Origin of the sequence: Paenibacillus sp. Mc5Re-14 (assembly GCF_001049835.1) — a bacterium.
GTDB lineage: Bacteria > Bacillota > Bacilli > Paenibacillales > Paenibacillaceae > Paenibacillus > Paenibacillus polymyxa_C.
In genome coordinates, this window is the sequence record NZ_CVPD01000001.1 from 2,715,687 (window position 1) to 2,831,029 (window position 115,343).

A 115,343-nucleotide genomic window follows, 5' to 3' on the forward strand; every position below is an offset into this window, starting at 1 on the left:
TACGCTCATTACATTGGGAATGTTGATCGTTACTGTCTTCTATGCGATTGAATTTAGCCGTCCGAATGCTTTCAAAAACAATCGTTTGTACGAAATGCATATCATGCAAGGATTTAAGTATGTAGCTTTGGTGAACGTGTACTTCTATCTTTTGTATGAAGCTGGTCATTGGTATAACATCGTCGTATCCGATGAGTTTGCACATTACACCTTGTACAAGGTGTTGTTGTTCACCTGCGTATCTCTGGTGTTAGCTTATTTCCTGCCTAAAGTGAAGCTACTGTACGATCGGGTGATTAAATACTATAGCTTGACATTGTACGTCATAGGCTACGCGCTGGCATTGGTGGTTACCGTAGCGATTCCAACCCTGCATGAGGATTACGCGCAGAATACGGCTACTGATTACGTGGCGTTAATTGTACTGGCAGCCTTTAATGTACTGGTATTCTTCAGCAGCAGGGACTTCCTAAACGCACTGATGACTCGACAGTATAGAAGTAATGAGCTGTATCCGGTCATTATGGGAGTATATTTGTTGGGTATCATTACCGCCTTTCTCGGAGTTCAGTTCCGTCTGGGAGACGCAGGTCTTGTGTTCAGTCTGGTGTATCTGCTGCTGGCTATTTTGTATATTGTATACGGCTTCCTCAAACGAGTGGTCTACATCCGCCGATTTGGATTGGGTTTGACCCTGCTATCGACAGGTAAGCTGCTTTTGTACGATCTACATTTGTTAACGTCAGGAAGCACTATTGTAGCCTATTTCTCCTTTGGGGTTGTATTGCTGGCCATTTCGTATATTTACCAAAAAGTATCCAATCGTATGGGAGAGACCATTATTAAGAAGGATACTGAAGAAAAAATGTAGTTTTTTGTTGTATTGTGTAGATACCGAACATTATGAAAATAAATCCGGTAATAGTGAAAAATTATGCATGACCTTACATCCTACTTACGCTATAATGAGAAAAAATTATTTATGTACGCATGCTCAAGTTTATGCGTAAGTAGAGAGAATGAGGGGGATACCATGAATTTGGGCAAGGGGAAGAATAACCTGTCTGATAAGAATGAACGCTTCTCGTCGGCTGGATTCATTTTGGCAGCGATCGGGAGTGCGGCAGGACTAGGTAACATCTGGAAATTTCCGTATATTACCGGACAATATGGCGGAGCTGCATTTTTCTTGTTGTTTATTGTCTGCTTGTTGCTTGTTGGTTTGCCTGTGCTTTTAGCAGAGCTTGCGCTTGGTCGTGCAGGTCGAGGAAGTGCTGCCTCTGCAATGGTGAAAGTAGGCGGACATCCAATTTGGGGCAAGATGAGCATTATGTTTGTTATCGTGCCGTTTGTTATTTTGTCGTTCTATGCCATTGTAGGAGGATGGACACTGCATTATGCTGTAGAGGCATTTAGCGGAAGTCTGTTTTCTAATAATGATTTTGCTGGCCAGTTCGCTTCATTTTCTTCCGGCTATGCACCGTTGGTGTGGTTGTTAATTGTTTTTGCATTTACAGCAGTCGTGGTTACCCTTGGGGTATCGAACGGAATTGAAAAGTTCAATAAAATTTTGATTCCTGCTAAGGTCATCCTGTTGCTCGTGCTGATGATTAACGCTCTCATGCTGCCAGGCTCTGGTGCGGGTGTATCCTTCTTTTTGAATCCTGATTTTTCTAAGTTAAGTATAGAGTCTGCATTGGTTGCTTTGGGACATGCCTTCTTCTCCCTCTCACTGGGGATGGGGATCATGGTCACTTATGGTGCTTATGTGGATCGTCGACAATCGCTGGGTGGAGCCATGCTGGCAGTTGGTGGCGGGGATTTAATTTATGCGTTTATCGCAGGTATGATCATTTTCCCTACAACCTTCTCCTTTGGTATTAACCCTGCCCAAGGACCGTCTTTGGTCTTTATTGCTTTACCGGCTGCATTCTCTGCCATGCCTTTCGGAGCTTTCTTCGGCGGTTTGTTCTTCGTATTGCTGGCGGTTGCAGCATTAGGCTCTATGGTATCCCTGCTGGAGGTACCCGTAGCTTATGTTATGGAGCGGTTCCGTTGGGGCCGGGTTCGCTCGGTTGTCATCGTATCGATCCTGTGTCTGTTGCTGGGTGTCCCTTCTGCATTGTCTATGGGGTTGGTTCCAGAGTTAAAGGTGGGCGACAAATCCTTCTTTGACTTTGTTGACTTCACAGCGTCCAACATCTTCTTGCCACTTGGTGGCTTACTGATTGTTATATTCACAGGGTACTACTGGAAAACTGCTGGCGAGCATGCCAATCTCAAGCCTATCTGGTTCCGTGTATGGTTGTTCGGCCTTCGCTATGTTGCACCGATCCTGATGTTGTTGGTATTCCTTCATACCTCAGGGATCATCAAATTTTAATAGATACGAATTTAAAAAAAAGGTATTTTCTTCCTAAGGGAAGAGATGCCTTTTTTTGTATATCTATCAGCAGTTACCTAACTGTGGAAAGGAATGATATAATAAAAACATTGTCATTAATTTTAACTTCAATGAAATCATTACGATTATGAAGTTTTATATAATGAATGAAAAGGCTACAGGGCATCGCACAGACGATGTGCAGGAGAGGGAAAGGGCAGAAGAGCATTGAAACAGACAGAGAGTTCGAATTTGCAAGAAGGACGGCGGCTGAAATGAAGTCTAACCGGTTGTCGTCACAACGTCGTTATATGCCAGGTTTGGATGGATTAAGAGCACTGGCGGTCATCGCAGTCATTGTGTATCATCTGAATCCGGATTGGTTGCCGGGTGGTTTGTTGGGTGTAGGCGTCTTTTTTACTTTGTCGGGGTATCTGATTACAGATATTCTAGTCAGTCAGTGGGATACATATCATAGTTTTAAAATGAAAGATTTCTGGGTGCGTCGTGCCAGAAGGTTGCTGCCTGCCATGCTGACGGTTGTGGCTGCCATTGTCCTGTGCTCGTTGCTTTTCGATCCGTCACGGCTTACGGCCTTGCGCGGAGATGTACCTGCCGCATTGGTGTATATGAGCAATTGGTGGTTTATTTTCCATCAGGTTTCGTATTTTGAAAGTTTCGGCCCTCCTTCTCCCCTTGGGCATCTGTGGTCGCTTGCGGTGGAGGAGCAGTTTTATATCCTGTGGCCTTTACTGCTGGCGCTTGGGCTAAAGTACATGCCCAAGCGTATTGTACTGGCCGGATGGGTGATTTGTCTGGCGTTAATATCTGCGCTCCTCATGGCCGTGATTTACGTACCGGGAAGCGATCCGAGCCGGGTATATTATGGCACGGATACACGTGGCTTCGCTCTACTGATTGGTGCGGCGCTGGCCTTGGTATGGCCAAGCGGCAAGCTGAAAGAGCATGCTTCTGCGAAGGCGCGCCTGCTTCTCGATGGCATCGGTGCAATCAGCTTGCTGCTGCTTTTCCACTGGGCGTGGGCCTCGAATGAATATGATCCATCTCTGTACCGCGGCGGCTTGCTGGGGATTGCTGTGGTCACTGCTATTGTGGTCGCAGCGTTGGCACACCCAGTGAGCCATCTCGGTCGCCTGCTTGGACGCAAGCCGCTACGCTGGATAGGCGCCCGTTCCTACGGACTGTATCTATGGCATTTTCCAGTTATCACGCTAACTACACCTCAGGTGGACACCGATGGTGTGCATGTGATGCGTATCGTTATACAATTGCTAGCTACCATACTGCTGGCGTCTCTCTCGTTTAAATATGTCGAGGAACCGATTCGGCACGATGGATTCCGGCACTGGATTGCAGGAATTCGTTCAGCGGTTCGTCGACAGGTGCGGTGGAGATGGATCTCTACAACCGCAACAGCAATGTTTTGTATAGGTATTGGTGTGGGTACAGTTCACCTGTACGTGGTATCTCCTGACGCAACATTGCAGGCAGCATCTAGTGATGAGAAGCCAATTGCAAAGGCAAAGGCGATGCCGCCGCTTCACGGAACGGTGTCCGTAGCTTCCAAGGAGCCTACAGCCATCAAGCCACAAGGAGTCCAGGACAGTAAAGCTCCGTCTCAAGCCCAGACGCCTAAAAACACGACAGTCAAGGCTGGTACTGCGGATGGCGTTACGACGAAGACGGAACCTTCGACTACATCCAAACAGGCTAAGTCTATGACAGGCGATGGTTCGAGCGTGACCGCCATTGGAGACTCTGTCATGCTCGATGTACAGTCGTACATTGAGGAATACTTCCCGGGGGCCGTTGTGGATGGACGGATCGGCCGTCAAATGACGGAAGCGCCTGCTGTACTGGAGCAACTGAGACAAAACGGACAGCTGGGTAAGACGGTGATTATTGAACTGGGTACGAACGGCGCTTTTACCAAGGACCAGTTATCTGATCTGCTCGCCAGCCTGAAGGATACGAAGCGTATTATACTTGTGAATACCCGTGTACCACGGCCCTGGGAGAGCATTGTGAACAAGCATCTTGCCGAAGCTGCATCCCAAGATCCGCGAATTACAATGATTGACTGGTATGCAGCAAGCTCCGGTAAAAACTCATATTTTGAGCATGATGGAGTACATTTAAAACCTAAAGGCGCTAAAGCCTATGCATCTTTGCTGGCTGAGGCCCTGACGAAGCAATCTTAATGAGCAGAACCGCAATGATATTCATAAATTATGCAAATGCAAGATAAGAAACCACCGGGAGTAGGTTGTGCGTCCCCTGGTTGAAGTGCACCCTTAAACTTTCATTGGCTAAACTTCAGAGTTTTGCAATGTTCGTTGTAAGGTGCCCTTTCACCCTGCTCCGGTGGTTTTTCTTATTTTAGTGTGGAGGTACATAATCTAATGGAAAAGGGTTATTCACATAGTAGAACAAGTGAGCACCGTTTGAAGAGGAACAGAAGAAGGCTGATACTGATTGCTATTATATTATTTGTGGCAGGCTGTATTACTTTTATTGCGATAAAGGTTTCGGATAGCAAGCCACACGCGCCGACCCAGGAGCTTGCTAAAAAAACGGATTCCGGCTCATCAAATGTTAAAGCCAGCGCAGGGGCAAAGGGTAAAGCGACCTCTCCAAAAAATGATCCCGATGTAGAAGACGGTGCCTTTGTCGAAAAATATTTAAATCAGCAAATGCTAGGGCAAATGCCCGATGGAGCTGATGGTAAAAAAGTGGCCTACTTATCCTTTGATGACGGACCATCCGTGACGGTCACACCTCAGATATTAGATATTCTGAAAAAGCAGAAGGTCAAGGCAACCTTTTTTATTGTAGGTAAAGAAGCCAATGAAAATGAGCACACCAGGAACCTTATCAAAAGAATTGCCAAAGAGGGTCACGCGATAGGGAACCATACGTACTCACATAATTATAAATATTTATATCCGAACAGACGAGTAAATACGGATCATGTTATGCAGGAGATCGAGAAGAACAATCAGGTTCTAAAAAGCATTCTGGGGCCAGAATTCTCCACCAGAATGATCCGCTTCCCTGGGGGCCACATGACATGGAACAGAAGAGATCCACAGGGAATGGCTGCTCTGGATAAGGTTTTGCGTCAAAAGGATTACCATCAGGTGGACTGGAATGTATTAACGAAGGATGCAGAGGGAAGATCCAAGAAAGCACCGGCACTAATCAACCAGTTTATAAGGTCAGTCAAAGGTCGAGAAAAAGCAATCATACTCATGCATGACACCTATGGTAAAGAAGAAACGGCCAAAGCATTGCCGCAAATCATAGAATATCTGAAGAAACAGGGATATGAATTTAAGGTTATGAAGTAAGTAAGATAGGCATAAATGAGGAAAGGACGGGGCTTATCGCCACCGTCCTTTGTGCTATCTAAGAGTATATAGTCCGCATCGTTTAGATGCGCTCCGCTTCTCCCATCGCCTGAATGAAAGCGCCAATACCTTTGGGATCGTTAGTTATAATCGGCTCACTGATATAGTAAGCGAAGGTACCATCCCGGCGATCCTTACCTCCCAGACCGCTTACTTGTACTGTTTTGTTCAGATTCACAAGTCCTTCTTCAGTAATCGTGATAAACTCATCAATAATACCTTTACGGATGATTTCCGCCTCTTGACGATAATGCTCTGGCAGATAGCCTTTGCGAACACCTTTGGCAATAGCATATAGAATCATGCAGGAAGCAGATGCTTCCAGATAGTTGCCTTTCACATGGCCCAGATTGAGCACCTGATAAAAGACGCCGCTTTCCTTATCACGCACTTTCAGCAAGGCCTCCAGTGTTTCGTTCAGCATATCGATCAAGACGGGACGATCTGCATGATCTTCTGGGATGTAGTCCAGCACGTCGACGAGTGCCATGACAAACCAGCCCATTGAGCGGCCCCAGAAATTTTTGGAACAGCCTGTTTCCGGGTTGCACCAAGGCTGCTCCAGCTTCTCATCCCAAGCGTGATAGAGCAGACCCGTTTCAGGATCACGCGTATGCTTGTAGCATAGCTTGAATTGCAGGGTCACATCGTCAAACTCTGATGGATCTCCGAATTCGCGAATAAATTCAGCATAGAACGGGGCACCCATGTACAAGCCGTCAAGCCAAATTTGATACGGATAAATTTGCTTATGCCAGAATGCGCCCTCGCTTGTGCGTGGATGTTTTTCCAGCTGACTGCGTAATTGGAAGGCTGCCTTTTTATAGCGTTCATCTCCTGTGGCACGATACAGAGTGAAGAGCAGCTTACCGTTATTTACGTGGTCAATATTGTACTCATCTACTTTATAGCGCTGAATCACGCCATTTTCGTCAACAAAGTGATCCATATGTTTTTTTATATATTCCATATACTTGGGATCACCTGTCAGTTCGCCAACCCATTCCAGACCTCTGTAAATCACGCCATGGTCATATTCCCATTTCTCATAACGTTCTGGACTCCGTTTAAGCACGGATTCGCTCATACGTACAGCCCAGGATTCTGTTTTTGTAGGATTGGTTGTTGGTTGCGAAGTTGAATTTGCCATGATACAGTCACCTCTTCAGTAAAGTTTAATCTGTAATTGTTATTGCTGATTACATAGACGGAGTGTGTGTCTTAGGGTCAACGGGTCTGCTCTTGAAGCCCACATTGTTGTTGCCCCAGCACCGCTCGTAGCTGAAGCCTGTCAGCTGTTCGAACACTTTGCGAGCCTCTGGCTTGGCTGATTTCATCGAGCCGCCGTTTTTGAGGCGGTCAATCTCGGCGATTAGCTTCTTGTGGCTGTCAATATCCAGCTTCATTACGACAGAAGCAATCATCCCGATGATCGCGAGAACAATCGTACCCACCACGAGTACATAAAAGATAGCGTGCTGAGCAGAGACTGGCTGACTTTCAGCTCCGGATACAAAGCCAAAGTGCTGTAACACCCAGCCGAGAATGAAAACGACAACGGCCCGCACCATTTTTCCGGCAAAAGTCATCATACCCGCATAAATACCTTCCCGGCGACGACCAGTTAACGCTTCATCCACATCGGCAAGGAACGTGTATTGATTCCAAGGGATGTAGTAGACGCCACCCGTACCAAGTCCCATGAACAGTGTGATGACATATAGCCACATCATTGTATTAGAGGCTCCCGTCATATAGAGCAGGCCATAACCTGCTACGCTAAAGCAAACGACGACGAGTGCGGCGATGAAAGGCATACGAAACCCTTTACGCACACAGAATTGGATGAAGAAATAGGTAGAAATTAGTTGAATGACAGAGTTAAAGCTGTTCAGATTGGATACCATCTCCGAGCTTTGGAACAAGGAGAAGACAATAAAGTACGTAAAAGCTGAAGTAAACAGCCACTCGGCTGAAAATCCGCCCAGGTACATCCCGAGATGATGACGGAACGTCTTGACCCGAAAAGTGGAGGAAATGTCGATAAACAACTTTTTCATGGAATCTATAAAGGAAAGCGGAGCTTCACCTTCCAGTTCCTTTTGCAGTTCTTCACTTGGACGTTCCCAGGAGTTTTTGTACAAGAAAGCCATGGCAATCAGCAGAATTGCTGCAAAAACGAGACCGGTATACAAGAAAGGCAATGGAGAGTCTTTGCCGTAAGCAGCAATAAAGCGACCAGGGATAAAAGCGGCAGCAAAATTGGCGATTTTACCAAACATGGCCTTCCATCCAGTCAATCTGGAGCGTGCGCCGAAGTCTCGGGTCATCTCAGACGCTAGTGCTTCATACGGCACCATGACAGAGGTGTACACCAGTTCAAACAGCACGTACGTACTCAGGTAATACCAGAAGCCCAGCCCATCTATCCAAAGCATCGGATACACGAGCATCAGCGGGATACCCATCATGATGAAAAAACGGCGTCTGCCGAATTTACGGCCTAAGCGGGTTCGGTGAAAGTTATCGCTGATAAAGCCCATGATCGGATTGCTGACCGCATCTATGATGCTGGCAACAGAGAAAATGGCTGCGGCCTGAACAGGAGACAGTCCGCAAAAGGTTGTATAAAAGTACATTAACCATGCACCGCTAATAGCAAGTGCGCCACTTCCCAGCATGTTACCGCTTCCATAGGCAAGTGTATGTTTCAGTGTGATTTTTCGTTCCATGATCTGTTCACCTCATATTTTGTCTGGTTATGAGGACGATCACCGGTCGCTATATTATGCAGAATTGTCTAGGTTGGTAGATGGGCCAGGCGTCCTGATTAGGTAGGGCTTTTACCGTGCCCCTATATTTCCGCTTGGAGTACCCGAGCCAATCAGATCGCTTCCTTTGGCCAGCTTAAGGAAATCACCCAGCTGGATGGAACCGTCTGCGCCTCGAGTGATGGAAGGCACGAGACTGACAAAGTCGTCTGCACTGGCTGCGAGACCTTTGGCATTCGTCGTTTTTTTGTTTTTCCACCAAACGTTTGAGTTATCTTGATCTGTGCCACTTGTTTTATCACTTGCTGTTCCTTCAAAAGAGAGATTGTTAATGAACACGTGTTCACCCTTATCAAAGGCGAAATTGCTTTGTCCATTGTCCCATGAAGTATTGTTGGTCAAAGTAATTGTGCCAGGGTTGCTATTGTAGGTGAATCCGTGTTTTTTGTTCTGGAAAGCAATACTGTTTTTTACAATATGGTTGACTTTGATTTTGTCTCCACCCAGCTTAAAGCCGTTGCCGTCACTGTTCGCAGTAGACGTTCCATCAGAGGTTTGCCCGTTGTGATGGGCCACACTGTTCAAAATGGTTACGGCACCGATAGGGCCTGTTTCCGTTTTGCTGTACAGATCCCAGCCATCGTCTACGTTGTACGCTGCCAAGCAGTTATCGAACACATTGCCTGATCCTACAGTCAGTTTGGCTGCGAAGCCATCGGCATCCTCACCATTATCGGGATCCGCATTATCGTGAGAGTAGGAATTCAAGATCAAATTGTTCGCAGGCCACTCACTGGTGGAAGCGTTAGGGGAGTAACGCCCGAGTTGAAGTCCGGTGTCCCGATTGTGGTGGGTTTCCACATTTTCAATTCGGTTATTACTGCCGCCGATATAGATACCGTTATCTCCGGCACCTTTGACTTCAAGACCTTTGACCAGCCAGAAGTCTCCGTTAAGCTGAAGTCCCCGATTGGCTGAACCAAAGGCCTGAGCAGAAAAATCAAGTACAGGCTTTTCGCTACCGTAAGCGACTAACCCTTTGAGTGAGCCGTTACTGCCGTTATTTCCACGCTGAATTGTAATCGTTGAAGAGTAGGCGTAGTTACCACCGCGCAGGTAGATGGTTTTACCAGGAGCAATTTGTGTCAGTGCTGCTTCGAGGGTGGTAGGACTAGATATCGTGCCTGGATTGGACACGTTACCATTAGGAGCTACATACAGATCACCTGCCGCTAACGTGGTGGAAACAGCTGCTGAATCGGTTGCGCTGACGGCCTCCTCTGTGAGTGTGGTAGAGGGGAGGTTGTTAGATGGAACATCTGCGTAAGCGGTTCCAATAAGGCAAGAAGAAGCAAAAACAAAAGAAACACCGAGTCTTAGAGCGTTAAAGCCGTTTTTTGAACGATCATTCCGTTTAAACATGTAAATTCCTCCTTATCTGAGCTCATATTTTAAAAGAAGATAGCACATATAAAAGTGGATCATGCTGTCTTTCCATTAAAAAACAGGACACCTCCTGGGGGACAGATTGATCTATCATAAGTCCAAAACGCTCTAAGAAGTATATGCACAGTGTAATATATGTTAACGTTTGCATCAACAGTTTTTTGTTGTTTTTTTGATATTGTGAAAAAAAGTTCACACTTTTGTTTCAACTAAAAATATGGTTTTGCAAGGCTGGGAAAATTTGATTATACTTAAACATTATACATATAATAGAAATGAAAACTGGGAGAAAAGGTGGGTTTAGCGCATGGAGAGCGGGAAGCATTTGACGAGTTCAACTTCCGAACCATTGCAGGAAAAGCGACCGCGAATGAACAATGAGATGATCGATTGGCTTAAGGCAATTATTGCAGCCATTGTGCTCGTGTTCATTATACGTTGGCTGTTATTTGCGCCATTTATTGTTGAGGGAGCATCCATGGAACCGAATTTCAAAACAGATGAACGAGTGGTCGTGAATAAGGTGATTTACGATTTTCGTGACCCCAAGGCAAGCGAGGTTGTTGTATTCCATGTAAAAAAGGAACAAAAGGACTTTATTAAGCGTGTTATTGGAGTGGCTGGAGATACAATTCAGTATCAAGGTGATCATCTTTATGTGAACGGTAAGAAAGTAGAGGAGCCATACATTCAAGGAGCTATCCAAGATGCTCACGCCAAGGGAGAATTATATAATAATGTGGACTTCCCAAACGGAACCATAACCGATTCCAAGGTTCCTGAGGGGTATATTTTTGTGATGGGTGACCACCGCAATAATAGTAGGGATAGCCGTGCTATTGGTTTTGTTTCCATCAAGGACATTGTTGGACGTGCGGATGTGATCTTTTGGCCGATGGATAGCGCGCAATGGGTTAAGCATAAATAATGTCAGAGTACGGGCATGGACATCACGAAGACAAGAGGACTTGCGTAAACTTTACGCAAGTCCTCTTTGGGTCATCTGTAATGATGTAATTGCCTCAGCCTTTGACGGCCCCGGCCACTACGCCCTTAACAATGTATTTTTGTAGAAAGATAAATACGATAATGGAGGGCAGCACAGCCATTACCATCGCGGTCATGGCATATTGCCAGTCTGATGTATATTGCCCAACGAAGGTATAGGCAGCCAGCGTAAGTGTTTTGGTGCTGGGTGAGCCGTTAACCATGAGAAGTGGAAGCAGAAAATCGTTCCATATCCACATCACGTCGATAATAACAATAGTGGCGGTGACCGATTTCAGCAACGGGAAGATGACGGAAAAGAAGAGCCGAAAGCCTGAGGCTCCGTCGATTTTGGCGCTTTCGTCAATTTCGACCGGGATGCCTTTCACAAAGCCGTGATAGATAAACACTGCCAGCGGGGCTCCGAAACCCCAGTACAGCAGGCCAAGTCCCCAAGTGCTGTCTGCCAAATTCAAGTCTTTCGCCAGTCGCAAGACAGTGAGCATGATGGACTGAAATGGAATCAACATCGGCATAATGCACAGCATGTAAATGGCGGAGCTCCACTTGCTTTTCGTCCGTGCCAGCTTATAAGCAGCGATGGAGGATATCAGCACAATGCCTGCCAGCCCGAGCACAGTAATAATCGTGTTATTCAGAAATAAACGAGGATAGTCAATGAACTTCCATACGTATACGTAGTTATCCAGCGAAAGCTGCTTGGGCAGCGCAATGACGTCGGTCATGACCTCAGCGAAGCTTTTGAACGAATTGTTAATGGCGAGAAACAGCGGGTACAAGAATAACAGCGATAATACAATCATGCCCGCTTCCAGCAAAATACGTCCTGTACGGCTGCGTTGCATCAGGCTTCAACCTCCCTGCGTTTGAAAATAGACAATTGAATAATCGTAATGATCAGTACTGCAACGAATAAAATCAGGGCTTTGGCTGTTCCGTAGCCATACAGATTGTTCTGGAACGTATCTCGGTAAATATCATACGCAATGCTGTATGTCGTACCTCCTGGTCCACCGCCAGTCAGAGATAAAATGACGTCAAACACCTTGATCGAGTTGGTCAGTGCCATGAAGACCGAGATCGTAATCGAAGGTGCGAGCATCGGTAAAATAATACTGAAAAATCTCCGAATCGGCCCTGCTCCGTCCACGATGGCAGCCTCTTTTAGATCCTCAGGCACCGATTGCAAGCCTGCGATATAAATGACCATGTAAAAGCCAATGGATTGCCAGATGGATACCGCCAGAATAGAAATAAACGCGAGCCCTTCCTCGCCTAGCCAACTGAGCTGGAAGATGCCCCAGCCTGTACTGTGGCCCAGTGACTCAAAGCCTTGCATAAAGATGAATTTCCATATAAAGCCGACAATAACGAGGCTGAGAATATAAGGTATAAAGAAAGCCGCGCGTAGCCAGGCCGAGCTTTTGAGCTTCATGTCGAGGACGAGTGCCAGCAAAATGGCCAGCACGTTTACCAGCACAATGTACAAAATGGCGTATTTGATTGTAAACCAGGCTGCATGTGCAAAGTTAGCGTCTCCGAACAGGATTTGCTTGAAGTTATCTAGACCCACGAATTTCGGATGTTTGGATATGCCGTTCCACTTGGTCAGGGAATAGCGTATCGTCATCAAAAACGGAATATAAAATGCAATTGTAATGCACAAGATTACGGGCAATGTGAATAAACCAAATTCCAGCTTGCTGCCCTTGTCGCCCCATGTTCCCCTTTTTTTCAGCATAACGCACCTCTTTTTCTCAGCATTTTCCGGTCTTTCGCTCCAAGCTGTTTAAGATATAATGAAAGTATAGGATAGCCCCTAGGGCCGGACCAATGGATTTAAGAAAACAGTTGAGGGTAAAAATGTGTACGCTTTCAAAAGGAGCGGTTATCATGATGTCAGGGCGTGTAGGGACAATTCTTCGATCCATGTGGAAGCGGATTACGCAAAAATTAGTGAACAAGCTCATTCTGCTTTTTACGTCGGTGATTATTCTGGTGGTGGGCTCACTCACGATTATTTCCTATCAGATGATTGAAAAGGAGTCGGTCAACCATAGCATCGCCAGCACGACGAATAATCTGCTGCTGGTCAATCAGAATTTGGAGGATTACTTGGAGGGGATGCAGCAGCTGGCTCTGCCACAGCTTCGCTATAACGATATCATGAACGCGATTGCTAATGAGAATCGGGACTATGCTGCACGAATGGTCATTGAAAATTACTTGCGCAACATGTTTTATTCCCGCAATGATCTGGAAGCGATCTATCTATATGTGGCGGACCGCCATCAATACTACGTAGTGACTAGGGAGACGTATAACATAACGGTACGCAAAGGAATAAACACGGATCTTCCCAAGCTTCCCTGGTATAAAGAGGCGATGGCCAGCACTGCAAACGAATCTTTTCAATCTTTTGTGGAATCCCGCTCTGATATGGGCTATGTGGCGCCGCAAGCCAGTTTTATGGCTTACCATCGAGTGCTGAGATCGATTGCATCCCGTCACCCGCAGGCAGTGTTGTCCTTTTATTACAACACGAGCGCTGTAGATGAAATCATGCGGAATATTCCACTGGGTAAAGGGGATCAACTGATGCTGATCAGCCCCGAACGGGTTCCCTTTTATGTGAACAGTCTTCCGCTGTATGAACGAATGCGTAATTCTGGAGTATTAGCTCAGATCGGAGAGGGAGGAAGCGGACAAGTAACGTGGTCAGACAGCAACAGCAACAGCAACCAGGAGTATTTGGTCGTTTATGATGCAGGCCAAAAGGACGGGTGGCAGCTCATCAAGCCGATTCCATACCGCCAAATTTATGAAGCCGCTACGACCACACGGAATTGGAGTTATGTCATCGGGGCTTTATTTTTAGGTGTGTCTATTATTTTGGTGACATTGACCTCGAACGCGATTACCCGACCTTTACATAAGCTATCTACCCAGATGAAACGGTTCAGCACCGGAGATTTTGAGGCAAGGGCTCCTGTGAAGGGGCACGATGAGATTGCCTATTTGTCGCTGCATTTTAACGAAATGGTCCAAAGAACCGAAGAACTTATTAATGAGCGCTATCGTATGAAGCTGGTCGAAAAGAATGCCATACTCAAGGCGCTGGAGGCTGAGATTAATCCCCATTTTCTGTACAATGCCTTACAAGCCATATCCACACAGGCATTAAAGCGGGAGATGTTCGACATGGCGGATATGGTGGATGCATTGGCCCAAACTCTGCGCTATTCCATCAACGGCAAGGATATTGTAGCTGCCCGCGAGGAGCTCAGGCATATTGAACGGTATATAGGTCTGCAAAAGGCAAGATTCGGGGCGAGACTTCGAGTCGAAGTGGTATGGGAGGACACGCTGATTGAGCTGCCGATTCCGAGGTTATCCGTGCAGACGTTGGTAGAAAACTCTATCAAGCATGCGTTGGAAAAAGTATCAAGCGACATTCTGATCGTCATTTCGGCCGAATCAGGTGCTACAGACGCTACAATTGCAGTCAGGGACAACGGACCTGGAATTTCAGAGGACAAGCTGAAAGTAGTGCTGGATTCGTTCGATGAAAAATGGGAAGACCGGGAGAGCGAGCATATTGGCCTGAAAAATCTGAACACACGGTTGAAACTTTTGTATGGAGATCAGGCAGGGTTATTCATACTTACGGATGAAACGGGAACGGAAATGAGAATGCAAATTCCCCGGGGAGGAGTCAGCCATGTATAACGTATTAATTATTGACGATGAAGAACCGTTACGCGAAGCCATTCGTATTGTTGGAGACTGGGATCGTCTGGGTATCAAACATATTTATGAGGCGACGAATGGAAAGTTGGGAATGGAGCTGCTGGGTCAGCACCCTATCGATGTGGTGATGGTCGATATGAAAATGCCGGAGATGAATGGCATCGAATTTCTTCGTGTTATCGAGAAGGTATATCCCCATCTGCTGACGATTGTCATTAGTGGCTACAACGACTTTGAATTTACACGACAAGCGATTCAATCGCGGGTGGTAGATTATCTGCTCAAACCTATCAACCGCCAAGATCTGAATCAGGCACTGCGCAAGGCGGTGGACATTCTGGAAAGCCGTAAGCAAAGCCAAGACGAGTTCATTAATCAGAGCATTACGTTGAATATGTCACTACCGAAGCTGAAAGAGAAGCTCTATATGTCCATTTTGGACGGTAGCTTTAAAAAGCAGGCCAATACCGCGTTGCTGCCATTGATTGGAGCGGATCAGCCGGGGAACCGCTTTGGCGTGATCGTGCTGCGGCTGCTGAACAGGGATGAGATTCGCAGGACACGTTTTCATGGCGATGCCGATCTGATGGATTTTGCTGTAACGAATGTATTAGCGCAGACATCAGATGAACGGTTGCGTTGTTTTAGCTTCCCCCATCCGCGAAGAGAGCGTGAGGTCGTTTCTATCTGTACCCTGGCCTCAGGACAACAAGAACATATGTCCCTCCTACTGGCACAGGTGGCACAGAAGGCGGTTGCGAACCTGCATGGGCTGTTCAATATGGTGGTAGCAGCCGGCGTGGGCAAGCTCTGTACAGACGTAGTGGAGCTGGCTTCTGCTTATAGGGATGCCAAGACGCTCATTCATAGCACGGATGTGTTGAAGTTGGAAGGAGAATCTATTCTCCATACGGTGCCCCGGCAAGTGGGTGCGTCAGAGGAAGTGCCATGGACGGATCGACTGTTGTCGATCCAAAAGGATGCTCAGACCGGTCAAGCAAACCGGGCAAAGGTACTACTGAGCGATCTGTTGAAACAATTGGCAGCAGGCTCTGTTTTCCGTTTGCAGGATGCGGATCGATTGCTGCGGGAGTTCCATTTTTTACTGAGAGAAGCAGCGATTGAGCTGGGTACGCCTATGTCTGCGCCTAATCAGGAGGAAACCTTAGGAGAACTGGGGCGCGTGGTTGAAGGCAATCTGTCTGCTGATTTTACGAGCTTTGCCGACTACAGTCAGAGATTACACCGCATGCTGGAGCTTTACATTGCCGGGGTCCAACATGCACAAGCAGGGAACCAGCCCTTTGATATTACAGAGATCAAAAGGTACATCGACCGCTACTATTTTGAAGATATCAAAATCTCGTTTTTTGCCGAAACCTATTTTTTGAGCCGGGAATATCTGATGAAATTGTTCAAACAGCAGTTTGGTTACGGTATTCACGAATATGTACAGAAGGTCAGAATGGACAAGGCAAAGGAATTGCTGGGTGATTCCAGTCTGAAAATTCAGGAAATTTCCGATATGCTCGGTTACAAGGATAAAAACTATTTCAGTAAGGCTTTTCGCAATTATTATCAGGTGTCACCGTCGGAGTATCGCGTGAGCCTGCAATAAACCACTTTTTTACCCTTAACGCTTCACTAATCTGCCTTTTTAAATTGGACTATATTTTTTAGAATGAGCGCATGGACGTTGATCACAAACAAATGGGGGAGTATCCATGTTAAAGAAGATGATGGCGTTATCCGGCAGTTTGCTTTTGACGGTCGGTTTGTTGAGCGGATGTGGAGGCAGCGGCGGCACAGATGCGGCTAAAGAAAGCACTGGCGGCAAAGAAGATTTGAAAACGGTTACAATAAATATGTTTACAGCCTCACCGGAGTATACCGATGCTTTTAACGCGTATATCGAGGAGTATAAGAAGGTCAAACCTAACGTGAAGATCAATCTGGAGATCATGCAGGCAGACTACAACACCATTCTCAAGTCAAAAATAGCTTCAGGTAGTACACCGGATGTGTTCCAGACCACAGCCGGAGGCGACATCGACACCTATGCAGATTATAGTGCCGATCTGACCAATGAACCGCTGGCAGCAGCCATGACGGATGCTGTCCGGGCGAATATGAGTTCCAGTGACGGCAAAGTGTTGGGATTCCCAGTCAAGGGTAACCTGTTTGCGTTGATTTACAACAAAGATTTGCTTACCAAGGCTGGGATAACCTCCCCACCGAAGACAATTGCGGAGATGCAGGATGCCGTTACTAAGCTAGAGGCGAAAGGTATTACTCCATTTGCTAATGCGTATAAAGAGTGGTGGGTATGGAAGCATATCTTCCAACACTATGTAGATGCTGCAGCGCAGGATGCCGGGGTAGAGTCGAAGCAGCTTGTTAATGATTTTATTGCAGGTAAAGCAAAAATCAAGGACTACCCATTGCTGTACAACAACTTCTTTAGCTTCATTGATTTGACAGTAAAACATGGTACAGATAAGCCGCTGGAACGGGACAGCAATGCAGAAGTGAGTGATTTTGCTTCTGGTAAAGCTGCGTTTATGACAGGTAAAGGGGCATGGGATGAGGAAGCGATCAAGAAAATTAATCCGGATCTGAAGATTGGCATCTTGGGATATCCGGTGAGTGACAAAGCGGATCAATCGGTCATCATTACGGGTGCCGATCAGGCGCTGCGTATCAACAAGGATTCCGAAGTATCCAAGGAAACGATTGAATTCTTCAACTGGCTGTACACTTCGGAATACGGTAAGAACTGGTTCTCCCAAGTAGCGAAGGTAATCCCTCCAATCAAGGATGCGCCGCTTCCTGATCTGGAAATGCCTAAGGAAATGGAGAGCATTTTGAAAACATCCAAGTCTGGTGATCTGTCTGTCAACTACTCGCTGGATACATTCCACCAAAAGTTTGGCGAGCTGATGCAAGCTTATATTAGCGGCAACATGAACAAGGATCAGGCGGTTGCAGAGATTGAGAAGGCATGGATTCAATTAGGCTCAGCGCAATAAGACCAGTTTTCGCAGAGGTGCCCGTAAGGGCGCCTTTTTGTGTTATGGCTAAGAGTCGGGAAAAATGCAGACAAAAAAATATTTAATAATATTTAAATATTTACTTGCAAAAAGTTATTAAGTTGTGGATAATAGATTGTGTGCAATATATCTACAACATACGATATACATAATGACTGCACGGTGCAAATATGAGGGATACCCCAGTTGGGGAATCTCTTTGTTTCGTTTGGACTGTGCCGATTGTGCTTATAATAGACCGTGTAATTTGGAACACATTTTTAGTTATGTGGTAGAGATGAAAAAGGAGATGAGCGTTTTGAAGACTTCGTTGTTTACACCGTATACAATCAAAGATTTGGAGTTAAAAAATCGTGTGGTCATGGCCCCAATGTGCCAATACTCGGTGACGGCCAAGGACGGAATTCCGAATGATTGGCATCATGTTCACTACCTGAGCAGAGCTATCGGAGGCACGGGTCTGATTATTATAGAAATGACGGACGTGGAACCGGATGGACGGATTACGGATTACGATCTGGGGCTTTGGTCAGATGAACATATTCCGGCGTATAAAAAGCTGGTTGACGGTATTCATGCGCACGGGGCCAAGGTTGGCATACAGCTTGCTCATGCAGGCCGTAAAGCTGAGGATGCAGCAGAGCCGGTGGCTCCTTCGGCCATTGCATATCCGGATGCGAATTATAAACAGCCGCGTGCATTGACCACGGAGGAAGTGCGTGGCATGGTGCAAAAATTCGCAGACGCCGCCCGTCGGGCAGTTCAAGCAGGCGTGGATACGATTGAGCTTCACGGTGCACACGGTTACCTGATTCACCAATTCCATTCGCCAGTTACGAACAAGCGAGATGACGAGTATGGAAAGGATCTATCCCGTTTCGGCGTAGAAGTCATTCAGGCTGTGCGCAAGGAAATGCCTGCGGGTATGCCGTTAATCTTACGCATCAGTGCGGTGGAATACGTAGATGGTGGATACGATGTGGATCATGCCATTGAGCTGAGCCGCGCATATCAGGCAGCGGGCGTGGACGTGATCCATGTCAGTTCGGGTGGAGAAGGCCCGGCTGGAGCCAGAAAGCCAGGCAACTATCCGGGCTACCAAGTGCCGTTTGCTCGTCAAATTCGCGAGGCGCTGAACATCCCAGTAATCGCTGTCGGCGTACTGGATGACCCAGCCTTGGCGCAGTCTGTAATCGGCAATGAGGATGCCGATCTGGTCGCTGTAGGACGCGGATTGCTGCGCGATCCTTATTGGGCGATTCATGCAGCGGTGGCGCTGCGTGGCGAAAAGCCTTCCGTACCTGAACAATATCAACGTGGCTACTGAGGCCTAAGTAATCCCACGTTGTTTATATATAAACAGGCACCTGCAACGAAGTGTACGCTTCGTCGGGTGCCTGTTTTGTTTTTATCGGGATAATGATTGGCAAATGAATAATTGTGATGTTTTTTGCATTTTGTGGATTATTAAATCTGTATAATAATTATATTTGGTGTGTATAGGAGGATGAAAGAAATGCAGTATGTTATTGAAACGAAAGGCCTCCGCAAACAGTTCGGGATGTCGATAGCTGTAGACGATATTTCCTTACATGTAGAACAGGGCAGTATCTACGGTTTTCTAGGTGAAAATGGAGCTGGAAAGACGACAACCATCCGCATGCTGATGAGGCTGGTTGAGCCTACAAATGGGGAGGTTTTTTTATTTGGCGAGCGGTTGGAGAAAAGCTATCCTTCTATTTTCTCAAAAATAGGTACCATTATCGAAACACCAGGTTTATACGAAAATCTGAGTGCACGAGATAATCTGAGAATCTGCTGTACGTACATGGGGGTGAAGGATGATGGGAGAATTGAACGAACCTTAACTACGGTGGGGTTAGAGCATACGGGGAAGAAGAAGTTTAAGGATTTTTCCCTAGGAATGAAGCAACGATTAGGAATTGCCAGGGCACTTGTTCATGATCCTGAGTTGCTTATATTAGATGAACCGACGAACGGACTAGACCCGTCAGGAATTAAGGAAATTCGTCAGCTATTAAAGAAGTTGTGCGAGGAAGATGGAAAAACGATTCTTATCTCCAGCCACATCTTGAGCGAAATTCAGCAGTTAGCTACACACATCGGGATTATACATAATGGAAAACTGTTAGCGGAAGATCGACTGAGTCAGTTGGAGGAAGGTTTTGAGCAATATACAGATCTAAAGGTAGAGAATGCAAAAGCAGTACAAGCGTTTCTACAAGAGCACATAAAGCAGCTTCAATCTAATGTGATATCCCCACAACAACTAAGAATTCATAGTCAGATTGAGAATACAGCTGCGTTGAATAGACAGTTAATAGATCATCAGTTTTCAGTCTATGAGATACACACCACAAAGCAGACGCTAGAGGAATATTTTTTGACTCTCATTTCAGGAGAGGGTGGGCGACGTGATTAGAGCTGAACTTATTAAGCTTAAAGGCTCTAAAGCTTTGTTGTTAAGTTTTATAATATTGTTGGCTGTTGTACTGTTGGAATTCGCTTTAAGCGCTGTTTTTTATAGATATTCAATTGATAAAAGGGGTTGGACCTACTATTTCGAGGGCATAGTTCTCTTCGTCAATGTCGCAGCTGGATTTATCAGCTATTATATTTTAACTGGTTATATTTTTGCAAGAGAGTATCAGGAAAATACGCATCTGTTTATGTTTACCACGCCTGTCACTAGGGTTAAATTTTATTTTAGTAAATTGACCGTTGTTTATGGATTTATTATTGTATCCTTATTTTTCGTTCTGTTTTTATCCGCCTTATTAGGCATGTGCATTACAGATCGACCTTTAACGATGGCTATCTGGGTATACCAAATTCAAGTGTTTGCCAAAATGTGTGTGATGCATGCGATGTTAATCCCAATTGCCTCTTTTTTTGCTATACGCTGGAAGAGCATCATGGTGGTTGTACTCGTAGTTTGTACTGTTATATTTTTAAATTTTATGTATAAAAATGAATGGTATCCGTGGATTGTACCCTATCTTTTGTCGCCCAATGAAGGAAGTGCGATTATATACGTCAATACTCTCATAGCGTGGTTGAGTTTATCAGTAACTTTTCTTCTTGGATTGTTTTTATCCCTATGGGCATACCAAAGAAGGGGCTAGATGGAGAGAGCTTTTCAAAGGAGGTTTGCTATGTTTGCCCTGTTTAAAGCAGAGTGCTTGAAGTTGAAAAGAACTAAGATTCTTTTGTTGAGTATAATGATTTTAGTATTAACCATTGTGGTGGAATTTTATAGTTACACGGGTAGTCCCAAGTATTCGATAGATCGTGACGGTTGGAATGACTATTTTATGAGTATTGTTACTCTTATTAATTTTCTGACTGGGTATATGAGCTATTATATTTTGACTTGCTATATCTATGCGAGAGAATATCAAGAGAGGACCCATATGGCCTTGTTCACAAGCCCGGTTCGTCGGAGTCGTCTTTACTTCAGCAAGTTGCTCGTTATTTATATGTACATCGCTGTTAGCCTGCTGTTAGCATTTGTGCTATCTGCGATTTTGGGTATGTTTATTACGGCCAGACCGCTAACCTTTGAAGTTGTTATGTATCAGCTTGGAATCTTCACTAAAATGATTATTATGCATGCTATGCTCATTCCGACCATCACGTTCTTCGCCATTCGCTGGAAAAAATTTGTGACCGCCATTATGGGAATGTGTACGGTTATGTGTTTAAATTTTGTTTTGGTTAATACACCGGGGAATACCTTTTATCCATGGACAGTACCCGTATTGTTTTCTCCGCATGGCACGCTTGGGAGAACATACACAAATGTCTCTGGAGGGCTCATCAGTATTTGTTTCATTTTTGTACTAGGGCTTTTATTGGCGTTGAGAAGCTATACCCGTATAGAGACAAAGTAGAGTGTGTGAGCAGAAAAAGACGATGAGTGTTTGCATAAGATTGGCTGGATAAGTATGTAAAATGTTGTCGCTTAAGGACGGATTTACGTGCTATAATTCCAGTAACAACAGAATGGCTTAGGTGGGCGGTCGGCTAAGTCTCCCGGAAGGGAGGTGATGCCTGTGGAGGTTAAGGATGCTCTGACATTAATGATGATGTTCGGCACGCTACTAGTAGCGTTGATCGGATTAATCGTTACCATTGTTATTGCGCTGAACCAAAACAAAAAGAAATAGACCGCCCTGGAGAGGGGAACACGGTCTATTTCTAATAGCTAGCCCTTTTCAGCCGACCGCTCTTCAAAGCGGCTGTTGCCAAAGAGTAGGGATGTTACCAGCATCCTTGCTCTTTTTTAGTATATCCTTCTATAAAATATTTTAGCACATCTGAATAACCAATGTAACTGAATGCCACTGTTTACTTGGTGAAAATTTTAACTTCCTTTGGAGCAAGAGTCACAGTGATCGAACCGTTGTTAATCTGAACGGAGTCGTTGCTTAGCTGGTTGGTCAGGCGGGTTCCGTTGGACAGATTATCGAAGTTGCCAATCGTGCGGGTTTGACTATTCCAGGAGTTGTTGATAAATACAATGGCCTCGTCGCCATTTTTAGAGCGCTGAAAACTGTAAAAGGAGTCGTCCACCCATTTTTCCTTTTGGCTGCCGTTTTGCAGAGCAGGGTGGTTGTTGCGCACAGAGTTCAGCTTAGCGATGTACTGATACAGGTCATGGTTGGCGTTGAAATTCATATTCTCCCGATTGGCGGGATCATCTCCACCACTATAGCCTTGCTCTGTGCCTTGGTAGATAATTGGAATTCCGCGTGACGTCAGAGTAAAGCCCAAAGCAGTTTTGAGCTGTGGCCATTTGTCATAGTTAGCACCCGGCTTGCCGGAGGCGTCATTCAGGAAACGTTTTACATCATGATTGTCGATAAATACACCGTTGGTCTGAGCATCGCGATAGTAACGATCATCGGAGTAGCGATCCTTGATTTTTCTCATGGATTGATCGTGTCCGAACACGTCCTTGATTGTATAATACATCGGAAAATCTAATGCGGCATCGAGATATCGGGTATAATCCCCCACATAAGCAGGGTCGCCATGGAAAATTTCACCCATGGTGAAGGTATTGGCGGCTTGGTCAAAATCTTTTAGAAAACCCTTCGGTACATGCTTGGCGGTATCCAACCGCAGTCCGTCAATGCCTGTCTCATTAAGCAGCCATTTGATCCAGTTTTTAAGCTCATTTGCGGTAGCGGGGTTTTCATGATTTAGGTCATCCAATCCAGCCACATCACCGTTTTCAATTTTCCATTGGTTGTTGGAGTTGTAGTCCCCCCCTGTAATGTCACCATTGTGATGGTACCAATCTGCTTTGTCAAAAGGAGCCTTGGCGAACCCGTTCCCCGGCTGAAAATCACCTGTGTGATTCACTACTACGTCTAGCATCACAGCAATATTTTTGTCATGTGCCTTGCGAACCAGCTCTTGGAACTTGTCCATTGTTCCGAGATGCCCGTCAACCGCATAAAAATCATACGTATGATAGCCGTGGTAAGCGTATTCACTCTTTTGCATCGTTACCGGGGTAATCCAGATCGCGGTAAATCCCATATTTTTAATGTAGTCGAGTTTGTCAATAATACCTTGAAAATCGCCACCATGCCACTTGCGTTGATCGCTGTTGTTGGAATTGAAGCCACCGTAGTTATCGTTGGATGTATCTCCGTTGCTGAAACGGTCTGTCATGATAAAATAAATGCTCTGTTTGCTCCAGTCTGTGCCAAGGGGAGTTGGCTTGGAGAGGGTACCCGGATCTATAGAGGTGAAGGCGCTCGAAAGCGCCTCCGTTTGAGCAGTTACTTCAACTCCGTTAACATTGGGTGTGTAGGTAGAAGTGCTTACGTTTAAGGATACACCCGAAAGTTTTTCGGTTTGGATAGGTCCTGCCACTTCGTTGAGGTCGGTTGCGTAGGTGGAAGTCACTACGCTGACGGCACTTCCTGAAGGTGCCCCCGTTCGGATAGATCCTGCAGCTCCGTTCAAGCCGGGTGTGTAGGTAGAAGTTCCAGTGCTGAAAAGGTAGTTTTTAGTATTGTTGCTGTCCCAGTTGTTATTGCCGTCATTAAAAGCAGCTTCCAATTGGGAGGCAGAACCGATATCGACGGTAATTTTAGCATAGCCGCTAATTTCGGCATCCTGCATTTTCACACCAGGTGCAGCAGTCCAGCTACCACCAGCCGGACGGTAGTGAATGTAAGGTGAGTTGAAGCCTTTTTTGTAGTATACCGTTACTTTGTTAGTTGTACCGCCGCCATCCCCGGGATTCGCACCCGATGGAGCGCCTGAAGTGATCGTTCCTGCATTGCCACTATTACCGGGCGTGTACGTAGAAGTGCCCGTGCTGAAGGAGTAGTTTTTGGTGTTGTTGCTGTCCCAGTTGTTATTGCCGTCGTTAAAAGCGGCTTCCAATTGGGAGGCAGAACCGATATCGACGGTAATTTTAGCATAGCCGCTAATTTCGGCATCCTGCATTTTCACACCAGGTGCAGCAGTCCAGCTACCACCAGCCGGACGGTAGTGAATGTAAGGCGAGTTGAAGCCTTTTTTATAGTATATCGTTACTTTGTTGCCTGTACCGCCATTATTGTCAGGCTTGGCTTTGCTGATGATATATTGTTTGAATCCACTCAACTCACCGGTTGGTGAGCCATCATTGTTGACGAGATTGTTGATGCGCAATAACGTAAACCCGTGATAACCGAACTTCGTGATTTTCTCCTCGATTTTTTGGAAGCCACTACCGCCTGTCGGAAGTGCATTTTCACCATTCAGGCGAACACCCTTGGCATTCGCGATAGAGGAGACGGTATCAACCAGGGTGGAGGGCAGCGAATAATTCGGTGCTGTGCCACTGTCACTCATCTCCAGGCAAGTAAATGTCAAGTCTAGATCGGCATCCTTGAATTTCTGAATGAGACGGTTGTAATCATAATATCCACCCGCTTGTTCTGTGCCGTGCGGCATGGCAGGATTGTTCATTTGCCAGTGCAGACCGGAAATTTTGGCCCCGATCCGGACACCAAACACAGAATCGAAGTTTTTGTGGGCAGCTGCTCCGATGACACCTAGATGCTTCTCAAGCACACTTTGGTACCACGACAGAAAATCCTTTCCATACGCGGAATTATACCCGCCGTTCGTGTAAAATCCATCCCCATCAGTCGGTGGATTGATTTGGCTAAGGCTGGTAAGCTTGGTGCCCCAAGCAGCATTAAGCTTGTCCAATGATCCGTACTTGTCATTCATAGCTGTGCGGAATGCATTTTTGGCTGTTTCAGTATAGGCTTGAAACTTGCCTCGTCCTGGGTAGCTCCATCCCGCTGCCGGATAGTAGGACGGATAGCGCAATTCTCCGGAAGGACCGCCGCTCAAATAAATTTTGGGAATGATACTTTTATACCCGGCAAAGTTTTCAGCGAATGAGGCATACAGCTCATCATATTGTTTACCGGTTCCGCTCCACAATGGGGAAAGGGCTTCACTATTGGCATAGCCGCTTTCGTCCTTGAACTGCATTTCATCTGCACTGCCTTTGCTCGACAGCCAGCTTGGCAGTGGGATGTTGCAGTCATCTCCTACATTTCCTCCACACTTATGCGTTGAGATGATAGGAACCCACTTCAGTCCCGCTTCTTTCACGGCATTTGCATAGGTTTTGTAGTAACTCCAATCGAACTGGTTATCTCCTGCGCTCTCCACATAGCCCCACCAGACGTCGGTAGTGATGGCATATACGCCATTGTTTTTCAACGTTTGTAGCTGCTTTTTAAAGGAACCCCAGTCATTGATTTTCGCCAGCGGTCCCATAACGGAAGCTTGAAAATCATCTGCAACCGCAGCGCTCGCCGTATTAGAGGGTGAGCCAATGAAGGCGGTCAGAGACAGCACAAGGCTTAATAGAAGCATACACCCTTTTTTCCATAGACTTCGATACAAGGTCAAACCGATCATCCTCCCCAAAGCATAGTCTAATTCGACAACATTTTGTAAACGTCTACAAAAATAGTATAAAGCAAGCGGTTGCATAAAAAAGAAGAATTTATTGCACACTCAGGGTGGACAAATATGACATTTTACGTTAGCAACCGTGTGCATAAATTAGACCATGCAAAAAAAGACACAGGTCTAAGTAAGACATGTGTCTTTATCGCTATTCCCGTGAAAGGGGAGGCAAAACCCAGTGTGTATGCAAGCAACGCATGAGGCTATTTGCTTAATAGATAGGGCGATTTTTTTCGTCGGGAATACCACTTTTGCGATAAAAATACGTATTGATCCGATCCCGCCATTCCTTGGCGTGCTCTGTCTGATGCTCCAGCCGCGTCAGCACCTGTTCATAGATCAATTCATTTAGATGCTCCCGCAGACTAATCCATGTTGCTTGGAGATGGGCCGCACGTTCGGCACCTTCAAAATGAGTATCATAAATATGCTGTATGACCGTTTGGCCGGAGTGGAGCACGTGCGTATAAGGAACATGGTGAAAGAATAAGAGCAGCTCATCCGGACAGGTGTCTGTAGATTCGTAGATTTCGGCAACAGGAGGAAAATATTGTCCTGCATAGCCCGTTCCAGTTGCAGTCGTCCGATCTACCCCGATCCCCCAGCAATCGGCAAAATGGTAGGTGCCCCACATCGAATATTCATATCCATCAACATCCGGCCCATAGTGGTGATTGGGACTGACCATCCAGCCGACCCCCAGAGGGGCGGTATAGGACTCATAGATATTCCATGAATCGAGCAGCATTTGCTTAATAGTAGGAATCAACTCAGGATCGCCGTAGTCCTTGCCTTGATTGCTAAATGTTAGCCGAACCCATTCATCCGCGATTTCATCTGCGGATAGATCCGGGTCCCATGCCAACCGGCCGTAGCCGTAAAGATTGGACTGGGAGAGCAAATGTCCGGTCCAATTGGTGTCTGCACCAATATTGGAAACAGCGGCTATTCCAAAGTTCGTGCCCTTGGGAACATGATTCGTTGGCTCCTCCTGGAAACTGCCGCTGCCTGCATGGACAGTAGCCTTCCTGCGACGAGACTCAGATTCGCTGTTGCTATGCAAAGCGCCACTCACGATGCGCTTGATGGTGGAGCCTTTTCCCTGTGCGTAGGTGTCAAAATCAAGCACTTCCTTCCATTGCGGAACCAGGTAACATAGATGCTTTTGTTGTCCGGTATACTCCTGTGCAATTTGGAATTCCAGCAGTACCTGAGTGGCTTCCAGCGCGCCGAACAGGGGGGATACAGGCTCTCGCACCTGAAAATCCATAGGGCCATTTTTAATCTGTAAAATGACATTATCCCGGAACAGTCCATCCAGCGGTTTAAAATGGTCAAAGGCCGCACGAGCCCGATCCGTCTTGCGGTCACGCCAGTCCTGTTTGCAGTCGTAGACAAAGCAACGCCAAATCACACGTCCGCCATAGGGCCGTAGTGCATCCGCCAGCATATTGGCTCCATCGGCGTGGTGGCGTCCATAGCTGAAGGGTCCGGGCCGATTTTCAGAATCGGCCTTGACCACAAAACCACCCAGATCGGGAACGGCTGCGTAAATCTCCTGGGCTTTGGTCTTCCACCATTCAGCTACACCAGGGTCTAGAGGATCGGCTGTAGTTAATCCGCCGAGCTGAATCGAGCTGGCATAGTTAATGCTCAAGTAGATTTGGATACCATAGGCGCGAAAGATGGCAGCTACTTTGGCTACATCAGGTAAAAAACGATCTGTTATCAGCTCGGTTTCTACCTGATGGACATTCACATTGTTAATGGATAACGCCTGAATGCCTACAGAAGCAAGTAGACGGGCATAGTCTCGAAGGCGCTCCATATTTGTAGTAAAGGCATTGTTGTTGTAGAAAATAGATGCGCCGGCATATCCACGTTCAACGCTACCATCCATGTTATCCCAGTGATTGATCATGCGTATCGGATTAGCTGGATTGGACAATAGGTCTAAACTGGGAGCATGCAATGATTCTTTGGCAGTGGGCTTCAGCTTGCCGTCTAGTCCTCCTTGCAGGTAGCGCAGCAAGTGAAAGACTCCATATAATACCCCTTTGGAGGTCTGACCCGCAATTATAACGCACTGTCCTTTGATATCATCGTGATCTTGACCAGTTGAATCAGCCAGTTTCTTAGCCTCTACCCCGCGAATTCGATAGCCTTCTGCGCTCACTTCTGCCTGTTCCTCTGCACTAAATCGTTCTGCAATACATGAATGGTCTTGGAACGTACCCAGCGCAACGAATGGTACATGGACAGGAACGGTACTCATCTTTGGCTGCTGTCCAAACATAGAGGCCAATCCTTGCTGAAGCTCACTCGCAGCTGTCTGAAGCACTTCATCATCTGTGTCATGAACCACGATGACCATGCACCAATCAGGCATTTTTTCTATAAGACGATCGCGGTGGTAGTGTAGCCAAGCGTCATAGCCGCTCCCTTTAGGCATATCCATACGCTTGCTCATATTATTTGAACCTCCTTTGGGCGAGTGAGGGTTCGTTCGTCTTAGACATGCTGCTTCTCATCTTGACTCATATGCTGAGGAAGGGTAAACCGATTCCCATTGCCTTCATACAGCCACAAAATAGCGGTAACCCCGCGTGGGTAATATTTGCTGCCGTGGGCAATGCCGGAGAGCATTTGGTCGCTCCAGCACCAATAGGATTCTTCAGGATGGAGGAGCCATGAAACATGGGCTGCGTCAGCCGCCTGCCCAGTTTCCTGCCAAGGCAGTTCCAGCAGCTCACGGGCAATAAACTGTGACAGATAAATTTTGCTTAACCAGGAGTTGTTACTGGTCGAGGATAGCTTCCAGCCTCCGTCTTCAAATAGACAAACTCCCGGTACGAGTACGGTTTGCAAATGGCGCCGAAGTGCCTGGATATATCCACTGAACCGCCCATCAGGCTTAAGTGCATCCTCACATCCTGTAAAATAAGGGAAGATCAATCCCTCAATGGCAGGAATAATCTGCGAATCGTTGCCTTCCTTAATGACTGCAGGAATATAGCCTTTGTCGGTCATGTGAGCGGTAATCGACGCTGCGCATTTGTCTGCCTGTGAGCCAGCTTCCTGCGAAAGGGAGCTGAGCCCCTTTGCGGCAAATATCTTTTCCAGCGCAACATATACCGCCCAGCATTTGCTGCCTAAATAAATGTTATTGCGGGACTGACCCAAGGATACATCCAGACTATCGTAAGTTGTAATTTCTGCACCTCCCCGGGTTCTTGAGCTGTCCAGGCCCATTAAGCCGTTTCGTTGTGCCGGATCTGGATGATCCCGCCGCAGCATGCTTTCGAAGCAGTCGCACAAGACAGGCAGCATACGTGCCGTAAATGACTGATCCTGTGTCTGCTCGATATATACTGTGGCGCAACAAAGCCAGTTTACCAATTCCTCGTGGCTCATGTAAGAGAAGCAGTCGTCAATCCCTGCCAGCTCATAACAGGAGTAACCCTGCCGGGAGAACACATTGGCCACACCCATATCATGCGTAAATGTGATCCCGCCCGGATAGGTCTGTTCCTCTCCCGGAAAGCGTACTTCATCCCGATAGCTGTACCGTTGGACAAACCACTCCAACTCGTTGCGCACCGTCCATGGATTCAAAATCAATTCATAATAAAGCTGATCTGCCGTCAGGTCGAGTGTATTCATCATCCGGTACTCGCCTTCGTTCACAATCCAAATCGGTTCGCCATCCTCTTGCTGACTGAGCAATTGGGTGCTGCCATAATAGCTGTGAATTGCCTGAGCGAGCATAAATTCCTGATCCGGACTCAAGTTCGCCGATTCGATCCAGTCATTCCCCTGAATACAAGCTGCAGTCAGGTCGGTAAAATGCTTCAACGCATAGCTTCCCACGTCTTCAATATCCTTGAACAGCCGGGTATAGTAATACGATGCTTCGATGCCTGTTGTCACAATGCCGCCGCGATAAAAGCATATGGCGAAGGAATACGTGCGCTTCTCTCCTGCGGGAACGTCCATCAGGAGCGCACCCGTTGTGCCCAGGCCAAAGGATAAGTTATCGGCCATGGTCTCCCCGAGCAGCTTCTCCATTGCAAATCCGCTGGCAGGTATGGCTTCACTGCTGTTGGTCACAATAGCTGTACTTCGTCCTTGACCGATGCCTGTGAGTCTTCCCTCCAATTGAGGAGAATCCATAATGTCCCTGCGTGGATCTTCCCCTATAATACGTATGCCGCTATACGGATCACTGCCCTGATAGCCGAAAAAGGCTCTCCGTGCAGCAGCACCCTCTGTATTATCGATCGTCAGCTCGGCAAATACAGCCGGAACTAACGCTGCCCGCAGCTCATCTATGCCGGCAATTCCCGGCTCGGGCACCGGGCGAACGGGAGAGTACAGCCGGAACGTCAAATCGCCTGCCTGCCATGTATCTGTTCCTGCTTTTAACTCACGGGTGATGTCCTGATCGGCAAAGGCAACGAGCAGAGGCTCCGTTTTTTTATCCTTTTTCTCCACATCGTAGCGGGTACTTTCGTCCTGTGTGGATGCGAAAAAGGGAAGCGCCTCATAGGATCCGCCATCCCTGGATTGCAGTCCGATGTATACATTTTCATCGGCAGGCTTGCCCAGCTCCAGGCCGAGTCCGCCACGATTACCCTTAAACCCAAGTGTAAAGCTGGAAAATGAACCGATAGGTGCATGCTGCGTGTTATAAAATATATTTTTCGACATATATTGAAACCCCTTTCATGATAAAATGTAACGTTGACTAACTTCAATTAGAGCCTAGCATGACATGTGCCGAGGAACCATTGTCAAATCGCTCCACTATTTATCCAAATCGCGCTGAAAACGATATACTAGAGGATATCGATGTAAATGAGCCAGGAGGGAGAATATGTCGTCACCACGTTTACCGAAGAGTCCCCATGATCCAGCCCTTACGGTCGCCAGAGAGGAATTCTTTTTTCCCGATGTGCGGACTACGGTCAATCTATTTGCCATTCATACGCGAAGTGTCGGAAGAGACTGGAGTTATCCACCACATGAACATCCGCAATATGAAATTAACATCGTGCTTGCGGGAGAACAGATCATGGTTGTGGATGGTCGCAGCTATATTCAGCGACAGGGTGATCTGATGCTTTTGCGCCCGGGAATTGTCCACTCCAGCTGTAGTAACGGGGAGGGATTTACGTATTTTTGCATGCATTTCGACATTGATGATAAATTGTTTCTTTCGCTACTGAGCCGTTTGGAGCAAGTGCTTTTTCCTGCGGATGGCACGGTGGCAAGGCAGATGGAGCGAGCGCTGGGCAAGCTGCTTGATCTTTCTGCCCTGGATGACATGGGTATAAATGGTGACTCGGTGGCAAAACGTATGCGGATTCAATCTGCTGTATTTGAACTGTTCGCAACGTTGTGGGAGGCTGTATCCAGTGAAGCTGCTCATCTGCCGGGACGTGGATATGTGCAGGCAGAGCTTGCTCATCAAATTGCCAGTCGTCTTCAGGGCAGAGTCAATCTGTCTTATAGACAGGCCGGCTCGTTGAAAAAACAGGATGGGATCGAGGGGATTTCATCCGAGCTGGGTATTAGCGTGTCCCATTGTAATCGCGTATTCCGTAGTGTTTTTGGCGTATCTCCGCGTGTGTATCTATCCGAGCTTGTCTTGCATGAGGCCAAGCTGCTGCTGGCTGATCCGCAATGGTCGGTGCAGCAAATAGCCGATCTGCTAGGCTATGGGGATATTGCACATTTTAGTAGGCAATTTAAGCGCTGGTCTGGCCAGTCGCCGACATCCTACCGTAAGAGCGTAGCCCCTGAAAGCTCATCCGAATAAAAATATATATGATTATAAAATAGTTATGATATGGCGAGTGGGGTATAATGAGGAAATCGCAATACTGTGTTGTACCTAATGACTAACAAGTTCACCACCGGAAGCGTGCTGTTCCCAGATGGCGGTTATACGCTGATCTAATTGCTGGAAGCTGACGTGTGCATATCCACCAGTCCAATACACACTTACAATGTGTTGGACTGGTTTTCTTTTTACAGGAGATGTAGCGGGATGCAAAAAAATCATCGTATTTATCGGATTAATACTCCAGCAAAGGTCGCATTTCGTTTTACAATTTGTGTTGAAAAAACTTTAGGAGGAAACAGCATGTTGGGAATTGATATAAAAAAGGAGAGTAATAATTTAGTTATTACTTGGCAGTTATCTAGGATAGAAGTATCTCTTGAGGATATTGAAGATGTTTCGTTCGATAATACTTATGCTGGACAAGAGAAAGATGCAATAAGAATAGGTACTCCTTATGCAACAACGGACAGAATTGTAATTAAAACCAATTCAAAGACATATATTTTGTTTACTACAAATGGTCAAAATATTCTTAAAAAAATACAGTCCTATCTTTAATTAGATCCATAAAGATACAGCATGATGTACACGGAGAATGATATTGCATTACTTCATGGACATATATGATCTGTATTGTACCCCATTGCTCAAAATAAGGAATGAGGTATGTACCGTGTTTGTACAGCTTATTTATTTTTAGCGAGTTTCAATTTTCTAATCAAACGATCGATAACATATCCTATGAGATACCAGAAACCTATTGTAGTGAAGTACACAAGGGCTATGGGGATATGTGCTTTTCGCACAAATTGAAAAGATTCATACATCCAAACCAACGGGCTAATCATAGCCAAAAGTATATTATAGTCGTCATATCCCGTAATATTTATAGCGATAACTATACATGAGACTAGGAACAACCAAAAGCGAAAGGACTTCATGGTCTACACCTTCAACCCTTTTAAAAAGAAGCCGCGAGACGATTACCAGCATTCTGAGATCGTGGCGGCTTCTAGGGATTTTTTTATTACACTTTTCTCACAGGGCGCAACACCGCGTAGCCGTATCCCTCAGGAAAATGCCGTTGATAATCCTGCTTCGTTTCCTCATCCCATTCATACCCCAGGCTGCTAGGATCAAAGTTCCAAGCTTTCTCCTCCACCGTTCTCATAACGTCTCCGTTGTTTTTTAAATAATTGAAGGGTGGGTGGAAAAAAACCAGGTAATCTGATTCGGGGATGTCCCGGCACTTCATTCCTGCGGGAATCTCTCCGGCGTAGTCAACAGCAACCGGTATTCCATAGAGGTAGCCCTTCTGACCATTCTGATAGAACCAGCCTGCCGTTTGGCCCAATTGTCCGGGAAGCTTGAGGTGAGACATGCTTTCCAGGGTTCCGCAAATTTCATCACAATTATGACCATTTCTCCAGAAATCGCCGTAATTTCGAGAAGAAATATCCCAGAGACCAATAAATTTGTGTGCTGGTATATGCTCAATTTTGACTTCGGCTTCTTGCAAATGCTCTTTAACCATCTTATCCCGCTCCTTCAAATGGTAATGGTAAGGAGAGAACACCTCAGCGTGAATGGCTAATGGAATAGGCCGGGGGTTCTTCCGGTATACAGCCGGGGATACCTCGAACGCTTTTACAAATGCTCGTGTAAAAGCTTCCTGTGAAGAGAACCCATACTTTACGGCAACATCGAGGATGCGGACATTGCTGTCCCGGAGTTCAAGGGCTGCCCGGCTAATCCTGCGCATCCATACATAATCCCTTAACGTCATTCCTGTCAGAGAATGAAATTGCTTTGTACAGTAATAAGGGGAATAGCCCAACTGGTCGGACATTCTCAACAACGATGGCGCTGAGGTCAGATTATTATCAATCCAATCAATCATAAGCTGGACCATTTCGTTCCATTCGTACACGAGGGTTCCCTCCTTTCGACTCCATCTTAACAGCCGGAATGCAGGAATATTTGACTTGAGTTGCATCCTCTAGTGTGTTGCATGGTGCTCAATTCAAGGGCTGCGTTATTTGTCTTGTTCGCAATAAGTAAGATGACATGAGAAAAGAATCTGACTATTCCATTCTTTCATTTGTAATAAAATATGTATGATGGTTATTTAACCTGTATATGTATATTGTATGACGTATGTTCGGATGATGAAAGTAGCCTTTTGATGAAAGTAACTTCCAAACAAAAAGCCTACCTACCGGAACACCGGCAGATAGGCTTTTATAACATAAACATTCACTTACTTCGTATTCTATGCAGTCGGTGCCTTTACATTGCAAATGCATCGACAATGCATCCTGATCTATCGTTAGTTATTTTTACGCTGACGGGCGCGGGCCTCGCCGCCTTTGCGGCCTGCTTCTTCTCTGCTCATTTTCCCGTTGCTATCACTTTGGTCTGAATTGCCACGGGCTTCACCGCCCTTGCGACCGATTTCCTGATAGAACTCCTTGCCATGGTTTTTGGAAGTGGCTTCGCCGCCTTTTTCACCAATCTCCTGATAGAAGTCCTTGCCATGACTTTTGGAAGTGGCCTCGCCACCTTTTTCGCCGATCTCTTGGTAAAATTCTTTGTCGTGATTTTTAGCAGTAGCTTCTCCACCTAAACGTCCTGCCTCTTCGCGACTCATTTTGCCATTTTGGTTGTTGTTAGCCATGTTCAATCACTCCTCATCGAATTTTAGTAAAGCGTCTACGTGTATCTATTAACCCTCGTGTCAGGAATTAAACATGTCTATTTAATTTTGATAAATGGAAATTGGTTGGTAAATAACTGGGTATACCCGTCTCTATCAGACTTCCCAGGACTCTGTGCGCAGTTGTTGCTGGCGGGTAAATAATGTCGGGTAAATGAACAGGCTGAGCAGCACGCTGGTCAAAATGGCAGAGGTCATGGTAGTGAATACGATGAGCAATTGCAAACGCACGGCGACAATTGGATTGGCGCCTGCAATGATTTGTCCGGTCATCATGCCGGGAAGCTGGACAAGCCCAAGTGTTTTCTGCCCCTCAATGGTTGGAATCATACTGGAACGTATACAATTCTTCAGTATAGGGAAGATGGCTTGTCTCGGTGTTCCTCCCAACGCGAGAATAAGCATGATTTCAGGCTTGCGCAGCAGGACTTCCGACTTGAGCCGCGATACCAGCAGACTGGACAAAATCATGGAGCTGCCAATGATCATGCCGCTAATCGGAATCATGTACCGGGCTGTCGCCGGAATGATATGCAGGCCAATTAGAAATGCCTGTGTAACGATTTCCACACACAGCAACGTCAGGAATGACTTCCACATGAGCCGGGGAATAAAACGTCCTTTGCGCGCAACATTTTGAGAAGCTACAGTGATCATGAGCAGAATGAATAACACGATAAATCCGTAGCTTTGCATCCCAAAAATCAAATGCAATACATATCCAATCACCAGTAGCTGAACGGATGCTCTGATCGTGGCAATAATAATATCTCGGTCCAGACCGAGTTTGAAGGACTTGGACATGACGATGGCGATAAATACAAAACCAAGAGAGAGAATCAAGGCAACAATCGTCATACCCATTCTCCCGCTACAAACCTGCGAGTTTCACTATGTTGTGGAGCGTTAAAAAACGTTTCCGTATCCGCTTGTTCTACCAGTCTTCCGTCGATCATCAGCCATGTTTCGTGGCCTACCCTGCGGGCTTGTTCCATATGATGCGTAATCCAGATCATTGTTGTTCCCTCTTCTTTGTTCATTTGAAGCAGCAGTTCCTCGACCTCTTTGACTGAGGCGGGGTCCAGTGCAGAAGTAATCTCATCCAGTAGTAAAATATCCGGACGGTTCGCGAGCGTCCGCGCCAGGGCCAAGCGCTGTCTTTGTCCGCCGGACAGCTCCTGCGCCTTTTGCTCCAGCAGGTCACGGGTAAGTCCTACGCGCTCTAACAGGCCAACCGGATCTTCCAGTACCGTGCCATGCAGCCGCTCTACAGTCTGGAGATTGTAGAGGACCGTCCCCTGAAGCATGGGGGCATCTTGAAAAACCAATGCTACTTTCCGTCTCAGTTCAGGGATTTCCCACTCGGTTATAGGCTTGCCGAGGACGTTGATTTCTCCTTCATCCGATGCTAGCAAAAGATTGCATAGTGAAAGCAGTGTGCTTTTACCAGATCCTGACGGACCGACCAGTGTCGTGATTTTTCCGCGCGGGACCTTTGCCGTAACTCCGTTCAGGACAGCACGTTGTTGTCCCGACCCGGTGAAATATTTAGTGACACGATTAAACTCAATAGCTGGAAGTGGATTGGGTTCCATAGATATAGCTAGCTCCTTTGCAGGGAATCGGAAAAGATATCAAATCTGCTCTATAATCTCTTTGTATTATAGCAGTAATATCCTACCGGCTCTTCTTCAAAAAAAGAGTTAGTGTATGGAGCTGTTGCAAACGGTACTTTCTTTGTATAAACTAACAGGATTAGTAAAGATGAAATAAGAATTTAGTCTGTATATGTATACGAAATTAACCTTACATAGGAATTTAACGAAAGGGGACAGGATGATGTCACCTAGAAACGGACTAAAGCTACAAGATATCCTGGCGGCTGCTGAGGATATTGCTAATGAACGGGGGATGGGAGATGTCACGCTCACTACGTTGGCGCAAAAGCTGCATATTCGCCCCCCATCCTTGTACAACCACGTAGATGGATTGAACGGATTACGTCAAGTGCTGGCATTACATAGCCTCGAAAAATTAGAGGAAGCATTGATGAGTGCAGCCATAGGCCGAGCAGGCGAAGATGCGCTGACTGCTATGGGGAGAGCGTATATGCAGTATGCACGCGAGCGGCCTGGTTTGTATGAAGCGATGGTGTATGCAACCGACCGAAATGATACCGAGCTGGGACAAGCTGCAGATCGCGTAGCGGAGCTCGTCATTACCGTGCTATCCAGTGGCTACGGCTTCAACGAAGCAGATTGCATTCATGCAGCGAGAGGATTCCGCAGTCTTCTTCATGGTTTTGCCTCGCTTGAACAAAAGGGCGGTTTTGGATTACCTGTAGATGTGGATCAGAGTGTTGAAGTGATGATGGACACCTTTTGCGCAGGTCTTCGCGTGTTGCAGCAAAAGCGAGGGGGAGAGCCTTCAGTTAAAAACTGAGTTCAACCTGATTAGCCATGTGATTGTGTCCTAGACTCAAAGGGTAAAAATATAACAGTACACTGTAGACGAGGGAGCGTAAATACAGGAGGGATTTGAGTGAACGTACTGGTGATTGGTGCTAATGGAAAAGTAGGCAAACATCTCGTTCGCCTACTGGGGCAACATGCAGCACATCGCGTAAAGGCACTGATCCGCAAACCGGATCAGGCCGAAGCGCTTGAACGTTTGGGTGCAGAAACGGTAGTAGCTGACCTTGAAGGGACGGTAGGTGAAATTGCCGCAGCTATACAAGGCAGCGACGCTGTCGTGTTTACGGCAGGCTCCGGTGGCAACACAGGAGCGGATAAAACGCTGCTCATCGACCTTGATGGAGCAGTCAAGGCGATGGAAGCCGCTGAACAAGCGGGTATCCGGCGCTTCATTATGGTCAGCGCTCTATATGCGGAGAACCGGGAGCAATGGCCTGAATCGATTAAGCCATATTACGTGGCAAAGCATTATGCAGATCGCTTGCTGGAAGCGAGCAATCTGGATTACACGATTCTTCGTCCGGGCGGGTTGACAGATGATGCGGGTACTGGCAAGGTTGCTACCGGTGAAGATCTCACCAGCCATACTATCTCACGTGAAGATGTAGCGGCAACGGTGGTAGCAGCACTAGAGGAAAAGCAGACGTATCATCGAGCGATTGATTTGGTGTCCGGCAGTACGCCTATTGCTGAGGCCATCCGGTAGAGCTGATGAATTGAAAGACATATGCATAAATATGGATAAAGGCAGACCCAGAGGCAGGATTCCGGGTCTGCTTTTTGCTTTTTGTATAACGTTCCGACAGGTATTTACGAAAAAATTTGCTTAAAACTAATTATATTATTTATAATACTAACATAATTAGTTTATGATCAAGACAAGGAGATGAGATAAAATGCGTATCGTTCAGGTGCAGCATGTGTATCAATTAACGTTTATGCCCCGGCTGTTCCCAGTGAACTGTTATTTGGTGGAGGAGAAAGAGGGGCTTACCCTGATCGATGCCGGATTGCCATACAGTGCTCAGCGTATTGAACAGGCTGCGGCGCGGATTGGGCAGCCGATTATACGAATTGTACTTACCCATGCGCATGGAGATCATGTGGGTGCGTTGGATAAGCTGAAGGCAAAGTATCCTGAGGCGCAAGTATTCATTTCAAGGCGGGATGCTCGGCTACTGAAGGGTGATGTATCGTTGGAGGCAGGCGAACCAGACACTCCTATTCGGGGCAGCGTGCCGAAGAATATCCTTACCCAGCCTGACGTTTTACTGGAGGATGGAGATAACGTGGGTTCGCTGCTGGCGATCAGCGCACCGGGACATACGCCGGGCTCGATGGGATTTTTGGATACCCGTACCCATGCATTGATTGCAGGCGATGCCTTCCAGACTCGGGGTGGTGTTGCGGTGGCGGGAAGGCTCAAGCCACTGTTTCCTTTTCCAGCACTAGCTACATGGAACAAGGAAATTTCGCTGCAAAGCGCCAAAAAACTGGCATCTTACAATCCGTCTCTATTAGCAGCCGGTCATGGCAACATGCTGAAGCATCCACAATCTCAGCTAGAAAGAGCGATTATGGAGTTGGAACAGCAATGTTCAGTGTGATGATTACGTATTCAGCCAACATTCAGCCAGAACTCACAAAGTCCTAAGCTAAGGCAGATACAATATGAGGAAAATAGAAACAGAGAGAGGTGCATCGGATTTGAACGTTTGGAAAGCGAACGGTCTGAAATATATACTTCTATTTAGTCTCATATTGTGTGCTGCCGTTAGTATCGTTTCGTTATGGAGTTATTCAGGTAGTTCCGCGTCTCAGTCTGCGGCTGTTAGGCAGGGGCCATCCGGCGGGTTCGGAGGGGGAGCAGGCGGAGGCATGGGAGGGCCGGGGCAACGTCCCTCTGACGGTCAGACCGCAGGGAACCTGGGAACAGGAAGTGTAGGACAAGATCAGCAGAATTCTCTCCCAACATCTACGGATGCGGCGAGCAGCTCTGACAGCAAGAATCAGGGGACGACGGGCCAGACGACCAACTCCTCTAGTGAGAATTCGTCGACATCGGGTGACAAAGGTACAACGGCCGGGAATGATACGTCTGCATCGGGCGGCAGTGGTGTTGCTAGAGACGGACAGCACAGAGGCCCCGGTGGCATGTCTGGTAACGGATCTGGAATGGGCATGGGCGGTCCTGGCGGTGGTATGGGTGGGGGAAGAAATGGAAATTCTTCATCTGCTTATGCTACTCCGATGGCGATTTTCGCTGCTTTGTTCTTCGGTGCGTTCGTGTTTATTGCGTACCGTTTTCGGGCTCAAGAATGGAAGCTCGGGGAACGTAATCGGGGACTGATGCTGTGGACTGTGCTGGGTGTGGGATTCTTTTTAAGAATGGCGATCGCCCCATGGATCTCGGGTCACATGGATTTAATGCTATTCCGAAACTGGGCTACAACAGCAGCGGATAGCTTGTCAGGTTTTTACACGAATGGTTCCAGTGATTATCCACCGTTCTATATTTATATTTTATATGTAATCGGTAAAATCGGCTCTACGGATGCTTTCATTCCTTATATGTCCGTATTGCTGCGGCTTCCGAATATTTTAGCTGATATCGTGACAGCGTACATGCTGTACCGGTTGGCAAGCAAACGGGTCGGCTATGGAGTGAGCCTCGGATTGGCTATATTCTATGTGTTTAACCCAGCTGTATTTATTAATTCAACCTTCTGGGGGCAGGTAGATTCATTTTTTACCATGCTGATTGTGGGCATGATTGTGCTGCTGGTGGAAAACCGGATCGGCTGGTCCGCTGTACTGTTTACGATAGCGGTATTGATGAAGCCACAGGGGATTATTTATGGGCCGGTTCTGTTCTTCGAGCTGCTGAGACAGCGCAAAATACAGCCTTGGCTGTTGTCCGTTGGTGGTGCCGTTGTGACAACCATTCTGGTCATATTGCCATTTTCATGGGGGCAGGAGCCGCTATGGCTGCTTGATTTATACAAGGGGACAGTTGGCGAATATCCATATGCTTCGGTGAACGCGTATAACTTCTTCGCACTAATTGGTGGCAATTATACGCAGGACACTACAACGCTGTTCCTGTTCAGTTACCATACATGGGGGATGATCTGCATTGTGCTGGTGACTCTGTTTACATGGTGGATGTATATCCGTAGTCGGAAACCACAATTTGCAGCAGCAGCTGCACTGGTACTCATTGCAGGTGTATTTACCTTCGCTTCCAGCATGCATGAACGGTATCTGTTCCCTGCGGCGGCGTTAGCTGTACTGGCGTACCTGTATTTGAAAGATCGCAGATTTTTGTGGCTTGCGGGTGGATTCAGTCTTACGATTTTCCTGAACACCTTTGATATTTTCTATAGCTCCAATTCTCAGGATCATTACGGTATTATTTTGTGTGTGACATCATTGCTCAATGTTTTGTTGTTTGGGTATTTGGTCAAAGTAGTGTGGGATTGCTCCAGGCCGGCTACAATTCAGGCTGCGCTTCCCAAGGCCACCAATATAGCTCCTTTATCCGCAGAATGAGTGATGGGCGGTCACCACACAGGTGATCGCCCATCTTCCAGCGATGAAGGCACGTTCTCAATACGGCGCGCCAATACCTTTTCATTTCACTGCGGCAAGGAAATGTTTCTCTCCACCATAAGAGGGATCAATTTGCGGAATGCTATCGTGCTGGCAGCTTGTTCATCCCTTTGATAGGCTTCATAATCTTTCCTGAAGGTGTTCTGCATTTCCTCCGATAAATGACGGATGTATCGGTGCGCACATTCGGTTACCTGTACCGGCGATCCGAAATCAACCACCAGATCCAAAACGTCCAGCACATAGAATTCCATGGGATTCGACTGTGGCAAAAACCATCCGGTCAAGATGGCTTGTTCAAGCACCTCGTCGAGATTAGCACCATACTTGTCCACCAAAGGAACGACCTTGTCTCGAATCAATGTGATAATTTCCGCCAATTCCTTCTCCCGAGACGTTTCCTTGGCCAGATTCCATACCTTGCCTTTGTTCCGGAAGCTGCTCAAGCTGATAGCCCAATATACTTTTCCGCTTTGCGTATTCATGATTTGGCAATTTACATTAAACTCCAAATGGCTGCCGGCCACATTGAAAGCATTACTCGAAAAACGCACCTCGGCCGTAAAGGGGTCCACGTGCTTGACCATGCTTCGCCTGGATTTATAGTATTTGAATCCGCAAGGCTCACAGGCTGCAGCAATCCTAGAGCAACATTCTCGAAAAATATCCTTGCTGGTTTGATGATCCGCCATATCTATTCCTCCCCATTTTGCTTATTTTATAAAGAGTATGAAGACACAGAAATCTTGGCTTGATTTCAGGCTTATAAACTTTGTATTACTACGCAAAAACAGGTTTACGGTTTCTATTGTTATTTTACAGAATAGCTAATAGCCAAATGCACAGAATAAAAGAAACCGCCCTTTAACAACATGGAAGTGGTTGATGAATCAACTACAATCCATAAGTTAAAGAAGCGGTTTTTTTGTCCTCATGCCAGAGTAACCTGGTATATATCAATCCATATATTCGTTCAGTTTCTGTACATCGCAGATGGTAATCTCACGTGTACCCTTGATATGAATAATCCCCAGCTGTTCAAACTTTCCAAATTTTCGGCTGATCGTTTCACGTGTGACACCCACATAATTAGCCATCTCTTCGCGTGAAAGGGGGAGATTTATTTTAATATAGGAGCCGTCCGGCTTGCCGTATTTATGTCCGAGTTCGAGAATCATGTAGGCGATACGAATTTCCGGGTCTTTGGTAGCCAGGCTTTGAGCCAGGTTTTCGGTATGTGCCAAGCGTTTGGTAATCGTTTTGAGCAGCCTCAAAGAGATATCGGGATTGTTGCGGATCAACTCCTCCATATCATCTTTGGTGAGCATACAAATATCAGTATCCTTTAAGGCGTACGCACTAAAATTGCTCAACTCGTCGTTATTAAATATATTCAACTCACCAAAAAAATCGCCAGTTGTCAGAATGTGCAGAATTTGTTCTTTGCCCTGAGGTGTCATCTTCAGCAGCTTAACATGCCCGCTTTTAATAATGTACAGCGTGTCGGAAGCCTGTTCCTCGACAATCAAGGCCTCGCCTTTCTGATATTTTCGGTGCCGGATCATAGAGCTAACCTTACACAAATCTTCGCAGGACAAAGAGGAAAAGATAGGCACTTTGCGGGCACAGGGCTCCTGTTCACACTGGCAGGGGCAGGACATCTCATTCACATTCATTCACTCCATTCATCAACCGGAAACTAGAAAGTATAGCGTGTTCTTGTTATTCTGCATCATCTATAGGGGCAAAATGGCTTTGATCCTCACCGCAGACTGGACAAACCCAGTCTTCCGGAAGGTCTTCGAACGCTGTACCTGGCATAACGTCTTCATCAGGGTCACCCATAGCAGGATCATAAACGTATCCACAGGGCTGACATACATATTTTTTCATCTTTAGTTCTCCTTGTCATCCAAAATTTTTGTAAGCTCTGGTGCATCCGGACTGAGTCCTTGGATAATGGCTGCTTTATATGGAAGTGAAGCGAGAGCATCCCCAAAGCCGATCACACCACAGATAGAGCCGTTTTGTATGAACATACGTGTATAAGAAACTTGATTTTCACGGGTCAGGCTGGTGTCACAGACTTGTTCGTCTACCAGACCGATGGAAAACAAGGGGCTTTCATAGCTGTTGGACAGGGTGACAGGAAGAGGACGCTGGTAAGCTGTGGAGGTACCCGCCATATTAGTGCCTGCTATTTTCCCTTGCTCCATAGCACTTTCCCATAATCCATCTACTCTATTGTGGAACTCGGCTACATCACCTGCCGCATATATATGGGCAGAGCTGGTCTCCATCTGCGCATTTACCAGAATGCCTTGTCCAATATCAAGGCCGATTTGGCGAGCAAGCTCCGTATTAGGTACAATTCCGATAGAGTACACGACATGTTCGCAGGGAATAACAGTGCCGTCCTGCAGTTCTACGCCCTCTACATGATCTGTGCCTGTAATACGCTTTACGCCTTGCCCAAGGCACACCTGGGTACCCTGTTCGATAACTCGGCGGGTCAAAATAGCGGATGCCTTTTCATCTAGCTGGCGAGGCATGAGCCGTTGCGAAGCTTCCAGAATGGTAACGGCATATCCGGCTTGCTGGAAGGACCAGGCGGTTTCTACACCCTGAATACCACCGCCGATGATACATATCCGGTCACCTTGTCGCAATTCCGTTTTAAGTCTGTCTGCATCTTGTCGAAACCGAATATTGTGAACGTTCCTTAGTGAAGCTCCGTCCAGCACAAGCTTACGGTTGTGGGCTCCTGTACACAGCAGCAGCTTGTCATAAGCAACGGTTTGCCCGTTGGCTGTTTCGATGGTGCAGTCCTCTGCGTGTATCGCCGCGATCTTTACGCCGGAATACACATGAATCCGTTGACTAGCAAACCACTTTTCCTTTTTAATCAGGATTTTGTCGCTGTGCAAGTCAGTGAATAGTGCCTTCGAAAGCTTGACTCTGTTATATGGAAGGGAGGACTCTTCCCCGTAAATAGAAATTTCTGCTAGCTCATCATGATCTCTAATCGCTTTTGCCGCGTTGATAGCGGCAACGCCCCCTCCGATAATAACGTAATGTTGGTTATCCATTCGGCATCTCTCCTATTCCCTCTAAGCTTCCTGTGCTCAAATAACACTAAGCAGCAGATCTGAGACGAATTCAGCGGCATTTTTAATTTTTTTCACTTTTTCATCTTCTGTAGGAGAGAAGCGAATGCGTACCGGGAATTCCACATGCGTCATACCTGTTGACTTGATGACATCTGAAGTGCTCTGGACTTTCATATTAGTACCGTTCAAGTAATCCTGTACGACTTCAATGGCTTCACCGCTCCAGCCGTAGGAACCAAAGGCGGCAGCAAGCTTACCTTCCAAATTCATCTTTTGCATTTTTTGCAGCAGATCTTCCAATTTGCCTGTCATGTCGGCATATTTGGTAGAGCTGCCGACGAAAACAGCATCCGCTGAGGTAATACTATTTAATATCTCGGTTTCATCCGCTTTATCTACATCCCATAGCTCCACCTTGATTTGGTTCTCCAAAAAGCAATCTCTCAGGATGTTTGCCATTTTTTTAGTATTATTTTTTAAGGTGGCATAAACAATCGCTACTTTTTTATCATCCTTGGTTTCGGTGCTCATCGATGCGTACAAATCAATAAATTTGGCAATATCATGTCGGATCGCGAAGCCGTGGGAAGGAGCAATCATCTCAATATCCAAGTCAGATACAGCTTCGATTAATGTACGCACATATCTGCGATGAGGATGAATAATAGCCTGATAATATCCGATAAAATCCTCGGTGATATCAAAGCCGGCCTCATCGGCAAATAGATGTTCTACAGCCACGTGTGTGCTGAAAATATCGCAAGGGAACAAGATTTTGTCTTCGATGCAATACGTAATCATAGTTTCTTCTGTATGGAGATAAGGTGTTTCCTTGAACAGCAGTGTCTTGCCTCCAATATCCAGTTGATCCCCGTCCTTGATGACGAGGAAATTCCGATGCTGGAGCTTGTACATCTGCTGAATTTCCGGAACGGCAATCTCCGTGCAGACAATTGTGGCGTTTGCTGCTTTGGAAGCAAGTGCCGCTAACCCGCCGGAGTGATCCGGTTCCGTGTGATTGACGATTATATATTGAATATCCAACGGGTCGATTAATTCCGCTACAGCTTCTGCAAATTCTCTGCCGAACGCCATATCTACGGTATCTACAATAGTTGGTTTTCCTGTTTTCAGCAGATATGCATTATATGTTGTACCCTTTGATAGTAGAAGACGATGAAAGGGGACCTCACGATTATCAATTTTTCCTACCCAATAAATATCCTTTGCCAGCTTAAATCCTGGTTTCATAGGAATAACCTCCCGCTTTTTTGGTTTGTCTGACACAATTCGATTTTAGTTGGATGTGATGATGAAAAAGATGATTGAAATCAAATTTTTGAATATTTCAAAGTATTTATGACTTAAATTTATGTTTGTGATCGCAATCACAAGACGAGCGTAATAATCAAATACAATAAGACTATATAGCCCAATCCAATTACAAACAGGAGAGTGAATCTACATGAAAAAATCAAACCTCATTCAATTTCAGGAATATAAAGAAGCTTCATTTACAAAACGAATTGTGCATAAGGAAGCCGACAATGTCATTTTTATTCTCAACTTCACCCCTAATGCTGAGCTACCAACACATAATCATCCAGGAGCGAATGTATATTTGCTTGTTCTGGAAGGGAGCGGTACTGTAACTGTAAATGGTGAGGAAACGGAAGTTGTCCAAGGGGATATGATCCATATGACCGGAGATGAGCACTTTTCCTATCGTGGTGGTGCAGAAGCGAATTCCAGCCTGCATGTGGTGTTGACCAAAACGCCAAGTGAAAACTATACACAAAATATATAAAGTATAGAAATCGCAAGAAGAGGAACTGCAGTCCAAACATATAAAAGCCGCTTGGTCATTTAGACCAGGCGGCTTTTGTATTGGAGAGACACACCCCGGAATACGCTATAAACCGGCTGTCTAGCGGGATTACTGTACCTGTGACAGCGCTGAATGTCTAAGCCACAGTAGGTCACGGTTGTGTTCAGTGAGGAAGAAGCTGGGGGCAATAGTTTTCACGCTTTGGAGCGACCTTATGATGAAATCCCGTCTGTACAAATGGCTTCCGAAGTGCCACAATACGTTTTAAAGGCCATTTTTCTCCAGCTGGAATATCGTGCAAGGCTCGTGAAGTAGTTAACCCCAATAAAATGACGTTTCATCGAAAGGAGGAAGCAGGTTATGAAGCTGCATCGAGCCATTGTAGTGGATGATGAAATTTTCACCCGCAAAGGGCTGATTCAACTTGTCGATTGGGAAATCTGTGGCTTTGAAATCGTGGGTGAAGCTGATAACGGTGAGGATGCGCTGGAGCTAATCAGTCGTCTTCACCCAGACCTGATCATTACCGATATTCGTATGCCTGTGCTGGATGGATTAGAGCTGATTCGATCTGTACTCGAACGGAGTACCCAACATCCTGCTTTTATTATCATGAGCGGCTACAGTGATTTTGCTTATGCGCAGCAGGCACTCCGCTATGGAGTTCATGATTTTATACTTAAGCCGGTTGATGATGAGGACTTTTCGGCTACACTGCGCAAGCTGAGTGAAAGATTGCACCGTGAACAACAGAACGCGCAGCGATATCAGAACCACCTTACAGGCGGGCTGCTAGAGACGATGATGATGAACCCAGTGGATGATGCAGTGGTGACACATTGGGAGCAACAGTTGCGGCTTGGAGAAGCCACGTATATGTACTATGTACTCGTCGAGCTGAACGATCAGCATCCTTGGCACTCCGGTGACGATGGCGTCATGCTATCACTTTTCCAGTTCAGGGAACTTATAGAGCAAGCGCTTCATCGTTTAATGGGCAGCAAGTACCCTCTCTATGTCCATGAGCATCGTAACCGGATTGGTCTTATCGTACCGGACTTCTTTTTAGAGTGTTTTGAAGCCAAGGTGGAAGTTTTTATGAAAGCGCTACAACAGGAGATAGAGGGGATGGAGTCACTAAAAGACCGGTTGGGAAGTCGGGTGTTCGTTTATGCGGGAAGTCCTGTGAATCAGTTGCGGGATATCCAGCAGTCCTATGCCAGTGCAAAGGAGGCAGTGCTCCATAAATACATTCATGACCATAGTGGTATTGTTGTCTATCTGCAGGGAGAAATGCCACCCCTCCACTATAGGACCATTCGTCAGGACGTACTCGATAGCTTGACAGAGCAGATCGAGGAACTCCAATTGGAAGAGCTGCGTGCGACCGTAGATTATTTATTTAGCAGCTTTCGGGAAGAGCATTATGCCCCTGAGGCTATGAAAATGAGTCTGCATCAATGCGTTCTTAGTATCGTGCGGGTCATTCAAAACATGCAGGGAAATGAGCGCTCAATTCAGTCGCTGGAACCGATGATCAACTGGCAGGATATGAATCTGTCGCTGGGTGAACTCCAGCGATTGTTTACAGCCTTTGCCGAGGAAAGTGGAAAATATATTGGGACGCTGCGCAAGGAATGTCAGCAGGGAGGAATCCAGCATATCCGTGCTTACATTGAGCAGCATGCTGACGAGAATATAAGTCTGAAAAATATTGCGGCCCGCTTTTACATGAATCCGGTATACCTCGGTCAATTGTTCAGAAAAACATACGGTGTGTACTTTAACGAATTCCTGCTGAAATTACGCATTCAGGAGGCGAAACGCCTGCTACGGCAGACGGATCTGCGTATATATGAAATTGCGGAGCGCGTGGGCTTCGGCAGTTCAGACTATTTTGTGACTCAGTTTGAAAAGCTGGCGCACGTCACGCCAAGTGAATACCGCAATAGCCTGAGTGTTGGGTACGAGCCAGAGAGGTCCGGCGAATGAAGAGGCTGAGAACTATCCTGGATCATATACGGCTGCGAGATAAAATGCTGCTGCTTTATTTCCTCTGTGTTTTTACACCTATAGTGCTGACCAATCTGATCTTTTACCATGTTACCTCGCAAAATGTGAAGGAACAGCGTATTCAGGATATTACGCGCGCACTGGAACAAATTAAAATTGAATTTCACCGGGAATTTGAAGATGCGATGGAAATCTCGTCTATCTTTTATACCGATTATCGACTCAATGAGGTGTTGGAAGAAACATATCCCCACCCTGCTGACTATATTGCTGTTTATGACTCTTATTTACGTCGTATCTTAAACAATACGTACAGCCCTGTGTACCAATCCGTAGGTGGAATTACGATCTACACTGATAATTCAACGCTGCTGAATTCCGGGGGAATCAGCTTTATAGATGAGAGGGTCAAAAGCTTCCCCTGGTATACCCAAATCCCGCCTGGACGCCAGTCCAAGCCTATATTTGTCCGTACCGACGACAGTACCGACGAGCAGACACACCCCTTCAGCCTGATTCGACGGATGAACTACTTTTATTCCCCAAGTGGTCGTGAAAAAATACTAAAAATAGAGCTGCGAATGTCGTCCATTCGGGAGATTTTCAATAACCTGAATTTACAGGGGAGTCTCTTCCTGCTTAACGAACGGGGAGAAATTGAATACACAAATGATCCCAAGGTGGATATAAACCATAAAAGCGTGGCCTATAGTACCCTCAAGCTGCCCGAGAACACCATGGAGTTCAAGACCAGTTATGTGCTTACGAATAATCTGAACGGCTGGAGCATTGTGGCCGCAGTATCAAGGGATGAAGTGCTGTATGAAATGCAGGAACCTCGCAATTTTGCGCTCTTGTTAACCTGTGTGAATATGCTGCTGCCCACCTTGATCATTATTTGGATTACACGTTCGCTGAACGTGCGGCTTCATCGCATTTTGAAACATGTGAAAAAGGTGAAAAATCAGCATTTTGAACTCATTCCAGGTATGGAGTCGAGTGATGAAATCGGACAGCTAACAGGTGAATTTAATCGGATGACGCTGAGAATCAAACGACTGATTAACGATGTTTATATGGCCGATATTCAGCGAAAAAATCTGGAGATTCAGCGTAGACATGCCCAGCTGAATGCACTTCACAGCCAGATCAACCCCCATTTTCTGTTCAATGCGCTGGAGACGATTCGCATGCGAAGCCTGATGAAGCATGAGGATGAGACAGCCCGCATTATTCATAACATGGCACGGATTTTCCGCAATTCGCTGGTGTGGAACAAGGATCGAGTTACTTTGCGGGACGAGTTGGAGTTGATCCGTTGTTTTCTGGAAATCCAACAATATCGCTTTGGTGAGCGAATACAGTATGAGGTACAGGCACGTTCTGAAGACTTGGAAAATCTGATCCCCAAGATGGTCGTGCTAACGCTAGTTGAAAATGCAAGTATCCATGGCATTGAGCCGCTCAAGCATGGGGGACGCATTGAGATCCTTTTTGAGCATGAGGAAGGACGACTGATTCTAACGGTTCGGGATGATGGGGTTGGCATGTCTGTGGAACAGGTGCAGCGCTTATATGGTTACATGCAAAGGCAGGAAGAAATGGGTGAGCGTATAGGTCTGCAAAATGTCATCTATCGTCTAAAACTTTACTACGGGAAACGCTTTGAGCTCGCCATTCGCAGTGCACCCGGCGAAGGTACGGAGATTCGCATAATGATTCCTGCGGATCGGGACCTATAGTTTCCTAAGTAACACCTTTAGATTGACAGGTGAACAAACTGAACGGCATTTTATAAAATGAAAGTGCTTACAATTTAGGGTGCGCGGGATTCTCGTTGTTCAAGGGGCGTGCGCATGATATTCACACACAATCGACAAAAGAGGCCGAAAGGGGAAGGTCTGGCATGACAAGCAAAAGGTTCGGAATCATCAGTCTGGTAATGGTTATGATGGCATCTATGATCGCTGCTTGCTCAGGGAGCTCGGATAAGGAGCCTGCGTCGGGAGATAGCAAGGAGAAGGTCACATTCACGTATTTTAATGCCACGGCGGGAAGAGACATTAATACCAATGAAACGCGGATCGGAAAAGTTTTGGAAGATCAGACCGGCGTGAACTGGAAGCTGGAGCATTTGGTAGGGGATTCGAATACGAAGATTGGCACGTTTATTGCAAGCAACGATTACCCGGACGTAATTGTACCGGATGGGACGATTGATAAACTGCTGGATGCCGGGGCTTTTATTCCCCTGAATGATTTGATCGACAAATATGGACCAAATATCAAGCGTGTATACGGACCCTACTACAACCTGATGAAAGCGGAGGATGGGAATATCTATTTCCTGCCGTTTAGCGCGGTGGTCGGCGATTATTTGTCTGCTCCTAACATAGAGCAGGGAGCTTTTTGGATACAGCGCAGAGTGTTGAAGGAGGCGGGATATCCAAAAATAAAAACGTTAGATGAGTACTTGGCTCTGATTCGGAACTATACGAAAAAGCATGCAGACGAGGGATTAACTGGGTACTTGGCGCTAACCACGCAGGATAGGTTTTATGCGCTTACGAATGCGCCGATGCATCTGGCAGGCTATCCCAACGATGGCGGCACAATTATTGATATGAAAACACACCAGGCGACGGATTATGGAGATAAGGACATCACTAAACGGTACCTGAAAGAGCTAAATCAGCTTAACGCAGAGGGCCTGTTCGATAAATCGTCCTTTGTGGACAATTACGATCAATATTTGGCGAAGCTGACCTCGGGCAAGGTGCTGGGCTTTTTCGATTACCGCTGGCAGGCAGGGCAGGCTCTAAATAACCTGCAGGAGGCTTCCAAGCGATCGGGTAATGATGATCTGGAATATGTAGGGCTGCCTGTTGTATACGACCGGAATATAAAGGATCAGTATCTTGATCCGTCGTCATTTGTTAATAACCGAGGCATTGGAATTACAGTCAGTGCCAAGGACCCGGTACGTATTATCAAATTTTTCAACAATCTGCTGACCGACGAAAACCAAGTGTTATCCAACTGGGGGATCAAAGGTGAAACCTATGATGTAGATAAAAATGGGCGCTTTTATCGGACCAAGGAGCAAATTAAAAAGACGGGTGAGGATGCGTTCCGTGACTCATTTGGGTTCAAATATTTTGAATACAGCTGGCCGCGATACGGTAACGGTTCTTCCTTGCCCGACGGCAACTCGGCTAGCCCCGGACGGCAGCCTGAGGTTGCGCGTATGTCGTATACCGAAGGTGATAAAAAGCTGCTAAAAGCAAACGGTGTAGAGTCCTTCTCGCAGATGTTTTCCGCACCTGACGAACGTCCATGGTTCCCAGCCTGGAGCATTCAGGTTGCCCAAGGCTCACCAGCGCAGATCTTTCAGCAAAAAAAAGGAGACCTGCAGCGCAAATATTTCCCGCGCTTGGTGCTGTCTGCACCGGCACAGTTTGATGCCATTTGGAATGAATACACCACCGAGTTTAACAAGCTGGATGTGAAGGCTTTTGAGGAACTGATCACGAAGGAGGTTGCCAAAAAAGTCAAGACGGTCGGGAAAAAATAAAGGAGGAAGCAGCTATGAGCTACACGTCACCGCCACCTGTTACGACCTCCTCGGGTCGTTTGCCGTCCTCACGGCGAACCGGCTTTAGGGGATTTATACACAAGCTGAACCAGCAGCGTGCACTCGTATGGATGTCCGTCCCTTTTTTAATCTGGCTGTTTATTTTTAAATATTTACCTCTGTGGGGCTGGACGATTGCTTTCCAGGATTTTAAGCCTGCCCGCAAGCTGCTTGACCAGCATTGGGTCGGGTTGAAGCATTTCCGTTTTCTGTTTCAGGATGAACACTTTCTGCGGGTGATGCGCAATACGCTGGCGATGAGCTTTATTAACCTGGTGCTGGGCTTTGTCACCGCTATAGCATTGGCGATTTTGCTGAATGAGCTTCGCCAGCTCGTATTTAAACGGGTGGTTCAGACGATCAGCTATTTGCCACACTTTATTTCTTGGGTGGTCGCGGCCAGCATCATTAGTACTGCACTGTCTGCGGACGGCGGTATCATCAATGAGGTGCTGATGTGGCTTGGGCTGATTAAGGAACCTATTCTGTGGTTAGGTGAGGGAAGCTACTTTTGGGGTATTCTCGGTGCGTCGGAGGTATGGAAAAATGTCGGCTGGAATACCATCATTTATTTGGCCGCGATGACCATGATTGATCCCTCGCAGTATGAAGCGGCCGAGATAGACGGAGCAGGACGGTTTCAGCGGATTTGGCATGTGACATTACCAGGATTAAAGCCTGTATTTATCATCCTGCTCATTATGAACATTGGCAACCTGCTCGAATCAGGCTTTGAACCTCAATATTTACTGGGCAACGGCATGAACGTGGATTACTCGGAAAATTTGGATATTTTCGTACTGAAATATGGTATCCAGATGGGGAACTTTTCGCTTTCCATTGCTGCCGGAATGTTCAAAACGGTGGTTAGCTTCATACTGTTGTTTAGCGCCAATTATATTGCGAAGCGGTTAGGGGAGGAGAGGTTGTTCTAAAAAAAGAGTGAGTTTCTGGGGAGGGCTCGTTGTCGCTTCGCGTGCGGATTGTTCTTCCGATCGCTGTTATCCCCGGATTCCTTTTTTTGGTAAAGATTAGAGGTTGGAATCCGGGGATAAAGGCGAACGCTCCGCTTCTTCAGAACAATTCCGCCCGCTCCGCTACTACCCGCCGTAAAGTCACTTTTTTTAAGAACTGAGGGTAGTGGCAGGGGAGAACTTAAGGAAGGCGCGTGCTTCGCGCTTTCTTGTAATAACTGCGTCATGATGGTGGCTCAGCTTCGCTATCGCCGTTAGAGGCTATCTTTGGGAATGAGCGATTCGATGCGATAGCAGGGGGCGTGCTCATGCATTTTACAGGGAAGATCAGTGGTTTTTTAGCAGGCCGCTTCGCGGACCTCATCAAGACCTTAAGTGCTGGGCGAGGCGATGTTTCAGAAAGGAGAGGAAGTCATGGGCAAAGGGAAGGCCGTACATGGGCGATTTCGGGCGCCCTCGGATCGGATTTTTGATGCGTGCAATGTTGTGTTTATGCTGTGCCTAATGGTGTTCACGCTGTATCCATTTTTAAATACGTTGGCGGTTTCATTAAATGAAGCGAATGACTCCATTCGGGGTGGGATTTATTTGTGGCCGCGTGAATTCACGTGGAGCAATTATGAATTTGTATTCAAGGAAGCGACGATTTTCCATGCTACGTTGATTTCTGTATTACGTACGGTTGCCGGTACAGTGACCTCGGTGTTTTGCTGCGCGATGGTGGCGTATACGATCAGCCGGCCGGAATATGTGCTGCGCAGATTTGTTTCGATTGCCTTTATTTTGACGATGTATTTTAGCGGTGGCTTGATCCCCAATTTTCTCTTAATTCGTGAGCTTGGGATGCTGGGAACCTTTTGGGTGTACATCGTACCGGGGTTAATCGGGGTGTTTAATGTCATAGTCATTCGCTCCTTTATTGAGGGCTTGCCAGAGGGGATTTTGGAGTCGGCGCGTATTGACGGTGCTGGGGAATTTGCTACTTTTATGCGTATCGTTTTGCCACTGTGTGTGCCGGTGCTGGCAACGGTGTCGTTGTTCACGGCGGTCTCGCAATGGAATTCATGGTTCGATGTATTTTTGTACAATTCGTCGTATGAGCAGTGGAGCACACTCCAATATGAGCTGATGAAAATTTTGCAAAATTCCAATACGTCCGTTAACGCTCAGGATTATGCCAGCCAGTTTTCAGGGTCAGAAAATCTGGCGAAGGCGGTTACGCCTACCTCTATTCGTGCCACGATGACGATTGTCGCCTCAGTTCCTATTATTTTAGTCTATCCGTTTTTACAAAAATACTTTGTGAAGGGTATGACCTTGGGAGGCGTGAAAGGATAGTAGATATTTTACATTTATTCTAGGAGCCACTTTTAATCCGCAAGTAACTGAAATCCAAGGGTGCCAAATACGAATTCAAAAATTTGAGTGCAGGAGGGATTGCTTTGCGGTCAGGTTGGTATACGCCTTTTTGTCTGGTGCTGGCTGGAGTGCTGTTGTTATCGCCTATCGGATGGTGGGGAATATCTGTAGCGAAAGCAGCTCCATCTGTGGAACATTCTCCGTCGGTTTCGAACACGGTGCTATCGGCAGGGAAGATCATTGGAGCGTATGGATTTGAGCAAGGAAACAGTGACGGCTGGAAGCCACGGGGAGCTTATACCCAAATTGCATCCGTCACGGAAGCGGCATATGGTGGTACGCACAGTCTGAAGGCAACCGCTCGTACGGCGGCTTGGAATGGAGCAGAGTTAGATGTGAAGCCACTGTTGCTGCCGGATGTGGAGTATGAAATTAGCGGATATGTGAAACTGGACGGCAATGCTGCAATTCCAAGCGTGCTTAAGTTTACGATGGAGCAGCAGCCGACAGGCGGGACTACAGCATGGAAGACCCTAGCTCAGACGGAGACAACAGATACATCGTGGATCAAACTCCAGGGGAGATATACGTTTACCGGGGAGATGAATGCATTGAAGCTGTATGTGGAGAACTCGAATTCTGCTCAGGCTTACTACGTGGATGAGGTGGAAATCAGGCAGGTTTCAGTAACACCAACAAATCCTACAAGTGGGATCGTATCCGGGTTCGAAGACGGTACAGCCCAAGGATGGATATCCCGCTTGGGAGACGAGACCGTGCAGGTCTTGAATGCCGATGCACGGACCGGCTCATACAGTCTGCTGACAACGGGCAGACAAAAGGCATATGCCGGACCCAAGCTGGACGTGACTGCCACAATGCAAAAAGGCAACCGATATACGGTCAGTGCCTGGGTGAAGCTGGCTCCGGGTGAGCAGCCTGCTAAGGTGAGGCTCAGTGCACAGCGTGATTACCAAGGCCAAAGTGCATATGAAACGGTTGTAGGCGATACGGCTGTCACGACAGGGGGATGGGTGCATTTGTCTGGTACGTATACGCTCGCACATGATGCAGATACCGTTTCTATGTACCTGGAATCGCCAGAAGGGACGTCTTCCTTTTATATGGATGATTTCGAATTGTCGCTGGTGCCGCCGCTGGCGATTGAAAAGGACATACCTGCTTTGCATGGATTATATCAGGGACAGTTCAGCATCGGCACAGCGATTGAGGCTTTCCAGACCGAAGGGGCTTACGGAGAACTGGTACAAAAGCATTTTAACAGCGTCGTTGCAGGGAATGCGATGAAGCCTGTCTCCTTGCAACCATCTGAGGGGCAGTTTCATTGGGAGGAAGCAGATCAAATTGTGCAATTTGCCAGACAGCACGGATTGGAAATACGTTTCCATACCTTAGTGTGGCATAACCAGACTGGAGATTGGATGTTTAAGGACAAAAATGGACAGCCGATGACGCCGACTGCTGAGAATAAAAAGCTTTTGCTGGACCGCCTGGAGACGCATATTCGCGCAGTTGCGGCCCGGTATAAAAATGTCATTACCGATTGGGATGTGGTAAATGAGGTCATTGATCCTGATCAGCCGGACGGCATGCGCCGCAGCAAGTGGTATCAGATTACAGGAACCGATTATATTGAAAAAGCGTTCCGTGTCACGAGGGAAGTGGCAGGGCCGAACGCGCGATTGTTCATTAACGATTACAATACCCATGAACCGAAGAAACGCGATTTTCTGTACAATCTGGTGCGTGATTTGCTTGCCAAAGGCGTACCGATTGACGGCGTAGGTCACCAATCGCATATCCGCTTGGAGTTTCCTACCATAGCCGAAATTGAGCAATCCATCGAAAAGTTTGCTTCACTTGGGCTGGATAATCAGATCACGGAGCTGGATATGGGCCTTTACTCTAATGATACGGATCGCTACGAAACGATTCCTGAAGCCATGCTGATTCGGCAGGCTCATCGTTATCAGGCGCTGTTCGATATGTTTACACGACAGCAGGACCATATCAGCAATGTGACCATTTGGGGGACAGATGATGGCAATACGTGGCTCAGTACGTTCCCGATTGCCCGGTTGGATAAGCCGCTGCTGTTCGATGAACGGTTAAAGGCCAAATATGCATATTGGGCGCTGGTGGATCCATCCAAAGTGCCGCCGCTACCAGCAGGGAGTAACGAATAAATGATTTGAGACAGAGGAGTAGAGCTGTTCAAAAGGAGAGCTGAAGCTATGGCTACCTTGCGCTATACGAATCCGGTTGTCCCCGGATTTTATCCTGATCCGAGCGTGATACGTGTCGGAGAGGATTATTACATGGCGACAAGCTCATTTGAATACATGCCGGGGTTGCCGATTTTTCATAGCCGAAACCTGACCGATTGGCGGCAGATCGGGCATGCATTAAATCGGCGCAGTCAGATTGATTTGTCCACACGGAAGAGCTCAGAAGGTATATATGCGCCCACATTGCGCTATCATCAGGGTGTATTCTACCTGATTACGACAGATGTGATGGGAATAGACAATTTTTATATTACGTCTGTGAACCCTGTGGGACCTTGGTCTGATCCGATCCGTATTCCTTACGGAAATATAGATCCGTCCCTGCTATTTGATGACGACGGGAAAGTGTATGTTACCGTACAATCCGGGGCAGATGCCGAGTCGCATATTATTCAGTATGAGCTGGATATTGCTACAGGCTAGGCATTGACCGAGCCTGTGGCTATTGCTCATGGAGATTGCGGCGTATGGACCGAAGGGCCGCATCTGTATCACATCGGCAGTCGTTATTACCTGCTGTGCACCTGTGGCGGCACGGGGCGTGATCATCGTACGCTCGTGTATCGGGCCAATAGCCTGTATGGTCCATTTGAACGGATGAAAGAGCCCATGCTTCAGAATGAATATCCAAACTTGTGCAGACAAGAGAATCACCTCATTTAATACAAAAAAAAGCAGGCTGCTTACATGCTCGGACATGTAAGCAGCCTGCCTTGTTATCGCAAAGGAACAAGCAGTTTTATTCCAAGTTGGCGTGTTGACCATACATGGATTCAGAGGTCAGCTTGCGTAGTTCCATCGTGCTGAGCACTAACGCATCGCCATACAGCAGCAGGGTTTGCTCAAACAGTGAGCCCATGGGCTGAATGGTCTGGTAATCCTTGTTGGAAGGGTCCTTGGGTGCGCCGGGCAGCTTGACGATGATATCGGCCAGTTTGCCGATGGTGGACTCGGGGGAAGTGGTAAGCAGCGCCAGTGAGGCCCCGAGTTTCTTCGCTTTGTCTGCCATGGAGACTAAGCTTTTGGTTTCACCAGAGCCTGAACCGATAATCAGCAGATCTCCCTCGCTCAAGCCAGGGGTTACGGTTTCCCCAACTACGTAAGCTTGAACCCCCATATGCATCAACCGCATGGCCAGCGAGCGAATCATGAACCCTGAGCGCCCCGCTCCTGCTACGAATACCTTATTCGCAGCAGCGATGGAGTGGATCAACTGTTCTGATTCGGTATCGCTGATTAGCTGTGGAACGAATTGCAGTTCCTTGATGACCTCAGATAAATATTGAGAGGTTTCCATTGGATTAACCTTGTTTGATGAGCTGCTGCATTTGCGAAGCTACAGCCTTTTTGTCGTCTTCGCCAGTGATACCGCCGCCTACGATAACCAGATCCGGTTGAGCTTTTACCACTTCAGCCAATGTACTCAGCTTGATGCCGCCAGCTACGGCTGTTTTGGAGTTTTTTACGACTTTTTTGACGGTTTGCAGTGCTTCGAACGGACTTTGACCTTCCGCTTGCAGATCGTAGCCTGTATGCACACAGATGTAGTCAACGCCTAAAGCGTCGATTTCTTTCGCACGTTGCTCCAGGTTTTTAACACCGATCATGTCCACCAGGATTTTTTTGCCGCCTTGTTTCTTAGCTTCTTCTACAGCACCTTTGATCGTTGCATCTTCAGCTACAGCCAAAATCGTCACGATATCTGCACCAGCCTCGGAAGCTTTTAGCACTTCATAGCCCCCTGCGTCCATAACTTTCAGGTCAGCCAGTACTTTTAGATTGGGAAATGCTTCTTTCATTGCTTTTACAGCATGAAGTCCTTCATTGATGACAATCGGCGTACCGATTTCTACGATATCAATATACGATTCTACTTCTTTTACCAATGCGATACCTTGCGGGATATCTACCAAGTCTAAAGCCAATTGAAGTTCCATGTTATTAACTTCACTCCTTAAGTGAATTTGTATTTTGGTGAATAGGTACATGCTTTGTTGAGTCGTACTTATACTTTGTTTTCATGCACAGGTTTGATTGTAAGGCCCCGGTATTCGGTTGAAAAGTACGCACTAATTCGTAACGTAGTTACCCTGACGATACTATAGACCATGAAAACCACCCATATGAGAGCCAATATTTTGTCTTCTTTAGCATTATTTCGATAATGAAAATCATCTATTCGTAACCAGTAAAATATACACATCCATGTCAGGTTGCAAAAGTATGAATGTACTGATAATTGAATTGACTTCAAGTTAGGTTTTGACTATATTTGTAATATACTGGTATGCAAAAAAAGGGAGTCTAACAGCATAACTACCCTGAAGAATAGCCACTAGGCTAGGGGTGACTTTAATTTTCAGGATAGGGAGGCGGGGTTTAGTGGAAGAGGTCCTGAACCAAAGGGAAGCTATTTATTTGTTGTCGGACAGCCACGCGCTCGATAAAGCTTGCGAGTTGTTTAGAATCAGCTATACGTGTAATGATTGGGATGAAGCGAACAAGGTTGCGGATTATCTGCATTCGTTGGCTGAAAGCCTGTATCACACCCAACTGAGAAATGCTGCAGACGGCAAGTACGAGACATTGAACGCCAAACACCCGCTGGTGTTTTATTATGCTTACAGCTATCTAGCGAAATCGATTTATTATCAGAATATGGGCCAGTATGAGGAAGCCAGAGATTATATTATGAAGTATAGCGAAATGGGTTGGTTTATGGGACTGGATCAAAGCGGTCACGAAGAAGTAGAGAGATTCCGTTTTCTCGCCAAGGCCAATTTATATACGATTGATTTACTTTCGGGGAAGAAGGAACTTTTACCAGAATATGTTCAGTTTCTTCACGACAATGACGAGGAGCTACTCCCGGGATTGGTTGGTATTGCTGAAGCAGCTAACTTGAACAATTGGGACATTGACGACCTGCTGAACGAGTTTGCCGATGATATTAAGATATTTGAAGGTTATGAAGATAGAGCCAACCGCGTATATTATTTAAAACTGGTCAACCAATTAGCTATTTACCAGTTGAAAAAGAAACAGTACATCGTTGCCTTGAATTATATCCTTGTTTCTCTGCAATTCTCTATTGGTGTAGAAGCCAATACTGATTTTAGGACACTGGTTGCACTGTTCGAGACTTATCGAGATTTGGCAACCCTGTCGCAGCAAGAGCAATACCAAACCATTTTATTAAGGGGGCTTCATAATGAAAAAGGCATTAATCTCGATAACTATGGTCTTAGCGTTTCTTAGTGTTGCTCTTCCGGTAGGAAATACATTGGGACAGTTAGACCCCGTGTATCCTTCGAATCATGGTGTTTTTTCTTATACTGCTTGAGTTTAGATTTGGATTGTTAGACCCAGTAGGGATTTTGTAAATAAGGGGAACGCACTTTTACGCCATTTGCGGATCAGTGCGCTCCCCTTTCTCATGCCAATAAACAATATTAGTTATTTTACAATATAGGAAGTCAGGTTATCGGCCAGATGTTGCATCGTTTCGCTCGCCTTTTGCATACGCTCCATGACTTCGGTGAAAGAGCCTACCAGAGTCGCCTGCTCTTGAGAAGAAGCAACAATTTGCTCTATTTCCTGCTCCATCTGACGAATGGAGTTCTGTACATCCTTAAGGGCTCCCTCAATATCGACTGTCGCTTTTTTGGACTCTACAGATAGCTTGCGTACTTCTTGAGCAACGACACCAAAGCCTGCCCCTGCTTCTCCGACACGTGCGGCTTCAATCGCGGCATTCAATCCAAGCAGGTTGGTTTGATCGGAAATTTCCTTGATAAATACAGCGACCTGATTAATTTTACCCGAGTTTTGTACGGCAAATTGGGTGTTCTTCAAAATGTGTTCACTGGTAGCTTGTAGCTCCTCTGAATGTGCTGTTACATGCTGCACCATTTCAATGAGCTGCTCGGTAATGGAGTGGTTTTCAGATACGATTTGATCCAGCTGATTTCTGTTGGTCAAATTATAGGAAGCGGCAAACGCTGCAATGACGTCCCCATTATCATCAAGCACAGGAATACTGATCATATCGAGAGGATATCCCAGAACTTCAGCCGGAATGTGGGTCAAGCTGGCCTCGCATCCATTTTTAAGCATGGCGAAATTTTTGTAGTCCTCAAGCAGCTCCGAGCCGGTTTCAAAGCCAAGATTCATATCCTCTGATTGGGTATAAGCCAGAACGTGAGTACGGTCGAAAAGAGCAAGGGTTACTTTCTCCCGCATAATCTGTTGTATGTAGGGAATGGCTGCAATTAATGCATCTATTGTATTCAAGTGGATTGCCTACCTTTCTTTACTAAATATATTTTTTATAGTCCTATATAATTGTCGGTCTAAAGACGGATAAAAGTTATAAAAGTATTGAGAATTTAAAGAAAATTCAGAAAAAAAGGCATATCGTTTCGTAATAGAAACGATATGCCTTCAGATTTAATTTGAACGTGTCAGTGCTGTGTATAAGCGGCTTACTTGCCACGCTGCTCGAACAATTGTGCAATCCCCACAATAACCTTGGTTGCAAGCACCATGTTATCCACCGACACATACTCGTACTTACCGTGGTAGTTCTCCCCGCCTGTGAAAATATTCGGTGTAGGCAGTCCCATGTAAGACAGCTGTGAACCGTCTGTGCCTCCACGAATCGGCTTGATAATGGGTTCAATATTCAGCTTCGTCATTGCTTCATGAGCGATATCGACGATATGTTTGACAGGCTCAATTTTCTCTTTCATGTTGTAATACTGGTCTCTCAGCTCCAGCGTAATACGATTGTCTCCATAGGCAGCCTGGAGCTCTTTTACGATATTTGTCAAATAAGCTTTCCGGTTCTCAAAGCTCTCACGATCAAAATCGCGGATAATATAGTATAGTTTGGCTTGTTCTGCTGTGCCAGTAGACTCCAACAGATGATAGAAGCCATCGTACCCATCTGTATATTCCGGGGCTTCATTCACAGGTAATCTACTGTGCAGCTCCATAGCGATTTTGGCAGCGTGGATCATTTTGTTTTTAGCCGTACCGGGATGTACATTTACACCATGAATGGTAATATGAGCAGCCGCGGCGTTGAAGCTCTCATACTCCAGCTCTCCGAGCGGTCCGCCGTCTACCGTATAAGCATATTCAGCGCCAAAGGCGGCTACATCAAAGCGCTCAGGTCCTCTTCCAATCTCTTCATCCGGTGTAAAAGCAACACGAATTTTGCCATGTTGAATTTCTGGATGATCAATCAGATAGTGAATCGCTGTCATGATTTCTGCGATACCGGCTTTGTTGTCTGCACCGAGCAGGGTGGTGCCATCTGTTGTGATCAGGGTGTGGCCTTTATATTGAGTCAATTCGGGAAACTCACGTGGAGAAAGGACTACACCAAGTGAGGCATTCAGCGTGATATCGCCTCCGTCATAGTTCTCCGTCAACTGTGGCTTTACTCCTGCCCCAGTTAGCTCAGTAGCCGTATCGAGGTGTGCCAGAAAACCAATGACGGGCACTTCTTTATCCGTATTGGAGGGGAGGGTTGCCATCACATAACCATGATCATCCATGGTTACGTCTGTCATACCGATGGCTTTCAGTTCGTCTACCAGGAGGTTGCCCAATGTGAGCTGTCCGGGTGTGGTGGGGCATGTGTGGCTGCTTTCGTCGGATTGGGTATCTACCTGAACATATGTAGTCAGGCGGTCAATCAGTTCCTGTTTCATGTGGTTATCCTCCTTGGGTCTTTTCCATTATGGTACGTATTTTATCATGATTAGGCTTACGATATGAAAAAAATGGTTTAACCTTTCAGAATGACAGGTTGTTTTTAGCACATATAGAGAAATGTTAATCTATGAGTCTTTTAAATTGTGTCTTATTACTGAGTCACTTAACGTTACGTTCATAGATTGGAAGCATAGAATACACTATCAAATGCAAGGGAGGTGAGTTCTATGGCGATCCTTTTACCTTCGCAAATTTACAATCTTGCTGCTGGTGTAGGTAAGTCCTTTTTTGAAAACCTGAGAGGCGGTAGTAATGCTACAATTACCGTTAATAATTTCGGTGCCAATCCGGTGGATCTTGTGGTTACCCGTGTCAATGCTCCTGTGATCACTTATACTATTCCGGCGGGCAATAGTCTGACGTTAGAAGTTGCCTTGCTGCTGGTAGCTGCTCTCCAAGCTACTCCAGTTGGAGCAGTAACAGGTAGCATCCAAATTGCTACTGCTGATTTTTAATCTGTAACGACTTGACCCTCTAACTCTAGCTTTGCTGAAAAGCAAGGTTAGAGTTTTTTTATTGTTTGAAATTTTCTGAAACTTTTCTCAGGTTGTACCGATATATACATATGGCATCGTAAATAACACATCGAAAAGGAGTACCCTGTATGAGCTTTAGCAACCCGGTTTTACGTGATGACATCTTTTTGCGTGAAGATGAAAGAGAAGCTAGCGAACAACGTATGACTATCGGAGGAACGGTGAACAAAACGTTGCTTCTGCTAGTCCTGCTCATCGTCTCTGCCAGTATTACCTGGTATATGACCTATCAAGGAACCATAGAGGTGCTATCGTTGATGACGGCAGGCTTTATTGGGATGGCAGGCATAGCACTTTCGATATCCTTTTTTCCCAAAACGGCTCCATTGCTCTCTCCTGTATATGCGATTCTGAGTGGCTTTGCTTTGGGTGGCGTTTCCGCTTTTATGGAATATGAGTACCCTGGAATTGTAGTTAATGCCATTTTGCTGACAGTGGGTATCTTGTTCTTGATGCTCTTTATGTATACACAACGAATCATCAAGGTGACACGTGGCTTTATCTCATTTGTTGTCCTATGTACGATGGCGATTTTTCTAGTGACGTTGGTTGATTTTATTTTGAATTTTTTCGGTATGAATGTTCCGTACATCCATGAAACGGGCTGGGTGGGTATTGGTATTAGTTTATTTATCGTCATCATTGCCGCTTTGAATCTGCTCGTAGATTTTAATTTCGTTGAGGAACAAGCTGATCAAGGTGCACCCAAATATATGGAATGGTATGGCGCTTTTGCATTGCTGGTAACGTTAGTGTGGCTATATGTACGAATATTGGATCTGCTAGCCAAGTTGAGCAATAGGGACTAAGGTCTGCGATTACTTCATATGGTTAAGTAGAATGAGAAGAAGGACGGCTGAATGTCGTCTTTTTTGTATGCAAGAAGCGGTTTAAAAAATGCATTTTACGTTAAATACATAGAAGTTGGGTAAAACATAGAGGATAGATAGGTGAGGAGTGAGGTATATGTATCAGGTGGTGCTGGTGAGGCACGGAGAAAGCGTGTATAACCGACAAAACTTGTTCACAGGCTGGACGGATGTCGATCTGACTGAGCAGGGAACTCATGAGGCTATCGAGGCAGGACGTATCCTCAAGGAGGCTGGGTATACGTTTGACTTGGCATTTGCTTCTGTGTTAAAACGTTCTATCCGCACGTTGTATCATATCTTGGATGAGCTGGATCATCTGTGGATACCCGTGCAGAAGTCATGGAAGCTGAATGAACGCCACTATGGTGCGCTTCAGGGGCATAGCAAACTGGATTCCGCCGTGCAATACGGCGAGGAACAGGTTCATATTTGGCGGCGTAGCTTGACGGTGCGACCTCCTATGTTGGATGCGCAGGATGAACGGAGTCCACATCGAGAAGAGCGTTATCGCCATATTAAGCCAGAGGAGCTACCGCTTGGGGAGAGTCTGGAAGACACGGTGCATCGGGTTGGTGAGTTTTGGAAGCAACGGATCATGCCGTTGATTCTTAAAAAGGAGCGGGTTATCATTTCCGCACACGGTAATACTTTACGGGCCTTGATCAAGTACATGGAGAATTTGGACGAAACCGCATTGCTGGATTTGAACATTCCGACAGGTATCCCACTGGTGTATGAGCTGGATGAGCATATCGATCCTATCCGGCGCTTCTATCTTGGTGATCCGAGTCATGTAGAGGCAAAGAAACAGGCTGTGGCCAACCAAAGCAAGGTGACGGAGTGATTTTCCATATACAAAGAGGACAGGGCGCTTCCTTGCATCCTGTCCTCTTTAAGTTGTTAAACATCAAGCACTCGCGGTATCCTCTGTTTCCAGGCTGTCTTCCTCAGTAGGAAGTGCCCATACCGATACACTGCCAGCACGAACGGGAAATATGCCATAGCCATCCTGTTCGATCTTTACGGTATGATCGTGATGCCCGGTCAAATCGGTCCATTTTTCTCCTGCACGTTGTTTACCCACGAACATGCGCTTTTCCCCGTCATTTACGTTAGTGATCACCACAGCACATCCAGAGCTGTGTAGCTCAGGAATGCCCTGACGAACCCATCCAATCGTATGGGGATCATCAAAATAATCTTTTTGCTCACCATAAGCTTTGTGGTACCGGGCATATAGGAGCGGGTCTAGCTCAGCCTGCTTGCCTTTCACAGGCGTTTGTCCCTGGATACCGTAGTAATCACCGTAGAATACGCAGGGATAACCATCTTTGCGCAGTAGGATGAGTGCATAGGCACTGGGTTTAAACCAGTCCTCTACCCAAGATTCGAGCGCTTCGTGCGGCTGGGAATCATGATTATCGACAAAAGTAACCGAGTTCAGGGGATGGGTATGAACCAGCGTATCCTCGAAAATGGTGCTTAAATCGAAATCCTTACCACCCAAGGAAGCGCTATGTAGTTTGTAGTGGAGGGATACGTCAAACAGGTCGATTTTATAATCGATGGTATCCAGAAACTTTTGGCAAGATTCTAGATCCGGTTTCCAAAATTCGCCTACCATATAAAAATCCTGCCCACGCTTTTTAATCATTTCTGTAGCAAACTCTCGTACAAATTCATGATTAATATGCTTGATCGCATCCAGACGGAATCCGTTGCATTGTAGAGTATCCACCAGCCATTTGCCCCAGCGGATCATTTCCTTGCGCACATCCTGATGATTATAGTCAATATTGGCGAACATTAAATAATCATAATTGCCGAATTCATCATCTACATTATCGCTCCAGTTTTTGTTTTTACCTAAAATACGATAGATTCCTGTCCGGTCCTGACTTGCATCGTAATCCGTTCCATTAAAATGTTCGAAGTTCCATTGAAATGTGGAATACTTACCTTGTCGGCCGGGGAATGTAAATTTAGTCCAGCCTTCGATATCAAAGGGCTCGGAAATGACCTCATTACGATTATCCGGGTTGACCTCGACGACTTTAAATACTTCGGTTTCATCCGCACCAGCCTTATGGTTCATGACCAGATCGACATAGACGGCTACGCCGTGGCGAACGCAGGATGCGACAGCTTCCAGCAGGTCTTCCCTGGTTCCGTATTTGGTGCGCACTGCACCTTTTTGGTCAAATTCGCCCAGATCGTAAAGGTCATAGACGCCGTAACCCGTATCCTCAGGAGATTGGCCTTTGGTGACAGGTGGAATCCATATCGCGTCAATTCCTTTGGCCTTCAGTTCCGGTGCCAGGCGGGCAAGCTTTTTCCAGTGAGAACCGTCAGCTTTGACATTCCACTCGAAAAATTGCATCATCGTATGGTTCCTTTTCATGTACGTCCCTCCTTCATATATAACAAGTTACCCACCAAGTGAGGGGGGCTAAACGTCTGATGGCCAATATGATGTTGATGAAGAACATGGATCGCTGTATAGCGTATGCTAAATCATTAAAATTTGTTATACATTGAGTGATCACAACGACTCGATGGCTAGAAAAGGAAACGTGAAAACGGTAAAATGAATCTAACTTAGCAATAGTTCGGATTTCGGGCAAACCATAAGCTCGACCAAGAGAGGGAAGGAGGGATGAACGTGACAGACCTGCAGCAGGATAAGGATGAAGCGAGAGAACCGCTGATGAAAAAATGTACGTATTGTCAGGAGACAAAACCATTAACGGACTTTCAGCGCAGAACCGGTCGCCGGGCTGGGCCTTATTCCCGGCGTGGTCCTTGCCGTTCCTGCCGGGGGTTAGCCCCGCAAGAACGGGCTGTTACGTCCGCTCCTTCCCATGAGGAAACGAAGCCCTTGGCTGCTCCTGTAGAGCGGCATGGCTCCGAAGCAGATACGGCTGCGTATCGTCTGGAAGCGTCCGCGCAGCCTTCTAATGATTCTCAACGCCCCCGTAGGAAGCCCGTCACGGACAAAGCGCGTGAGCGCCATCGGCAACGGGTTCGCCATTTGCTTAGCAGGCTGAAGCCTGCGGATACCCGTGCGTTGCGGCTTAATCGCAATGGCATGATTCGGCTAAGAGGCAAAACCGACCAAGGGAGACGCTGGCATCAAGAGATTGAGCTTGATTTGGCGATGACTCTGGTCAGAGAACGCATGGCAGTGATTGTGAATCCGTACACGGTCCGCAGACTTTATAGCAACAAGGAATTCCGCCAATATGTGCTTAAACGTGACCGCTATACCTGCTTTTTTTGCGGTGGCTATGGTGACACGATTGATCATTTACTTCCTCGGGCTAAAGGTGGACACACCACGCCAGTAAATTGTGTATGCGCCTGCAACGAGTGCAATCAAGTTAAAGCTGCCCGTGATGTAGAGGAATTCATCGAGTCTGGTGTGCCATTGCCGATTCCGAATGATTTTGAACCTCCCGATGCTTCTGAGGACACCTTACGTACCTAAGGCGATTCTTGGGGAATCGGCAACATTCCCTTAGTACAGTTCTACTTCAAAGCCGGATTCCTTCCAGGCTGTTGTACCGCCTTCGATAAAGGCTACATTGGTAAAGCCCATCTGTTGGAGTATATAAGCTGCCAGTGCGGCTTGTCCGCCTGCCCCGCAGGTGGTGATAATCGGGCGGTTGCGGTCACGTAAGCGTTCATCACGCAAATCTTGTGGAACGCCCAGGTCAGCGCGGATGGGCAGCATGCCTAGTGAAATATTGGCGCTTCCGCGAATTAGGCCGCAAGCACCTGCATCATGAGAATCCTGTACGTCGATAACGAATGTATCCGGATTTGATTCAATTCGCTGACGTGCCTCCTGTGAAGTAATGCCCTGAACGTGCTGCCTCGCTTCTTGAACCATATCTGCAAATGTTTTAGCCATCGTTCAACCCTCCGTAGGAATATGTTTTGTATTGGTTTTCATATTAATGAACAGAAACTCACTCTCTCTATTACCCATCTCTAGTATAAAATGCCCCTTTTTTTAAGGTGAAATTAGACAAAAATCGTGCTTATTCTAATTTTTATCTAAAATAACAATAAAAAATTTGCAGAAATTTGTGCAAATTTAAAATTTCTTCGACGATTGGGTTGTGAAAGGTGTAATATAGAGGTATAGGGTTCCGTTTCGTCCTGTTGTAGTCACGAGGGAGTGCTTCGTGAGATATTCCGCAGCAGTAACAACAACAGAATAACGTCCAAGCAATATACAATTGGCATCTGCGATCATCAGTCTTGCCCTTTAGGGTATAGGCCGGTTTAAGCTGTGCTTCTTGCATGTTTAAGGGCGAATTCATTGAACGTTTTATTGCTAGAGTTTATGATACAGGTTACGAGAAAGGAATGGACTTCTATTTTCACAGTAAAGGAGGACGTTCACGCATGTCTGAAAACCAACAAGAGGTGGCCGTAACACAAGAAGCTACCAAAGAGTCTCGGGATGTATTGGACCAATTGATGAAACCGGAGGTTCAGCAATCGCTGACCGTACTGGTAGAGAATCTGCCAAAGTTGACTGAGATGGTTACTTTTATGACCGATGCTTATGATGTAGCACGCAGTCTGGCAACTGACCCTGTCTTTATCGGAGATATGAAAAACTCCATGGGAGAGTTTGTGAAGCCTGTTACAGATTCGGCTAAAGGATTGGCTTCTGCTGCAATTGAAGCAAATGACCGTGTACAAACTACGGACGGCAGTGTAGGTCTGTTTGGCCTGCTCAAAATGCTTAAAGATCCTAATGTACAAAAAACGCTGCGTTTCAGCCAGGCTTTCCTGGATATTCTGAATGAGCGCCAACGCGAAAGCAAATAATTACCTGATCGAGAACGGAGGATGGACATGTCGAAGCAAATTTTGATCTTGGGCGGCGGATACGGCGGATTGCTGGCCGCTCTCACAGCACGCCAGCATATGGACGCTAGCCAAGCAACCATTACAGTAGTAAACCGCTTTGCGTCGCACCAAATTATTACGGAACTGCACCGTTTGGCGGCAGGTACTATTGCCGAAAAAGCTGTGGCGCTTCCTTTGGAAAAACTGCTGCGCAACAAAGATATTATCCTGAAAGTGGATACAGTTTCCGAAATCAAGCCGGACGATAAGAAAGTAACCTTGGCCAGTGGTGCTACGTTGAGCTATGACGCTCTCGTTATTTCCCTGGGCAGTGAAACGGCATACTTTGGTATTCCAGGGCTGCAAGAGCATAGCTTCACGCTGAAATCAGTAGCAGAAGCTAATCGCATCCGCGCACATGTGGAAGCTCGTCTGGATGCTTACAAGCAATCCGGTAACAAAGCGGACGCTACAATCGTTATCGGTGGTGGCGGTCTGACTGGTGTTGAGCTGGTGGGCGAATATGCTGACAAACTGCCTGCAGTTTGCCGTGAAAAAGGCATCAACTACGAAGATATCAACTTGTATTGCGTAGAAGCTGGACCATCTATTTTGGCAGGCTTCCCTCAACCATTGGTTGATCGTGCAGTAACAAGCCTTGAAAAACGTGGCGTTCAAATCGTAGCGGGTGTTCCGATTACAGAAATGAAAGCTGACGAAGTTCTCCTGAAAGACGGACGTTCGATCAAAACGAACACACTGATCTGGACAGGCGGCGTACAAGGTAATGCACTGGTTGGCGCATCCGGTATCGAAGTAAACCGTGGTCGCGCAACTGTGAATGGCGCACTGCAATCGACTTCCCACGAAGACATCTTCCTCGCTGGCGACAGCGCAGTAGTGTTCCCAGGTGAAGGCGAGCGTCCATACCCTCCAACTGCACAGTTGGCTTGGCAAATGGGCGAATTAGTTGGTTACAACATCTTCGCTTATTTCAACGGAGCGAAAATGGAACGCTTTACGCCAGTGTTCTCCGGTACACTGGGCAGCTTGGGAAGAACAGACGCGATCGGTACTGTAGGCGCGAATGGCACCCAACTGAAAGGCGCTGTAGCTACTTTGATGAAAGAAGGCAGTAACATCCGTTACTTGTCCCACATCAAAGGACTTTTTGCATTGGCCTACTAATATCTATATGGTTTATTAAAAGAGAGCGCTGTTCAGCGCTCTCTTTTTTCATTCTTTGACACTAGTGATGCTCACCATTCACAGATAGTTTTAATTCACTTCATCTGGGCTAACTCTTCCACCTGTGCAGGAGGGAGCGCGCCTTCAAAAATACTCAGCTCATCCATAGATCCTTTGAATGCAGGGTCCCACCAGTTGACCCCTAAGCTGAATGTTCCAGATTTAGAGGTAAAGACATCCGGAAACCCTGACCCTGTAAACTGAATTTTCCCATTCACATACACCACTAGCACTCCATGATCTACAGTAAAGGCAAGGTGTGTCCATTCATTGGCTTTGATCTTCCGGCCAGTACTGCCGGTATACCAAGTTGAGCTGCCGGACCAGACCATGGTGTTATCCTTCTCAGGTCCTCTGGGCAGAAGGCTAACCCAGTGGTTGCTATCCATAGCTCCAAAAAAAGTTGGTGTATGCACAGTCAATTCGCTAGGTTTCACCCACAGTGACACAGAATAGGCTGAACTGGATATGAGTCCTTCAGGCAGAGCAATACCTGACTGTCCATCAAGGACTACAGCTTGGCCTCTTACGCCTTCAGCGTAGGATACATTTCCTCCTTGACGATCGATTCGGTCACCAATAACCTTACCATTGGCAAAAGCCTCATTCTGATCCTTTAGATTATTTTCAAATGGGTATGAAGCAGTCAATGTTGCCTTCTCATAAGGAGCTACCGTAATGTTAAAAGCTTTGTCCCGACTGCTGTCCCCTTTGGTAATGGTAGCTGTCAAAGTGGCGGATACAGCCTTTTCTCCGATCCCGGGGCGCTTGATTTCACCAGTATCGGAAATGATGCCTGGGTCTGAAGTTTTCCAGGTAATGGATGATTGCCGACTGCCTTCCTTCGGAAGCGTCAGATTAGCCGTCACCCGGCTCGTATCGCCAAGATCTAATTCACGATATACACTGTCAACGACTGTCGTATCCGTCATATCAGGGAGCTTACTGCCCCAGGCCATTTCACCTTTATTCGATAGAACTGTAAACGCAAGGATGTATTGATTTGTAACCTGGTCCCATTGTCTCAGGAATACTCCATCATATACAGCACCATCCAGTGTTAGTTGGACATTCGCATCCCCCGACTTGCGCCATGTTCCTTGCACATCGCCTTTAATCGTATGATCTGCTCTCAGCTGAATGAACTGTGTATTTTTGATCGTCGCCGAAGAATCACTGCCATGGTTAATATATTGATAATCACCAATGAATTGTTTCTCATCCAGCTTTGTAAGCGTCTCGCCGCCGTAACGGTAAGGAGCTACAACAGGCCAGTCATCCTGATTCATGAACATTTGGTGTACACGCAGCTCATGAGTCTCCCCTTGCTGAGGGAATCGGGTATGAAAGACAACAAACATTTGTCCGGTAGCAGGATCGGTGTATACCGAGTTATGCCCAGGAGATACATAGCCGTAGCCCACACCTGTACCTGGATCGCCTATTTTGCTATCGAACAAGAAGTTACCCATTAGTTTGTTGCCATAGGCTACATTTTTGGTGTTTGCTGGCAGAACGGCATTCTGTCCTTTGGCATCCTTATAAGGTCCTGCCGGACTCTTGGAACGGAATAACCTCATGTTATACCCACCGTCCGCTGCAAGTCCGCCATAGGTTACATACAGATAGTAGTAACCTGTCTTTGAGTTGTATTCAATATATGGACCTTCCCCGGACTCACCGTATCCACCTGCGATCTTGGTGCCAAAGTAACGATCAATCAGACGGCCATCCTCTGTAGTTCCATCTTGGCCTGGATAGATCGGTTTGCCAGTTGCTTTATCCAGCTCCAGCAAAAATATTCCTCCGGACCATGACCCGTACGTCATCCATAAGCGCCCGTCTGTATCATAAAAGACTGCTGCATCAATTGCATTCGGGAACACCCGATTCGCATAAGAACCATCGGCGTTAAACCATCCTGCTCTAGGCCCCTTCAGCTTGCCTTCATTAATGAGTTGAGAAATCGGCGTATTTGTCCACTTTTTATCCACTTTGCTATCTTTATCGAATGCAGTCTCCTTTGTAAAACCAGTGTTCACAATAGTATCCACATATTGATAGGGGCCCTCAATGTTGGGTGCAACGGCAATACCGATCGCGGAACGTATATAGGTGGAGGAGGCACTATAATAAATCATATAGGCTCCTTTTGAGCCATCCTTATTGACATAATGCTCATTCCAAAATACATCCGGCGCCCATACTGAGAATCCTCCCTTGCTATCCGCATCATTCTCGCCCGCCCAAGCGAAAGATCCGGCCAGATTCTTCGGTAAATCCCCGTAAAGAGTATTCCCAGGTGTTGTGTAACCGTTTGCAAAAGAAGTCCAGTTTGTGAGATCTTTGGACTTCGCTGCGGAGATATGCGACCCAAACACATAATAAGTGTCACCGTCTTTGACAATCGAAGGATCATGAACCGATACATTAGAGAAGGTCGGCACATTCTGCTTATTATTCTGGTTCGGATCCGCTGCGGCGGCATCCATTGTACCTGAAGGTACGGCTGCAATTGCCAATAATAAAGTCATTGTTAATGCAATGCTCGACCTGGCTCTACGTTTAACAAAACTTCTCATCGTATAGATTTACCCCTTTCTAAATTGGAATACAGTGATACATTCTGCTTTCATCGCTAAAATACCTTTATATTTATAAATATTATTAATGTATTTATGAATTAAATAGCTGTAGAGAAGGTGCCATATTCTATAATTAGGTAGAGGTTATAAATTATGGTTGACTATATGTATTGGTGGAGGTACGTTAGTTATAAACAAAACAGTTGTATTTTTGAGCTGTTTATGAACAAGGAGGAAATTATGAATATCAGGTTGTTCGTATGCCTTATGGTTCTATTTAGTATTGCCACTGTACACTCGAATTCGACATCAGCTCAAGCTCAGACCCCTATACACCTGAAGGTCAATGATCATTACGTTTTATACACCTATCCTGCCTCGCCTTTTGTGGATACAAAGGGGAGACTGCTTATACCGCTCCAAGTAGCTGGGGATATACTGGGTGGTAAAGTAACTTACAACGCAGCGAGCAAAACCGCTGCTGTTGATTTGTTGGGGCGTAATGTAACGGCTACGATCGGATCACCCGAAATTTCGGTTAACGGTGAGCCGGTGACAATGGACACAGTCCCCATCATGAAAAGCAACGCGATGTTTTTACCAGTATCCATTTTGTTGAAAGATACGGATGCAAAGATGGAGTGGGATTCCAAGCGTGGCTTATTGAAGATATGGCATGACAGCTTTACGGAAAGTCCAGTTCTTATGAGGTTCAAGGGACAAGACTTGGCCCAAGTCATTGATGCAAATGCATTTGATCTTACTTCCTTTGACTGGGATCAAAAGCAGGGTGTATTGAATATTCATGCTACGTATAAGAGTGACTTATCGCCCGTTTTCAAGCAAATTGACTTTAATCCTATGATTGTGTATAGCAAAGGGACCTATAGTGTAGATCCTTATTCTAAATCCGGTTCATTTCACAAAGTCAAAATAACCAGTGCAGGTCATTTGCTTTATACAAAAAATATCGGTACAACTAATGCGGATAGTGATTATATAAAATACATTACTTCTGTGGGCAGGCTGATTCAGTAATGAATACATGATGGTAGTGAATCATCAAAAAAAACGACAAGGCCTATAGAACCTTGTCGTTTTTTTGAAGCATGAGTCTTAGAAGGAAATGATTTGGCTGCTGTTGCCCTTATTGCGGATGTACCCCTCGACTCTGTCAATTTTCTCTCTATTTTTTAGCTGGTCGATTACGCCATCAGTTAGGTTGCTTCTTTGATTACTGGTGAGTTTGTTGTTCCAATCATCAGAATTTACATACACATCAACGGTTGCTTTACTGCTGTCGCCTCTTACAGTGAAATCAAAGCCAACACCGGCGTAGTTACCGTATCTGTCAGTCAAAGAACGTTGGATACTGCTAGTATCCAGAGAAGAAGCTACCTTTTTAATCGTTACATCGCCTCTGCTGTTGGTTGAAAAGGTCGCCAATTTATCTCTATTACTGGAGTTCTTCACTGTGCCGTCAATATCGGCATCTTTGTACTCTTTCAAAATGTCCTTAACGATGTCCTCCAGGTAGCTTTCCTTTCTGCTGTCGGACAGGTCATCCCATCTGGACTTGGTCATTTCGATGGTCACGTCAATATCGCTTTTGTTACCATCCAGCGTGATATCCGAGTTCGTGTTGTAGGAATCACTGTAATCCTTGTTCAGTTGCTTTTGAAGATCTTTCAGGGTGCTTGAACTATTTTTGCTCGCTTCATCTTTCAGCGTCTGATTGTCTTTTTGCAACTGAGCAATGGTAGCATCTTTCGTTGTGTTCGCTGCTTTTGCTGTGTTCAGTTCTTGAGTCAGCGTCGTAATCTGGTTGTTCAATGCTGTAACTGTAGACTGATCAATAGGAACGCCGTTGTCAGCAATGACTACGCGTTTGTTTGTGCCATCCCATGTTACTTTTTTATCCAAAGCAGTACCTGCCAGCTTCAGCGGGATATACGTCACGCCATCCAGCAGAAATGGTTCTGTTTTAGCATCAGCAGGAACCTCGGTTCCGTTGTAGATAATTTTAATATTGTTATATACTGCTTGGATCGGCTTAGTTACTTGTGCAGCATATGTAGATTGGCTGAACAGAGCCCCGGAGATGGCCAAGGCCGACACGGCAGTGATGATGACTGGTTTCTTCATGGACTTCAATGATTTCATTCGTTGGTCTACCCCTTTATTTAAGAATTATAGCTTGATACATAGACTAGAGTAACATTAATACATACAAAATCCAACAGGTTGGAAGGGTTGTTATTGGTTGTGCTTATATTAGTTAGACGCAAAAGCGACTGTAAAAGTTGCCCTGTTTGCGTAAATATTTTTCCAAAAGTAACCGAACAAAATAAAACAGTCCGCTGTACAAGACAGCGGACTTGTTTGGAGTACAGTGCGTTAGGGTATCAAAAGTTGGATTATTTGTGGTCCTTCAGTTTGCCTGCTGTTTCCTGAAGATGGCCTTTGGCTTTATCCAATTTACCTTCGGCTTGAAGTGACTTATTATCTGTAGCGTTCCCGATTTGATCCTTGATTTCGCCTTTAGCTTTATTTACATTACCTTTGATTTTATCGCTAATTCCGTTATCCTTCATGGTATAGCCCTCCTCATATAATCAAACTTTCTTTCAGCATGCTGTAGTTACTCATTACCCGAGCGAGGGTAATACGAAACGTAAGGCTGTAGATCACAGACAGGGGCATAATGTTGGAGACGGGGTTAACTAGATCGTGAAATAAGGAGTGAGCGTATGCTCAAAATTTTATTGTTTATTCTCGTTATTCAACTTATTTATGTATCGGCGTATACACTACGTATGATTTTGACGCTGAAAGGACAGAAGTACATTGCTGCACTCATTAGCACCGTGGAAGTTACGGTCTATGTGTTGGGCTTGAATGTCGTGCTTAGATATCTGGATCAAGTGGCAAGTCTTGCGGTATACGCCATCGGCTACGCAGTGGGTATTCTTATTGGAGCATGGATTGAGGAAAAAATAGCGCTCGGTTATGTCACTGTGAAGGTGATCAGCAATGAGATCAATGGAGGAATTGCCAATGCGCTGCGAGACAAAGGCTACGGCGTTACAGCTTGGCTGGGCAGCGGACGTGATGGAGAACGTCTGGTGATGGAGATTTTGGCCAAGCGTAAAAACCAGAATAAGCTGTATCAATCCATTCTGGAGCTGGATCCCAAGGCTTTTGTCATTACAGTGGAGCCAAAGCAATTTCATGGCGGTTTCTGGACCAAGGCTATCCGCAAATAAGGATTTTGGTAAAATACGCATATTTTCCGTAGGTTGGAGCATATTAATACCCGCACAGGAGGGAATTAACAGTATGCCGACAGGGGATGTTCCCCTATAACAACCAAGGGGGGATATAGATGTACAGACGCCAGGCCCCGGAAATCATTCCAGAGGAAAATACGGCTATTTGGTCGTGTACCAACGAGGGTTGCAACGGATGGATGAGAACGGATTTTACCTTTTTGAGCGAGCCGGCTTGTCCACTTTGCCAAGCCACGATGGGTCAGGAAATGCGGATGCTGCCGATTCTCAATCGGACGGGCAATTCCTTTGTGGCCCAGCGCTCTTGATTGAAGGTAAGCCCATGATTACGCTGCAAAGATTATAAACGTCAAAAGCCGCTCCAGCGACATGCTGAGCGGCTTTTGGTTGTGGAATATTCACTGATCATGATCACTCAAGGGGCTGCACGGAATCACGATATACAATATGACCCTGTACAAGGACTCGACCAAAACGACTGCCGGGATGGCTTATTTTTTTCATCATTGAATCCACCGCGGTACGTGCCATTTGCTCAATGTCTACTCCGACCGTGGTCAGTTGCGGAACAATAAGCGTGGCGTATACATCGTTATCAAAGCCGACTACAGAGCAATCCTCGGGTACGCGGTATCCCAGACCAATCAGCTGGTGCACCAGATTGTGAGCAACCTGATCGCAGTTGCATACAAAGGCGGTCGGTAGTGGCTGAGGCAGCTCCATTTCAACATAGGACCCTTCGTCGTCCCGGTCACTGAGTACCCACTCGTTACGGAGGGGCAACCTGTGCTCCAGCAAGGATTTATAGTAGCCGAGGAAACGATCTTGAATACTACTGGTGGAATAGATATTTCCCACATAAGCAATATCCCGGTGCCCCTGGGCGATCAAGTAGTTGGTCAGCTCATAGGCTCCGTAAAAATTATCCGTCACCACAGAGTCGATATCGGCATGCTCATCATAAAAGTCGAGAAACATTTTAGGTTGGTCCATGGTTTGTACCAGCTCAATATATGGCTTGCTCACCTGGCCCAGAAGAATGAAGCCGTCCACCTTACGGTCGTAATAGATACGTGGCAGATTAAGCTGTTCTTCGTCCTCGCGATGGAGGATGTGAAGGATCCCGTAGTAGCCGTATGGCTCCAGTGCTCGTGAAATTTGCTGGTAAATATGCAGATAAAACGATTGGCCAGGACCGGTAAAACGTTCAGGGATGACAACACCAATGTTATAGGTGAGCCCTTCCTTCATGGACTTGGCAACGGTATTGAAACGATAACCCATTTCGCCCGCGAGCGTTTTAATACGTTCTTTTAGCTCCTCGCTAACCCCATCCTTGTCATTGAGCGCCTTCGACACGGTCACGCTGCTTATTCCCAGCTTATCTGCAATATCCCGCATCGTTACGTTGCTCTTCATTCCTGTTCCGCCTTCCAATTTTAAAAAGATAAGCATTTTGCCTACATCCAGATAAGAGTTGCAAAATGCTGGGGTGAATATGGATAGCTTATCCGCTTGTAGAAATTCAATTAGCTTAGCGGTGCAGCTGCTCTGTAAAGATACAAGGACTGGCAGCCATAGCTGCCCATAGAACAACAATTAGCCTGCGGGTAACAGTTGTTCTATGGATAGTATACATGGTTCCACAAGCAGGATAAAGCTTACGGCTTAGATCTGCTGGGAAGGACGGTTGCTTGCTTGCAATAGCGCTTCATTGCGATGGATCAGCTCACGGCGGATAGCGGCGCTGCCGAGAGAACGCAATGGGTCGGACGGTGTATTGAAGGTGTAGTCTTCTAGACGGGCAATGGTGGTCGTCGCTACGTGGATACGGGTATCACTGGACGCGTAGTATATGAAGACTTCATCTCGTTCATTAACGACTGCCCCATTGCAGAAAATAACATTCGAAACATCACCCACGCGTTCCTCATCATAAGGAGCCAGAAAATGCCCGCCAGGCTTGGCAATGACGCGCGTAGGGTCTTCCAGACTGGTGGCAAAGGTATACAGCACATATCGCAGCCCGGCGGCTGTATTGCGTACCCCGTGAGCGATATGAATCCAGCCGCGACTCGTTTTGATCGGAGCAGGACCTTGCCCGTTCTTGACTTCGTATACCGTATGATAGTAGCGCTCGTCAATGACTGTCTCATGTTCAATCACGGGCTGCGTAATATCTTTGCAGAGACCGAACGCAATGCCTCCGCCTGAGCCGGTGGAAATAAACCCATCTTGGGGACGAGTATAGAAGGCATATTGACCGTCCACAAATTCGGGGTGCAGGACAACGTTGCGTTGCTGCGGGGACTGGGTAGTGATGTTGGGAAGCCGGGTCCATGTGCGGAGATCACGAGTGCGGACTAGTCCAGCCTGAGCGACAGCGCTGGAGGTATCGTGGGCTGGCGCGTCAGGGTCCTTTTTCTCCGAGCAATAAATACCGTAAATCCAGCCGTCCTCATGCTTCACCAGCCGCATATCGTACATATTGGTTTCATCCGGGTCGATATCATCCCATACTAAGGGAGCGTCAATGAACCGGAACTGATCAATGCCGTTATCGCTCTCTGCCAAGGCAAAAAACGACTTTCGATCCAGTCCCTCGGTGCGTGAAACAAGAATGTATTTTCCTTCATGATAGATCGCTCCAGGATTCAATGCCGCATTCACACCCAGTCGTTCCATGAAAAAGGGGTTGGTTTGTGCATCCAGGTCAAACCGCCAGTGAATGGGAACATGATGGCGTGTGAGCACCGGATAGAGGTAGCGTTCATAGATACCATTGTAAAAGGAGGTTTTAACCTCATTGGGGCGCGTAATCAGTTCTTCTTGCTGCAACAGCAGCTCATTGTATTTGCTATGAATCATTGTTTTTCCATCCTCTCCAGCATTTCGATGCAAAATCGGCTGTTATGATATGGGCACTTCCAAGGACCTGCAATCTCTCTCGCATCAGGCTTACCGTCGGTTTGAACTGACCAGAACCATTCGCCTCCGGCGCGCGGATCGATGATATATTGCCGGGTATAGGTCCATAGATTTCGCACAATGTGCAAAAATCGTTCATCCTGTGTCCGCTGAAACGCATTGTAAAAACCAACCATTGCTTCGGCCTGTACCCACCAGATACGTGAAGTGTCTACCCGCTCTCCCTCCCGCTCGTTGATGAGCGATCCGTCTGGCTGAATAGCCCGCTCAGCTACCGCGCCGGCAATATCCACCACCATGTTCACATACTCAGATGGATGATAACCCAGTACATTCATTGCGTCCTCCATCAACCAGCTGGCTTCGATGTCGTGACCATATGAGGTCAGATCGAGCAGTGAGCGCCATTCGCGATCGAAGAACACTCCCAAGCGCCGGGCGGAAGCATCGTAAACACGATGGTATAAAATGTCCAGCACGTTCTTCAGTGCATCCCGAACCTCTTCGTTTGGGTAGGCACGTAGCAATTGGGTATACGCTTCCAAAACATGAATATGCGTATTCATGGTAATATGCGCGGTAACTCCATTTTCACTGAGTAGCTCATTAGGCTGCGCGTTCCACGAACGATCATATTGTTCACCGTATGCCTGTAGAGCAGGATCATACCCCTTTTGTTCCACCAGATGAAACAGTTCCATTGCCAGTGGCAATGCATTCGGGTCATCCGTAGCTCGTGCATATTCTGCCAGCGCATAGATGGCAAATGCCTGCGCATATACATGCTTGCACGTATCCACCGGCTGCCCCGTGTAGTTCACCATCCAGTACATTCCTCCATGTAACGGGTCAAGCAGGTGATCTTGCAGAAATGTAAAGGCATGTCGTGCCGCGTCTGCATAGGCGCGTTCCCCAGTTACACGGGCAGCTGCTGAGAAAGACCAAAGTAGTCGCGCAGTGGCGATGCCACCTTTGTCCGCTTGTTTATGGATGTGCAGATCCACGTCTACCTCGCCATAAAATCCGCCATGCGCTTCATCTTTCAAGCCTAACCAGAATGGGAGTATGTGTTCCTTCCATTCCTGTCTAATTTCGTGTACTAGTGTTTCCAAGAGACAAAGCCTCCTTCGGAAAATTATTTATTAGTTTATCGTTAACCTTACAGAAGTATCATATCTAGGTGTTTATAAACTGTCAACCATGCTAGATTCGTGTTTTTTACAAGAAGAGGACCACGATATTTTACAAAAAAATATTGTAATTGACACAGTAAGCGCTAACATAATAAAATGATTTTGTTAGTTTAACGATAACCTTATTAAAAACAACAGGAGGGGTCGTCTCATGAAGTTGTCCAAGGTTTTGATGTCATTACTATCCGTGCTTTTGATAGCGGGGCTGTTTACTGGCTGTAGCTCAAAGAAGGATGCGCCAGCTGCCGGTTCTGATCCGAAGGGTCCGGAAGGGGAAATTACGGTGATCACACAGCGGACAGATATTGTGGATACCGTATTTCAGGATTACGCCAAGGAATTTAACAAACTTTATCCGAACGTGAAGGTCAATTTTCAGGCATTGGCCGATTATGATGGTCAAATTAAAATTCGGATGGGAACCCGGGATTACGGAGATGTGTTGCTGATTCCTGGCAGCATTCCGATTGAGGAGCTTCCTAATTTTTTTGAGCCACTAGGTACTTATGACGAGATGAAAAACAAGTATACCGGCATTGAAGAACGTACAGTGGATGGTAACAGCTACGGTATTCCGATTGCGATGGTTTACTCTGGCGTGATTTATAACAAAAAAGTGTTCAAGGAAGCAGGGATCACACAAATTCCTAAAACACCGGATCAATTCCTGAAAGCGTTACAGCAAATTAAGGACAAAACCAAGGCAGTGCCGCTGTTTACGAACTATGCCTCTGGTTGGGCACTGACCCAGTGGGAGTCTAGCCTGGCGACAGTAGCGGGTACGAAGGAATACGTGAATGTGACACAACCGAATTCGGATGATAATTTCACGAAGGGTCAGCCCCACTATGAGCTGTACAAGGTCCTGTACGATGCGGCTAAAAATGGTCTGATTGAAAAAGATCCAACGACTACGGATTGGGAGACCTCCAAGGCGGATCTTGCACAAGGTAAAATCGGTACGATGGTCCTTGGCTCTTGGGCGATTGATCAGATCAAAAGCGTAGCTTCTAACAAGGATGATATCGGTTTTATGCCTTTCCCGACGAATGCCTCCAAGGTACTTGTACCGCTGGCAGGTGACTTTAACCTCGCTATTAACGTAAACAGTGAAAATAAAGAGGCAGCCCGTGCCTGGGTGGATTGGTTTACCGAAAAGTCCAACTATGCCGTAGAGCAGGCAGGCAGCATTAGTCCGCTGAAGGGTGCCGCAATGCCTGCCATTTTGAAGCAGTACGAGAATGAGGGCGTTGCTTTTGAAGCGCTGACTCCGTCTCCGAAGGGGCAGGAAGGAATTGTCGATAAAATCGATAAAATGGGAGAAATCGGCTTGTGGCAGCCTGATTTCAAGAAACGAATTATTGAGGCAGGGGTTGGTAACCGCCCAGAATCGTACGACACCATTATGAAGGATCTGAACGATGCATGGGTGAAGGCGCGTGCTGAAGTGGCAGCCAAGGAAGCAAAATAACCATCTGAACTTTACCATAAGAAGGGATTGACATGGTAGTTGATGGACGGATAGCCAGGAGGTGCAGCATGTTTAAATTTTCGAATCTCAGCTACTCCAAACAAAGATTAGCGATTATTGTTGCCTTTTCGTTTATTCCACTGGCGCTGCTGGTCACTTTTGCGTACTTGCCGGTGATCAATATGTTTAAATACAGCTTTTCGGACTGGAACGGCTATAGTAAGCGTCTGGAATATGTGGGCTTTGAAAACTATATTAAAATTTTTACCGACCCCGAGTATTTCTCGGTGTTTAAGGTCAGTCTGTATTACTTTGTAGCCACGTTTGTACAGATGGGTTTGGCCCTTTATTTTGCGACCATTCTCAGCTTTCAGACCTGGTTTAAAAATTTCTTTAAAGGCATTTTGTTCTTCCCTTCCCTGATGAATGGGGTGGCGATTGGTTTTATTTTTCTATTCTTTTTTAAGCCGGATGGCACCCTCGATACACTGCTTCAGGCAGTGGGCTTGGGTTCGTATGTCAAGCTATGGCTGGGCAACCCGGAGATTATTAATATTTCGCTGGCAGGTACGTCGATCTGGAGATACATGGGCTTTAACTTTATTGTGTTTCTAGGTGCGATTTCTTCCATATCCAGTGATTTGTATGAAGCAGCCGATATCGACGGAGCCAACCGCTGGCATCAGTTCCGCTCTATTATTTTGCCGACCATCAAGCGAATTTTGCAGCTGAACCTGATCTTGGCGATTAGCGGCGCGATCAGTGCATTCGATATTCCTTACATTATGACCGGTGGCTCCAACGGTAGTAAAACGTTCGTCATTCAGACGATTGATGTGGCATTCAAATACAGCAAGGTTGGTTTGGCCTCGGCGATGGCGGTTGTTCTGCTGTTGATCGTAATTGCTGTTACGTTGCTTCAGCGGTTGCTGATTCGGGGGGAGGAGGACTAATCATGTATAAGCTAAAAAGATTGCTGGCAAGCAGCATCAAGTATGCCGCGCTATTGCTAGGTGCGTTCATTGCTCTACTGCCGATTGTTGTGATTTTGTTTGCATCTTTGAAGACGAAGGCTGAATATGCGACAAGCAGTCCTCTGACTCCCCCGGTGAACTGGCTGAACTGGGCGAACTACGCCAAAGCCTTTGTGGATGGAAATATGCTAACTGGATTTTTGAACACAGCCTTTATTTTGCTGATCTCCATCATCGGGGCTACGTTGACCGGTTCCATGATCGCGTATATTTTGAATCGTTTTAAATTTAAAGGTAAAAGTCTCATGCTGGGTGCGTTCTTGCTCGCCACGCTCATTCCGGGGGTGACGACACAGGTATCGACATTCCAGATCATTAACAAACTGGAACTGTTTAACACACCTTGGGCAGCCATTTTACTTTATTTGGGGACCGATATTATTGCGGTGTATATTTTCCTTCAGTTTCTGGATTCCATCGCAGTGGCGCTGGATGAGTCGGCCATGCTGGATGGGGCTTCCTATCTGACCATCTACTGGCGCATTATTTTGCCGCTGCTGAAGCCTGCCATTGTGACGGTAATCATCATCAAGGGTGTTAATATTTACAATGATTTTTACACCCCGTTCCTGTACATGCCCAAAACAAGTCTTCAGGTTATATCGACGGCACTGTTTAAGTTTAAAGGGCCATACGGATCGCAATGGGAGGTCATTAGCGCGGGCATCATCATTGCGATTATTCCGACGCTGGCTGCGTTTTTATCATTACAAAAGTATATCTATAACGGATTTGCACAGGGTTCAGTCAAATAGAAAGATCAAAAAATAAAGTGTTTAGGTGAGAGGAGAGTCAAGAGTATGAGTAAATTGAATGTGGATTTGGATGTAGGTAACGTACGAATTGTAGGAGATAGCCTGTCGAAAATGCCGTGGCAGGATAAGCCCGAAGGTAGCGAGGCTCCGGTGTGGAGGCATACTGAAAACCCGGTCATTGGACGGAATCCGGTACCCGGCATTGCCCGTATTTTCAACAGTGCAGTAGCTCCGTATGAAGGACGGTTTGTAGGAATATTTCGTGCTGAAACGATTAATGGACGTCCGCATTTGCATCTCGGCTGGAGTGACGATGGGCTGGCTTGGGACATTGAGACAGAGCGTCTGCATTTGGTCGATGAGGAAGGGAATGAGTATCAGCCTAATTATGCTTACGATCCGCGTCTGGTTCGAGTGGAAGATACGTATTATATCATCTGGTGCACAGATTTTTATGGAGCAGCGCTGGGGATCGCACAAACGAAGGATTTCAAAAGGTTTGTGCGATTGGAAAATCCGTTCTTGCCGTTTAATCGCAACGGAGTGCTGTTACCTCGTAAGCTAAATGGAAACTTTATGTTGCTATCCCGTCCGAGCGACAGCGGTCATACGCCTTTTGGCGATATTTTCCTTAGCGAAAGTCCTGACTTGGTCTATTGGGGCAAGCACCGTCATGTAATGAGCAAGGGCGGTCAGGGCTGGTGGCAATCGGTGAAGATTGGCGGCGGACCGGCACCGATTGAGACGACAGAGGGCTGGCTGATGTTCTATCACGGGGTGACAGGCACGTGCAATGGACTGGTATACAGCATGGGAGTAGCTGTTCTTGATCTGGATGATCCGTCCAAAGTTAAATATCGTTCCTCCAATTTCGTGTTGACCCCGGAGGAATGGTACGAAGAGCGTGGCTTTGTGCCGAATGTGGTGTTCCCGTGTGCTACACTGCATGATGCGGACACCGGAAGAATTGCAATTTATTATGGAGCCGCTGATACGTATGTAGGTATCGCATACACGACAGTATCTGACATTATGAAGTATGTCATCGCAACGGATGAAGTAGTCGCAGATGACCGTGAGTCAGGCCGGATGTAGGAGGGAATTTACATGCCGGAGGATATGTCTTTACAGCAGCTACAATCCTATATGGGAAGTAATCCGAAGCCGCGGGATTTTGATAAGTATTGGGAACGGGCGCTGCAAGAACTGGAACGACAGCCACTGGAATATACACTGGAGCCTGCCGATTTTGTCTCTCCGCTGGTGGAGTGTTACCATCTGTATTTTACTGGAGTGGGCGGGGCAAGGGTACATGGGAAGCTGGCTCGTCCCAAGCATCTTACGGAACAAGGTCCAGCCTTGGCGATGTTCCATGGGTATTCCTGCGATAGTGGCGACTGGTTCGACAAGGTGAGCTATGCGGCACACGGATTCACTGTGCTGGCTATGGATTGCCGAGGACAAGGTGGACTGTCCGAGGACAATTTGCAGGTTCAGGGAACGACGGTTCGCGGCCATATTATCCGCGGGATTGACGACCCGGACCCGGATCGGTTGTATTACCGCAACGTATTTTTGGATACGGTACAGACGGTGCGCATTCTAATGTCTATGGAGCAGGTTGACCCTGAACGGATCGGTGCATTTGGCTGCTCCCAAGGCGGGGCACTAACGGTTGCCTGCGCTGCATTGGAGCCGCGTGTCCGTGTGGCGGTCCCGGTATATCCGTTCCTGTCGGATTATAAAAGAGCTTGGGCGCTGGATGCAACGACATCGGCCTATGAGGAACTGGTTTATTATTTTCGCTGGTTTGATCCCAATCATGTACGTGAGAGCGAAGTGTTTCACCGCTTAGGCTACATCGACATTCAACATTTAGCAGACCGTATTCGAGGACGGGTGCTATTCGTGACAGGGCTATCCGATGTGATTTGCCCACCTTCCACACAGTTCGCAGTGTACAATAAAATCGTATCGGACAAGGAATTGCTTGTGTATCACGAATATGGTCATGAGTATTTACCCTATCTGTCAGATCGTGCCATGAGCGAATTTTTGCGGCTGTAGGGGTTGAACTTAGCTAAAGGCTCCTTTATAGTAATAGCTATAACCTTCGTGAAGCGTAATAAATGAATGCCCCATTTGTATAACCTCAATAATATGGTTTGAGGGTCTCTACCAGGAACCGATAAATCCTGATTACAAAAAGTGTACGTCTTGTACATTTCTTGTGGTCAGGATTTTTTTGCGTGATGCGAGGGAATTACATGACAGCAAAGGAGCTAATGTAATGAACTTCAAAGTAGTTATTTTAACCATTGCGACCTTTACGGTAGGTCTGGTGGAGTTGATTATTGGTGGCGTGCTGCCCCAGATTGCACAGGATTTGAATGTCTCTGTAAGCACGGCAGGACAGCTTATCATGATCTATGCGCTTGTGTACGCTATTGCCGGGCCGACTTTGTTGGCGTTGACCGCCAAAATTGAACGAAAACGACTGTATTTGTGGTCGATGTTTATCTTTATCCTGGGAAGTCTGCTGGCTTTCTGGAGTCCGAACTATGCTGTGTTGTTTATATCTCGTATCGTTACTGCTGCAAGTGGGTCGTTGATCGTGACATTGTCACTAACCATTGCGGTTAAAGTGGTGTCCAAAGCTTATCAGGCCCGCGTTCTCGGTGTAATCTCCATGGGGGTCAGCTCCTCTATCGTGCTAGGCATCCCAGCCGGGGTGCTGATTGGAAATGCGTTTGGCTGGCGGGTGCTATTTCTGATTATTGCCTTGTTGACCGTAGTTTCTATGATCATCATGAACTTGTTTATGGAACGGATTCCAACAGAACATGTTGTGCCTATGCGTGAGCAGTTGAAGTCCTTGAAAAATGTTAAAGTAATCAGCGCCCATCTGGTAACAACGCTAACACTGGCGGGACACTACACGTTATATGCTTATTTCACTCCGTTTTTGGAAAACCTGATGGGTTTGAACGCCTCGTGGGTGAGTGTGGCCTATTTCGTCTTTGGGCTGGCGGCAGTGAGTGGAGGTTTTATTGGCGGTTCTTTGGCCGACCGATTCGGCACAGCGAAAAGTATTCTCATTGTCGTAGGTGTGTTTATCGCTGTGATGTTCCTGCTGCCGTTCTCGATTCACTCGATGTATGTGTTTGTGCCGCTTCTGATCATCTGGGGAATCCTGAGCTGGGCCTTGTCGCCCCCAATGCAAAGTTATCTTATTGAAAATGCACCCGAATCAGGCAGTATTCAGCAAAGCTTTAATTTCTCTGCACTCCAGGTCGGGATCGCTCTCGGTTCTGCCTTAGGTGGGGTAGTGATTGAGAATAGCGCTTCTGTTGCCACGAACGCTTGGGTGGGCGGGGCATTTGTGATTGTTGCTTTTGTCTGCGGCGTATTTTCGATTACCAGAGCCGGGACATCACAGGCTGTCAGAGGGCAACACTCCGTTTCATAGTGCGATAGGCCATTACCCCTCTTTTATAATACGAGAAAACATGCTATACTACACACAATTATGAAGAAGGAGGTGAGGTAGGTGAATCACGAGATGCTGAACAACCGTATTAGCCAGCTGCCGATTGCTATGGCTGGCATTGTTCATGCTTTTCCATACAACGGGAGAAGTCTGTCCAATTTTAATCATACGGTTGTAAACATCGCGAGAAGACGCCTACCTTAACTCGAACGGATTGCTACATCTTCCGAAGAGTCGCGGGGTTGCTCCTGCGGCTCTTTTTGTGTTACCTGGGTAAGGGTCTTCCTAAATAAAGGAGAGCCTGAACATGTATATTGTAAACGGTCAACAATTGAAAAAATACCACGCTGCCAATCTGATTTTAGATGGTGCAACATTTGATATCCATAAGGGAGAAAAGGTGGGGCTTATCGGTCGCAACGGAAGCGGCAAAACCACCCTATTACGCCTAATTGCACGTTTGTCCCGCCCGGATGAAGGGCAGCTCGCCATCGCCAAGGATACGAAAATCGGCTATTTGCCGCAAATCCCGGCAGAGTTTGAAAGCTTCACCGTATACGAAACGCTGGCTTACGCCTATCGTGAGCTGAAGGATTGCCGCAATCAGATGAGCACGCTCGAACGGGAAATGTCAGATCCGGTTGTGGCAGCGAATCCGGAGCTGTTGGAGAAGATGCTGCAAACGTATGCTTCCCTACAGGAGCAGTTTGAGCGTAACGGTGGCTATGAAATGGATGCAAATATGGATCAGGTAGCGGATGGGCTAGGTATTCCCAAAGCTATGTATACGCGCAACTTCGGATCACTGTCAGGCGGAGAAAAAACCAAAATAGCACTGGCATCACAGCTCATTGGACGGCCGGATTTGCTGCTGCTGGATGAGCCAACCAACCATCTGGATTTGAAAGGGATGGAATGGCTAGAGCAATTTTTGCAGAGCTACACCGGGGCCTGTGTGGTTGTATCCCATGATCGCTATTTTCTGGATCGAGTTGCTGGCAAGATGATCGAACTGGAGGATGGCGAGGCCTTTACGTACTATACGAATTACAGCGGCTACGTTAAGGAAAAGGAAGAACGTCTGCTGCTGCAATTTGAGGATTATAAGGAACAGCAAAAGCGGATCAAAAAGATGAAGGAGACCATTCGGCGTTTGGAAGAGTGGGGACGCAATGGCGACAACGAAAAGTTTTTCAAAAAGGCAGCCTCAATCCGCAAGGCGCTGGAGCGCATGGAAATGGTGAAGCGGCCTGTACTGGACCCGCAGGGAGCGGAGTTTAACTTAAGACTGGAGGATCGTTCCGGTCGCCGGGTGCTTCAGTTTGAAGAAATCGCCAAAGCCTATGGAGAACGTCAGATATTAAACGGGGCTACGGGTAGCCTAGAATTCGGTGAAAAGGTAGCTTTGTTAGGCGATAATGGCGCAGGTAAAACGACGCTGCTCAAGCTGTTGCTTGGTCAGGAAAGCGCAGATACAGGCACGGTGCAATGGGGCGCGCGCGTCGAGTACGGATATTTGGCGCAGCAAGAGAGAGAACGGGATAGCCGGGCGACGGTGCTTGCTTACTTCAAGGAGGAAGCAGGGCTGGAAGAAGGCGAGGCGCGTGGGCAGCTGGCGAAGTATTTATTTTACGGCGCGGATGTGTTTAAGCCTGTGAGCATGCTGTCCGGTGGAGAGTGGTCCCGCTTAAGGCTGGCGCTGCTGGTCATGAAAAAGCCGAATTTGCTGGTGCTGGATGAGCCGACGAACCATTTGGACATCGACTCTCGTGAGGCCTTGGAGGAAGCGCTGGACACCTACACGGGAACGGTGTTGGCGATTTCACATGACCGCTACTTTGTGAACAAGCTGGCTGAGCGCGTGTGGGAGCTGGAGAACGGGAAGCTGTTCTTTTATCTGGGCGGCTTCGATGAATACCGCACGAAGAAGCGAGAGATGGAAAACGCCCGCTTGCAACGTGGGACGGATGCAGGGGGACGATCGGCATCTGCAAGTAGAGCCGCATCTGGTGGCGGCTCAGGCTCGGGCCTGGCTACGCCTGCTGGCGCAGCAAGCAATGATGCGGGAACGGCTTCGCGGACAGGAGCGACCACCGGAGCCGATGCGAGCCGTGCTCGCTCCGGGTCGGCAGGTCGCTTGGGGGTGCCCGATGCCCGGGGTGGGGCACCCGGAGCGAAGGCAGCGAAGCCATCCCACTCGCCCGCTGCGTCCCGCGAGCGCTTGGAGCGGGCGATTGCCGCCAAGGAAGCAGAATTGGCGGCGACAGATGCCGAGCTGGAGCTGCTCGGTACTGGTAGTGACACGGCACGCATGGCGGAGCTGTGGGACGTGCGTGAGCAGCTGCAAGCGGAGCTGGACACGTTGCTCGGCGAGTGGATTGAACTAGAGTAAGTGATAGGCTGGTTGCTGAAGATAGGCAAACGTATATTTTATAAAGGATAGCCCTGAGGTAGTACGCCTACTGAGGGGCTATTTTTGTATGGTAAAGAGAATGAGAGATTGGAAAAAGAATAACCATATATTAAAATAAATTGGTATTAATGATTTTTTATATTTTTATTTTACATATAAAGTAATTCGTTTACATTTCGCAACATATGATACTTTCTAATTTGTGCACGCGATGTTAACCAATATTAAATGGGCTTATCCATATTAATATCATGCCTATCAATTATACGATGGAGGGAACGATATGTCGGACTTCTTGCTGGAGGTCAATCAGGTAACAAAAAAAATGGGGAAAAGAAATTTATTAAATAATATTTCATTCAAGCTTCAGAAAGGGAAGATTTATGGATTCATCGGACCCAATGGAGCGGGCAAAACAACAATGATGCGTATTATGACTGGATTAATGAAGCCAACCAGCGGCTCTGTACAGATAGCTTCATATAATGTACATACGGACCGGGAAAAAGCGCTGTCCAAGGTGGGGGCCATTATTGAATCTCCAGTCTTTTTTGATTATATGACAGGCAGGCAGGTTTTACGTAATTTATCACGGCTGCACTCTGAAATTGCATCCTCAGATCGGGAGGCACATATCGAAGAGTTGCTTACAAAGGTGAGATTAGAAACGCGGGGCGACGACAAGGTAAAAACCTATTCGCTTGGAATGAAGCAAAGACTAGGTATTGCACAGTCCATGCTGGGTACTCCGGAGCTTTTGTTGTTGGATGAACCGTCTAATGGTCTTGATCCCATGGGGATGAGAGAACTGCGTGATATTGTGCTTGGTTTGCGTAACTCGGCCAATTATGCCTTTTTTATCTCCAGTCATCTGCTGGACGAATTGCAACAGATGTGCGATGAACTTATCGTAATTAAAGAGGGCAGGCTAGTTTGGCAGGGGCCTACTGATCAGCTGATAAAGGAAGGCCAACGTCTGGAGGATGCCTTTATGGGGTTAATGGGATTATGAAGCGATTGATACACAGTGAATTCGAACGATTGTGGAAGCGAAAGTGGTTCTGGCTTATGGTTTTATGCACACCTGTGCTAGCCTATTCGACAGGATTATACTATTTGCGTACTCGGAATGTTCCAATAGAGGTGCTACACCAGAATTTTATCGTCACCAGTCTGCAGGAGAATTTATATTTATTTTGCAACAGTGCTGTGGCTGCTTTAGCTGCTGCTGTGTTTACTGAGGAATTTCAAAGTGGACGGCTGCGGCTATTATTCATGCGTCGATTTACCCGTGGTCAGATTTTTTGGAGCAAGCTGCTGGTTTTGAATGTTTCTATCTTACTTCTTCTCATTATATATGCCTTATCCTCACAGGTGATCGCTGAAGTATGGAAATTTTCATATGATTTAAGTGATATAGGTCTGTCTGGAGTTCGATTGCTGCGCATCCTTGAATACTATGGCTGGGCATTTGCTTCTCTATTAGCTATAAGTTCCTTGTATTGCTTTTTTGCTATGTATAGCAAGAGTGTTACATATGCTATTGGTATTTGCATGGTATACAATTTGGCTTCTCTGTTATTTGATCCGCTGTATCTAAAATTGGCATCCTTTGTTTCTCATGTTCCATACCTATATGATGTGGTCACATTTATGATTATTCCATATCTGCAGCATACGGGATTGAATAATTCTTTAATCGGAAGTTTATCTGTGAACGGGGCCATCATTACCGTTGTAAGTGTATATCTTGTCTTGTTTACATGGGGGGCATATCGCCGCTTTGTAGCCGATGATTATTTGTGTTAGGGGGATTGCTTGATGCTGGGAATTTGGCACAGTGAAATGGAACGAATTTGGAAGCGGAAGTCCACTTATTCGTTGTACGTAGCCTATATATTAATAATTGTAGCGATTATATGGAGTTATAAAATGACGGGAACAAAGATCTTCCGTTTTGGTGAAGGAACCATGCTCGTCAACAATTTAAACCTGCCATGGCTGATGATGAGTGAGGTTGCTTTATTTCTAACTCTGGCGATGTTGCCTATCCTGTATGTGGATCAGTTGAGTGGTGATCTTTATTCAGGGGCGTATAGGCTCTACATGTTGCGCCCGTACCGTCGTTTGCAGTTTTGGCTTGCCAAGATGCTCGCACTATCGGTCACGACGGTCATTTTAGTTGGGACAGGTTTGTTTATAAGCGTGATTGCAGGATGGTTTCTTTTCCCGCATAGCTCTACTTTCTTAAAATATGGTGCATCAACACCTTCTACCTCATCTGATGCCATAACCTACATACTCGCATTTTATCTCATACTGTTTATCGTTTGTTTGGTGAAGCTCATGTTGAGCAGTGCCGTATGCTTATTTATATCTCGACCCCTGTTTGCTTATTTATCAATTCTGGTTTTATCTGCATTTCTCTTTAAATTGTCTAGACCGCTCATTATGTTAATGGACCCGTTTCGGGAAATATTACTTGCTCTAAGGGTCCAAAATTCATTTGAATTTTGGGTGTGTACAGGGGGAATGTCGGTGGTGTGCATTATTATTAGTTGTGTACGGTGGCAAAAACGAATTTTTTAACATAGATTTTGCAGTTGACACTATACAATTAGAAAAGATCCAAGCGACCGTTTGAAGGTTAGCTGGATCTTTTTTTATACGAACGGTGTTGGACTTCGTGGCGGTAATTGCTTCCACTGTATCGTTTCTTTTCTGCAAGGGACGGGTATTAATTGTCTAGTCCCGCATAGATTGACATAGGGGAAAAGGAGGTATGAGCATGTGGAATGGGGTCAAAAGACTGTCTGCACTAGCGGCGATCCTGCTGCTAGCGATCATTGTAAGCGCATGCAATAGGAGTGACAATTCAGGCAAGGTGCAAATTGAGTTTTTCCAAAACAAGCCGGAGGCCAAGGGTTCGTTCGATAAGCTGATCGCTCAATTCAATCAGGAACATCCCGGTATTGAAGTGACACAGGTCAATCCGCCAGAGGCAGAAACGGTGTTATTGACCCGGGTTGTCAAAAACGATGTACCTGACATTGTGGGGCTTGGGGCCACAGATACCTACTCCATTTTGGCACAGAGCGGTATTTTTACGGATCTCGCGAATACAGAATTGCCACGTACGGTGGACCCGATTTACCTCAAAATGCTTAAGGATGTGACTGGGGTCGATCCCGTGTATGGAATTCCTTATGCTGCGAATGCGAATGGTGTGATGTATAACAAGACACTTTTTAAGGAAATGGGATTACAGGTGCCCAAAACGTGGGATGAACTGATTGCAACGGCGCAAAAGATCAAGGCTGCTGGTAAAATCCCATTTTATTTTACATATAAAGATGATTGGCAAACGAACCTTCCTTTTAATGCATTGGGTCCGAATTTGGTGGGCATTGATTTTTTTTTGCAACGGCGTGAGAATCAGGTCACCTTTCAGGACAAGTACCGGGAGGTTGCGGAAAAGCAGCTGGAGCTGCTGAAATACGGACATAGTGATAATTTTGGCAAAAACTATGCTGACGGTAACCGTGCTTTCGCTAACGGGCAGGGACTGATGTACATCCAGGGCTCGTGGGCTATATCTGAAATTCGCAAAGCTAACCCGAAAGTGGAACTCGGATTTTTCCCGTTACCCACAGAGAATGACGCAAAGGCGGTCAAGCTGGTGTCTGGTATAGATACGCTTTTAGCTGTTTCGGAAAGCACGCCGCATAAAAAGGAGGCGGAGGAGTTCATTGCCTTCTTATTAAAACCGGAGAACAGCAAGCAATACATTACGGAACAAACGTTGTTTTCAGCGGTGAAGGGAGTCACGCAGGATGACCCGAGTGTGGCAGAGCTGCTGCCGTATTTTAAATCAGGCCGTGTTATTGATTTTGCCGATCATTATATTCCCAAAGCGGTCCAATTGAATTCAATTGTACAGGCGTTCCTGCAAAACGGAGACATCGATGCCTATCTAGCCAAGCTCGACCGGGAGTGGAATAAGGTAGCTAACCGCCGATAGGGGAGGAGGACGAGACATGAATAAGCGACTAACGACTTTTTACTGGATGACGGTGCCGGCGGTGCTATTGTTTTTTGTATTTTTGACCTTACCTGCCTTGCAGGGATTTTATTACTCGCTTACCAATTGGAACGGATTTGGCCATCAGTACCACTTTGTCGGGTTTAAGAACTATATTAATTTGTTTCAGGACGATAATGTGGGCAATGCTTACTGGTTTACTTTCAAATTTGCGATTGTGGTTACCATTGCGATTAATATTCTCAGCTTGCTGATTGCCATGGGGCTGAACGCTAAAATACGTTTCCGTAATTTCTTTCGCGGGATTTATTTCTTACCTAATATTTTGAGCGTGTTGATCGTAGGTTACATATTCAATTACCTGTTCTCGAATGTATTTACGATCTGGGGACAGAACTTAGGTATTGGCTCACTATCGACGAACATCTTAGGCAGTGAGCAGTTGGCTTGGGTAGGAGTGGTCATTGTAGCTGTATGGCAGGGCATCGCCTTTAATACGATTCTCTATCTGGCAGGGCTACAAACGATTCCGACCAGTCTGTATGAGGCATCCAATCTGGATGGTGCAGGTAAATGGCGTGAATTCTGGAGCATTACCTTTCCGTTGATTGCTCCGTTTTTTACGATCAATATGGTATTGGCGATGAAAAATTCCCTGATGGTATTTGATCAGATCGTGGCCTTGACGAACGGCGGACCGGGACGGGCCACGCAGTCGATTTCCCATCTGATATACACCGGGGGCTTTAGAGGTGGGGAATTTGCATATCAGTCGGCTAACTCTGTGATTTACTTTATTGTGATCGCGATCATTTCCATCTTACAGCTGCGATTCCTCCAGAGAAGGGAGATGGACAACTGATGAAAACAAGCAGACGTACCAACTGGCCTGTGCTGATTCTGGTAGCGTTGGGGACAATATTTATCCTGTTTCCCCTCTATATGACGGTGACGATTGCACTTAAAAATCCCGAGCAGATGGCGCATTCCGCCTTTGCCTTTCCGACGGAGCTGCATTGGGAAAATTTTAGTCGTGCAGTGGAAATGACCAACTTTTTCAGTGCTTTTCAGAATAGTGTGATGGTGACAACATCGACAGTTATCCTCACTTTGCTCACCAATTCCATGGTTGCTTATGCCATTGCTCGTAATATGCAGCGGCATTTCTTCAAGGGGTTATATTTTTACTTTGTGAGCGCCATGTTCATTCCGTTCCCGATCATCATGCTGCCGATTGTGAAGCTGGCCTCGGGCCTCCATATGACCAATCTGTTGGGTCTTATCGTGCTGCATACGGTATATGGCTTGGCGTTTAATGTCTTCGTGTATGTCGGTTATATTCGCTCCATACCGGTGGCATTGGAAGAGGCAGCTACGGTAGATGGCGCGACGACATGGGGGACATTTTGGCGCATTATATTTCCGCTGATGGCGCCGATTAGTGCTACGGTGGGGATCCTCACTTGTCTGTCCACATATAATGACTTTTTACTGCCGCTCATTATTATCAGCGATGCGGAACAATATACACTGCCGCTCGTTCAGTATGTATTTCAGGGACAGTTCAATACGGATTTTAATCTGGCCTTTGCCTCGTACCTGATGGCCTTGCTGCCGATGATTATCGTTTACCTGATTGCACAAAAATGGATTATCAATGGTGTTACGCAAGGTTCTGTGAAGTAAAGCTGAGCTACAACAGCTTCACGCAGACTGTGCCTTATTAGGCAAATAAAAAGGGGGCTCCTATACTGCGAATCACACAGGTATAGAAAACCCTCTTTTTATAGCATTGTTATTTAGATACTTTGCTGTTGCTTGTCAGTGGCTGCAAGGGTACGGTCGTCTCTGCTTCCGGGTCGTCTGTTGTATAGTAGAACATATAAATAGAAGCTTCCTTTCCCTTGAAGTTCTTGTAGACATCCACTGCCTTATTATTGCCATCTCCGGCGAAGTTGGCCGTGATCGGCTTGCCAATAATCCTTTCTTCCCCCAGGCCAATATGCGTCTGGTTAATCCCCCCAAAGTGAGTGTCCTCACTTTCGGTTTCTACGAACAAGTCCGAGCCTTGCTTGTAGTAGGTCCACTTCACAGGATAGCCACCGATTTGCGTCGTTAGCGTCTGTTTTTGCTCAGAAATATCAGCTAAACGCTGTGGCGTTTTGTCATCCGAATGGGTCGTAACCTTGTATTTGCCTGTAAAAGTAATGGGAGTGTCCTTGGTAATCACAAGATTGGCCGGTCTTTCAAAACGGATCGTGTTCAGATCGTGTTCCTGATCAGGTGAAGACCAACGGCTACCCTCTAACGTTGTACCGTTCACAGAAAGAAAATATTTTTGATAAGGTAACATGGCGAATTTCTCCTTGCTTCTGATCGTGACACGGATTTGTGTCGGTGTGACAATCATTTGTTCCAGCATAAAATTCGGATTGCCGTTCTCTAATGGGGTATTCAGCACGCTTTTTATTGTACCGCTCTCCATTTTCTTCTTGCTTAACTGCAGGTCAAAATTTAGGGGCTCATGTATACTTTTCTCGGTTTGTGCATATTGCAGTTTAAAAGTAGTTTGCCCTTCTGGTATATCCTCTTTAGTAAAATACTGCTGGGCTGTGTATTCTCCGTTCTCACCGGGTGTACCAAATGTCCCTCCAGATTGAGGATTCACAGGCTTCCCATCTTTGTAGGCAATAATTTGCGGATTGTCCCATTCCTTTGGTATGGACGAATCGAAGGTAATTGCTGAGGACAGCATCAGCTTGTCCTTACCTTGTTCAAATACTTGCACCTTCATATCTTGTAAGCCGTTACGATCCAGTTTGAAAGTCTGCGTCTGAGGTGATTTGATATCGAGCGGCAAATCCAGTTCCTGAACGCTGGTGAGCTCTATATGATCTACGGTCAGCCGCACGTTCTCTGTTTCTTGCTGCGGTGTCCAATCACTTTCAAAGTAACCGTTATAGCGTTGATTTTTCTCGTCCCATTGCTGAAAGCTATACTCCCCTTCGCTGCTTTTCCCCGAAGCATTTTTAAGTGATACGCCTTTGACATTCCAAAACTCGTTGTCTGCCCGTTTTCCGACCTCCAGGCTGTACAGAATCACAGTCCGATTCTCATCGACAATAGCGGTATGCAACGTCAGCTTTATCCCGTCTCTGGTTACGGATTGCTCCAGCGGCTGTCCAAGGTCTTGATTTAGTGCCGTCTGAATGCCGCTTCTTCCGTGCAGCAGATTGTCCCAATTATAATGGATGGCGGCATAGACGGGAACGGCAACGAGAAGTGCACTCAGAGAGGCGGCGATAGCTATTTTGCACCAATTTCTATGTCGGTGCGGAGTGAATGAATCGAAAGTGTCGGTTAGCGTAGGGGCAGTATGCCCTGTCTGTTCCATCCGGTTCCACATCTCATCGAAGTCAGGATAGGCCATTTTCGAATCATCATTTAACTTGCGCTTCAATGCCTTTTCTACGTTGTTCATAGTTCTCTCCTTCCAGCTCGGGAATCTGTGCGCCAGCCTCCCGCAGTATTTGTTCCATTAACTTTAGCCCTTTGTGTGTCCTGGATTTGACGGTTCCCAGCGGAATTTCCAGCAGTTTGGATATTTCCGCCAGCGTGAAATCATGCATATAGCGAAGTGTCAGCACAGCGCGGATTTTGGCCGGAAGGCGATTCATATAAACGGCCCATTCCTCAGCCGACTCGCGTTCCTCCACCTGCCTGTCTACTGACTTGCTTTCGGTTCCGGTAAAAAGATGGAGATTGGCCGATACTTTCAGATGCAGGCTTTTTCGGCGTTTAAGATGGTTCAGACAATGATTGACCGTAACTTTCATAATCCAGGCTTTTAGTTGCTTGATGTGCTCACGATTGCTGCGAAACAAGGTTATAAACACTTCCTGTGTTAAATCCTCTGCATCTGAGGCGTTATGGACCATGTAGTAGCAGGTTCGATATACATCCCGTTGATACAGATCAAACAGTTCTCGATTACTCTCCAAAGACGGTTCTCCTTTCTCGTGCAGTTTACCTATATAACAACTGGAGTCCCCAAAAGGTTCATTTGGTTGTGAAAAATAGATCGTACGCTCTGAATGTGTCCACTTTTTCTCCAATGTAACACACAAAAAAAGAAGCCTGTAAATCTCATAACTGCAGATTTACAGGCTTCTTATATGTTTCATTGCTAGACCCTACGGGATAAACACACCTTCGCGCGAAAACCCGTCAACGGATAGCTTGTGGACAACCTTCCGCTTAATCAGCCAGCCGTACAATCGTTCTACCCTGTGAGCGGGCTGCTAGGATGTCTTCGAGCGCGCTTGGCAGGTCAGCCAAGTCAATTTCGCGCTCAACGAGCTGTTCTAGCTGTTCCGGCTTCCAGTCACTGCCGAGGTGCTTCCAGATCGCTACGCGGGTGTCATAGGGGCAGAAGACAGAGTCTATGCCCAGCAGATTTACGCCGCGCAAAATAAATGGCAGCACCGTTGTAGGCAGCTTGGTACCTGCCGTCAGGCCGCTCACGGCAACAGAGCCGTTGTAGGCGATCTGGCTGAGCAGCGAAGCGAGCGGCTTTCCGCCTACAGGGTCTACAGCCGCTTGCCAAAGCTGCTTGGCTAGCGGCCGGATGCTCTCGGCACCGTCGTAAACCTCCTCACGCGAAATAACATCGGCTGCCCCGAGCGCCTTAAGGTAATCATGCGAATCAGCCTTGCCACTGCTGGCTACGACATGGTAGCCCCTCTTGTGCAGCAAGGCAATGGCTGCACCGCCTACCCCACCCGTCGCTCCGGTGACGAGCACCTTACCCTTCTCCGGCGCAACGTCGTTTTGCTCCAGCCGATATAACGACAGGGCTGCGGTGAATCCGGCTGTCCCAAAAATCATCGCCTCTCTCAGCGTGAGTCCGTCGGGAAGCGGAACCACCCAGTCCGCAGGCACGCGCGCATATTGGCTGAATCCTCCGAATTGAGACACACCCAGCCCGTACCCGGTAACGAGTACCGCTTGTCCTTCGCTAAAACGGCTATCCTCCGAAGAGACGACGGTTCCCGAGCAATCTATGCCGGGTACGAACGGATAGGATTTGACAATATTGCCATCCTTGCGGGCGGCAAGCCCGTCTTTATAATTGATGCTGGAATAAGCGACACGAATCAATACTTCTCCAGCAGGTAAATTGTCAGTTTTCAAAGAACGTACTTCTGCTTGAACCTCTCCGTCATGCGTCTGATCGACGACAAGGGCTTGAAATGATTGAGTCATCTGTAAAAGCCTCCTTTATTACCGTTTAAGTCTATGAATGACCTATATAATCCATTTCTAACTTACAAATTATGCTTAGGAAGCATACAACAATCTGCACATCCTGTCAGCGGCAATGCTCACAAGCTCTTAATCTATTATACCCTTTAGCTCATAACGACGTCGAAAAGTCCAGATTATGGATGTATCCTTGCAACATCCTGTTTCAATAAAGTTCGATAATCAATTATAAGAAGGTGATAAATGAATTCTTACGTATTTTTCAAATCATTTTACGTAAACGGGATGTATTTTCAGAATGACTGTGCTAACATACCCTTTGATCATTAAATATTCTATGAAGAAAGGTGAATGAATGACAACCAGAGCACTAAAAAATGGTTCGGTATTGTCCGAAGCCAAGGAACTGAATTTGTTCCGTTTGACATGGCCTATTTTCCTTGAATTGTTCCTGTTTATGCTAATGGGAAGCGTCGATACATTCATGCTCAGTTCTGTATCTGATAATGCAGTGTCGGGTGTGGGCGCGTCCAATCAAATTATTTCAATCGCTATCCTTGTACTGGAGGTTATCGGCAACGGCGCTGCTATCGTCGTAGCTCAATATATCGGTTCTAAGAAACTTGTCGAAGCGGCCCAGGTGACGGGTACGGCCATTACTCTGAATTTAATGGTAGGTCTTTTGCTAAGCGTGATTTTTCTTGTGTTTGGTACTCATATGTTGCAATGGCTGAATGTCCAGGGGGATATTCTGACTTACGCAGAATCCTATATGAGTATTGTCGGGGGGGCCATTTTCCTTCAGGCATTGATTAACTCGCTGGCGGCGACCATTCGTACGCACGGTTTTACCAAAGAAACGATGTATGTATCGGTTTTTATGAACGTGATCCACGTGGTCGGCAACTATGTTTTGATTTTGGGGCATTGGGGAATGCCTGCACTCGGTGTAGAAGGTGCTGCTATTTCTACAGTAGGTAGCCGCTTTATTTGTCTCTTGATCTTCTTCTGGCTGATGTACCGGGTAACTGAGGTCCGTGTCGAGTGGAAATATTACGTCCATTTATCCAGAAAATTTATCACAAAAATATTGCGTATTGGTGTACCATCCGCGCTGGAGTCCATCATGTATCAGTCTTGTCAGCTCATATTTACACTGTATGTGACTTATCTGGGCGCTGAAGCGATGGCGACACGTCAATATGCCAATAATATTTCGAGCTATATTTATTTGTTCAGTATGGCAGTTGGTATGGGAACGGCTATTGTAGTGGGAAGGCTCGTGGGAGCCAGGGAGAAGGATACGGCTTACAAACGTGTATTGAGCAGTGTGAAATGGGCGCTGCTCGTGACTGTGATCATTGATGCAGTGGTTATCTTTTTCCGTGTACCCTTACTCGGTTTGTTTACGGAAAACCCTGAAATTATTCGTTTGGGTGCGCAGGTTATTTTACTTAGCATTCTGCTGGAAACTGGCCGGACGACGAATATCGTCATTATTAACTCGTTGCGTGCTGCTGGAGATGCCAAGTTCCCGGTCTTTATGGGGTTGATCTCCATGGTCTGCATGAGCTTGCCGCTGGGCTATCTGCTGGTGTTCAAGCTGGATATGGGACTCGCTGGCGTGTGGCTGGCGATTGCTGCTGATGAGTGGACTCGTGCTGTCATCATGTATGCCCGCTGGAGAAGCCGGTTATGGGAAAAGCATTCGCTGGTCGAGCACGATACACCGGATCAATCTGCAACGCCTGTTCCGGCACACTAATCCAAGTAGTTATTCGGGTTAACTGGAACCTAGCTTTTTGATAGAGTTGTATACGTGGAGGTAGTTCAAGAGAACATCTTGAACTACCTCTTTTTCCTGCATAGAGAGGAAATAGCAGTGAGCCAAAAATTGTATATGAAAATGGAGTTGGCGAAGTGGCACCACAGGTAAGTTTTAAGCTCAGAATATATCATAATGGCATTCATAAATAGAAGTATGGTAAATTTACTAAAAGAAAGATATACTTTTGTTGCACTAACGCAGTACATGAAAGACAAGGAGTGTACCGATGAAGAAGCCGACGATTGAAGATGTTGCCCAGAAGGCGGGAGTGTCTAAAAGCACGGTCTCGCAATTTCTGAACAAACGATATAAATATATGAGCGACCAAACCAAGGACCGGATCGCCGAGGTTATTCAAGAGCTGAACTATCAGCCTAACGGGCTGGCCCGCAGCTTGAAGCAAAACCGGACGTTTATGGTGGGAGTCATTGTGGCCAACATTGATTATACGCTGTCGATTCAGTCTATCCGTGCGATTGAGGAGGAATTGCAGCGCTTTGGCATTCAGGTGATCATTTGCAACGCCGATGAAAACCCTGACAAGGAAAGCCAGTATATTGAGATGCTCAAGGCCCGTCAAGTGGACGGCTTAATCATCTTCCCGACAGGAAAGCATGCAGACATTTACAACCAGCTCATTCGGGGAAAATATCCATTGGTGTTTTTGGACCGCCTGGTGGACGGTGTCAATACACGCAGCCTGCTGCTGGATAACGAAATGGCGATTAAGCTGGCGATTCAGGAACTTGTGGCTCACAAGCATGAACGAATTGCGTTGATTACTTTGCCCCTTGGCTTGAATCGGATTACTCCGCGAGTGGAGCGGCTCAGCGGATATAAGAAGGCGCTTGAGGAGCATGGCTTGTCATTTCGTGAAGAATATATGCACAGTGTACCAAGAGAAGAAATCCAGCAGACATTGAAGGAACTGTTCCAACTGCCGGAGCCGCCGACTGCACTGTTGGCCGGGAATGATATCGTGTTGGCTGAGGTGTTGAAGTATGTGAATGCCCGCCGTATACGTATTCCGGCAGAATTGTCCATTATCGGGATTGACGATGCGGAGTTTGCCCATATTTACAATCCGCCCATTACGACCATTACACAACCGATTGCGGATATGGGGAAGCAGGCGGCAAAAACGCTGCTGTCCAGCATTGAGGAAGGCGGCGAGTCGGTTCCGATTATTTACCGATTTGTACCGGATATCAATCGAGGAGAATCCGTCAAAACGCTGTAGACGAGTATATGTCATATATATAAAAATAGCCCGTATTCCTTTGTACGACCTAAGTATGCGTATGCTGCTCAGATCGTACAAATGCGAATACGGGCTATTGGAAGTTAAGGCTGACTTAGGATTCGGCCTTGTTGAGCTTGCGCTCATAGCGGTAAAGGTTATGCGGGGAATGAACCCAAACTAATTGGTGCTGGCGCTGAGCAAAAAAGATTCCAATTCGGCTCGCGTCGGATAGCCGTCCATGTCTCCGGCTGACATGACAGCCAGCGCACCAAGTGCATTACCGCGCTTGACTGCTTCAGCCAGGGGTAATCCTTCCAGCAGCGCGCTGATAACACCTGCGGCAAAACCGTCACCTGCGCCGACGGTATCCACGACATGATCTACGCGGAAACGCTTGACATATCCCTCTGCATCTGCGGATTTGTAATAGGCGCCTTCGGTTCCCAGCTTGATGATCACCAGCGAGGTGCCGCGATCGAGGTAGAACGAAGCGATGTCTTCAGGCGAAGTATAGCCTGTTAATATTTTACCTTCATGAATGCCTGGCAGCAGCCAGTCGCAACCCTCGGATGCTTCGTTAATCGCCTCCACCATGGTTTGTGTGTCAGGCCATAACTTGGGTCTGAGGTTGGGATCGAAGGATACGGTTTTGCCTGCCTTTTTCATAAACTGCTTTGCATGTCGGGCGAAGTCGCGGCATTCAGGGGAAAGTGCGACAGAAATACCTGTAAAGTGCAGGTGGCGAGCCCCGGCAAAGTAAGCCTCGTTAAAATCAGCAATGCTCAGTGTGGAAGCGGCGGAATGCCTGCGAAAATATTCGACCTCAGGGTCGCCGCTGGTAACTTTGGATTTAATCAGCATCCCGGTAGAGTGGTCTTTGGTAAACATGACATTTTGGGTGTCAATCTTCTCCTGACGCAGTGCATCGGCAATGAACTTGCCGAACGTATCCTCGCCGAGTTTGGTCACGAGTCCGGCTCGTAGTCCCAAACGCGACAAACCGGCCGAAACATTCGTCTCCGCTCCGGCCAGCGCTTTGGTGAATGAACGCACCTCATCCAGAGAGCCTGCTTCATTGGCGTAAAACATGGCCATGGGTTCTCCGAAGGTAACAGCATCCAATGTTGCGGTCATTTGAATTCCTCCTTATGTTTAGTAAACTAAATCTGTAAGCGTATGCACCACTTGAATAAAATGAAATTATCACATAAATCGGTTTTTCACAATGAGTAAGTTGATATATTTGCTAAAAACTTTTTGGGTAATATAGATAAAAAAATATGTTCTTGTTTATCAAAAGGTAAAAAGTATGTAAAAATTCGCGAATATTAAGGCTTTTTCTAGGAATGATGAAGTTTTGGGTTGACACCCTCTTAGATAATTATTACAATTCTAGCTAAGAAGTAGAGTTAGAAACCGCTTTTATAACAATTCCGTTGATAAAAAAGTTTATCTAAACAGGAGGAATGTTTTTATGGAAATGCGTTATTCAACTCATCCCGAACATGCCAAGCATTTTACGACTGAAGAGTTGCGTCAGCACTATCTGATCCAGGAGCTTTTTGTACCTGAGGAAGTAAAGCTGGTCTATACGCATGAAGATCGTGTCATTATCGGGGGCATTCACCCCGTGAATAAATCTGTTGCACTGGAAGGTAACGATCAAATCAAAGCGGAAACTTTCCTGGAGCGCCGTGAACTGGGTGTTTTTAATGTCGGCGGCAGCGGTACGGTCAAGGTGGATGGTGAAACTTACGAGCTGGCCACAAAAGACTGTCTTTACGTAGGTAAAGGTGCCAAGGAGTTGATCTTTGAAAGCGATTCCAGCGAAAAACCTGCGAAGTTTTATATCGTTTCAGCCTTGGCTCATACCACGTATCCGACGACGAAGCAGTCCTTTGCCGATGTGCCGTCTGAAAGTTTGGGTTCGCAGGAAACAGCCAATAACCGCACGTTACGTCGCTTTATCCATGATGAAGGCATTCAAAGTTGCCAACTGGTTATGGGTATGACCACATTAGAGAACGGCAGTGTGTGGAACTCTATGCCAACACATGTTCATGACCGTCGCATGGAAGTGTATTTCTATTTTGAGCTGGATGAGAACGCCAGAATGTTCCACCTGATGGGTGAGCCGAACGAAACGCGCCATCTGGTCATGAAAAATGATGAAGCCGTTATTTCCCCACCTTGGTCTATCCACTGCGGTGCGGCTACGGGTAGCTATACCTTCATTTGGGGCATGGCCGGTGAAAATAAAACATACAAGGACATGGATCAGGTAGCCATGAGCGAGCTGCGTTAATCCGGTCATTGCATTGGAGCGTAGACCTGCAAGCGGCTGAGGAACCATGGTCATCCCATTCGTGGAAAGGATCAGGAACATGACGAAAAAGAAAGTTTTGGAACATATCACTTCGGTTGGTGTTGTCGCAGTCATTCGGGGAAACACAGCGGAGGAAGCGTATCAAATGTCCAAAGCCTGTATTGAAGGCGGCTTGGATAATATTGAGCTTACGTTTACCACACCGGATGCGGATCAGGTCATTCGAAGATTGAGAGACGAATTTAAGGACCGGGCCGTTATAGGTGCAGGAACTGTACTGGAGTCACTGACGGCGAGAATTGCTATTCTGGCCGGAGCAGAATTTGTTGTGAGTCCTTCTTTTGAAGAAGAAACAGCGAAGCTATGCAATTTGTACGCGATTCCTTATATGCCTGGCTGTATGACGCTGAATGAGATCAAGGAAGCCATGAAATTGGGCAGTGATGTCGTGAAGTTGTTCCCGGGCAATACGATGGGGGCGGACTTTGTTAAGGCCGTGAGAGGACCAATGCCTCACGTGCAGATTATGCCAACGGGTGGCGTTGATCTGGATAATATGGAAACCTGGCTGCGTAACGGATGTGTGGCTGTGGGAATTGGAGGCAATTTGACGGCTCCAGCCAAGGAAGGTCGCTACGACTTGATCACAGAAAATGCAGCGCGTTATGTAGCTAAATATAAAGAAGTACGTGCAGCGTTGTAGGCTTCAGGAAATATAGGTTTTTATACTAATTTGTGATGGAGGCGTAGGCATGGGTCTGGACAATTTTTCATTGGATTTTTTCAGTCTAAAAGGTAAAACGGCGATTGTAACAGGGGGCAACAGTGGACTAGGTCAAGGATATTCCGTGGCTTTGGCCAAAGCAGGCGCAAACCTGTTCATTGTAGCTAACAATGATGATTATGAAGAAACAAGACTTCTGCTGGAGCCAACGGGTGTAAAGTTTGCCTTTTACCAGGCTGACCTGACTGAAAAAGCATCCATTAAAAAACTTGTAGAAGAGTGCGTCAAGGAATTTGGCAAAATTGATATCCTTGTCAATAATGCGGGTACGATCCGCCGCGCTCCTTTGCTGGAGTATAAAGATGAAGATTGGGACGCTGTTATGGAAATCAATCTGAATGCTGTATACCATTTGAGCCAGGAAGTGGCGAAGATAATGGTAGAGCAAAAAAGCGGAAAGATTATTAATGTCGCTTCTATGCTTGCTTTCCAAGGCGGCAAGTTCGTTCCGCCGTATACAGCAAGTAAGCATGCAGTGGCTGGCTTGACCAAGGCATTTGCAAACGAGCTGGCGGTTCATAACGTTCAGATTAATGCGATTGCCCCTGGTTATATTGCTACGGCGAACACAGCTCCAATTCGTGCGGATGAAAATCGCAATCAAGAAATATTGTCGCGTATTCCTGCTGGTCGTTGGGGTGATCCGTCTGATCTGATGGGAGTTGTTGTTTTCCTCGCCAGTCAGGGTTCGGACTACATGAACGGTCATATCTTGGCGGTGGATGGCGGCTGGCTGGTACGTTAAGCAGCGCTACTCACATCGAAGTCATGAACTGAAAGCTGCCTCAAAAGGAATTCATCCTTTCAGGCAGCTTTTTTGTATGATGAAGCGATAAGCTGAACATGAAGATTTGGGACGCTGTGTCGATTCCGTCCTATGCATGTGACACGAATGCCTTTATAATTTAATGAGATAAAAATTGCCTAGGCTCCAGCCGTTACACTTGGTTGGAGCCTTTGAGCATAATACAGAATGGATTGGAGAATGGAGAGATGAGTTCACAGCAACACCAACGAGCTTTGGTATACAAATCTTTGTGGCATGCAGGTCCTTGGGTGCTTGCCGCAGGGATCATCCTGGTGGGTGCCAATCTGCGCGCCTCGATTACTTCGGTAGGACCCCTTATCGGTTTGATTAAGGATTCTTTGCATATTTCGAATACACTAAGTGGTCTGTTAACGACATTACCGCTGCTTGCTTTTGCACTGTTGTCGCCTTTTGTAGCCAAACTGTCGCGCCGCTTCGGGTCTTCCTTTATTATTTTTGCAGCCTTGCTGCTGTTGACCGCAGGTATTGTGGTGCGCTCGACGCTAGGAGTGACTGCATTATTTGTCGGGACTGCGATGCTGGGACTGGCTATTGCTGTATGCAATGTTTTGCTGCCCAGCCTAATCAAAGAGGAGTTCCCCCGCAATAGTGGACTAATGACCGGCGTATATTCCGTATCCATGAATGTGGTCGCTGCAACAGCATCCGGTCTGAGTATACCGCTGGCACTGAACGGAGGAATGGGCTGGCGCGGTGCTTTGGGAATTTGGGCGATTGTCGGTGTCGTAGGTATTTTACTCTGGGTGCCCCAGCTTCTTAAGGCGCGCCGAACGGCTAATCAAGCGGCAGTGTCTGCCCGAACGGTGAATGTGTATAAATCGTCTTTGGCTTGGAAGGTAACGCTGTTTATGGGGCTGCAATCTGCCCTGTTCTATGTTCCTGCTGCCTGGTTTCCCGAAATGATGAGCGGACAGGGAATGGATTCAGAGACTGCGGGATGGATGCTGTCTGTGCTGCAATTTTCACAAATGCCATTTACTTTTATTGTGCCTATTTGGGCGGCGCGAGTGAAGGATCAGCGGCTATTGGTTCTGATTATGGCAGTGCTGTATTTTATCGGTCTGGGTGGATTTCTGCTCGGGGCTACACAGTGGAGTGTGGTTTGGGTTATTTGTATTGGAATAGCAGGTGGTTTTGCTTTCCCGCTAGTCATGATGTTCTTTAATTTGCGGACCCGGACACCGCAGCAGGCCGCAGAGCTGTCAGGTATGGCGCAATCCTTTGGTTATTTGCTGGCAGCGACAGGACCGACACTATTCGGTTATTTGCATGATGCGACACAAGGCTGGACAATTCCGCTACTTTTACTCTTGTGCCTGAGTGTGCTGCTTATGTTTACAGGCCTGGGTGCAGCCAAGAAACGATATGTCGGAGGCGAGGTGGATGATCAGGCTGCAATTTGATGCAGATGGCTATAGCGTGGTCTATAATGCAGATCGTGTTATGTTGTTGGCTAAAGAGTTTGCGTTGTTGCGCTTTCTATACGATAACCGGAATCAGGTGTTCACCCGGGAACAACTGCTGGATCGTGTGTGGCCGTTGGAATATCCAGTGGAGCGTACCGTGGATGATCATATCTACAGATTGCGCAAAAAACTTAAGGCATGGACTGGGCTTCGTATTCATACGGTTAGAGGGTATGGCTACAGCTTGACCCTGACTGACGTGCAGCCGCAGAACCATCCGTCCTTGCACGATCAGGAGGTGCAAGACGCCGTACATGGACTATTCCGCAAATACCAGCTGTTGGGACAGGGAAATTCCATCGTAGCACTGGCTGCCCAGCAGGAGCAGATGGGTTTTCAAATGTCCTCCTTTTATCAAATGTATACCCGTTTTGTACAGGCAGATGTGGCTTGGTTCTTGAAGCAGGAGGATTTTGCACCCGCGGACCGTTTGTATTGGATGCTGCTGCTATATACGGGCACAGCAGGGGTAACGGATGAGGGGCTTGCTCTATGTGAGCGTGCGCTTGTCAGTGAATTGCTGTCCAGTGACCAAGAGCGCGAATTACGCATCCTCAATATCCTGGAGGCTTATGTGGAAAATGGACAACCTGAACGCGCACAGGAAGGTCTATCACTGACCTTAATGGTCATGGAGCGGGATGATCTCGATAAATTTGTGATGCCGGTTGCGCTCATGGAGATGTACATGCATCTGGTTGCCAATCACATGGAAAAGGCTGCTGAACTTTCTGATCGTCTGGAAGGCATGCTGTCGAAAGCTCCGTATTTGCGTGAACTGGGTCGTTATCGCATGATGCGCGGACTTATGCTGCTGCGTACTGGAGATGTGGACAACGCCGAGCGGCTCATGGATGAGGGGCTAGTTACCCTTGATATGGCGAAACAGGAACTGCTAAAAATCAAGGCGGTTTGCCAAATTCGCGGTTTTTTGAAGCTCTGCGGCTCTTATCCCATGTTGGAAGAGAAATACGCGGCTCAATATAATCGGCTTGATCGGGACAATAATTTAACATTGCATCGTCCGGCGCTAAGACGCTGGCTGGAGCAGATCCTTTCTGGGGCCTGACTTTTTTTAGCTGTCTGATTTTCCTCTGATATAGGCCCGCTAGAATGTTCTTATTGCTAAAGAAGCAGAAAATGAGAGCAGGGTGAGTAGAAATGAAGGAAAATAAAGAATTGCAATCCACGCTCAGCATTTGGCGTAACGGTCGTTTTCGGCGGATGTTTGCGGCCCATACGGCTGCTTCCTTTGGCGATTGGTTTGATGCTATCGCCATTCAGGTGCTTGTTGCTTACCGCTGGGAAGCCGATCCCATGCTGATTGCGCTGATTCCGGTAGTCATGGCACTGCCGGGTCTGCTGCTCGGTTCCATTGCAGGCACGTTAGCCGATCGGGTGCATAAGGCGCGGCTGATGATCATCTGCGATGCAGCTATCGCCTTATTGACGCTGGCGATTCTCGCCGTCCCAGGTCCGGCGTGGCTGTTGCCTTTGCTTGGTTTGCGCGCGGCGGCTGGCGTATTCCAAATGCCTTCACAGCAAGGCTTGACCCGTACAGTGGTCGCCAGTGGCGACCTGTTCCGTGCAACCTCACTGAATGGGCTGGTCAATCAGGCCTCCAAAGTCGCGGGGCCCTTGCTGGGCGCCATGACCTTGGCTGTGCTGTCCCCGCAAGCATGCATTATCCTGAATGCACTGCTGCGTCTCTGCTCCGGCCTGCTGCTCTGGCCGCTGCGTGGCATCGGTCCGGCGCTGGCCAGCACAGACCAGCAAGCGGTTGCTGGTGCTGACGCGCAGCTAAGGAAGTCGGCATCGCTTACAGCGGATGAGGCAGATGATGCCAAGATGCAGGGAGGGCCTGCTCACGCATCCCGTTTTTTCAGCCAGTGGCGGGAGGGCTGGGCGTTCCTCTGGCGCAGTCGAATGCTTTTGCATACGCTCATATTCGGCCTGTTCGGTTTGATCGCCATTCTTATGATCGACTACCAGTTCCCTACATTGCTGCGAGTGCTCGCTCCGGGCAACGAATCGCTGCTCGGTTGGCTGGTTTCAGCTATAGGTGCTGGCGCCGTCGGCTGCATGCTTGTGCTTAATCGCTTGAATCGTATAAGCGCAGGCTGGGGGCTCGGTGGAGGGTATGTGCTGGTTGGCGGAGCTATTGCCGCTTTGGGTTGGGCGCAACCCGGGACAGGACTCCCTGTTCTGCTTACGATCGGGGCCATGTTAGGTGTGGGGAACGGCCTGTACATTATCACCCAGAATTACATATTACAAGCCAAAACCCCTGCTGATATGGTGGGGCGTGTCTTTGGTATCCAAAGTACCGTGATTGGAGCGATCATGGTCATTTCGCCGCTTGCTGGGGGAGTATTGATCCGAATAGCAGGTGCGGGAACGGCTTTTGTTTGGATCGGGATGACTGTTGGAATTCTAGGTTTGGCAGGACTACTGTTTCAATCCGTAATTTGGCGCGAGTCTCTCGCTAATCCTACCCCTTCGAATGAACAAAATGTCGACCTAGCGTAATCGTTTGCTTCCATTCTAGCAATTTATATTTTTAGCATAGGAGAGATTTATGTTGACTCAAAATTCTTTGTCCACAACGCCAGTGGCACGGCTGCTTGAAGGATCACGGGTGTACTTGCGTCCCATTAACGTGGAGGACACCGAGCTATACTATAATACATTGTTCCATCAGGAAGTGCGGAGGCTGACGGGCACACAGCGAAGCTTTACCAAAGAGCAAATTGCCCGTTACATTGAAGGTAAAGGGCAGGATGCCTCAAGCTTGCTGCTTCTCATTGCACTTCAGGAGGATGATCGTGTCATCGGCGATATTGCATTACAGGATATGGATAGCCTGAATCGCAGCGCCAACATCCGTATTGCGATCAATGAGCAGGGGGATCAAGGCAAAGGCTACGGCACCGAAGCGCTTGTGTTAATGCTGGACTATGGGTTCGGCATTTGTAACCTGCATCGGATTGAGCTGAATGTATTTGATTTTAATGAAAAGGCCATCCGCTGCTATGAAAAAGTAGGCTTTAAGCGTGAAGGTGTGCAGCGGGATGCTTTATTTTACAATCACCAATACCACGATTCGATTTTGATGAGTATGCTGCAGCATGAATATCGCGACAGATATGTGAAACAAGCAGAAAATTGATTCAATACGTTTACATGGGTTTGCAGAAGAGATATAATTAAAAGATAACGTTACTTGTTTGCGCAAGGATAACCGACAACATCAAATGAATATATGAATTACCGGAGGAGCCTGTCACCAAGGCTCCTTTATGTCTTTTTAGGGGAACCTGTGCTGTATGTCGGGTTTCCCTTTTTATTTTGCGAGTTGTTGGTCTGTTTAAGGTCAGACACATATTTTGGACGATTGTTCTGCATTTTATGATTATCCGTTTTCTTTAATAAGAGTTATGCACAAACAAGTTCGAGGATAGACAAAAGGATGCAATTTATATTGTATCTTCTGTAGATTCTGTTGTTTACAAAAAAGCCGGTCATCTATCGGTTAAGCTCGGTCAACCTGCAGTATTAGGAAAGCTGATCGCTGGTATTGTGCTGGGGTGGGTAAACCTCGCTGGGACTTCTTGTTGGCAAGAAGTTGATTTTCTTCGTGGGGGCTATTCTGGGTGGCTGGTTCGTTGTTCCATGGATTATGAAAATACTTGCCCCCCAAAGTGACAGAACCCTTCGGGGTCATTTTCCAAGCAGGGTGGAAAGTGATCGAAGGGTCTTTTTATGTTGGAATGTTCGGTTCAGCTGCAGAATTAGGACTCCGATACGACAGTGAAGCGTTGATTCAGATGTTGTGGTTTTTCAATTTCGTCTACTACGGCAACAGCATAATCCTCATAGCTTACATAGCTTGCACCTTTGGAATTAACCAGCAGTGTGTCTTTGCCCACTTGATAAGAGCCTGTACGTTTGCCGAGAGCAAATTCTGCGGAAGGACTAATGAACGTCCAGTTCAGGTCGCTGGTACCGCGTAGAATTTCCAGGTTTTTTCCTTGGTTATGAGCTGTTGGATATACAAAATCAGGGAAGTCAGGAGTATCCTTTACCAAGAGTGTCTCGGATTCATCCGTAAACAAGCTGCCTGCACCACCTACAACAATCAGGCGAGTACCGGATACATTGCGGAGAGCCTCAATCAGTACATTACCTGCATCTACATGCAGATGCTCTTGTCCAAACGGAGCTGCAAAAGCATTAACAACGACGTCAAAACCTTTCAGATCATCTGTTTTCAAATCAAAAACGTCTTTTTGTACTACAGCAGCACGATTGTCCGTTACTTTAGCCGGGTCACGCAAGATGGCGGTTACTTCATGCCCTCTGTCTAATGCTTCTTTTACGATATTACTTCCTGCTTTACCGCCTGCACCAATAACTGCAATTTTCATAATAGAATAGCCTCCTAAAAAAATGATTTGGATGATTTATTTGCTTGATTCATGCGTTGCATGATGTTCATACTTGAACTTTAATATGTAACTATTATAGTTACAATACAAATTAAAAGTCAAGCTCTTCTGTTGGGCAAGATAGAGTCCTCCGATTGGAAAGAGAGGAACTCGTTTAAATATAAGATGATACTGAATAAGTAAATGTAAACCATATTGAATACATGTAGACCGCAGATCAGAAAGGAAGAGTGAAACGATATGAGTAAAAAAGTACAGCTGGAGCCCGCAGCGCAAAAATTTGCAGACGATAATGCCAAGCCTCCGTTTCTGTATGATTTGGGTCCTGAAAAAGGACGTGAAACGGTCAATGAAGTTCAATCCGGTCCAGCAGATAAACCTGCCGCAGACCTGGATGACCTGTCGATTCCAGGTGGCCCTGGCGGTGAGGTGAAGGTCAAAATTGTTCGTCCACAACAGGTGACAGGCGATCTCCCGGTCATTGTATATATCCACGGAGCAGGCTGGGTATTCGGTAATGCTCATACGCATGACCGTCTGATTCGTGAACTGGCGGTAGGCTCACAGGCAGCCGTTGTATTCCCGGAATACAGCTTGTCGCCTGAAGCCAAATATCCGACGGCGATTGAGGAAATTTACGCGGTCGTTCAATGGGTGGCACAGCATGGGCGCGAGCATGGGCTGAAGCCCGATACGCTGACGATCGCCGGAGATAGTGTCGGTGGTAACATGACTGCAGCTGTAACTCTGCTGGCCAAAGAACGCAGTGGTCCTACCATTCGGCAGCAGTTGCTGTTCTATCCAGTGACGGACGCTTCTTTTGGTTCTGTTTATATCATTCTAGTTGCGTTTACCATATAGTGGTTTCCTAGTCTTGCCTAGTTTACCTATTCTTCCAGGTGATTTTATAAAGCTGAACTTCCCTAATTTAAAATTGGTTTTTCTTTTTTTCGCTACTAGAGTACGTCTTGACTTAGATGCACCTTGGGTACTATCTACAAGGTTTAGTGTGTAGTTTTCGAAATTGCCAACATTGATCTCATCGAACCCCACATTTCTACAGCCCTGGCCTTGGCAACCTGCTATCCAGCATCTTGTGAAAGCCTCTCTAGGAACATCTGTGTAGAAATTGCCACCCCACCAATTACCAAAACTGTCATGCCCGTAGACATAAAATGTTTGGTTTGCGGCTGACCCAGCTACAAGAAATGCGCGTCTACCGGGTTCTATACGGTACCAGCCTCTCTTAGCATAGGTGATGGGACTACAACCAGAATCATAGTATCCAACAGCAACCGAAATAGGATTAGGCGTACTGTTACGAACATAAAAACCCATTCTAATCACTCCATTCTTTGAAAGATTAATATCAATCTATGCGAATTTTCTGGAAAAGAAATGGACATGTGGACGATCAAAAAGTACAAAAAATGAATGCAATATCTCAATGTTTTTGTGGTAGGGAAGTAAAAGAGGTGGGAGTAATCGAGCGCACAATTGGAATATGGGGAGTTCGCGGTTTATAAATAAAGGAACATATGGAGTATGAAGGGGGATTCTTATGAGATCGCTTCACGTTCATCGAACAGAGTGATAATATAAAATTTGAACGAGTTTGACCGACTTCGGCCTAAGGGGGATATCCATGCCATTTCAGGGACAACGCATTTTACCTGCAGCTAAGCACATGAAGCAGTTGGAGGATATTTTGGACAGCTCTTATGAGTATGCTGTTTTTCTGGATACGCATGTAGCGCAGTTGCGCAACCTATATCAGATGGCAAGGAGCCGCAATAAGCAGATGCTTCTGCATGCCGACCTGGTGCAAGGTTTGAAGAATGACGAGTATGCCGCTGAGTATTTGTGTCAGGAAATTAAGCCATTTGGGATTATCTCGACCCGTTCCGGGGTGATTGCAACTGCTAAAAAAAAGGGGATTCTTGCTGTACAGCGAGTGTTCCTGCTGGATACGATTGCGCTGGAAAAAAGCTACGCACTGGTGGAAAAAACGCGCCCCGATTATATTGAGGTGCTGCCGGGTGTTGTGCCGCCGATGATTGCGGAGGTCAGTGAACGCACGGGTATTCCTATTTTGGCTGGCGGACTTATTCGTACCCCTGAGGATGTGGAAGCGGCGTTGGCAGCGGGAGCTGCAGCGGTTACGACCTCCAATAAACAACTGTTTGAGCACTATAAGCGATAGCTTTTTTTGAATCAAGTGGGCAACCTACATAATAGCAAGGAGCGCGGCCTTTGGCTTGGCGCGGGGAACGACCTGCTGTAAATGCAGGCAGATTCCTCTTTTCATCGTGTACTGTGTGTGCTACGATATAGATAAGTTAATACTCGTCAGGAGACTTGGAGAGACCATGAACCGCTCGGCATCCGCCGCAGCGATGTTCGTGGTCTTTTTTTGTATCCTTTGATGATTCGGTGTCAGATTGATAGCAGACATGTACAAAGTTGGAGGGATAGATGATGGGAGAACAGGGATTTGCTGCACAGGAGAGAACGGCCGTTTTGGAGCGTATGGGGCGTGAGCATTTTGATATTTTAATTATTGGCGGCGGCATTACAGGGGCGGGAATTGCACTGGACGCAGCGGATCGTGGTTTGAAAACGGCTCTGGTGGAAATGCAGGATTTTGCAGCAGGTACATCCAGTCGTTCTACCAAGCTAGTGCATGGTGGTCTTCGTTATTTGAAGCAATTTGAGGTAAAGATGGTAGCCGAGGTCGGGAAGGAACGAGCCATCGTATTCGAAAATGGTCCTCATGTGACCATTCCGGAGCGTATGCTGCTTCCTTTTCACCAGGGTGGCACATTTAATGCTTTCACCACTTCTATCGGGCTACTGGTGTATGATTTCCTTGCTGGCGTGAAGCGTAGTGAGCGCCGCCGCATGCTGGACATCCAGGCTACGCTGGAGCGCGAGCCTTTGCTGAAGAGAGAAGGACTGAGGGGAAGCGGTAGTTATGTTGAGTACCGCACTGATGATGCTCGCCTAACGATTGAGGTGATGAAGGAAGCCGTTACACGAGGGGCGCTGGCCGTGAACTATGCCAAGGCTGACAAGCTGCTATATGACAGCGGACGAATAAGCGGCGCTAGTGTAACCGATCGGGTAACGGGAAAGCCATACGAAATCAGGGCTTCGCTGGTCATTAACGCTGCCGGACCATGGGTAGATACGTTGCGGGAAATGGATCGCTCCAAAGAGGGTAAGGTGCTTCGCCTGACGAAGGGTATCCACTTGGTATTCGATGCTGGGCGCTTCCCGCTTCAACAGGCAGTGTACTTCGATACACCGGATGGACGCATGGTATTCGCGATCCCGCGTGACGGCAAAACCTATGCAGGTACGACCGATACGGTGTATGAGGGGGATACGGCGCATCCCCGGATGACCGCCGAAGACCGGGCGTATGTGCTTCAAGCGATCAATGGGATGTTCCCGGATGTGAAGCTGACGGTTACAGACGTGGAATCCAGTTGGGCAGGGGTACGGCCGCTCATTTATGAAGACGGTAAAAGCCCTTCAGAAATCTCACGTAAGGACGAAATCTGGGAATCCCGTTCAGGTCTGATCACGATCGCAGGCGGCAAGCTGACAGGTTACCGGAAAATGTCCGAACTCGTCGTGGATCGTGCGGTACGTGAATTAGGCCGCTTGCATGGGCAGAGCTTTCGGGCATGCCGCACAAGGCATATCCCCATTTCGGGCGGCAGTGTAGGCGGCTCGGCGGGTTGGGACGCTTTCGTGAGCAAGCAAGCCATAGCGGGCGCTGCGCTCGGTCTGCCGCCGGAGACCGCCAGAGCATGGGCTGTTCGCTATGGTTCAAATGTGGAGCGACTGTTTGCTATAGCGACACAGAGCATGAAGAACTCCACCGAGACGGAAGCGGCGCTACCTGTGGAATTGCGTGTTCCGCTTCTGTACGCGATGGAACAGGAAATGACGGTGACACCGTCTGATTTTTTCATACGTCGCACTGGAGCATTGTTCTTCCAAATTGACGAGGTGAAGCGCTGGAAACAGGCTGTCATTGCATGGATGTCCGAATACGCAGGCTGGAGCGCCGAGCAAGAACTCCAATATACGACTGAGCTGGATGCTTACCTGTATGAAGCTGTGACACCTGTAGAGATAGAAGCCGAACCCGGCGCCATTAAAGTCATCTGATATAGCTTAAGGATGCGTATCCTTGACCGCTCCGCTTCTCTACAATTGTTTCGTTCGCATCACTGCTTTCAGCGAAAAAGGGGCCTACAAAACAAAAGCAGCGATCCTCTATTCATAAGAGAATCGCTGCTTCTTTGTATACAGATGGCTTACAGCATCAAGTGGAACAGGAAGGGCGCAGCCGCCAAGGTAAAGAGAGCGGCGAGCACCATCGAGATGCTGGAAATCGTGCCTGTCAGCGAACTGAATTCGAATGCTTTGGAAGTACCCGTACCATGAGCACCGGTACCGAGCAATACCCCGCGTGAAACTTCATTTTCGATACGGAACAGTTTGACGATCATCGGGCCGATAATAAGACCGCTCAATCCGGTCAGAATAACGAATACCGCCGTGACTGTCGGGTTACCGCCAATCGTTTGCGATACATTCATCGCAATAGGTGTCGTAATCGAGCGAGGAATCAGGCTGCTCAGCAGCGAGGAGTCCAGGTGCATCCACTTGGCGAGCGCCATGGAGGACAGCACGGCTACGACAGATCCAGATAACACACTAAGCACGATTTGGGCCGCGTGTTTTTTTAACACAGGGAAATATCGGTACAAAGGGACAGCAAATGCAATCGTAGCTGGCTGTAGCAGCATGGATAGAAAATGAGCGCCTGAATTATAAGAACGGTAGTTCACACCCGTCAACGTCAAAATCAAAATGATAACTACAGGTGTAA

At 46.8% G+C, this 115,343-nt stretch carries 98 protein-coding genes, 4 pseudogenes and 1 riboswitch (2 of these 103 cut by a window edge); of the genes and pseudogenes, 66 read left to right on the forward strand and 36 right to left on the reverse strand.

The features are described 5' to 3' along the window. The 4 genes from BN1546_RS12360 to BN1546_RS12375 form a co-directional block, all read left to right on the forward strand. A protein-coding gene (locus BN1546_RS12360; protein ID WP_090737707.1) for a DUF2339 domain-containing protein crosses the window boundary here: on the forward strand, nucleotides 1-871 show its 3' end. The gene continues 1,682 nt to the left of window position 1, outside the view; only the last 871 of its 2,553 coding nucleotides appear in the window; the start codon falls outside the window, past its left edge; it ends in the stop codon at nucleotides 869-871. Between the two features lie 162 nt (nucleotides 872-1,033). After that, entirely contained in the window at nucleotides 1,034-2,383 is a 1,350-nt protein-coding gene (locus BN1546_RS12365; protein ID WP_025675755.1) for a sodium-dependent transporter, read from the forward strand. Between the two features lie 167 nt (nucleotides 2,384-2,550). After that, nucleotides 2,551-4,605 carry an acyltransferase family protein gene (locus BN1546_RS12370; RefSeq protein ID WP_090737709.1) on the forward strand — a complete coding sequence of 685 codons (2,055 nt, stop codon included), beginning with the start codon at nucleotides 2,551-2,553 and terminating at the stop codon, nucleotides 4,603-4,605. Nucleotides 4,606-4,806: 201 nt separating this feature from the next. Beyond that, nucleotides 4,807-5,754 carry a polysaccharide deacetylase family protein gene (locus BN1546_RS12375; protein ID WP_090737711.1) on the forward strand — a complete coding sequence of 316 codons (948 nt, stop codon included), beginning with the start codon at nucleotides 4,807-4,809 and terminating at the stop codon, nucleotides 5,752-5,754. An 82-nt stretch (nucleotides 5,755-5,836) separates the two neighbouring features. On the opposite strand, the gene BN1546_RS12380 is transcribed toward BN1546_RS12375, so the two are convergent. The 3 genes from BN1546_RS12380 to BN1546_RS12390 all read right to left on the reverse strand — a co-directional run bounded on the left by BN1546_RS12380 (nucleotide 5,837) and on the right by BN1546_RS12390 (nucleotide 10,007). Continuing rightward, nucleotides 5,837-6,964 carry a glycoside hydrolase family 88/105 protein gene (locus BN1546_RS12380; RefSeq protein ID WP_013373705.1) on the reverse strand — a complete coding sequence of 376 codons (1,128 nt, stop codon included), beginning with the start codon at nucleotides 6,962-6,964 and terminating at the stop codon, nucleotides 5,837-5,839. A 49-nt stretch (nucleotides 6,965-7,013) separates the two neighbouring features. Beyond that, entirely contained in the window at nucleotides 7,014-8,546 is a 1,533-nt protein-coding gene (locus BN1546_RS12385; RefSeq protein WP_064962769.1) for an MFS transporter, read from the reverse strand. Between the two features lie 111 nt (nucleotides 8,547-8,657). Beyond that, nucleotides 8,658-10,007, reverse strand: a complete 1,350-nt coding sequence (locus tag BN1546_RS12390) for a right-handed parallel beta-helix repeat-containing protein (RefSeq protein WP_058711429.1) — start codon at nucleotides 10,005-10,007, stop codon at nucleotides 8,658-8,660. 331 nt (nucleotides 10,008-10,338) lie between these two features. Here BN1546_RS12390 and lepB point away from each other — a divergent pair, with 331 nt between their 5' ends. Next, complete coding sequence (gene lepB, locus BN1546_RS12395; protein ID WP_013373702.1) at nucleotides 10,339-10,959, forward strand: signal peptidase I; 621 nt, start codon at nucleotides 10,339-10,341, stop codon at nucleotides 10,957-10,959. Between the two features lie 94 nt (nucleotides 10,960-11,053). On the opposite strand, the gene BN1546_RS12400 is transcribed toward lepB, so the two are convergent. Then, the gene (locus tag BN1546_RS12400) at nucleotides 11,054-11,884 is read right to left on the reverse strand and encodes a carbohydrate ABC transporter permease (RefSeq protein WP_013373701.1); all 831 of its coding nucleotides are present in this window, start codon (nucleotides 11,882-11,884) and stop codon (nucleotides 11,054-11,056) included. Beyond that, nucleotides 11,884-12,780 (reverse strand): carbohydrate ABC transporter permease, encoded by an 897-nt coding sequence (locus BN1546_RS12405; RefSeq protein ID WP_090737713.1) that lies wholly within the window; start codon nucleotides 12,778-12,780, stop codon nucleotides 11,884-11,886. The genes BN1546_RS12400 and BN1546_RS12405 overlap by 1 nt, the downstream gene beginning before the upstream one ends. 122 nt (nucleotides 12,781-12,902) lie before the next feature. On the opposite strand from BN1546_RS12405, the gene BN1546_RS12410 reads away from it, so the two are divergent. From BN1546_RS12410 to BN1546_RS27850, 8 genes are all read left to right on the forward strand, one after another. Then, nucleotides 12,903-14,768 carry a sensor histidine kinase gene (locus BN1546_RS12410; protein ID WP_090737715.1) on the forward strand — a complete coding sequence of 622 codons (1,866 nt, stop codon included), beginning with the start codon at nucleotides 12,903-12,905 and terminating at the stop codon, nucleotides 14,766-14,768. Beyond that, nucleotides 14,761-16,407 carry a response regulator transcription factor gene (locus BN1546_RS12415; RefSeq protein ID WP_090737717.1) on the forward strand — a complete coding sequence of 549 codons (1,647 nt, stop codon included), beginning with the start codon at nucleotides 14,761-14,763 and terminating at the stop codon, nucleotides 16,405-16,407. Before BN1546_RS12410 ends, BN1546_RS12415 begins: the two co-directional genes overlap by 8 nt. A gap of 106 nt (nucleotides 16,408-16,513) precedes the next feature. Continuing rightward, nucleotides 16,514-17,818: an extracellular solute-binding protein gene (locus BN1546_RS12420; RefSeq protein ID WP_090737719.1), complete on the forward strand. Its 1,305-nt coding sequence runs from the start codon at nucleotides 16,514-16,516 to the stop codon at nucleotides 17,816-17,818. Between the two features lie 319 nt (nucleotides 17,819-18,137). After that, a complete protein-coding gene (locus BN1546_RS12425; RefSeq protein ID WP_176702332.1) occupies nucleotides 18,138-19,166 on the forward strand; it encodes an NADH:flavin oxidoreductase/NADH oxidase in 1,029 nt (342 codons plus the stop codon). A 189-nt stretch (nucleotides 19,167-19,355) separates the two neighbouring features. Continuing rightward, the gene (locus BN1546_RS12430) at nucleotides 19,356-20,282 is read left to right on the forward strand and encodes an ABC transporter ATP-binding protein (RefSeq protein ID WP_090737721.1); all 927 of its coding nucleotides are present in this window, start codon (nucleotides 19,356-19,358) and stop codon (nucleotides 20,280-20,282) included. Next, nucleotides 20,275-20,985, forward strand: a complete 711-nt coding sequence (locus BN1546_RS12435) for an ABC transporter permease (protein ID WP_090737723.1) — start codon at nucleotides 20,275-20,277, stop codon at nucleotides 20,983-20,985. Before BN1546_RS12430 ends, BN1546_RS12435 begins: the two co-directional genes overlap by 8 nt. 30 nt (nucleotides 20,986-21,015) lie before the next feature. Then, nucleotides 21,016-21,753: an ABC transporter permease gene (locus tag BN1546_RS12440; protein WP_090737725.1), complete on the forward strand. Its 738-nt coding sequence runs from the start codon at nucleotides 21,016-21,018 to the stop codon at nucleotides 21,751-21,753. 162 nt (nucleotides 21,754-21,915) lie between these two features. Beyond that, the gene (locus tag BN1546_RS27850; protein WP_010347020.1) at nucleotides 21,916-22,029 is read left to right on the forward strand and encodes a putative holin-like toxin; all 114 of its coding nucleotides are present in this window, start codon (nucleotides 21,916-21,918) and stop codon (nucleotides 22,027-22,029) included. 181 nt (nucleotides 22,030-22,210) lie between these two features. On the opposite strand, the gene BN1546_RS12445 is transcribed toward BN1546_RS27850, so the two are convergent. The 3 genes from BN1546_RS12445 to BN1546_RS12455 form a co-directional block, all read right to left on the reverse strand. Continuing rightward, nucleotides 22,211-25,801 carry a family 14 glycosylhydrolase gene (locus tag BN1546_RS12445; RefSeq protein ID WP_090737727.1) on the reverse strand — a complete coding sequence of 1,197 codons (3,591 nt, stop codon included), beginning with the start codon at nucleotides 25,799-25,801 and terminating at the stop codon, nucleotides 22,211-22,213. 271 nt (nucleotides 25,802-26,072) lie between these two features. Next, a complete protein-coding gene (locus tag BN1546_RS12450) occupies nucleotides 26,073-28,331 on the reverse strand; it encodes an alpha-glucuronidase family glycosyl hydrolase (protein ID WP_090737729.1) in 2,259 nt (752 codons plus the stop codon). A 41-nt stretch (nucleotides 28,332-28,372) separates the two neighbouring features. Then, nucleotides 28,373-30,571, reverse strand: coding sequence for a glycoside hydrolase family 52 protein (locus tag BN1546_RS12455; protein WP_090737731.1), 2,199 nt, complete (start codon nucleotides 30,569-30,571; stop codon nucleotides 28,373-28,375). Nucleotides 30,572-30,737: 166 nt separating this feature from the next. Between BN1546_RS12455 and BN1546_RS12460 the strand changes: the two genes are divergently transcribed. The 3 genes and pseudogenes from BN1546_RS12460 to BN1546_RS12470 all read left to right on the forward strand — a co-directional run bounded on the left by BN1546_RS12460 (nucleotide 30,738) and on the right by BN1546_RS12470 (nucleotide 32,267). Next, complete coding sequence (locus BN1546_RS12460) at nucleotides 30,738-31,682, forward strand: helix-turn-helix domain-containing protein (protein ID WP_090737733.1); 945 nt, start codon at nucleotides 30,738-30,740, stop codon at nucleotides 31,680-31,682. A 7-nt stretch (nucleotides 31,683-31,689) separates the two neighbouring features. Continuing rightward, nucleotides 31,690-31,823: pseudogene (locus BN1546_RS12465) on the forward strand (dehydrogenase); the annotation flags it as partial. Between the two features lie 186 nt (nucleotides 31,824-32,009). Further along, a complete protein-coding gene (locus tag BN1546_RS12470; protein ID WP_025676639.1) occupies nucleotides 32,010-32,267 on the forward strand; it encodes a SunI/YnzG family protein in 258 nt (85 codons plus the stop codon). Nucleotides 32,268-32,736: 469 nt separating this feature from the next. Here the strand turns inward: BN1546_RS12470 and BN1546_RS12480 are convergent, their stop codons facing one another. From BN1546_RS12480 to BN1546_RS12495, 4 genes are all read right to left on the reverse strand, one after another. Then, on the reverse strand, nucleotides 32,737-33,639 hold the full coding sequence (locus BN1546_RS12480) for an AraC family transcriptional regulator (RefSeq protein ID WP_090737737.1): 903 nt from the start codon (nucleotides 33,637-33,639) through the stop codon (nucleotides 32,737-32,739). Between the two features lie 399 nt (nucleotides 33,640-34,038). Next, nucleotides 34,039-34,386 carry a KGG domain-containing protein gene (locus BN1546_RS12485; protein ID WP_025676644.1) on the reverse strand — a complete coding sequence of 116 codons (348 nt, stop codon included), beginning with the start codon at nucleotides 34,384-34,386 and terminating at the stop codon, nucleotides 34,039-34,041. Between the two features lie 135 nt (nucleotides 34,387-34,521). Further along, nucleotides 34,522-35,283, reverse strand: coding sequence for an ABC transporter permease (fetB, locus tag BN1546_RS12490; protein ID WP_058711032.1), 762 nt, complete (start codon nucleotides 35,281-35,283; stop codon nucleotides 34,522-34,524). Next, nucleotides 35,280-36,020, reverse strand: a complete 741-nt coding sequence (locus tag BN1546_RS12495) for an ABC transporter ATP-binding protein (protein WP_090737739.1) — start codon at nucleotides 36,018-36,020, stop codon at nucleotides 35,280-35,282. The genes fetB and BN1546_RS12495 overlap by 4 nt, the downstream gene beginning before the upstream one ends. A gap of 244 nt (nucleotides 36,021-36,264) precedes the next feature. Between BN1546_RS12495 and BN1546_RS12500 the strand changes: the two genes are divergently transcribed. From BN1546_RS12500 to BN1546_RS12515, 4 genes are all read left to right on the forward strand, one after another. Next, a complete protein-coding gene (locus BN1546_RS12500; protein WP_090737741.1) occupies nucleotides 36,265-36,867 on the forward strand; it encodes a TetR/AcrR family transcriptional regulator in 603 nt (200 codons plus the stop codon). A 99-nt stretch (nucleotides 36,868-36,966) separates the two neighbouring features. Beyond that, a complete protein-coding gene (locus BN1546_RS12505; protein WP_090737743.1) occupies nucleotides 36,967-37,605 on the forward strand; it encodes an SDR family oxidoreductase in 639 nt (212 codons plus the stop codon). Nucleotides 37,606-37,795: 190 nt separating this feature from the next. Beyond that, a complete protein-coding gene (locus tag BN1546_RS12510) occupies nucleotides 37,796-38,506 on the forward strand; it encodes an MBL fold metallo-hydrolase (protein WP_013373678.1) in 711 nt (236 codons plus the stop codon). Nucleotides 38,507-38,777: 271 nt separating this feature from the next. Then, on the forward strand, nucleotides 38,778-40,451 hold the full coding sequence (locus BN1546_RS12515; RefSeq protein ID WP_090737745.1) for a glycosyltransferase 87 family protein: 1,674 nt from the start codon (nucleotides 38,778-38,780) through the stop codon (nucleotides 40,449-40,451). A gap of 86 nt (nucleotides 40,452-40,537) precedes the next feature. Here BN1546_RS12515 and BN1546_RS12520 read toward each other — a convergent pair whose 3' ends face one another. From BN1546_RS12520 to BN1546_RS12540, 5 genes are all read right to left on the reverse strand, one after another. Next, entirely contained in the window at nucleotides 40,538-41,203 is a 666-nt protein-coding gene (locus BN1546_RS12520) for a hypothetical protein (RefSeq protein ID WP_040102587.1), read from the reverse strand. A gap of 264 nt (nucleotides 41,204-41,467) precedes the next feature. Continuing rightward, nucleotides 41,468-42,172 carry a Crp/Fnr family transcriptional regulator gene (locus BN1546_RS12525; protein WP_031462455.1) on the reverse strand — a complete coding sequence of 235 codons (705 nt, stop codon included), beginning with the start codon at nucleotides 42,170-42,172 and terminating at the stop codon, nucleotides 41,468-41,470. Between the two features lie 61 nt (nucleotides 42,173-42,233). Next, on the reverse strand, nucleotides 42,234-42,404 hold the full coding sequence (gene rd / locus BN1546_RS12530; protein WP_013373674.1) for a rubredoxin: 171 nt from the start codon (nucleotides 42,402-42,404) through the stop codon (nucleotides 42,234-42,236). Nucleotides 42,405-42,406: 2 nt separating this feature from the next. Then, complete coding sequence (locus BN1546_RS12535) at nucleotides 42,407-43,600, reverse strand: NAD(P)/FAD-dependent oxidoreductase (RefSeq protein WP_090737747.1); 1,194 nt, start codon at nucleotides 43,598-43,600, stop codon at nucleotides 42,407-42,409. 36 nt (nucleotides 43,601-43,636) lie between these two features. Continuing rightward, nucleotides 43,637-44,872 carry an FprA family A-type flavoprotein gene (locus tag BN1546_RS12540; RefSeq protein ID WP_058711036.1) on the reverse strand — a complete coding sequence of 412 codons (1,236 nt, stop codon included), beginning with the start codon at nucleotides 44,870-44,872 and terminating at the stop codon, nucleotides 43,637-43,639. A gap of 214 nt (nucleotides 44,873-45,086) precedes the next feature. Between BN1546_RS12540 and BN1546_RS12545 the strand changes: the two genes are divergently transcribed. The 9 genes and pseudogenes from BN1546_RS12545 to BN1546_RS12580 all read left to right on the forward strand — a co-directional run bounded on the left by BN1546_RS12545 (nucleotide 45,087) and on the right by BN1546_RS12580 (nucleotide 56,401). Then, a complete protein-coding gene (locus BN1546_RS12545; RefSeq protein ID WP_090737749.1) occupies nucleotides 45,087-45,428 on the forward strand; it encodes a cupin domain-containing protein in 342 nt (113 codons plus the stop codon). 180 nt (nucleotides 45,429-45,608) lie between these two features. Further along, complete coding sequence (locus tag BN1546_RS27310; protein ID WP_013373670.1) at nucleotides 45,609-45,764, forward strand: hypothetical protein; 156 nt, start codon at nucleotides 45,609-45,611, stop codon at nucleotides 45,762-45,764. A gap of 45 nt (nucleotides 45,765-45,809) precedes the next feature. Then, entirely contained in the window at nucleotides 45,810-47,441 is a 1,632-nt protein-coding gene (locus tag BN1546_RS12550; RefSeq protein ID WP_058711038.1) for a response regulator, read from the forward strand. Further along, nucleotides 47,438-49,204: a sensor histidine kinase gene (locus BN1546_RS12555; protein WP_090737751.1), complete on the forward strand. Its 1,767-nt coding sequence runs from the start codon at nucleotides 47,438-47,440 to the stop codon at nucleotides 49,202-49,204. The genes BN1546_RS12550 and BN1546_RS12555 overlap by 4 nt, the downstream gene beginning before the upstream one ends. A 164-nt stretch (nucleotides 49,205-49,368) precedes the next feature. Further along, the gene (locus BN1546_RS12560; RefSeq protein ID WP_025676669.1) at nucleotides 49,369-51,036 is read left to right on the forward strand and encodes an ABC transporter substrate-binding protein; all 1,668 of its coding nucleotides are present in this window, start codon (nucleotides 49,369-49,371) and stop codon (nucleotides 51,034-51,036) included. A gap of 14 nt (nucleotides 51,037-51,050) precedes the next feature. Then, nucleotides 51,051-52,031, forward strand: a complete 981-nt coding sequence (locus BN1546_RS12565; protein WP_090737753.1) for an ABC transporter permease — start codon at nucleotides 51,051-51,053, stop codon at nucleotides 52,029-52,031. Nucleotides 52,032-52,484: 453 nt separating this feature from the next. Then, nucleotides 52,485-53,408, forward strand: coding sequence for a carbohydrate ABC transporter permease (locus tag BN1546_RS12570; RefSeq protein ID WP_090737755.1), 924 nt, complete (start codon nucleotides 52,485-52,487; stop codon nucleotides 53,406-53,408). Nucleotides 53,409-53,512: 104 nt separating this feature from the next. Beyond that, the gene (locus tag BN1546_RS12575; RefSeq protein WP_090737757.1) at nucleotides 53,513-55,636 is read left to right on the forward strand and encodes an endo-1,4-beta-xylanase; all 2,124 of its coding nucleotides are present in this window, start codon (nucleotides 53,513-53,515) and stop codon (nucleotides 55,634-55,636) included. A 48-nt stretch (nucleotides 55,637-55,684) separates the two neighbouring features. Beyond that, nucleotides 55,685-56,401, forward strand: a pseudogene (locus tag BN1546_RS12580) (glycoside hydrolase family 43 protein). A gap of 76 nt (nucleotides 56,402-56,477) precedes the next feature. Here BN1546_RS12580 and hxlB read toward each other — a convergent pair. After that, complete coding sequence (hxlB, locus tag BN1546_RS12585; protein WP_058830326.1) at nucleotides 56,478-57,035, reverse strand: 6-phospho-3-hexuloisomerase; 558 nt, start codon at nucleotides 57,033-57,035, stop codon at nucleotides 56,478-56,480. 4 nt (nucleotides 57,036-57,039) lie between these two features. Further along, nucleotides 57,040-57,675, reverse strand: a complete 636-nt coding sequence (gene hxlA / locus BN1546_RS12590) for a 3-hexulose-6-phosphate synthase (protein ID WP_013312540.1) — start codon at nucleotides 57,673-57,675, stop codon at nucleotides 57,040-57,042. 445 nt (nucleotides 57,676-58,120) lie between these two features. On the opposite strand from hxlA, the gene BN1546_RS12595 reads away from it, so the two are divergent. Then, complete coding sequence (locus BN1546_RS12595) at nucleotides 58,121-58,996, forward strand: DNA-binding protein (protein WP_090737758.1); 876 nt, start codon at nucleotides 58,121-58,123, stop codon at nucleotides 58,994-58,996. Nucleotides 58,997-59,194: 198 nt separating this feature from the next. Here the strand turns inward: BN1546_RS12595 and BN1546_RS28400 are convergent, their stop codons facing one another. Both BN1546_RS28400 and pepT read right to left on the reverse strand, forming a co-directional pair. After that, nucleotides 59,195-60,031, reverse strand: coding sequence for a methyl-accepting chemotaxis protein (locus tag BN1546_RS28400; protein ID WP_090737761.1), 837 nt, complete (start codon nucleotides 60,029-60,031; stop codon nucleotides 59,195-59,197). Between the two features lie 191 nt (nucleotides 60,032-60,222). Further along, complete coding sequence (gene pepT, locus BN1546_RS12605) at nucleotides 60,223-61,458, reverse strand: peptidase T (protein WP_025676684.1); 1,236 nt, start codon at nucleotides 61,456-61,458, stop codon at nucleotides 60,223-60,225. A 231-nt stretch (nucleotides 61,459-61,689) separates the two neighbouring features. On the opposite strand from pepT, the gene BN1546_RS12610 reads away from it, so the two are divergent. From BN1546_RS12610 to gpmA, 3 genes are all read left to right on the forward strand, one after another. Continuing rightward, nucleotides 61,690-61,977: a hypothetical protein gene (locus BN1546_RS12610; RefSeq protein ID WP_013373655.1), complete on the forward strand. Its 288-nt coding sequence runs from the start codon at nucleotides 61,690-61,692 to the stop codon at nucleotides 61,975-61,977. 149 nt (nucleotides 61,978-62,126) lie between these two features. After that, entirely contained in the window at nucleotides 62,127-62,867 is a 741-nt protein-coding gene (locus tag BN1546_RS12615; protein ID WP_013373654.1) for a Bax inhibitor-1/YccA family protein, read from the forward strand. A 157-nt stretch (nucleotides 62,868-63,024) separates the two neighbouring features. Then, nucleotides 63,025-63,774 (forward strand): 2,3-diphosphoglycerate-dependent phosphoglycerate mutase, encoded by a 750-nt coding sequence (gene gpmA, locus BN1546_RS12620; protein ID WP_013373653.1) that lies wholly within the window; start codon nucleotides 63,025-63,027, stop codon nucleotides 63,772-63,774. Between the two features lie 63 nt (nucleotides 63,775-63,837). Here the strand turns inward: gpmA and BN1546_RS12625 are convergent, their stop codons facing one another. Next, nucleotides 63,838-65,331: an alpha-amylase gene (locus BN1546_RS12625; RefSeq protein ID WP_090737763.1), complete on the reverse strand. Its 1,494-nt coding sequence runs from the start codon at nucleotides 65,329-65,331 to the stop codon at nucleotides 63,838-63,840. 261 nt (nucleotides 65,332-65,592) lie between these two features. Between BN1546_RS12625 and BN1546_RS12630 the strand changes: the two genes are divergently transcribed. Then, entirely contained in the window at nucleotides 65,593-66,417 is an 825-nt protein-coding gene (locus BN1546_RS12630) for an HNH endonuclease (RefSeq protein ID WP_090737765.1), read from the forward strand. Between the two features lie 30 nt (nucleotides 66,418-66,447). Here the strand turns inward: BN1546_RS12630 and BN1546_RS12635 are convergent, their stop codons facing one another. Continuing rightward, entirely contained in the window at nucleotides 66,448-66,843 is a 396-nt protein-coding gene (locus BN1546_RS12635) for a rhodanese-like domain-containing protein (protein ID WP_058830321.1), read from the reverse strand. A 500-nt stretch (nucleotides 66,844-67,343) separates the two neighbouring features. On the opposite strand from BN1546_RS12635, the gene BN1546_RS12640 reads away from it, so the two are divergent. Together BN1546_RS12640 and BN1546_RS12645 are read left to right on the forward strand one after the other, a co-directional pair. Next, a complete protein-coding gene (locus BN1546_RS12640; RefSeq protein WP_013373648.1) occupies nucleotides 67,344-67,775 on the forward strand; it encodes a DUF1641 domain-containing protein in 432 nt (143 codons plus the stop codon). A gap of 27 nt (nucleotides 67,776-67,802) precedes the next feature. Beyond that, the gene (locus BN1546_RS12645) at nucleotides 67,803-68,984 is read left to right on the forward strand and encodes an NAD(P)/FAD-dependent oxidoreductase (RefSeq protein ID WP_013373647.1); all 1,182 of its coding nucleotides are present in this window, start codon (nucleotides 67,803-67,805) and stop codon (nucleotides 68,982-68,984) included. 95 nt (nucleotides 68,985-69,079) lie between these two features. On the opposite strand, the gene BN1546_RS12650 is transcribed toward BN1546_RS12645, so the two are convergent. After that, nucleotides 69,080-71,626: a LamG-like jellyroll fold domain-containing protein gene (locus BN1546_RS12650; protein WP_090737767.1), complete on the reverse strand. Its 2,547-nt coding sequence runs from the start codon at nucleotides 71,624-71,626 to the stop codon at nucleotides 69,080-69,082. Between the two features lie 243 nt (nucleotides 71,627-71,869). Here BN1546_RS12650 and BN1546_RS12655 point away from each other — a divergent pair, with 243 nt between their 5' ends. Continuing rightward, the gene (locus BN1546_RS12655) at nucleotides 71,870-72,667 is read left to right on the forward strand and encodes a copper amine oxidase N-terminal domain-containing protein (RefSeq protein WP_058830350.1); all 798 of its coding nucleotides are present in this window, start codon (nucleotides 71,870-71,872) and stop codon (nucleotides 72,665-72,667) included. Nucleotides 72,668-72,745: 78 nt separating this feature from the next. On the opposite strand, the gene BN1546_RS12660 is transcribed toward BN1546_RS12655, so the two are convergent. After that, nucleotides 72,746-73,792: a stalk domain-containing protein gene (locus BN1546_RS12660; protein WP_090737768.1), complete on the reverse strand. Its 1,047-nt coding sequence runs from the start codon at nucleotides 73,790-73,792 to the stop codon at nucleotides 72,746-72,748. Between the two features lie 254 nt (nucleotides 73,793-74,046). Beyond that, nucleotides 74,047-74,223, reverse strand: coding sequence for a CsbD family protein (locus BN1546_RS12665; RefSeq protein ID WP_013373642.1), 177 nt, complete (start codon nucleotides 74,221-74,223; stop codon nucleotides 74,047-74,049). Nucleotides 74,224-74,379: 156 nt separating this feature from the next. Here BN1546_RS12665 and BN1546_RS12670 point away from each other — a divergent pair, with 156 nt between their 5' ends. Together BN1546_RS12670 and BN1546_RS12675 are read left to right on the forward strand one after the other, a co-directional pair. After that, entirely contained in the window at nucleotides 74,380-74,895 is a 516-nt protein-coding gene (locus BN1546_RS12670; RefSeq protein ID WP_025676707.1) for a DUF2179 domain-containing protein, read from the forward strand. Nucleotides 74,896-75,014: 119 nt separating this feature from the next. Further along, entirely contained in the window at nucleotides 75,015-75,227 is a 213-nt protein-coding gene (locus BN1546_RS12675; protein ID WP_016822696.1) for a cold-shock protein, read from the forward strand. A gap of 103 nt (nucleotides 75,228-75,330) precedes the next feature. On the opposite strand, the gene BN1546_RS12680 is transcribed toward BN1546_RS12675, so the two are convergent. The 3 genes from BN1546_RS12680 to BN1546_RS12690 form a co-directional block, all read right to left on the reverse strand. Then, nucleotides 75,331-76,338, reverse strand: coding sequence for a substrate-binding domain-containing protein (locus BN1546_RS12680; RefSeq protein WP_040103815.1), 1,008 nt, complete (start codon nucleotides 76,336-76,338; stop codon nucleotides 75,331-75,333). A 249-nt stretch (nucleotides 76,339-76,587) separates the two neighbouring features. Further along, nucleotides 76,588-77,787, reverse strand: coding sequence for a glycoside hydrolase family 130 protein (locus BN1546_RS12685; RefSeq protein WP_013373638.1), 1,200 nt, complete (start codon nucleotides 77,785-77,787; stop codon nucleotides 76,588-76,590). Continuing rightward, a complete protein-coding gene (locus BN1546_RS12690; protein ID WP_058830317.1) occupies nucleotides 77,784-78,959 on the reverse strand; it encodes an AGE family epimerase/isomerase in 1,176 nt (391 codons plus the stop codon). Before BN1546_RS12690 ends, BN1546_RS12685 begins: the two co-directional genes overlap by 4 nt. Nucleotides 78,960-79,191: 232 nt before the next feature. On the opposite strand from BN1546_RS12690, the gene BN1546_RS12695 reads away from it, so the two are divergent. The 14 genes from BN1546_RS12695 to BN1546_RS12755 all read left to right on the forward strand — a co-directional run bounded on the left by BN1546_RS12695 (nucleotide 79,192) and on the right by BN1546_RS12755 (nucleotide 93,931). Next, nucleotides 79,192-80,511, forward strand: coding sequence for an ABC transporter substrate-binding protein (locus BN1546_RS12695; protein ID WP_090737770.1), 1,320 nt, complete (start codon nucleotides 79,192-79,194; stop codon nucleotides 80,509-80,511). A gap of 68 nt (nucleotides 80,512-80,579) precedes the next feature. Beyond that, nucleotides 80,580-81,464 (forward strand): carbohydrate ABC transporter permease, encoded by an 885-nt coding sequence (locus tag BN1546_RS12700; protein ID WP_013373635.1) that lies wholly within the window; start codon nucleotides 80,580-80,582, stop codon nucleotides 81,462-81,464. A 2-nt stretch (nucleotides 81,465-81,466) separates the two neighbouring features. After that, entirely contained in the window at nucleotides 81,467-82,300 is an 834-nt protein-coding gene (locus BN1546_RS12705; RefSeq protein ID WP_090737772.1) for a carbohydrate ABC transporter permease, read from the forward strand. Between the two features lie 45 nt (nucleotides 82,301-82,345). Continuing rightward, nucleotides 82,346-83,395, forward strand: a complete 1,050-nt coding sequence (locus tag BN1546_RS12710; RefSeq protein ID WP_090737774.1) for a glycoside hydrolase family 130 protein — start codon at nucleotides 82,346-82,348, stop codon at nucleotides 83,393-83,395. A 12-nt stretch (nucleotides 83,396-83,407) separates the two neighbouring features. Beyond that, on the forward strand, nucleotides 83,408-84,367 hold the full coding sequence (locus BN1546_RS12715) for an acetylxylan esterase (RefSeq protein WP_058830313.1): 960 nt from the start codon (nucleotides 83,408-83,410) through the stop codon (nucleotides 84,365-84,367). A gap of 55 nt (nucleotides 84,368-84,422) precedes the next feature. After that, a riboswitch (purine riboswitch) is annotated at nucleotides 84,423-84,522 on the forward strand. Between the two features lie 68 nt (nucleotides 84,523-84,590). Next, the gene (locus BN1546_RS12720; protein WP_064961573.1) at nucleotides 84,591-85,769 is read left to right on the forward strand and encodes an MFS transporter; all 1,179 of its coding nucleotides are present in this window, start codon (nucleotides 84,591-84,593) and stop codon (nucleotides 85,767-85,769) included. A gap of 81 nt (nucleotides 85,770-85,850) precedes the next feature. Then, nucleotides 85,851-85,994 (forward strand): RAxF-45 family protein, encoded by a 144-nt coding sequence (locus tag BN1546_RS27315; RefSeq protein ID WP_016822706.1) that lies wholly within the window; start codon nucleotides 85,851-85,853, stop codon nucleotides 85,992-85,994. A gap of 103 nt (nucleotides 85,995-86,097) precedes the next feature. Beyond that, nucleotides 86,098-88,182 carry a ribosomal protection-like ABC-F family protein gene (gene abc-f / locus BN1546_RS12725; protein ID WP_090737776.1) on the forward strand — a complete coding sequence of 695 codons (2,085 nt, stop codon included), beginning with the start codon at nucleotides 86,098-86,100 and terminating at the stop codon, nucleotides 88,180-88,182. 304 nt (nucleotides 88,183-88,486) lie between these two features. Then, nucleotides 88,487-89,215, forward strand: a complete 729-nt coding sequence (locus BN1546_RS12730) for an ABC transporter ATP-binding protein (RefSeq protein ID WP_013373628.1) — start codon at nucleotides 88,487-88,489, stop codon at nucleotides 89,213-89,215. Further along, entirely contained in the window at nucleotides 89,212-90,012 is an 801-nt protein-coding gene (locus tag BN1546_RS12735; RefSeq protein ID WP_016822708.1) for an ABC transporter permease, read from the forward strand. The genes BN1546_RS12730 and BN1546_RS12735 overlap by 4 nt, the downstream gene beginning before the upstream one ends. Before the next feature lie 12 nt (nucleotides 90,013-90,024). Beyond that, the gene (locus BN1546_RS12740) at nucleotides 90,025-90,792 is read left to right on the forward strand and encodes an ABC transporter permease (RefSeq protein ID WP_090737777.1); all 768 of its coding nucleotides are present in this window, start codon (nucleotides 90,025-90,027) and stop codon (nucleotides 90,790-90,792) included. Nucleotides 90,793-90,991: 199 nt separating this feature from the next. Further along, nucleotides 90,992-92,224 carry an ABC transporter substrate-binding protein gene (locus BN1546_RS12745; RefSeq protein WP_090737779.1) on the forward strand — a complete coding sequence of 411 codons (1,233 nt, stop codon included), beginning with the start codon at nucleotides 90,992-90,994 and terminating at the stop codon, nucleotides 92,222-92,224. A gap of 16 nt (nucleotides 92,225-92,240) precedes the next feature. Then, entirely contained in the window at nucleotides 92,241-93,107 is an 867-nt protein-coding gene (locus BN1546_RS12750; protein WP_090737781.1) for a carbohydrate ABC transporter permease, read from the forward strand. Further along, nucleotides 93,107-93,931, forward strand: a complete 825-nt coding sequence (locus tag BN1546_RS12755) for a carbohydrate ABC transporter permease (RefSeq protein WP_013373623.1) — start codon at nucleotides 93,107-93,109, stop codon at nucleotides 93,929-93,931. Before BN1546_RS12750 ends, BN1546_RS12755 begins: the two co-directional genes overlap by 1 nt. 109 nt (nucleotides 93,932-94,040) lie before the next feature. On the opposite strand, the gene BN1546_RS12760 is transcribed toward BN1546_RS12755, so the two are convergent. From BN1546_RS12760 to BN1546_RS12770, 3 genes are all read right to left on the reverse strand, one after another. Next, complete coding sequence (locus BN1546_RS12760; RefSeq protein ID WP_090737783.1) at nucleotides 94,041-95,726, reverse strand: DUF4179 domain-containing protein; 1,686 nt, start codon at nucleotides 95,724-95,726, stop codon at nucleotides 94,041-94,043. Further along, nucleotides 95,686-96,246 (reverse strand): RNA polymerase sigma factor, encoded by a 561-nt coding sequence (locus tag BN1546_RS12765; protein ID WP_090737786.1) that lies wholly within the window; start codon nucleotides 96,244-96,246, stop codon nucleotides 95,686-95,688. The genes BN1546_RS12760 and BN1546_RS12765 overlap by 41 nt, the downstream gene beginning before the upstream one ends. A gap of 256 nt (nucleotides 96,247-96,502) precedes the next feature. Next, nucleotides 96,503-97,510, reverse strand: a complete 1,008-nt coding sequence (locus BN1546_RS12770; protein ID WP_090737788.1) for an acrylyl-CoA reductase family protein — start codon at nucleotides 97,508-97,510, stop codon at nucleotides 96,503-96,505. Nucleotides 97,511-97,865: 355 nt separating this feature from the next. Here BN1546_RS12770 and BN1546_RS12775 point away from each other — a divergent pair, with 355 nt between their 5' ends. Together BN1546_RS12775 and BN1546_RS12780 are read left to right on the forward strand one after the other, a co-directional pair. Continuing rightward, the gene (locus BN1546_RS12775) at nucleotides 97,866-99,275 is read left to right on the forward strand and encodes an MATE family efflux transporter (RefSeq protein ID WP_058830304.1); all 1,410 of its coding nucleotides are present in this window, start codon (nucleotides 97,866-97,868) and stop codon (nucleotides 99,273-99,275) included. A gap of 289 nt (nucleotides 99,276-99,564) precedes the next feature. Beyond that, on the forward strand, nucleotides 99,565-100,578 hold the full coding sequence (locus BN1546_RS12780; protein ID WP_058830303.1) for a LacI family DNA-binding transcriptional regulator: 1,014 nt from the start codon (nucleotides 99,565-99,567) through the stop codon (nucleotides 100,576-100,578). 180 nt (nucleotides 100,579-100,758) lie between these two features. On the opposite strand, the gene BN1546_RS12785 is transcribed toward BN1546_RS12780, so the two are convergent. Next, a complete protein-coding gene (locus BN1546_RS12785; protein WP_013373616.1) occupies nucleotides 100,759-101,715 on the reverse strand; it encodes a sugar kinase in 957 nt (318 codons plus the stop codon). A 340-nt stretch (nucleotides 101,716-102,055) separates the two neighbouring features. Here BN1546_RS12785 and kduI point away from each other — a divergent pair, with 340 nt between their 5' ends. From kduI to BN1546_RS28495, 8 genes and pseudogenes are all read left to right on the forward strand, one after another. Then, entirely contained in the window at nucleotides 102,056-102,886 is an 831-nt protein-coding gene (gene kduI / locus BN1546_RS12790) for a 5-dehydro-4-deoxy-D-glucuronate isomerase (protein ID WP_013373615.1), read from the forward strand. 79 nt (nucleotides 102,887-102,965) lie between these two features. Beyond that, complete coding sequence (locus tag BN1546_RS12795; protein ID WP_013373614.1) at nucleotides 102,966-103,610, forward strand: bifunctional 2-keto-4-hydroxyglutarate aldolase/2-keto-3-deoxy-6-phosphogluconate aldolase; 645 nt, start codon at nucleotides 102,966-102,968, stop codon at nucleotides 103,608-103,610. 49 nt (nucleotides 103,611-103,659) lie between these two features. Next, complete coding sequence (gene kduD, locus BN1546_RS12800; protein WP_040102621.1) at nucleotides 103,660-104,436, forward strand: 2-dehydro-3-deoxy-D-gluconate 5-dehydrogenase KduD; 777 nt, start codon at nucleotides 103,660-103,662, stop codon at nucleotides 104,434-104,436. A 248-nt stretch (nucleotides 104,437-104,684) separates the two neighbouring features. Further along, nucleotides 104,685-105,923: a CynX/NimT family MFS transporter gene (locus BN1546_RS12805; RefSeq protein WP_090737791.1), complete on the forward strand. Its 1,239-nt coding sequence runs from the start codon at nucleotides 104,685-104,687 to the stop codon at nucleotides 105,921-105,923. Beyond that, nucleotides 105,904-107,055 (forward strand): winged helix-turn-helix domain-containing protein, encoded by a 1,152-nt coding sequence (locus BN1546_RS12810; RefSeq protein ID WP_090737793.1) that lies wholly within the window; start codon nucleotides 105,904-105,906, stop codon nucleotides 107,053-107,055. The genes BN1546_RS12805 and BN1546_RS12810 overlap by 20 nt, the downstream gene beginning before the upstream one ends. Nucleotides 107,056-107,147: 92 nt before the next feature. After that, nucleotides 107,148-108,515, forward strand: a complete 1,368-nt coding sequence (locus BN1546_RS12815) for an MFS transporter (RefSeq protein WP_090737795.1) — start codon at nucleotides 107,148-107,150, stop codon at nucleotides 108,513-108,515. A gap of 49 nt (nucleotides 108,516-108,564) precedes the next feature. Further along, complete coding sequence (locus BN1546_RS12820) at nucleotides 108,565-109,155, forward strand: GNAT family N-acetyltransferase (protein WP_090737797.1); 591 nt, start codon at nucleotides 108,565-108,567, stop codon at nucleotides 109,153-109,155. A gap of 327 nt (nucleotides 109,156-109,482) precedes the next feature. Continuing rightward, nucleotides 109,483-109,696, forward strand: a pseudogene (locus tag BN1546_RS28495) (hypothetical protein); the annotation flags it as partial. An 81-nt stretch (nucleotides 109,697-109,777) separates the two neighbouring features. Here BN1546_RS28495 and BN1546_RS12830 read toward each other — a convergent pair. Then, the gene (locus tag BN1546_RS12830) at nucleotides 109,778-110,413 is read right to left on the reverse strand and encodes an NAD(P)-dependent oxidoreductase (protein WP_090737799.1); all 636 of its coding nucleotides are present in this window, start codon (nucleotides 110,411-110,413) and stop codon (nucleotides 109,778-109,780) included. 261 nt (nucleotides 110,414-110,674) lie between these two features. On the opposite strand from BN1546_RS12830, the pseudogene BN1546_RS12835 reads away from it, so the two are divergent. Further along, a pseudogene (locus BN1546_RS12835) lies at nucleotides 110,675-111,256 on the forward strand (alpha/beta hydrolase); the annotation flags it as partial. 18 nt (nucleotides 111,257-111,274) lie between these two features. Here BN1546_RS12835 and BN1546_RS12840 read toward each other — a convergent pair. Further along, nucleotides 111,275-111,772: a DUF1036 domain-containing protein gene (locus BN1546_RS12840; RefSeq protein WP_058711218.1), complete on the reverse strand. Its 498-nt coding sequence runs from the start codon at nucleotides 111,770-111,772 to the stop codon at nucleotides 111,275-111,277. Nucleotides 111,773-112,079: 307 nt separating this feature from the next. Between BN1546_RS12840 and BN1546_RS12845 the strand changes: the two genes are divergently transcribed. Both BN1546_RS12845 and BN1546_RS12850 read left to right on the forward strand, forming a co-directional pair. Then, nucleotides 112,080-112,637 (forward strand): glycerol-3-phosphate responsive antiterminator, encoded by a 558-nt coding sequence (locus BN1546_RS12845; protein WP_019688909.1) that lies wholly within the window; start codon nucleotides 112,080-112,082, stop codon nucleotides 112,635-112,637. Between the two features lie 275 nt (nucleotides 112,638-112,912). Continuing rightward, the gene (locus BN1546_RS12850) at nucleotides 112,913-114,616 is read left to right on the forward strand and encodes a glycerol-3-phosphate dehydrogenase/oxidase (RefSeq protein WP_090737801.1); all 1,704 of its coding nucleotides are present in this window, start codon (nucleotides 112,913-112,915) and stop codon (nucleotides 114,614-114,616) included. Nucleotides 114,617-114,765: 149 nt separating this feature from the next. Here the strand turns inward: BN1546_RS12850 and BN1546_RS12855 are convergent, their stop codons facing one another. Then, nucleotides 114,766-115,343: the 3' portion of a CidB/LrgB family autolysis modulator gene (locus tag BN1546_RS12855; RefSeq protein ID WP_013373600.1), read on the reverse strand. 100 nt of this gene lie beyond the right edge of the window; the window shows 578 of its 678 coding nt (coding positions 101-678); its start codon lies off the right edge, out of view — the gene reads right to left on this strand; it ends in the stop codon at nucleotides 114,766-114,768.

What these genes read in the sequence shown, in the direction of transcription:
- BN1546_RS12415 (WP_090737717.1), top strand. Translation starts at nt 14,761, where the DNA reads ATGTATAACGTATTAATTATTGACGATGAAGAACCGTTACGCGAAGCC.
- BN1546_RS12550 (WP_058711038.1), top strand. Translation starts at nt 45,810, where the DNA reads ATGAAGCTGCATCGAGCCATTGTAGTGGATGATGAAATTTTCACCCGC.
- lepB (WP_013373702.1), top strand. Translation starts at nt 10,339, where the DNA reads ATGGAGAGCGGGAAGCATTTGACGAGTTCAACTTCCGAACCATTGCAG.
- BN1546_RS12650 (WP_090737767.1), bottom strand. Translation starts at nt 71,626, where the DNA reads ATGAGAAGTTTTGTTAAACGTAGAGCCAGGTCGAGCATTGCATTAACA.
- BN1546_RS12810 (WP_090737793.1), top strand. Translation starts at nt 105,904, where the DNA reads ATGATCAGGCTGCAATTTGATGCAGATGGCTATAGCGTGGTCTATAAT.
- BN1546_RS12545 (WP_090737749.1), top strand. Translation starts at nt 45,087, where the DNA reads ATGAAAAAATCAAACCTCATTCAATTTCAGGAATATAAAGAAGCTTCA.
- gpmA (WP_013373653.1), top strand. Translation starts at nt 63,025, where the DNA reads ATGTATCAGGTGGTGCTGGTGAGGCACGGAGAAAGCGTGTATAACCGA.
- BN1546_RS12735 (WP_016822708.1), top strand. Translation starts at nt 89,212, where the DNA reads ATGAAGCGATTGATACACAGTGAATTCGAACGATTGTGGAAGCGAAAG.
- BN1546_RS12720 (WP_064961573.1), top strand. Translation starts at nt 84,591, where the DNA reads ATGAACTTCAAAGTAGTTATTTTAACCATTGCGACCTTTACGGTAGGT.
- BN1546_RS12740 (WP_090737777.1), top strand. Translation starts at nt 90,025, where the DNA reads ATGCTGGGAATTTGGCACAGTGAAATGGAACGAATTTGGAAGCGGAAG.
- BN1546_RS12820 (WP_090737797.1), top strand. Translation starts at nt 108,565, where the DNA reads ATGTTGACTCAAAATTCTTTGTCCACAACGCCAGTGGCACGGCTGCTT.
- BN1546_RS12795 (WP_013373614.1), top strand. Translation starts at nt 102,966, where the DNA reads ATGACGAAAAAGAAAGTTTTGGAACATATCACTTCGGTTGGTGTTGTC.
- BN1546_RS12390 (WP_058711429.1), bottom strand. Translation starts at nt 10,007, where the DNA reads ATGTTTAAACGGAATGATCGTTCAAAAAACGGCTTTAACGCTCTAAGA.
- BN1546_RS12450 (WP_090737729.1), bottom strand. Translation starts at nt 28,331, where the DNA reads ATGAGCAAGCGTATGGATATGCCTAAAGGGAGCGGCTATGACGCTTGG.
- BN1546_RS12385 (WP_064962769.1), bottom strand. Translation starts at nt 8,546, where the DNA reads ATGGAACGAAAAATCACACTGAAACATACACTTGCCTATGGAAGCGGT.
- BN1546_RS12400 (WP_013373701.1), bottom strand. Translation starts at nt 11,884, where the DNA reads ATGCAACGCAGCCGTACAGGACGTATTTTGCTGGAAGCGGGCATGATT.
- BN1546_RS12525 (WP_031462455.1), bottom strand. Translation starts at nt 42,172, where the DNA reads ATGTCCTGCCCCTGCCAGTGTGAACAGGAGCCCTGTGCCCGCAAAGTG.
- BN1546_RS12405 (WP_090737713.1), bottom strand. Translation starts at nt 12,780, where the DNA reads ATGCTGAAAAAAAGGGGAACATGGGGCGACAAGGGCAGCAAGCTGGAA.
- BN1546_RS12695 (WP_090737770.1), top strand. Translation starts at nt 79,192, where the DNA reads ATGAAGTTGTCCAAGGTTTTGATGTCATTACTATCCGTGCTTTTGATA.
- rd (WP_013373674.1), bottom strand. Translation starts at nt 42,404, where the DNA reads ATGAAAAAATATGTATGTCAGCCCTGTGGATACGTTTATGATCCTGCT.
- BN1546_RS12780 (WP_058830303.1), top strand. Translation starts at nt 99,565, where the DNA reads ATGAAGAAGCCGACGATTGAAGATGTTGCCCAGAAGGCGGGAGTGTCT.
- BN1546_RS12430 (WP_090737721.1), top strand. Translation starts at nt 19,356, where the DNA reads ATGCAGTATGTTATTGAAACGAAAGGCCTCCGCAAACAGTTCGGGATG.
- BN1546_RS12710 (WP_090737774.1), top strand. Translation starts at nt 82,346, where the DNA reads ATGAGTAAATTGAATGTGGATTTGGATGTAGGTAACGTACGAATTGTA.
- BN1546_RS12840 (WP_058711218.1), bottom strand. Translation starts at nt 111,772, where the DNA reads ATGGGTTTTTATGTTCGTAACAGTACGCCTAATCCTATTTCGGTTGCT.
- hxlA (WP_013312540.1), bottom strand. Translation starts at nt 57,675, where the DNA reads ATGGAACTTCAATTGGCTTTAGACTTGGTAGATATCCCGCAAGGTATC.
- hxlB (WP_058830326.1), bottom strand. Translation starts at nt 57,035, where the DNA reads ATGGAAACCTCTCAATATTTATCTGAGGTCATCAAGGAACTGCAATTC.
- BN1546_RS12410 (WP_090737715.1), top strand. Translation starts at nt 12,903, where the DNA reads ATGTGTACGCTTTCAAAAGGAGCGGTTATCATGATGTCAGGGCGTGTA.
- BN1546_RS12670 (WP_025676707.1), top strand. Translation starts at nt 74,380, where the DNA reads ATGCTCAAAATTTTATTGTTTATTCTCGTTATTCAACTTATTTATGTA.
- BN1546_RS12645 (WP_013373647.1), top strand. Translation starts at nt 67,803, where the DNA reads ATGTCGAAGCAAATTTTGATCTTGGGCGGCGGATACGGCGGATTGCTG.
- BN1546_RS12515 (WP_090737745.1), top strand. Translation starts at nt 38,778, where the DNA reads ATGGGAGGGCCGGGGCAACGTCCCTCTGACGGTCAGACCGCAGGGAAC.
- fetB (WP_058711032.1), bottom strand. Translation starts at nt 35,283, where the DNA reads ATGACGATTGTTGCCTTGATTCTCTCTCTTGGTTTTGTATTTATCGCC.
- BN1546_RS12675 (WP_016822696.1), top strand. Translation starts at nt 75,015, where the DNA reads ATGTACAGACGCCAGGCCCCGGAAATCATTCCAGAGGAAAATACGGCT.
- BN1546_RS12540 (WP_058711036.1), bottom strand. Translation starts at nt 44,872, where the DNA reads ATGAAACCAGGATTTAAGCTGGCAAAGGATATTTATTGGGTAGGAAAA.
- BN1546_RS12610 (WP_013373655.1), top strand. Translation starts at nt 61,690, where the DNA reads ATGGCGATCCTTTTACCTTCGCAAATTTACAATCTTGCTGCTGGTGTA.
- BN1546_RS12440 (WP_090737725.1), top strand. Translation starts at nt 21,016, where the DNA reads ATGTTTGCCCTGTTTAAAGCAGAGTGCTTGAAGTTGAAAAGAACTAAG.
- BN1546_RS12750 (WP_090737781.1), top strand. Translation starts at nt 92,241, where the DNA reads ATGAATAAGCGACTAACGACTTTTTACTGGATGACGGTGCCGGCGGTG.
- BN1546_RS12715 (WP_058830313.1), top strand. Translation starts at nt 83,408, where the DNA reads ATGCCGGAGGATATGTCTTTACAGCAGCTACAATCCTATATGGGAAGT.
- abc-f (WP_090737776.1), top strand. Translation starts at nt 86,098, where the DNA reads ATGTATATTGTAAACGGTCAACAATTGAAAAAATACCACGCTGCCAAT.
- BN1546_RS12500 (WP_090737741.1), top strand. Translation starts at nt 36,265, where the DNA reads ATGTCACCTAGAAACGGACTAAAGCTACAAGATATCCTGGCGGCTGCT.
- BN1546_RS12660 (WP_090737768.1), bottom strand. Translation starts at nt 73,792, where the DNA reads ATGAAATCATTGAAGTCCATGAAGAAACCAGTCATCATCACTGCCGTG.
- BN1546_RS12420 (WP_090737719.1), top strand. Translation starts at nt 16,514, where the DNA reads ATGTTAAAGAAGATGATGGCGTTATCCGGCAGTTTGCTTTTGACGGTC.
- BN1546_RS12570 (WP_090737755.1), top strand. Translation starts at nt 52,485, where the DNA reads ATGGGCAAAGGGAAGGCCGTACATGGGCGATTTCGGGCGCCCTCGGAT.
- BN1546_RS12560 (WP_025676669.1), top strand. Translation starts at nt 49,369, where the DNA reads ATGACAAGCAAAAGGTTCGGAATCATCAGTCTGGTAATGGTTATGATG.
- BN1546_RS12760 (WP_090737783.1), bottom strand. Translation starts at nt 95,726, where the DNA reads ATGAACAACGTAGAAAAGGCATTGAAGCGCAAGTTAAATGATGATTCG.
- BN1546_RS12785 (WP_013373616.1), bottom strand. Translation starts at nt 101,715, where the DNA reads ATGACCGCAACATTGGATGCTGTTACCTTCGGAGAACCCATGGCCATG.
- BN1546_RS12805 (WP_090737791.1), top strand. Translation starts at nt 104,685, where the DNA reads ATGAGTTCACAGCAACACCAACGAGCTTTGGTATACAAATCTTTGTGG.
- BN1546_RS12845 (WP_019688909.1), top strand. Translation starts at nt 112,080, where the DNA reads ATGCCATTTCAGGGACAACGCATTTTACCTGCAGCTAAGCACATGAAG.
- BN1546_RS12365 (WP_025675755.1), top strand. Translation starts at nt 1,034, where the DNA reads ATGAATTTGGGCAAGGGGAAGAATAACCTGTCTGATAAGAATGAACGC.
- BN1546_RS12520 (WP_040102587.1), bottom strand. Translation starts at nt 41,203, where the DNA reads ATGGCGGATCATCAAACCAGCAAGGATATTTTTCGAGAATGTTGCTCT.
- BN1546_RS12700 (WP_013373635.1), top strand. Translation starts at nt 80,580, where the DNA reads ATGTTTAAATTTTCGAATCTCAGCTACTCCAAACAAAGATTAGCGATT.
- BN1546_RS12680 (WP_040103815.1), bottom strand. Translation starts at nt 76,338, where the DNA reads ATGAAGAGCAACGTAACGATGCGGGATATTGCAGATAAGCTGGGAATA.
- BN1546_RS12665 (WP_013373642.1), bottom strand. Translation starts at nt 74,223, where the DNA reads ATGAAGGATAACGGAATTAGCGATAAAATCAAAGGTAATGTAAATAAA.
- BN1546_RS12850 (WP_090737801.1), top strand. Translation starts at nt 112,913, where the DNA reads ATGGGAGAACAGGGATTTGCTGCACAGGAGAGAACGGCCGTTTTGGAG.
- BN1546_RS12705 (WP_090737772.1), top strand. Translation starts at nt 81,467, where the DNA reads ATGTATAAGCTAAAAAGATTGCTGGCAAGCAGCATCAAGTATGCCGCG.
- BN1546_RS12370 (WP_090737709.1), top strand. Translation starts at nt 2,551, where the DNA reads ATGAAAAGGCTACAGGGCATCGCACAGACGATGTGCAGGAGAGGGAAA.
- BN1546_RS12685 (WP_013373638.1), bottom strand. Translation starts at nt 77,787, where the DNA reads ATGATTCATAGCAAATACAATGAGCTGCTGTTGCAGCAAGAAGAACTG.
- BN1546_RS12640 (WP_013373648.1), top strand. Translation starts at nt 67,344, where the DNA reads ATGTCTGAAAACCAACAAGAGGTGGCCGTAACACAAGAAGCTACCAAA.
- kduD (WP_040102621.1), top strand. Translation starts at nt 103,660, where the DNA reads ATGGGTCTGGACAATTTTTCATTGGATTTTTTCAGTCTAAAAGGTAAA.
- pepT (WP_025676684.1), bottom strand. Translation starts at nt 61,458, where the DNA reads ATGAAACAGGAACTGATTGACCGCCTGACTACATATGTTCAGGTAGAT.
- BN1546_RS12830 (WP_090737799.1), bottom strand. Translation starts at nt 110,413, where the DNA reads ATGAAAATTGCAGTTATTGGTGCAGGCGGTAAAGCAGGAAGTAATATC.
- BN1546_RS12745 (WP_090737779.1), top strand. Translation starts at nt 90,992, where the DNA reads ATGTGGAATGGGGTCAAAAGACTGTCTGCACTAGCGGCGATCCTGCTG.
- BN1546_RS12625 (WP_090737763.1), bottom strand. Translation starts at nt 65,331, where the DNA reads ATGAAAAGGAACCATACGATGATGCAATTTTTCGAGTGGAATGTCAAA.
- BN1546_RS12535 (WP_090737747.1), bottom strand. Translation starts at nt 43,600, where the DNA reads ATGGATAACCAACATTACGTTATTATCGGAGGGGGCGTTGCCGCTATC.
- BN1546_RS12655 (WP_058830350.1), top strand. Translation starts at nt 71,870, where the DNA reads ATGAATATCAGGTTGTTCGTATGCCTTATGGTTCTATTTAGTATTGCC.
- BN1546_RS12485 (WP_025676644.1), bottom strand. Translation starts at nt 34,386, where the DNA reads ATGGCTAACAACAACCAAAATGGCAAAATGAGTCGCGAAGAGGCAGGA.
- BN1546_RS12730 (WP_013373628.1), top strand. Translation starts at nt 88,487, where the DNA reads ATGTCGGACTTCTTGCTGGAGGTCAATCAGGTAACAAAAAAAATGGGG.
- BN1546_RS12635 (WP_058830321.1), bottom strand. Translation starts at nt 66,843, where the DNA reads ATGGCTAAAACATTTGCAGATATGGTTCAAGAAGCGAGGCAGCACGTT.
- BN1546_RS12770 (WP_090737788.1), bottom strand. Translation starts at nt 97,510, where the DNA reads ATGACTCAATCATTTCAAGCCCTTGTCGTCGATCAGACGCATGACGGA.
- BN1546_RS12615 (WP_013373654.1), top strand. Translation starts at nt 62,127, where the DNA reads ATGAGCTTTAGCAACCCGGTTTTACGTGATGACATCTTTTTGCGTGAA.
- BN1546_RS12565 (WP_090737753.1), top strand. Translation starts at nt 51,051, where the DNA reads ATGAGCTACACGTCACCGCCACCTGTTACGACCTCCTCGGGTCGTTTG.
- kduI (WP_013373615.1), top strand. Translation starts at nt 102,056, where the DNA reads ATGGAAATGCGTTATTCAACTCATCCCGAACATGCCAAGCATTTTACG.
- BN1546_RS12755 (WP_013373623.1), top strand. Translation starts at nt 93,107, where the DNA reads ATGAAAACAAGCAGACGTACCAACTGGCCTGTGCTGATTCTGGTAGCG.
- BN1546_RS12510 (WP_013373678.1), top strand. Translation starts at nt 37,796, where the DNA reads ATGCGTATCGTTCAGGTGCAGCATGTGTATCAATTAACGTTTATGCCC.
- BN1546_RS12460 (WP_090737733.1), top strand. Translation starts at nt 30,738, where the DNA reads ATGTCGTCACCACGTTTACCGAAGAGTCCCCATGATCCAGCCCTTACG.
- BN1546_RS12495 (WP_090737739.1), bottom strand. Translation starts at nt 36,020, where the DNA reads ATGGAACCCAATCCACTTCCAGCTATTGAGTTTAATCGTGTCACTAAA.
- BN1546_RS12375 (WP_090737711.1), top strand. Translation starts at nt 4,807, where the DNA reads ATGGAAAAGGGTTATTCACATAGTAGAACAAGTGAGCACCGTTTGAAG.
- BN1546_RS12470 (WP_025676639.1), top strand. Translation starts at nt 32,010, where the DNA reads ATGTTGGGAATTGATATAAAAAAGGAGAGTAATAATTTAGTTATTACT.
- BN1546_RS12455 (WP_090737731.1), bottom strand. Translation starts at nt 30,571, where the DNA reads ATGTCGAAAAATATATTTTATAACACGCAGCATGCACCTATCGGTTCA.
- BN1546_RS12815 (WP_090737795.1), top strand. Translation starts at nt 107,148, where the DNA reads ATGAAGGAAAATAAAGAATTGCAATCCACGCTCAGCATTTGGCGTAAC.
- BN1546_RS12380 (WP_013373705.1), bottom strand. Translation starts at nt 6,964, where the DNA reads ATGGCAAATTCAACTTCGCAACCAACAACCAATCCTACAAAAACAGAA.
- BN1546_RS12775 (WP_058830304.1), top strand. Translation starts at nt 97,866, where the DNA reads ATGACAACCAGAGCACTAAAAAATGGTTCGGTATTGTCCGAAGCCAAG.
- BN1546_RS12555 (WP_090737751.1), top strand. Translation starts at nt 47,438, where the DNA reads ATGAAGAGGCTGAGAACTATCCTGGATCATATACGGCTGCGAGATAAA.